This window comes from Bacillus sp. FSL R9-9834, assembly GCF_038006905.1.
In the GTDB taxonomy this organism is placed as follows: Bacteria; Bacillota; Bacilli; order Bacillales; family Bacillaceae_G; genus Bacillus_A; species Bacillus_A pacificus.
Map to the genome: position 1 here is coordinate 312,501 of NZ_JBBOWD010000001.1, position 115,343 is coordinate 427,843.

Below are 115,343 nucleotides of genomic sequence, written 5' to 3' on the forward strand. Positions count from 1 at the left end.
GGTGGGATACCGCCCTGACTGTATTGAAATTCTAACCTACGGGTCTTATCGACCCGGGAGACAGTGTCAGGTGGGCAGTTTGACTGGGGCGGTCGCCTCCTAAAGTGTAACGGAGGCGCCCAAAGGTTCCCTCAGAATGGTTGGAAATCATTCGTAGAGTGCAAAGGCATAAGGGAGCTTGACTGCGAGACCTACAAGTCGAGCAGGGACGAAAGTCGGGCTTAGTGATCCGGTGGTTCCGCATGGAAGGGCCATCGCTCAACGGATAAAAGCTACCCCGGGGATAACAGGCTTATCTCCCCCAAGAGTCCACATCGACGGGGAGGTTTGGCACCTCGATGTCGGCTCATCGCATCCTGGGGCTGTAGTCGGTCCCAAGGGTTGGGCTGTTCGCCCATTAAAGCGGTACGCGAGCTGGGTTCAGAACGTCGTGAGACAGTTCGGTCCCTATCCGTCGTGGGCGTAGGAAATTTGAGAGGAGCTGTCCTTAGTACGAGAGGACCGGGATGGACGCACCGCTGGTGTACCAGTTGTTCTGCCAAGGGCATAGCTGGGTAGCTATGTGCGGAAGGGATAAGTGCTGAAAGCATCTAAGCATGAAGCCCCCCTCAAGATGAGATTTCCCATAGCGTAAGCTAGTAAGATCCCTGAAAGATGATCAGGTTGATAGGTTCGAGGTGGAAGCATGGTGACATGTGGAGCTGACGAATACTAATAGATCGAGGACTTAACCATATAATATGAAGCAATGTTATCTAGTTTTGAAGGAATATGCCTTCATAGTTTGGTGATGATGGCAGAGAGGTCACACCCGTTCCCATACCGAACACGGAAGTTAAGCTCTCTAGCGCCGATGGTAGTTGGGACCTTGTCCCTGTGAGAGTAGGACGTCGCCAAGCAAAAACCTAAGTCGTTTCGACTTAGGTTTTTTTGTGTTTATTTTTATATATCAAATGTCATAATTCATATATTTAGTAATCTTAATGAGAGAAAAGAATGAAAATGAGGCTATTGAGGGTAATAGTAATGATTTTTTGCTTTTCAGGCTTTCTAAGTGCTCCCAAACAATCCTTATGATAGGAACTGTTATTTCTTTATACAAACCGTTTTGTGTATGGTAGATCTCTAGAAATATATATTCTAATTGCTTATCCTTCTTGCATATAGTTACAATTATTCTTTTGAATATAACTAAAACACGAACGTTATTGGTGAGTAATAAAAAAACATTCGATTATTTGTTGACATTGTTTATGAAATATTGTTAATATAGCCATAGAAAGAATAATATATAAGACCTCATATAATCGCGGGGATATGGCCTGCAAGTCTCTACCTAACGACCGTTATTCGTTAGACTATGAGGGAAAGTCACTCGGTATTTTTCTATTCACAAGGGATACGTATGCCTGAGTAGAGCGCTTTCTCTCATAGTAAAAGAGAAACTGTTCTATTTCAGGCTTTTTTTATTTGAATCGGGGGGATTCTAATATGAAATCACTAGTTGGAGTCATAATGGGAAGCACGTCAGACTGGGAAACAATGAAATATGCTTGTGACATTTTAGATGAATTAAATATACCGTATGAGAAAAAAGTTGTATCCGCTCATCGGACTCCGGATTATATGTTTGAATATGCAGAGACGGCTCGTGAACGTGGATTGAAAGTTATTATTGCTGGAGCTGGTGGAGCAGCACATTTACCAGGAATGGTTGCAGCGAAGACGAATCTTCCTGTAATCGGAGTTCCAGTTCAATCAAAAGCGTTAAACGGCTTAGATTCATTATTATCCATCGTCCAAATGCCAGGAGGGGTTCCAGTTGCAACTGTTGCAATTGGTAAGGCTGGTTCAACAAATGCTGGTTTACTTGCTGCACAAATACTTGGATCATTCCATGATGACATATATGATGCATTAGAATTGAGAAGAGAAGCAATTGAAAAAGATGTGCGCGAAGGTAGTGAGCTAGTATGACGAGAATCATTTTACCTGGAAAAACAATCGGTATTATTGGAGGCGGCCAGCTAGGAAGAATGATGGCATTGGCGGCTAAGGAGATGGGATATAAAATTGCTGTTTTAGATCCTACAAAAAACTCACCATGTGCACAAGTTGCTGATATTGAAATTGTTGCATCATATGACGATTTAAAAGCAATTCAGCATTTAGCAGAGATCAGTGATGTTGTCACATATGAATTTGAGAATATTGATTATAGATGTTTACAATGGCTTGAAAAACATGCTTACTTACCGCAAGGCAGTCAGTTGTTAAGTAAAACGCAAAATCGTTTTACAGAAAAGAATGCGATTGAGAAAGCAGGGTTACCAGTAGCAACGTATAGAGTAGTTCAAAATCAAGGTCAGCTTACTGAAGCAATCGCTGAGTTATCATATCCTTCCGTCTTAAAAACGACGACAGGCGGATATGATGGGAAAGGGCAAGTTGTTTTAAGAAGTGAGGCTGACGTTGATACAGCGCGAGAGCTTGCGAATGCGGCAGAGTGTATTTTAGAGAAATGGGTGCCTTTTGAAAAAGAAGTATCAGTTATTGTCATTCGTAGTGTAAGTGGTGAAACGAAAGTATTTCCGGTAGCGGAAAATATTCATGTAAATAACATTTTGCATGAATCCATCGTTCCAGCTCGCATTACAGAAGAACTTTCTCAAAAAGCTATTGCTTATGCAAAAGTGCTTGCGGATGAACTAGAACTTGTGGGAACACTAGCGGTAGAGATGTTTGCTACAGCTGATGGTGAGATTTACATTAATGAATTAGCACCAAGACCTCACAATTCAGGACACTATACACAGGATGCATGTGAAACGAGTCAATTCGGCCAACATATTCGAGCAATCTGTAATTTACCTCTTGGAGAAACAAATTTGTTAAAACCAGTTGTCATGGTAAACATTTTAGGCGAACATATAGAAGGGGTCCTAAGACAAGTGAATAGATTAACCGGGTGCTATTTACACTTGTATGGAAAAGAAGAAGCAAAAGCGCAGCGAAAAATGGGGCATGTTAATATTTTAAATGATAATATTGAAGTCGCTCTAGAAAAAGCGAAGAGTTTGCATATTTGGGACCATCAAGAACAACTGTTGGAGGGAAAAAGATGATTAGTCGTTATACACGCCCAGAAATGGGTGCAATTTGGACGGAAGAGAACAAATTTAAAGCGTGGTTAGAAGTTGAGATTTTAGCTTGTGAAGCATGGGCTGAGCTTGGCGATATTCCGAAAGAAGATGTTAAAAAAATTCGTGAGCATGCATCATTTGATATTGATCGTATTTATGAGATTGAAAAAGAGACACGTCATGACGTAGTTGCATTCACTCGTGCTGTATCAGAAACACCAGCATTAGGCGAGGAACGTAAATGGATTCATTACGGTTTAACATCTACAGACGTAGTAGATACAGCGTTATCTTACATTTTAAAACAAGCGAATGAAATCATATTAAAAGACTTAGAAAACTTTGTAAGTATTTTAGCTAACAAAGCGAAAGAGCATAAATACACGATCATGATGGGAAGAACACACGGTGTTCATGCAGAACCAACAACATTCGGTTTAAAACTTGGTCTTTGGTATGAAGAAATGAAACGTAACGTAGAGCGTTTCAAACAAGCTGCTAATACAGTTCGTGTTGGTAAATTATCTGGTGCGGTTGGTACATATGCAAATATCGATCCATTCGTAGAAAAGTATGTTTGTGAAAACTTAGGATTAGAAGCAGCACCAATTTCAACACAAACATTGCAACGTGATCGCCATGCACATTACATGTCAACACTTGCATTAATCGCAACGTCTATCGAAAAGATGGCAGTTGAGATTCGTGGTTTACAAAAGAGTGAAACACGTGAAGTTGAAGAAGCTTTCGCCAAAGGTCAAAAAGGTTCTTCTGCAATGCCGCATAAGCGTAATCCAATTGGATCTGAAAATATGACTGGTTTAGCTCGTGTTATCCGCGGTTATATGATGACAGCTTATGAGAATGTTCCATTATGGCATGAGCGTGATATTTCTCACTCTTCAGCAGAACGCGTAATTTTACCAGATGCTACAATCGCGTTAAATTACATGCTAAACCGCTTTGGTAATATTGTTAAAAACTTAACTGTATACCCAGAGAATATGAAACGTAATATGACAAGAACATACGGCTTAATTTATTCTCAGCGCGTAATGCTTACGTTAATTGACAAAGGTATGGTGCGTGAAGAAGCTTACGATATCGTACAACCTAAAGCAATGGAAGCTTGGGAAACACAAGTACAATTTAAAGAGCTTGTAGAAGCTGATGAGCGTATTACGAGCAAGTTAACACAAGAAGAAATTAATGAATGCTTCAACTATGAGCATCATATGCAACACGTTGATACAATCTTTGAACGCCTTGGATTAAACGAAGCGTAAAATTTCATATGGCACAGAATAGAGTCATTCTGTGCCATTCTTTATAAAAACATTATTCACATTTTTCAAACTACAGGGGGCTTGCGAAATGCAAAAGCTAGAATTGCTGTATGAAGGTAAGGCAAAAAGAATTTATCGTACAGAATCAGCAGATATGGTTTGGGTAGAGTACAAAGATAGTGCGACTGCTTTCAATGGGGAGAAAAAAGAGACGATTACAGGAAAAGGTCGTTTGAACAATGAGATTACAACTTTATTGTTCAGAAAGTTACAAGAAGTAGGAATTAAAACACACTTTGTTGAGAAGCTATCTGAAACAGAACAACTTGTTAAAAAAGTGAGTATTATTCCTTTAGAAGTTGTCACAAGAAATGTAATTGCAGGAAGTCTTTCAAAACGATTAGGAATGGAAGAGGGAACTGTACTTGCAGAACCAATCGTAGAATTTTACTTCAAAGATGATGATTTAGGAGATCCGCTTGTAACGGAAGATCATATTCGTGTATTAAACGTTGCATCGCCAGAGCAAGTAAGCGTATTACGAGATATGGCTCTACAAATCAATCAAGTGTTGATTGATCATTTCGCAAGCTGTCGTGTAAGATTAGTAGATTTCAAATTAGAGTTTGGTGTAACGGATGAAGGAGAAATCATTTTAGCAGATGAAATTTCACCAGATACTTGCCGTTTATGGGATGAAACGAGCAATGAGAAGTTTGATAAAGACGTATTCCGTCGTGATCTTGGAAATTTAACAGATGCTTATGAAGAGATTTTAAAACGTTTAGGGGGAATTTCACATGTATAAAGTTAAGGTATATGTAACATTAAGAGAAAGCGTATTAGATCCACAAGGAACAGCAGTAAAAGGAGCACTTCATAGCCTTTCATTCACAGAAGTACAAGATGTTCGAATTGGAAAGTACATGGAACTAACAATTGATAAATCGGTAACTGACTTAGATAGCAAGGTAAAGGAAATGTGTGAAAAACTATTAGCAAACGTTGTAATGGAAGACTTCCGTTATGAAGTTGAGGAGGTTGTCGCACAGTGAAATTTGCCGTAATAGTATTTCCAGGTTCGAACTGTGATGTCGATATGTTCCATGCAATTAAAGATGAGCTTGGCGAAGAAGTAGATTACGTTTGGCACGATACAGAGAATTTAGATGAATATGATGCAATTCTACTACCAGGTGGTTTCTCTTATGGTGACTACTTACGCTGCGGTGCTATTTCTCGCTTTGCGAATGCAATGAAAGCAGTACAGAAAGCTGCTGAGCAAGGAAAGCCAATTTTAGGTGTATGTAATGGATTCCAGATTCTTGTTGAATCAGGATTATTACCAGGAGCATTAATGAGAAATGAAAACTTAAAATTTATGTGTCGAACAGTTCAGTTACGTGTTGAAAATAATGAAACAATGTTTACATCACAATATGAAAAAGATGAAGTAATCAATATTCCAATTGCACATGGTGAGGGGAATTACTATTGTGATGAAGAGACTCTTAAACAATTAGAAGAGAATAATCAAATCGCATTCCGTTACGTAGAAAACCCGAACGGAAGCGTTTCAGATATTGCTGGTATTGTAAACGAAAAAGGAAATGTACTGGGTATGATGCCACACCCAGAGCGTGCTGTAGATGAATTACTTGGCGGTGCTGAAGGGTTAAAAGTCTTTCAATCTATCTTAAAACAGTGGAGGGAAACATATGTCGTTAATGCTTGAACCAAATCCAACACAAATTAAAGAAGAGCGCATATATGCGGAAATGGGGCTAACAGACGAAGAGTTCGCCATGGTTGAAAAGATTTTAGGCCGTCTGCCAAATTATACAGAAACAGGATTATTCTCTGTTATGTGGTCTGAACATTGTAGTTATAAAAATTCAAAACCAGTACTTCGAAAATTCCCAACAACAGGTGAGCGCGTCTTGCAAGGGCCTGGGGAAGGTGCTGGAATTGTGGACATCGGTGATAATCAAGCGGTTGTATTTAAAATGGAAAGTCATAACCACCCTTCTGCTATTGAACCATATCAAGGAGCAGCAACAGGTGTTGGCGGTATTATTCGTGACGTATTCTCTATGGGAGCACGTCCAGTAGCTCTATTAAACTCACTTCGATTTGGAGAATTACAATCACCACGTGTGAAATACTTATTCGAAGAAGTAGTAGCAGGAATTGCGGGATACGGTAACTGTATCGGTATTCCGACTGTTGGCGGCGAAGTACAGTTTGATCCATGTTATGAAGGAAATCCACTTGTAAATGCAATGTGCGTAGGCTTAATTAACCACGAAGACATTAAAAAAGGGCAAGCGCACGGTGCTGGAAACACAGTAATGTACGTAGGAGCATCAACTGGTCGTGATGGTATCCACGGTGCTACATTCGCATCTGAAGAGTTATCTGAAAGCTCAGAAGCGAAGCGTCCAGCAGTTCAAGTAGGAGATCCATTTATGGAGAAACTTCTTATTGAAGCTTGTTTAGAACTTATTCAATCGGATGCACTTGTTGGAATTCAAGATATGGGTGCAGCTGGTTTAACATCATCTTCTGCAGAAATGGCAAGTAAAGCAGGAATGGGTATTGAAATGTACTTAGATGATGTACCACAACGAGAAACAGGAATGACACCATATGAAATGATGCTATCTGAATCACAAGAGCGTATGTTAATTGTTGTGAAAAAAGGTAGAGAGCAAGAGATAGTAGATTTATTTGAGAAGTATGGTCTTGCAGCCGTTACGATGGGGAAAGTAACGGAAGACAAAATGCTTCGTTTATTCCATAAAGGTGAAATGGTAGCTGAAGTACCAGCGGATGCTCTTGCAGAAGAAGCGCCAATTTATCATAAACCATCACAAGAAGCAGCATACTTTGCTGAATTCCAGCAGATGAAAATGGAAACACCAAAAGTAGAAAATTATAAAGAAACGTTATTCGCTCTATTACAACAACCGACGATTGCAAGTAAAGAGTGGGTTTATGATCAATATGATTATCAAGTTCGCACAAGCACAGTTGTTACACCGGGTTCAGATGCAGCAGTTGTACGTGTACGCGGTACAGAAAAAGGATTAGCAATGACGACAGATTGTAACTCTCGCTACATTTATTTAGATCCAGAAATGGGCGGTAAAATTGCAGTAGCAGAGGCAGCACGTAATATCGTATGTTCTGGAGGAGAGCCACTTGCAATTACAGATTGCTTAAACTTCGGTAATCCAGAGAAACCAGAAATCTTCTGGCAAATTGAGAAATCAGTAGATGGTATGAGTGAAGCTTGTCGCACATTACAAACACCAGTTATAGGCGGAAACGTATCAATGTATAACGAACGTAGTGGTGAAGCGGTATATCCAACACCGACAGTTGGGATGGTCGGACTAGTACATGACTTAAAACATGTAACAACACAAGAGTTTAAGCAAGCTGGCGATTTAGTTTATGTTATCGGAGAGACGAAAGCTGAGTTTGGTGGAAGTGAATTACAGAAAATGCTTCACGGCAAAATTTTCGGCCAATCACCAAGTATCGATCTAGACGTAGAATTAAAACGTCAAAAACAAGTATTAGCAGCAATTCAAGCTGGCCTTGTTCAATCTGCACATGACGTTGCTGAAGGTGGTTTAGCAGTTGCGATTTCAGAAAGTGCAATTGGTGCTAACGGCTTAGGTGCTACTGTGAAATTAGACGGGGAAGCAACAGCGGCATTATTTGCGGAATCACAATCTCGCTTCGTGATAACTGTAAAACGTGAAAATAAAGAAGCGTTCGAGAAAGCGGTAGAAGCAATTCAAGTTGGAGAAGTAACAAATACAAATGAAGTGACAATTCATAATGAAGAAAATGAAGTGTTACTTACAGCAAATGTAGATGAAATGAGAAAGGCTTGGAAAGGGGCAATCCCATGCTTGCTGAAATAAAGGGGTTAAACGAAGAATGTGGCGTTTTCGGAATTTGGGGGCATGAAAATGCGGCACAAGTTTCATACTACGGATTGCACAGTTTACAGCACCGTGGACAAGAAGGCGCAGGCATTGTCGTAAATAATGGAGAAAAAATCGTCGGTCACAAGGGGTTAGGCTTAATATCAGAAGTGTTTTCAAGAGGAGAGCTAGAAGGATTGAACGGAAAATCAGCAATCGGACACGTACGATACGCGACGGCTGGTGGAAGTGAAGTGGCTAACGTTCAACCATTACTATTCCGTTTTTCTGATCATAGTATGGCATTAGCTCATAACGGGAATTTAATTAATGCAAAAATGCTTCGTCGTGAATTAGAGGCAGAGGGAAGTATTTTTCAAACAAGTTCAGATACAGAAGTACTTTTACATCTTATTAAACGTAGTACGAAAGATTCGTTAATTGAAAGTGTAAAAGAAGCTCTAAATAAAGTGAAAGGTGCGTTTGCATATCTTTTACTAACTGGAAATGAAATGATTGTTGCGCTAGATCCAAATGGATTCCGTCCCCTTTCAATTGGAATGATGGGAGATGCTTACGTTGTAGCATCAGAAACATGTGCTTTTGATGTAGTAGGTGCAACATACATTCGTGATGTAGAACCGGGTGAATTACTTATCATTAATGATGATGGAATTCACGTAGATCGTTTTACAAATGATGTAGAACATGCAATTTGCAGTATGGAATACATTTACTTCGCGCGCCCAGATTCAAATATCGCTGGTGTTAATGTCCATGCAGCACGTAAAAACATGGGGAAACGGTTGGCGGCAGAAGCTCCTATTGAAGCTGATGTTGTTACTGGTGTACCAGACTCTAGCATTTCAGCAGCAATTGGTTATGCGGAGGCGACAGGTATTCCATATGAGTTAGGATTAATTAAAAATCGTTACGTTGGACGTACGTTTATTCAACCTTCTCAGGAACTGCGAGAGCAAGGGGTTAAGATGAAGCTTTCAGCAGTAAGAGGTGTAGTTGAAGGAAAACGAGTTGTTATGATTGATGATTCTATCGTACGAGGAACAACGAGTAAACGAATTGTTCGTATGCTTCGCGAGGCTGGAGCGACAGAAGTTCACGTAAGAATAGCTTCACCACCTTTGAAATATCCATGTTTCTATGGCATTGATATTCAAACGAGAAAAGAATTAATTGCAGCAAATCATACGGTAGAAGAAATTCGTGAAATGATCGGTGCAGACTCATTAACATTTTTAAGTGAAGATGGATTAGTAGATGCAATTGGACGTCCATATGAAGGGAAATACGGTGGCCTATGTATGGCGTACTTCAACGGAGATTATCCAACAGCTCTTTATGATTATGAGCAAGAGCTTTTAGAAAGTATGAAATAAGAAGAAAAAAGCTTCTACTTCTTTTTGATGTAGAAGCTAGCTTCTTTCTTAAAACGGCCCGCACAGGATAGGGAGAAATTAAAAGACGAGGTGTAGATAACGATGGCGAATGCATATAAGCAAGCAGGAGTAGATATTGAAGCTGGATATGAAGCGGTATCTCGCATGAAAAAACACGTACAAACAACAATGAGAAAAGAAGTACTAGGCGGTTTAGGCGGTTTTGGAGGTATGTTTGACCTATCAAAATTTGCATTAGAAGAACCTGTATTAGTATCTGGAACAGATGGCGTGGGAACGAAATTGATGCTCGCTTTTATGGCAGATAAACATGACACAATTGGTATTGATGCGGTAGCAATGTGTGTAAATGATATTGTTGTCCAAGGAGCAGAGCCGCTTTTCTTCCTTGATTATATTGCTTGTGGTAAAGCTGAACCTAGTAAAATTGAAAACATCGTCAAAGGTATATCAGAGGGCTGTCGCCAAGCAGGTTGTGCTTTAATTGGTGGAGAAACAGCTGAAATGCCAGGAATGTATTCTACAGAAGAATACGATTTAGCTGGTTTTACAGTTGGGATCGTTGATAAAAAGAAAATTGTAACAGGTGAAAAAATTGAAGCTGGTCACGTATTAATTGGCTTAGCATCTAGCGGTATTCATAGTAACGGTTATTCTTTAGTACGAAAAGTATTACTAGAAGATGGAGAACTATCTTTAGATCGCATTTACGGACGCTTAGAGCTACCTCTTGGTGAAGAATTATTAAAACCAACGAAAATTTATGTCAAACCTATTTTAGAACTATTGAAGAAATATGAAGTATACGGTATGGCACATATTACAGGTGGCGGATTCATTGAAAATATTCCACGTATGTTACCAGAAGAAATCGGTGCAGAAATTGAATTAGGATCTTGGGAAATTCAGCCGATCTTTAGTTTACTTCAAGAAGTTGGCAAGCTGGAAGAGAAAGAAATGTTCAATATTTTTAACATGGGTATTGGTATGGTAGTAGCGGTGAAGGAAGAAGATGCAAAAGATGTTGTTCGTCTTCTTGAAGAGCAAGGAGAAACTGCTCGTATTATTGGACGCACTGTACAAGGAGCTGGCGTTACTTTTAATGGAGGCACAGCGCTATGAGTAGATTAGCAGTTTTTGCTTCTGGAAGCGGATCTAACTTTCAATCTCTCGTTAATGCAGTAGAAGAAAAAAGATTGGATGCAGAAATTAGTTTATTAGTATGTGATAAACCAGAAGCACGCGCTGTTGGGCGAGCACATTATCATCATATCCCGTGTTTCGCTTTTTCAGCGAAAGCATATGAGTCAAAAGAAGCGTTTGAAAAAGAGATATTAAAGAAGCTAGAAGAGTATGAAATTGATTATGTTATTTTAGCTGGATATATGCGTTTAATTGGACCAACTTTACTAGAAGCTTACGGCGGAAGGATTATTAATATTCATCCATCACTATTACCGAGTTTTCCAGGGAAAGATGCTGTTGGTCAAGCGTTAGAAGCAGGTGTGAAAGTAACTGGAGTAACGATTCATTATGTAGACGCAGGTATGGATACAGGGCCAATTATTGCACAAGAAGCAGTAGTTGTTTCTGAAGGGGATACGAGAGAAAGCTTACAAAAGAAAATTCAACAAGTTGAACATAAATTATACGTAAATACAGTGAATCAAATTGTTCAATCTACGAAAGAACCAACTGTTAACTAACATACAACCAGGGGTGAAGGGTAAATGAAAAAGCGTGCATTAGTAAGTGTTTCAGATAAAACAGGAGTAGTAGAATTTGTTAAAGGTTTACTAGAACAAGGAATCGAAGTTATATCAACAGGCGGTACAAAAAAATTACTAGAAGAAAACGGCTTACAAGTAATCGGTATTTCTGAAGTAACTGGTTTCCCAGAAATTATGGATGGTCGTGTGAAAACATTACATCCAAATATTCATGGTGGTCTATTAGCAGTTCGCGATAATGAAACGCATGTAGCACAAATGAATGAGTTAGGTATAGAGCCAATTGATTTTGTTGTCGTTAACTTATACCCATTCAAAGAAACAATCGCTAAGCCTGATGTAACATTTGCTGATGCAATTGAAAATATTGATATTGGTGGCCCAACAATGATTCGCTCTGCTGCGAAAAATCACAAATTTGTATCGGTAATTGTAGATCCAGTAGATTACGATGTTGTATTAGCAGAACTGGAAGAGAACGGTGAAGTAAAAGAAGAAACGAAACGTAAATTAGCAGCGAAAGTATTCCGCCATACAGCAGCATATGATGCGTTAATCTCTAACTACTTAACAGAGCAAATGGGTGAAGAAAGCCCAGAAACATTAACTGTGACATTTGAGAAAAAGCAAGACTTACGTTATGGCGAGAACCCACATCAAAAGGCAACTTTCTATAAAGCGCCATTCGCAGCAACTTCTTCTGTTGCATACGCAGAACAATTACATGGTAAAGAATTATCATATAACAATATTAATGATGCAGATGCAGCACTTAGCATTGTAAAAGAATTTACAGAACCAGCAGTAGTAGCAGTAAAACATATGAATCCATGTGGTGTTGGAGTAGGAACTGATATTCATGAAGCATACACACGTGCTTATGAAGCGGATCCAGTATCAATCTTTGGAGGGATTATTGCAGCGAATCGTGAGATTGACAAATCTACAGCTGAAAAGTTACATGAAATTTTCTTAGAAATTATTATTGCACCTTCTTTCTCAAAAGAAGCTTTAGAAGTGTTGCAAAGTAAGAAAAACTTACGTTTACTAACTGTAAATATTGAAAAATCGACAAGTGCGAGCAAAAAACTAACTTCTGTACAAGGCGGACTTCTTGTTCAAGAGGAAGATACGTTATCATTAGATGAAAGTACAATTTCAATTCCAACAAAACGTGAACCTTCAGAGCAAGAATGGAAAGATTTAAAACTAGCTTGGAAAGTTGTAAAACATGTGAAGTCAAATGCAATTGTTTTAGCGAAAGATGATATGACAATTGGTGTCGGTGCGGGACAGATGAACCGTGTAGGTTCTGCAAAAATTGCAATTACACAAGCTGGTGAAAAAGCACAAGGTAGCGCGCTTGCATCTGATGCTTTCTTCCCAATGCCAGATACATTAGAAGAAGCAGCAAAAGCAGGAATTACAGCAATCATTCAACCAGGCGGATCGATCCGTGATGAAGATTCTATTAAAGTGGCGGATACGTATGGGATTGCGATGGTGTTCACTGGCGTACGTCATTTCAAACACTAATAGAGGATGTTTAAAAAGTCCGGTTAAGATAACCTTCGCATGTCGTCGTTGCATTGCCAGTGCGGTACTCATGTAGGAAAACTACACTCCGTGTCCTCCTGGCAAATGCGCCTCGACCTGCTCGGTTCTCTTAATCCTCCTTTTTAAACTTTGATTGATATGGATGTTTAAAAGTCCGGTTAAGATAACCTTCGCATGTCGTCGTTGCATTGCCAGTGCGGTACTCATGTAGGGAAACTACACTCCGTGTCCTCCTGGCAAATGCGCCTCGACCTGCTCGGTTCTCTTGATCCTCCTTTTTAAACTTACAGTGATATGAAAACAAACTAGGAGCATAGCTTCTAGTTTGTACTTATTTAAGTATTGGGGGATGAAATATGAATGTTTTAGTAATTGGACGCGGTGGGCGTGAGCATGCTTTAGCTTGGAAGTTTGCACAATCTACAAAAGTGAAAAAGGTGTATGTAGCACCGGGCAATGAAGGTATGCGAGATGTTGCAACACCAGTTGATATTGATGAAAATGATTTTGATGCATTAGTTTTATTTGCTAAAGAGAATAAGGTGGAATTAACTTTCGTTGGACCAGAAATTCCGCTTATGAATGGAATTGTGGATCGTTTTACAGAAGAGGGACTTCGCGTATTTGGTCCGAATAAAGCGGCTGCTGTTATTGAAGGTAGTAAAGCTTTTACGAAAGAATTGATGAAAAAATATAATATTCCAACTGCGGCATATGAAACTTTTACAGATTATGAAGAAGCGGTACAGTACATTCAAAAAGTTGGTGCACCAATTGTTATTAAGGCAGATGGATTAGCTGCTGGTAAAGGTGTAACAGTAGCGATGACGCTTGAAGAAGCATTACAGGCTGTGAAGGAAATGCTACAAGATGTAAAGTTCGGTGAAGCAAGTAAGAAGGTTGTTATTGAAGAGTTCTTAGATGGACAAGAATTTTCATTAATGGCATTTGTGAATGGAACAAATGTGCATCCGATGGTAATCGCGCAAGATCATAAACGAGCTTTTGATGGAGATAAAGGTCCAAATACAGGTGGAATGGGTGCATATTCTCCAGTACCACAAATTCCGGAATCAGTAGTTCAAGAGGCGATAAAAAATGTATTGCATCCAACTGCTAAAGCGATGATTGCAGAAAATCGATCGTTTACAGGGATTTTATATGCGGGACTTATTTTAACAAATGATGGTCCAAAGGTAATTGAGTTTAATGCTCGCTTTGGTGATCCTGAAACGGAAGTTGTATTACCACGCCTAGAAAATGATTTAGTTGATGTATGTAATGCTGTATTAGATGAGAGTGAACTAACGTTACAATGGTCAGAAGAAGCAGTTATTGGTGTTGTACTTGCTTCGAAAGGATATCCAGAAGTATATAAAAAAGGTGACATTATTAACGGGTTAGATGCATTGCAAGATGTAATTGTGTTTCATTCAGGTACAACGATGAAACATGGTGATTTTGTAACAAACGGTGGTCGTGTACTATTTGTTGCTTGTAAGGCGAATAGTTTACAAGAAGCGAAAGATAAGGTGTATAAAGAAATCGGTAAAATTGAGAGTGATGGTCTATTTTACCGAAGTGATATAGGATATCGTGCAATTGGGCATGAGATGATGAGAAGCTAATATGTAAAAAATCTCGCTGAGAAATCAGCGAGATTTTTTATACATCTTTATCTTTTTTCAATTTCCCTTTTTGCTTTGCCATTTCTCGAAGTAAATACTCGATGTGTGCATTGACGCTACGAAACTCATCATTCGCCCATTTTTCGATGACTGCGTGTAATTCAGGATCAATACGTAATGGAAAGCTTTTCTTTTTAGCCATAGTGATTTACAACCTTTTAGTATAGGCTTCCTGTATTAATAACTGGTTGCGCACCTTTATCTGAAACGATGGCAACTAATAGGTTGTTCACCATATTCGCTTTACGCTCGTCATCTAATTCAAGTACGCCTTCTTCATCTAACATATGGATTGAATCTTTTGCCATCTTCACAGCACCTTCAACAATCTCTTTTCTAGCAGCTAATACTGCTTTTGCTTGTTGGCGTTGTAGCATTGCATGGGCAATTTCTGTTGCATAAGCTAAATGTGTTAAACGAGTTTCTAACACTTCTACGCCAGCAATTTCAAGGCGTGCTTCTAATTCACGTTTTAATTCTTCAGAGATTTCTTCAGTATTTCCACGTAACGTAATGCAAGTTTCATCTTGGAAATTATCATAAGGATATTTCGTTGCAACGTGGCGGATTGCCGTTTCGCTTTGAATTTCTACAAATCGATCATAATGTTCAACGCCGAACATCGCTTTTGCAGAATCAACAACTTTATAGACGATAACAGCTGCAATTTCAATTGGATTTCCGTCAACATCATTTACTTTTAATTTCTTACTATTAAAGTTCTCAACACGTAATGATACAGTTTGACGGAACGCGAACGGAATCGTTAAAAATAAACCGTTTTGACGAATTGTTCCTAAATAATTACCGAAAAACGTAATGACTTTTGCTTGATTTGGTTGAACAATACCAATACCTGTAGCAAGAACTGCAGCTAAAATAATAGTTAATGCTGCTCCTATGAAAATTTCTTGCACGAGGAAAAATACACCGATAGCGGCTAAAATCAAAATTCCAATAATCCCAAGAAAACCATTAACATAAAACACTTGTTTTTCTTTCATATGATCGCCTCCTGATATAAAAATGATATCACTTTTATATCATTTTAAGCAAGAGGTGTACACCTAATTTTCTGAATTTTATTGATTATGTATATTTTAATGTTCGAAATAAGAATGTATGTTCTGTTTTGTGGTAAAATAAAGAAGACTTAACCGCCCACTGCAGCAGCTAAGTCCCTTTGAGAGCATCTTGCATCTTGACAAATGATTCAAAGCGGTTTTGCCAGGATTATATCTTCAATCGCTGACTCAATCTCTTTGTCAGAAGCGTCATAACTTCCATTTGACTGTGGTTTGTCGTGCTTGGAAGTTTGATTCGCTTCTTCTTTAGTATGTCCCTTCTCAGCAAAATTCATGCTAGGCATTTTAAATGCCCCCATGTTCATGTATTTTCCGAATTTCCACATTTCAACAATAGGGCAGAAACGAACAATTCCCTCTGCAACTTTCATTGCACCAATCCATAGCAAAATGTTAGACCAAGTGCACCAAGGTTTGCGCACGAGTTTCGTTGCACTACAACCGAAGAGGACAAGTCCGAGTGTAATTCGAATTAGGGCATTTATTGTACCGATATTTTGCTTCATTAGAAAAACACTCCTTTTATGAAAGTTGAAATAGATAATACTATTTCTTTTATTAGTATCCCTTTTGATTTTTCGGATATGTAATCCAACATTTGACGTGGAAAAAGATGTTGGATTGTGCGTGTGTGTAAGTAGCTTTTTTTGTTATAATGAAAGAATGCATAAAAGGAAGTTCAAAATTAAATCCTCTCGTTTAAAAAATGTCGAAGAGGGGATTCCAAACTTAATTCTCCGCTTTAAACAAATATTTAAGGTGAACTTAAAAAATCCTAATGAAAATAAACTGTTATTTTAAACAGAAATATATACAACTTGAGAAAAGAAAGGGTGTTTTCATGTACGATATTTCCGGATGGAAACATGTATTTAAGCTTGATCCGAATAAGGAGTTAAGTGACGAACATTTAGAAATGATTTGTGAGTCTGGAACAGATGCTGTTATTGTAGGCGGAAGTGATGGGGTGACAATTGATAATGTACTACACATGCTAGTTAGCATTCGTAGATATGCAGTTCCTTGTGTGTTAGAGGTTTCTGATGTAGAAGCAATCACACCAGGATTCGATTTTTATTATATCCCAAGCGTTTTAAATAGCCGAAAGGTAGAATGGGTAACAGGCGTTCATCATGAGGCTTTGAAAGAATTTGGGGATATTATGGATTGGGACGAGATTTTCATGGAAGGGTATTGTGTTTTAAATCCTGAAGCGAAGGTAGCCCAGCTTACAGATGCAAAGTGTGATGTAACAGAAGATGATGTGATTGCATACGCGCGTTTAGCAGACAAGCTATTACGTTTACCGATATTTTATTTAGAATATAGCGGTACGTACGGAGATGTTGAACTTGTTAAAAATGTAAAAGCACAATTGAAACAAGCCAAGTTATATTATGGCGGTGGTATTTCTAATGCGGAACAGGCGAAGGAAATGGCGCAGCATGCTGATACAGTAGTTGTTGGAAATATTATTTATGATGATATAAAAGCAGCGTTAAAAACGGTTAAAGCAGTAAAAGGAGAGTAGGTGCAGGCGTATATGAGTATGACAGATAGATTATTAAATGGTTTAAATCCGCAGCAACAAAAAGCAGTACAAACAACGAACGGACCACTTCTATTAATGGCAGGCGCAGGTAGTGGTAAAACACGTGTGTTAACACATCGTATTGCGTATTTACTTGGTGAAAAAGGAGTAGCGCCATGGAATGTACTAGCTATTACCTTTACAAATAAAGCGGCTCGTGAAATGCGCGAGCGTATTGATACACTTGTCGGACCAGAAGCTGAAGATATTTGGATTTCTACGTTCCACTCTATGTGTGTACGTATTTTACGACGTGATATCGATCGCATTGGTATTAATCGTAACTTTACAATTTTAGATTCAGGTGATCAGTTAACTGTAGTTAAAAAAATTATGAAAGAGCGTAATATTGATCCGAAGAAATTTGAGCCGCGCTCTATTTTAGCTGGTATTAGTAATGCGAAAAATGAATTGTTATCTGCGGATAAATATGCGAAGAAAATTACAATTGCTGATCCATATGAAAAATTAACGAGCGATGTATATACAGAATATCAAAAACGTCTTTTGAAAAATAACTCACTAGACTTTGATGATTTAATTATGACGACGATTCAACTATTTGAACGTGTTCCAGAAGTACTAGAGTTTTATCAGCGTAAATTCCAGTATATTCACGTGGATGAGTATCAAGATACGAACAAAGCGCAGTACCTTCTTGTTAAACATTTGGCAGCACGTTTTAAAAATTTATGTGTTGTAGGTGACTCAGATCAGTCAATTTATCGCTGGCGTGGTGCGGACATTTCTAACATTTTGTCATTCGAAAAAGACTATGAGAATGCGCAAGTTATTCTGTTAGAACAAAATTATCGTTCGTCACAAAATATTTTAAATGCAGCGAATGCTGTTATTGAAAGAAATACGAATCGTAAACCGAAGAAATTATGGACAGATAATGAAGTTGGAAGCAAAATCTCTTACTATCGTGCTGCAACGGAAAAGGACGAAGCATACTTTGTTGCGAAAAAAATTCGCGACGATATTCAAATGGGAAAACGAAAATATACTGATTTTGCGGTGTTATATCGTACAAATGCGCAGTCTCGTATGGTCGAGGAGATTTTCCTGAAATCTAATATTCCTTACAAAATTGTCGGCGGTACGAAGTTCTACGACCGTAAAGAGATTAAAGACATTTTGGCGTATTTACGCTTAATTGGGAATCCAGATGATGAGATTAGTTTCGCACGTATTATTAACGTGCCAAAGCGCGGAATTGGTGCGACTTCTATCGATAAAATTATTAATTACGGTGTACAAAATGGAATTTCATTAACAGCTGTATTCGATGAGATTGAGCATGTTGGAGTAAGTGCAAAGGTTACAAAGGCAGTAAAAGAATTCGCAGGTTTATTACACAACTGGGTAAATATGCAAGAGTATTTATCTGTTACAGAATTGGTAGAAGAAGTTATTGAAAAAACCGGCTATCGCGACATGTTGAAAAACGAGCGTACGTTAGAAGCGGAAGGTCGTCTAGAGAACTTAGATGAGTTTTTATCTGTTACGCAAACATTTGAATCTCAAAGCGAAGATAAGAGCCTTGTTGCATTCTTAACAGACTTAGCACTTGTTGCAGATATTGATCGTGTAGATGAAGACCCGACTGCTGGTGAGGAAGTTATTTTAATGACGATGCACTCAGCGAAAGGATTAGAATTCCCAGTTGTCTTTATTGTTGGTTTAGAGGAAGGAATATTCCCGCATACTCGTTCTCTAATGGAAGAAGATGAAATGCAAGAAGAGCGTCGTCTTGCTTATGTAGGTATTACTCGTGCAGAAGAAGAGTTGTATTTATCAAATGCACAAATGCGTACTTTATTTGGTAGAACAAGTATGAATGCCGCATCCCGATTCATTACAGAAATCCCGACAGAACTAGTAGAATCATTAAATGAAACAGCGCCGAAGCGTGAAACTTCGTTTGGTGCAAAAGGAAGAACGGCAAGTAGCAGTAAAATGACAACTACAACACGTTCTCGCTCAGCTTTCGCGCGTCCTGCAGCTAAGACGACAGGCGGCGAACAAATCGGCTGGGCGGTAGGCGATAAAGCTTCCCACCAAAAATGGGGAATCGGTACAGTCGTAAGTGTAAAAGGTGAAGGTGATGCAAAAGAATTAGATATTGCGTTCCCAAGCCCAATTGGTGTTAAACGTTTGTTAGCAAAATTTGCACCTGTGACGAAACAATAGGAAAGGAATGAGGATATGTCAAAAGAGATAGCAAAAAAACGTATAGAAGAACTACGTGATTTGTTAAATACATTTAACTATCAATATCACGTGTTAGACAATCCTTCTGTTTCTGATGCGGAGTATGACCGTAATATGCAGGAGCTTATAAAATTAGAAGCAGAGAACCCAGAGTTTATGAGTGAAGATTCTCCCTCTGTTCGCGTTGGGGGAACGGTTCTTGATATATTTGAAAAAGTAACACACAAGTCACCGATGTTAAGTTTAGGAAATGCATTTAACGAAGGAGATTTACGTGATTTTGACCGACGAGTACGTCAAGGAATTGATGATGCGAATGTAAGATATATATGCGAATTAAAAATTGACGGACTTGCTGTTTCACTTCATTATGAAAAAGGACGCTTCATTCAAGGGGCAACACGTGGTGATGGTGTAACAGGTGAAGATATTACTCAAAATTTAAAAACGATTAAAGCAATCCCGCTTCGTTTAAATGAAGAAGTAACGTTAGAAGCACGAGGCGAAGCTTATATGCCGAAGCGTTCATTCGTTAAGTTAAATGAAGAAAAAGAGCAAAATGGTGAAGATGTATTTGCAAATCCGCGTAATGCGGCAGCAGGTTCAATCCGCCAACTTGATCCGAAAATTGCAGCGAAGCGTAACTTATCTATGTTTGTATACGGTCTTGCGAATGTAGAAGAAAAAACAATCCTATCACATAGTGAATCGCTTGATTTCTTAGGTGAACTTGGATTCAAAACAAATCCAAATCGACGCACATGTGAAACAATTGAAGAAGTTATAGCTTATGTAGAAGAATGGCAAGAAAAACGTCCGCATCTTGATTATGAGATTGATGGGATCGTTATAAAAGTAGATGATGTTGCTCTTCAAGAAAGTCTAGGCACTACAGCAAAGAGTCCAAGATGGGCAATTGCTTATAAATTCCCAGCTGAAGAAGTTGTAACAAGATTAACAGGCATTGAATTAAGTGTTGGTCGTACAGGGGTTGTAACACCGACTGCAGAGCTAGAGCCAGTGCGAGTGGCTGGTACAATCGTTCGTCGTGCTTCTTTACATAACGAAGATTTAATTCGTGAAAAAGATATTCGAATTGGTGACTACGTTGTTGTGAAGAAGGCTGGAGATATTATTCCTGAAGTTGTAAATGTTATTTTCGATAAGCGTACTGGTGAGGAAGAAGAATATCATATGCCAACGCATTGCCCAGCATGTGAGAGTGAACTAGTTCGTTTAGAAGAAGAGGTAGCACTTCGTTGTATAAATCCAACTTGTCCTGCTCAAATTCGAGAAGGGTTAATCCATTTCGTTTCAAGAAATGCAATGAATATTGATGGACTTGGAGAACGTGTCATTACACAACTCTTTGAGGCAGATTATATTCGTACATTTGCTGATTTATATTCGTTGACGAAAGAGCAATTATTACAGCTAGAACGATTTGGAGAAAAATCAGCAACGAATTTAGTACAAGCAATTGAGAATTCTAAAGAAAACTCATTAGAGCGATTATTATTCGGTCTTGGTATTCGCCATGTTGGAGCGAAAGCAGCACGTACATTTGCAGAGCATTTCGAAACGATGGATGCGCTTGTGAAGGCAACGGAAGAAGAATTAAAAGCAATTAATGAAATTGGTGAAAAAATGGCTCAATCCGTAGTAACGTATTTCGATAATGAAGACGTATTAGAGTTATTACAACAATTTAAAGAATACGGCGTGAACATGACATATAAAGGCATGAAAATTGCTGATTTACAAAACGTTGAGTCGTACTTCGCAGGAAAAACTGTCGTTTTAACAGGGAAATTAGAAGTTATGGGACGTAGTGAAGCGAAGAAGAAGATTGAGGCATTAGGTGGAAAAGTAACAGGAAGTGTTAGTAAAAGTACGGATTTAGTTGTTGCAGGTGAAGCGGCAGGTTCGAAATTAGCACAAGCGGAGAAACATAATGTTGAGGTTTGGAATGAAGAGAGGTTCTTACAAGAGCTAAATAAGTAAGAGGTGCAAACTTACCATGAAAAAAATAGCATTAGCGGTATTAAGCCTTGGCCTACTTGTAAGTGGGTGTAGTGCAGGTGCCGACAAAGATGAAAAAGTGGTTGAGAAATCGGGGAAAGCAAAAGAGCAAGCAATCGTCCCGAATTACTCTATTTCGGATGAATATTATAAGACGACTATTCCATTTGAGGGAGGAAACGCACGTGGCTTAGTTGTGCAAGGAGTAAGTAATCGTCTTGATATAGATGAATTTGAAACAGGATTAATGCGTATTGCGAAAGAATCATTTAGTACGAAAGATAATGTTTTAAAAGGCGGGAAATCCCTAAATACTCAGTATATACAGATGCTTGTTAAAAGAAAACGTACAGATGCAGAACAAAAGGAACTAGAAGGTACACTAAAAAAAGATGCGGTTAAATTCCCGAACATAGGGTTAAATCCTGCATTAGGTACAGGATCCGAAGCACTAGAAGTGAAAAATAAAAAAAATCCAATATATATTTCAAATATTTTAGAGCATGATTATTATGTGAATAAAGGCGAAAAAAATGAGCGTAGCGGCATTGTAGTTGGATTAGCGATGAATTCGGTTCATTATTATGAGGAAGAGCATGGTTATCCGCGTGAGGCTGCAATTTCGAATGAAAAGATGTTAGCGGAAGGGAAAAAAATGGTGCCAGAAATCTTGAAAGTTATGCATCAACAAGATCCTGAGACAAAAAACCTTCCGATAACATTTGCGATTTATCGTCAGGCTCCAAAGTCTTCGCTCGTACCAGGTAACTTTGTTTCTTATGCGAATGTTGAAAAAGGCAGTGAAACGGTTGAGGATTGGAAACAAATTAATGAGAAATATTATTTGTTCCCATCTGAACAAGCGAAAACAGATAATAAACGTGAAGATCTGGCGAGAGTATCAAACTTCAAGGCAAAATTAAGTGATTATTTCCAAGGCGACTATACAGCTGTTATCGGTACTGGTATGTATAGAGACGATGAATTAAGAGAAATAAAGCTCGATATTCCTGTCCAGTTTAATGGGAAAGCAGAAATAATTGGCTTTACACAATATGTAGCCGGGCTTGTTATGGAATACTTCCCGAATTATATGAAAGTACAAGTAACGATTAAATCTGTAGAGCGTCCAGAAGCGATTATTATACGTGAAGCGAAGCAAGATGAACCGTATGTGAAAATTTTAGATTAAATACAAGGGCTGTTCCTTTATGGAACGGCTTTTTTTCTTGGGTAATTTTGTTATAATTTAAAATGTTGTAAATAATGGGGTAAGGGGTAAAGCGCATGGACGAATTAAGTTTTCAAGTCATTATTTTATTAATTGCATTCGGTTTTTTAGCAGCTTTTATTGATTCAGTTGTTGGTGGTGGAGGATTAATTTCGCTTCCGGCACTTATGTTTGTTGGTTTACCACCAGCTTCGGCAATTGCAACGAATAAATTAGCTGCAACGATGGGGACGTTTACGAGTGCGATTTACTTTATTCGATCGGGAAAGGTTGATTTTAAAATTGTAGGAAAGTTAATCCCGTTAACTATTATAGGGGCAGTCGCAGGTGCTTTAGTAGTAAAGTTTATTCCGCCGGATATTTTACGTCCGTTAGTGCTTGTGATGTTGGTGTTTATTGCCATTTATATTATTGCGAAAAAGGATTGGGGAAGTGTATCTACCTATAAGAAGATGACGAAAAGAAAAACATTAATATTTTTCTTTGTTATTTTAATGATAGGGTTTTACGATGGGTTTTTTGGACCAGGGACAGGATCCTTCTTAATTTTTGCATTTTTATTAATTGGTTTGGATTTTATTCAAGCAGCAGCATCTGGAAAACTTTTGAACTTTGTTAGTAATATCGTATCGTTAATCACTTTTTTATTTTTAGACGTAATTCATTTTGAATACGGTATTATTATGGGATTATCGATGATTTTGGGCGCTTATTTTGGATCGAAATTTGCAGTTCAAAAAGGTGTTGGATATGTAAGAACTTTATTCTTGTTAGTAACTATTTTATTGATTAGCAAAAACGTTTTGGAATATACTCATATTTTGTAGAGTTATACATTTGTATAACTCTATTTTTTTATTATATTTTAAAAATTAATTAATTTTTAAAATATAAGTCTAGGAATATTTGAATAAATCTAAATTATCGTGTAGAATAATGTTGTAAAATGTAAACGTTTTTCTAAGGGGAGGCTAAAAATAATGGTAGTAGCATACAAACATGAGCCATTTACAGATTTTTCAGTAGAGGCTAACAAATTAGCGTTTGAAGAAGGTTTAAAGAAAGTAGAATCTTATCTTGGACAAGACTATCCATTAATTATTGGGGGAGAAAAAATCACTACAGAAGACAAAATTGTTTCTGTAAACCCTGCAAATAAAGAGGAACTTGTTGGTCGCGTTTCAAAAGCAAGCCGTGAGTTAGCTGAAAAAGCAATGCAAGTAGCGGATGAAACATTCCAAACTTGGAGAAAGTCAAAACCAGAAATGCGTGCAGACATTTTATTCCGTGCTGCAGCGATCGTTCGTCGTAGAAAACATGAATTCTCTGCTATTCTTGTAAAAGAAGCAGGTAAACCATGGAATGAGGCAGATGCTGATACAGCAGAAGCAATCGACTTTATGGAATATTATGGTCGTCAAATGTTGAAATTAAAAGACGGAATTCCAGTAGAAAGCCGTCCAATTGAATATAATCGTTTCTCTTACATTCCATTAGGAGTAGGTGTTATCATTTCTCCTTGGAACTTCCCATTCGCAATTATGGCAGGTATGACAACAGCTGCTTTAGTTTCTGGTAATACAGTATTACTAAAACCAGCTAGTACAACTCCTGTAGTAGCAGCGAAATTCATGGAAGTATTAGAAGAAGCTGGCTTACCAGCTGGCGTAGTAAACTTCGTACCAGGTAGTGGTTCTGAAGTTGGTGATTACTTAGTAGATCACCCTCGTACACGTTTCATTAGCTTCACTGGATCTCGTGATGTAGGTATCCGTATTTATGAGCGTGCAGCGAAAGTAAACCCAGGCCAAATTTGGTTAAAACGCGTTATCGCTGAAATGGGTGGTAAAGATACAATCGTTGTTGATAAAGAAGCAGATCTTGAATTAGCAGCTAAATCTATCGTTGCATCAGCATTCGGATTCTCAGGACAAAAATGTTCTGCATGTTCTCGTGCAGTAATCCACGAAGATGTATACGATCACGTATTAAATCGTGCTGTTGAATTAACGAAAGAATTAACAGTTGCTAACCCAGCTGTATTAGGTACAAACATGGGTCCTGTTAATGACCAAGCTGCATTCGATAAAGTAATGAGCTATGTTGCAATTGGTAAAGAAGAAGGTAGAATCTTAGCAGGTGGCGAAGGAGACGATTCTAAAGGCTGGTTCATCCAACCAACAATCGTTGCTGACGTTGCAGAAGATGCTCGCCTAATGAAAGAAGAAATCTTCGGACCAGTAGTAGCATTCTGTAAAGCAAAAGACTTTGACCATGCACTTGCGATTGCAAACAATACAGAATACGGTTTAACAGGAGCAGTTATCTCTAACAACCGTGACCATATTGAAAAAGCACGTGAAGACTTCCACGTAGGTAACTTATACTTCAACCGTGGATGTACTGGTGCAATCGTAGGATACCAACCATTTGGTGGCTTTAACATGTCTGGTACAGATTCTAAAGCTGGTGGCCCTGACTACTTAGCACTTCACATGCAAGCAAAAACTACTTCTGAAACTTTATAAGAAATAGTAGAAGAGATCTTCGCAGTCTGCGAAGATCTCTTTTTTCTGCTTATATGTGGATTAAGATACATATAAGCAGAAAAAATAATATAAGGTTTACTTCAGTAAAATAAGGTATATTATATTGGTTGAATAAATTCTCTTTCAAGATAAGAAAAGTAGGTGAACAAAATGGGAAAATATCAATTGGATTATAAAGGTCAGGTAGCTGTCGCAAAGTTTCATGAAAAACAGACGCCTGTCAAGTTTGATAAAAAGCAGCAAATTGAAAAATTGCGTGCGGAGTATTTGAAAAAGAAACAAAAACAAACAGATAAATAGTAGGAGAAACTAGTTAATTTGAATAAAAAACACTTACCATATATTACCATTTGGTAAGTGGAATTAGCTAAACCCTATTCATATCAGGATAAACATGTAAATAGAAACAAAACAATGAGAAAAGTTGACTTATTAGTCACATTTTTTTGTATTCATTTTAAGGATTTCCTGTATAATACAATTTGAAAGAAAATCTATGGTTTGACAAGAAACACTCTTTTCGGTTTTGCTCACTGAAGAGAGTGTTTTTTTGTAGCTAAAAACTCCTCTGTACTCATTACATTTGCATAGACACCATTTAAACTAGCTAAAATTGTGTTATGAATATAAACGGCTGGTATAGTAGCATTCTTAAAAGAAAGGTCTTTTGTAGCACAAGCATCATGTATAACAGTACATTGCAAGCCGAAATCAAAGGCAGCCCTTACGGTAGCATCAATACACATATGAGTCATCATCCCGCATATGACAACGTGTTCAATAGCTAAACGTTGTAATTGCTTTAGAAGATCAGTTTCGCGAAAACTATTTGGATAATGCTTGAGTATAACCGTTTCTTCTCTAAGTGGGCGTACGCTTTCATGAATATGTACACCTTCTGTATTGGGTAGGAAAAAAGTAGCGTCCTCTTTTATTGCTACATGTTGGATATGAAAAATAGGTTCGTTTTTCTTTCTAAAGAGCTGTAGTAGCCGACGGGCATATGCGCTTGCTTCGACTGGATTACGTAATTCCATTTTGCCGTGTGGAAAATAATCATTTTGAATATCAATGAGTAAAAGAGCTGTTTTCATATATTTATCTTCCTCCGATTTCATATTCAAATAATGGTATTCAATTAGTAGAGAAGATTATCCTTTTAAAAAATATGCAAGAGGAGAATTTTACATAACTTTAAAGATTACTATTTTTTCTTAAATTTTTCATCTGAAAATTTTAATAAAGAAATAATTAATATTTTTCTAAAAAATGTATTGACTCTTATTATTCTGAGTTCTATAATGAGAATTAATTAAACGACAATTAAATCGATACATTCTTATCCAGAGAGGTGGAGGGACTGGCCCTACGATACCTCAGCAACGGGTTTTTTTAATACCGTGCTAACTCCAGCAAGCCTATGAAAGGCTTGGAAGATGAGAAGATGTGAACGAGTACATATAAGTGCTCTCCTTCTTATCTTTATGGTTGATAAGAAGGAGAGCACTTTTTATTTTACCTCGAGAGCTCTGCTTCAAGTTTTCACAGCATATAGGAGGGGAAAAAATGATTTCTTTTAACAATGTAAGTAAAGTATATGAAACAGGTGGGCAATCTGTTCATGCGGTGGAGGATGTAACATTATCAGTTGAGAAAGGCGAAATTTTTGGCATTATCGGTTTTAGTGGCGCTGGAAAGAGTACGTTATTACGCCTAGTAAACATGTTAGAGAGACCAACGGCAGGAACGATTTCAATAGATGATAAAGAGATTACATCATTATCGACGAAAGAATTACGGAAGCTAAGACAAAGAATCGGGATGATTTTTCAAAGTTTTAATTTATTTAATTCAAGAACAGTATTTGGGAATATTGCTTATCCATTAAAGTTAGCGAAAGTACCAAAGAATGAGATAAAAGAAAGAGTAAATGAATTGCTGAAGTTTGTAGGGTTAGAAGATAAAGCAAACAATTACCCAGAGCAGCTATCAGGTGGACAAAAGCAGCGTGTTGGTATTGCTAGAGCGCTCGCAACATCACCAGATATTCTTATATGTGACGAAGCAACATCAGCTTTAGATCCAGAAACAACGACAGAAATTTTGAACTTATTAAAGAAAGTAAATCGAGAATACAACTTAACAATTCTTCTTATTACACATGAAATGCATGTTGTGAAAGAAATTTGTCACCGTGTAGCTGTAATGGAGAAAGGAAAAGTTATTGAAGAAGGAAAACTGTTTGATGTTTTCACACAACCAAAAACAAAGACGACTCAAAACTTTGTACGTTCTGTTATTAATGATCATTTACCGGAAAGTGTTTTAGCAAAAATTCAAAATGGTGGTAAGATTTATCGTCTAACATTTACTGGCGAGGAGACAGGACAGCCAGTACTATCATATATCGCAAAAAACTATAATGTCGATGTAAATGTACTGTACGGAAATATTATTGAACTTCAAAATGTGCTATTTGGAAATCTTCTTGTAGAATTGCAAGGTGAACAGAGGGAAATTCAAAAAGCATTACAACATCTAAGACTGCAAGTGCAGCTGAAGGAGGTAGAAGCTCATGCGAGTTGATTGGAGTATATTTTGGCCGCGCATACTAGATGCAACGGGGGATACCCTCTTAATGGTAATTGTAACCCTTATATTCGCTACAATTCTTGGTATACCTCTAGGTTTACTTCTATATGTAACGAGAAAAGGAAACTTTTTAGAAAATAAATGGGTCTTTTCTATTCTTAATATCATTATTAATACAATTCGTCCGATTCCATTCATTATTTTCTTAGTAGCTTTAAGTCCGCTAACAAGAAGTGTTATTGGAACAACGATTGGAACGGCGGCAGCAATTTTCCCAATGACGTTAGTTGCATCAATCGGTATTGCTAGAATGGTTGAAACAAATCTTGTTTCTGTTCCGAAAGGGGTAATCGAAGCAGCTCAAGCGATGGGTGCTTCACCAATTAGAATTGTTTTTGAAATCCTTGTACCAGAAGCGTTAGCGCCATTAATTTTAGGTGTTACATTTATGACAGTTGGTTTAATTGAATTTTCTGCAGTTGCTGGGCTTGTCGGTGGTGGCGGTCTTGGTGACTTAGCAATGACATATGGTTATCAACGTTTTGATACATCAGTTATGTTCGTAACGGTCGTTTTACTTATTATTCTCGTACAGTTAGCTCAAAATTTAGGAAACTACTTTGCGAAAGTCTTTTTACGCAGATCATAAAAAGAAAGAGGGGAAAGAAAATGAAGAAAATTTTAGCATTTGCATTATCAGCGATTGTAGGGGTTTCAGCGTTAAGCGGTTGCTCAGATGCAGGAACAAAAGAGAAAACAGTTCGCATTGGTGTAACTGGAACGGATGGAAACGCTTGGGAAATTGTAAAGGAAAAAGCTGAAAAAGAAGGGATTAAAGTTAAACTGGTTGAGTTCTCTGATTACACAACACCAAATAAAGCGTTAGCTGATGGAGATATTGAATTAAACTCATTCCAGCATATTGCTTTCTTAGAGCAATTTAAAAAGGAGCATAAATTAGATATTACAGCTGTTGGTACAACGCAAATTGCACCAATGGGTTTATACTCTGAAAAACATAAGAAAGCAAATGAAATTCCAGATGGTTCTGAAATTGCGATTCCCAATGATCCAACGAACCAAGCACGTGCATTAAAACTTCTTGATGCAGCTGGGTTATTAAAGCTTAAGAAAGACTTTGGCTTATTTGGAGATCCAAGCGGCATTGCTGAAAATCCGAAGAAATTAAAAATTACACCGGTTATCGCACAGCAAACACCTCGTGTATTAAAAGATGTTGCAGCTTCAGTTATTAATAACGGTGTTGCTGGTCAAGCTGGATTAGATCCAGCTAAGGATCCAATTTTCTTAGAAGATCCAAAGAATGAAAATGCGAAGCCATATATTAATATTTTCGCAGCTCGTACGAAAGATAAAGATGATCCAACACTGAAAAAAGTAATTGAACTATATCATTCAAAAGAAGTAACAGAGGCAATTAAGAAAGAAACAAATGATGGTTCCATTTCAGTAGATCTTTCACTTGATGAGCTTGAAAAGATCGTAAAATAATGATTGGGTTTAATGGACTAACAGAAGGAACCCCTCCGCTGTTAGTTCGTTCAACATATAATCTACTTAACAAACAAAACAAACCCTAATTCTGTACCTTCCAATTCTGTATAACATAGAATCCAATGTTTGTTAAGTAGAGTAATGGACCAGGAGTTTTCCTGGTCTTTTTTATTACTGAAAGCAACTAGCAAGTAGTAAGGTAATCCAAATTATAATGGGGTAAGAAAATAAGCTGAACACGAGTGTAATTACGAATTGCTTTTTTTGAATTAAGTGTTTTTGGGATGAAAAAAAGAAAATAGAAAAGATAACAATGAAAACAGCTGATATTACGCCCGGATTATAGGAGCTGTAAATAAAAAACAAAATAATATGTTGAACAGAGTTGAAGAAGATAGCTCCTTGTATAAAAATAATCCAGTATATAGAAGACAAGAAGTTTAGTTGATATAGAAAGACGATAAGTAAGACAAAGAGAGTTAATACAGAAATTGCAATGAAAAATTGTTGGCTAGTTATAAAAGTAATTGAAAATTGATTAGCAAGATATTGTGGCATTTGGAAAGATTCTTCAAGGTTATGAATGAGAAATAACAAGGGAATCATCCAAAGCATAATAGTGGAATGTTTTTTAAACAACTTACATCGCTCCAATATAGAGATAGAAAGCCTAAAAAGGCCCTCTATCCAGAGATATTCATTCGATTATAATATTTTTTAAATTATTTTTATGATGCCCTTGTTCTTTCGGATAAGCAGCTAGCTCCTCTTGTAAAATATTTAGTATTTGCTTAGCTGATTGCTGGATGGGTGCAGGTAACTCTTCTAATATATGCATACCCATTTTTATTTTTGTACGAATTACCTTCCTTATTAATTCCTCATGCATGCACGACACCTCCAAAACGAATGTTTAGTACATCATCTTCAAATTTTGCTCCTTGAATAGAAAGGTGTGTTAACGTTTTGGGTAATGTGATGTTTCGTTTAACAGAACCAGCACGAATGATAAGCTCGTCACCTTTTTGATTTAATGCAAGTTCACTTTTGTTAGAGAAGGGAATGGACAGAACGAAAATATACTCATCGCCATCTTTTTTTACATATTGAGTGCGACCGTTAAATTTTACTTCAGTAGGACAATAATCTTCTTTAAATAAAGCATCTCCAACGCGTTCTAACATAGGTAAGCCAACAACTTCTTGTTCAAACATTGGAGCTTCGTAAATAGGAAGTGGATCAAAACTATTTTGAATTAATGTTTTATATTTCTTTTGAGTATCTTTCCAAGCTTGAAAATAAGGATCGATGACAGTGTTAGGGATGACGCGGTTAATCATAATCGCATCTACGTTATAATCGTATAAATTTAAATACGTAAAGCTACGCTGAGCCTCTTTAATGACCATTTTTTCGGGATTTACAACGATGCGGATACTTGTTACGTCTCGGTTTGATAAAATATCTCTCATTTCTCCAAGTTGTTCAAGTGTATTTGTTAATTCGTCCATAATATCATCGGTTGGAAGGGGGACACCAAGAAGTGGTTGAGCTACAGGGCGAACAACTTTTAAAACTTTTCTTTTAATAGGGAAGAGTTTTTCCATCCACCAGCCGAGCATGTCTGGAAAACTGAGCATTGCTAATGTTTCTCCTGTTGGAGCACAATCAATGATAATAACGTCATATGTGTTTTGTTTATAATAATCGAGTACGCGAAGTAAACTAATTAAATCTTCCATACCGGGAAACATCGTTAACTCTTCGGTTGTAATATCATCAGCTGCTTTGGAAGTGAAAAGTAGTGTAATATATTTCTGTAACTTTCCCCAGCCCTTTTCCATTTCATAAATTGTATTAATTTCTTGTGCCCATAGGTTTTCACGAATTTCTAATGGTTCAGAAGATAGTTTTATACCAAATGAATCTCCTAAACTATGAGCTGGGTCTGTGCTCATTACTAAAGTTTTTAATCCTTGTTTTGCGCTTTGAAGTGCAGTTGCCGCTGAAATGCTAGTTTTTCCTACGCCGCCTTTACCTGTATACAAAATAATTCTCATCATTCATATCCCCTTTGTTTCGAGCATCGAATATTACGAGTAACGAAATATTTTTTTGAATAAAAACCCTATTAAGGTTTTTATTCAATCGGAATGTTTTTCATTTTAGGTGCAGAAACCTTTTCTTCTGTTTTTTGCTGTGATGTAGCAATGTGATTCATAATCTTTTGGAAGATTTGTAGTAAAAATGCTTTTTCTTCTTCCGATAATGCTTCGGTCACTAGGTTAAAATAATGGGCTGCATTTTGTTTTACTTCTTGAACGAGCATTACACCGTTTTCTGTTAAACGAATTAATACAATGCGTCGGTCGTTTTCATCACGGTATCTTTCAATATATCCTTTTTTTACAAGGCGATTTACAACACCTGTCGTTGTACTCATCGGTATATCAAGAAGATCAGCGATTTTTGTCATTGTAATATCCGTATTTCGCTCCATCCAAAGTAAACAAAATACTTCAGTTTTAGAAAGTGTTAAATCTAAGCTTACCCATTCTTCAGGATAGAAAAGTTTCTTGGCGTTATCTAGCAGTAAGTCTAAAAAATGTTCGTATTGCAACAATTAATTCCACTCCCGTATATTTCGAGGTTCGTAATATTTATTTTTATTTTATGTAGAATTGAAATAAATGTCAATGTTTTTAACTGTTTTTTCAGATTAGAAAGAAAACTATCTTTAAAATAATATTTTTTTGTGATAGATTTATAAATAGTAAACTAGAATTTACATAAAAATCCATCATGGTAAATATACTTATCTATAATGGATGTACAGCTAACGAGGGGGAGAACGATGAGAAGACGTAATACGCAAGCGTTCACGTTTTTAGCATGGACTTCATTTGTTTGCGCGCTTTCAGGTATGCTAATTGGAATTTATACGCTAGATGAAACGCTTAGTGTAAAAGGATATTATTTACTTGGAACATTATTTTTAACGATGTCTTGTTTTGTATTACAAAAAACAATTCGTGATAATGAAGAAGATAACGAGAGATTTCCGAAAAATAAACCGTTAGATAAAGAGTAAATCGTAAAGAAAGGCGTTTGCCTTTCTTTTTTTATGTAAAAATGCTGTAAGTGCCGTGTGTTGACTTGCTTGAAGTACTGAAAATTTGGTATCATCAATAGTATTGTAGATTGAACGATATATTATGGAGGTGGCCTAGCCGTGTCAAGAATTTCCGTTGAGAATGTAAAGCACGTAGCACATTTAGCACGTCTTGCAATTACTGATCAAGAAGCAGAAAAATTTCAAAAACAACTAGATGCAATTGTTACATTTGCAGAACAGTTAAATGAATTAGATACAACAGATGTAAAACCAACAACTCATGTATTAACTATGAAAAATGTTATGCGTGAAGATGTACCAGAAAAAGGTTTACCAGTTGAAGAAGTATTAAAAAATGCACCGGATCACAAAGATAATCAAATCCGTGTTCCAGCAGTATTAGAATAGAGGAGGGGAATTTCGATGTCATTATTTGATCATTCAGTATCAGAGTTACATAAGAAATTAAACAACAAAGAAATTTCCGTTACGGATTTAGTAGAAGAATCTTACAAACGTATTGCGGATGTTGAAGATAACGTAAAAGCTTTTCTTACATTAGATGAAGAAAACGCACGCGCGAAAGCGAAAGAATTAGATGCGAAAATTGGTGCTGAAGATAATGGTTTATTATTCGGTATGCCAATCGGTGTTAAAGATAACATTGTAACTAACGGTCTTCGTACGACTTGTGCAAGCAAAATGTTAGCAAACTTCGATCCAATTTATGATGCGACAGTTGTGCAAAAGCTAAAAGCTGCTGACACAATTACAATCGGTAAATTAAATATGGACGAGTTCGCAATGGGCTCTTCAAATGAAAACTCAGGTTTCTACGCTACGAAAAATCCGTGGAACTTAGATTACGTTCCAGGCGGATCTAGTGGTGGTTCTGCAGCAGCTGTAGCAGCAGGAGAAGTATTATTCTCTCTAGGTTCTGATACGGGTGGTTCTATCCGTCAACCAGCTGCATATTGCGGCGTTGTAGGTTTAAAACCAACTTACGGACGTGTATCTCGTTACGGATTAGTAGCATTTGCATCTTCACTTGATCAAATCGGACCGATTACACGTACAGTAGAAGACAATGCATACTTATTACAAGCTATTTCAGGTCTTGACCGTATGGATGCAACTTCTGCTAACGTTGAAGTAGGAAACTACTTAGCTGGTTTAACAGGCGACGTTAAAGGTTTACGCATTGCTGTACCGAAAGAATACTTAGGAGAAGGTGTTGGCGAAGAAGCTCGTGAGTCAGTACTAGCTGCTTTAAAAGTATTAGAAGGTATGGGCGCAACTTGGGAGGAAGTATCTCTTCCACACTCTAAATACGCTCTAGCAACGTATTACTTATTATCTTCTTCTGAAGCATCAGCTAACCTTTCACGCTTTGATGGCGTACGTTATGGTGTTCGTTCTGATAATGTGAATAACTTAATGGATCTTTACAAAAACACACGTAGCGAAGGCTTCGGTGATGAAGTAAAACGTCGTATTATGCTTGGTACATTTGCTCTTAGCTCTGGTTACTATGATGCATATTACAAAAAAGCACAACAAGTACGTACATTAATTAAAAACGACTTTGAAAATGTATTTGCTAACTACGATGTTATTATTGGACCAACAACGCCAACTCCGGCATTTAAAGTGGGCGAAAAAGTTGATGATCCAATGACAATGTATGCAAATGACATTTTAACAATCCCAGTAAACTTAGCAGGTGTTCCAGCGATTTCTGTTCCATGTGGATTCGGTGCTAACAACATGCCACTTGGTTTACAAATCATTGGTAAACACTTCGATGAAGCGACAATTTACCGCGTTGCACATGCGTTTGAGCAAGCAACAGACCATCATACAAAAAAAGCAAGTCTGTAAGGAGGCGAGCATAGATGAATTTAGAAACAATTATTGGTTTAGAGGTTCACGTTGAGTTAAAAACAAATTCGAAAATTTTCTCTGCGAGTCCAACAGAATTCGGAGCGGAACCAAATACACAAACAAGTGTAATTGACTTAGGATACCCAGGAGTACTTCCTACTTTAAATAAAGAAGCAGTTAACTTTGCAATGAAAGCTGCAATGGCATTAAACTGTGAAATCGCAACAGAAACGAAGTTTGACCGTAAAAACTATTTCTATCCAGATAATCCGAAAGCTTACCAAATCTCTCAGTTTGATAAGCCAATTGGTGAAAATGGTTGGATTGAAATTGAAGTAGACGGTAAAAAGAAACGTATCGGTATTACACGTCTTCATTTAGAAGAAGATGCTGGTAAATCAACGCATACAGCTGACGGCTCATTAGTAGACTACAACCGTCAAGGTATGCCTTTGATTGAGATCGTATCTGAGCCAGATATGCGTACGCCAGAAGAAGCATATGCATACTTAGAGAAGTTAAAATCAATCATTCAATACACTGGCGTATCTGATTGTAAGATGGAAGAAGGTTCCTTGCGTTGTGATGCGAACATTTCCCTTCGTCCAGTTGGACAAGAGAAGTTCGGTACAAAAGCGGAACTGAAAAACTTAAACTCTTTCACTTACGTACAAAAAGGTCTTGAGTTTGAGCAAGCTCGCCAAGAAAAAGAATTATTATCTGGTGGTATCATCCAACAAGAAACACGTCGTTATGATGAAGCAACGAAGAAAACAATCTTAATGCGTGTGAAAGAAGGATCTGATGATTACCGTTACTTCCCAGAGCCGGACTTAGTTGAACTTTACATCGACGATGAGTGGAAAGAAGCAGTTCGTGCTTCTATTCCAGAACTTCCAGATGCACGTAAAGCTCGCTACGTTGCAGAATTAGGCTTACCGGCTTATGATGCACACGTATTAACATTAACGAAAGAAATGTCTGATTTCTTTGAAGCAACTGTTGCAGATGGTGCTGATGCGAAATTAACATCGAACTGGTTAATGGGTGAAGTGCTTGCGTACTTAAACAAACAACAAAAAGAATTAAAAGACGTTGCATTAACGCCTGCTGGTTTATCTAAAATGGTTCAATTAATTGAAAAAGGTACAATTTCTTCTAAAATTGCGAAGAAAGTATTTAACGAATTAATTGAAAAAGGTGGAGACCCAGAAGAAATCGTTAAAGCGAAAGGCCTTGTTCAAATTTCTGACGAGGGTACACTTCGTAAAGTTGTAACAGAAATTCTTGATAATAATGAGCAATCTATCGAAGACTTTAAAAACGGTAAAGACCGTGCAATTGGCTTCTTAGTTGGTCAAATTATGAAAGCTACAAAAGGACAAGCAAATCCACCGCTTGTTAACAAAATCTTACTTGAAGAGATTAATAAGCGATAATAGTAGTAACTTTTAAAGATTAAGCAGAAAAACACCCGTACATGGGTGTTTTTCTAGGTTAATCAAACGTTTGTTTAAATGAGAGAAAATTATTTAAACAAACGTTTGATTAACTGTCAAAAGTGGAAAAATGTTTGTATAGCAACTATGGTATGATAGTTGCAAAAAGGTGGGAATAATGATAAATCTAGACATAGAGGTTTTTTCATCTCATGAAATAATAGATAATTATTATTCGTTATATGTAAATTGTTGTGAAGAAATAGATGGACATAAATTTTTTGTCAAATAAAACAAAACCATTGAAATGAATATTTACTTTTGATGGGCTACACGAATCGGGTTCTTACTGCCTGTTTGAGCGAGATAAAAGAAGGATAGGAAGATGAGAGGAGGTAGGCACGGGAATACTGAATAGAAGTTCGGTATGTTCTTTGTCGATACATAAAGAAATTTCCTGTGCTAATAAATGATGAAGCGAGCAAGAATTATTTATAATCCTACTTCTGGGCGTGAGCTATTTAAGAAGAGCTTACCGGAAGTATTACAAAAATTAGAACAAGCTGGATATGAAGCATCTTGTCATGCGACAACGGGTCCTGGAGACGCAACTGTGGCGGCGAGGCAAGCTGTAGAGCGTAAATTTGATGTTGTTATTGCGGCTGGTGGTGACGGCACGTTAAATGAAGTCGTAAACGGTCTAGTTGGTCATGAATTCCGTCCGAAATTTGGAATTATTCCAGTTGGAACAACAAATGACTTTGCACGTGCAATCGGTGTACCTCGTTCTATTGAAGAGGCGGCGGATATTATTTGTGAAGGAAAAACTGTGCCATTAGACCTTGGTAGAGCAAACGATACATATTTTATTAACATCGCTGGTGGCGGTCGTATTACAGAATTAACATATGAAGTACCAAGTAAGCTAAAGACTGTATTAGGACAACTTGCTTATTATTTAAAAGGTATCGAAATGCTACCATCACTACATCCAACATATGTTGAAATTGAGTATGATGGAAAATTACTACAAGAAGAAATTACGATGTTTTTAATTACGAATACTCGTTCAGTGGGCGGCTTTGAAAAGGTAGCACCATATGCATCGATTAACGATGGCTTATTTGATTTATTAGTGCTGAAAAAAGGTTCCATTGCCGACTTAATTAAAGCTGCAACACAAGCGCAGCGTGGTGAACATATTAACAATCCAAAAGTACTATACACACAAGCGAACCGAATTAAAGTGCATTCACCAGATAAACTAATGATTAATTTAGATGGTGAATATGGTGGAGATGCACCGATGGAATTCGAAAATATGTATCATTGTCTGGAACTATTTGTTCCTGAACATCAAGAGGATGCCCTGTAAAGGCATCCTTTTTTATTATATAGAAGAATTGTAAATTTGAAGTTAGTTTGATTTTTATGGTATTTTTACAATTCGTTTATTTTATATCCATACTTTATTGATACACTGGAGGAGATAAGAGATGAGAGGTGGGGTGTTATGGAGAAAGTAAAAGCAATACTATTTGATAAAGATGGGACATTAATGGATTTTCATTCAATTTGGATAAAAGTGGCTGAAGAACTTGTGGCTGAATGTATAAAATTATACCAACTGCCACAGTCAATGCAGCCGACTTTATTAAAAGAGATCGGTGTGGATGGGGTATTTGTTCACCCACGTAGCGCAATAGCGGCAGGAACAAGCCTTGATGTGGCAAAGGGGCTTTGTAAGTATATTACGTCATCTAAGGAAGAGGAATTGCATGAATGGGTAAGTGAAAAACTGTTTGCCCTTATGTACGAGCATCGTTCTTACATGAAAATGACGGCAGATTTACCGAGAATTTTACAAAGCTTAAAGGATAGAGGATTTATTTTAGGTGTTGTTACAGCTGATGATTTCGCACCGACAGAATTATTTTTAAAACAGTATCAATTAGAGACCTTTTTTGATTATGTTGTAGCTTCAGATACATTTGCGGCACAAAAACCAGATAAAAGAATTATAGAATCCTTCTGTGAGAGGTTTCATTTAAAGGCATGTGAAGTAGCGGTCGTTGGGGATACACCGACTGATTTATATTTAGCGAAAAATGGTGATTGCTATGCAATTGGAGTACTATCTGGTACAGGGAATCGTCAAACATTAGAACCACTTGCTGATTTAGTAGTACAATCTGTTGGGGACTTTATTTCTCATTCAGGTGAGTTTGTTTGGGAAAAAGGAAAGTCTAATGTGTAAGAAAAATAAGTCTATAAAGACTCTGAATGAGTCTTTATAGACTTATTTTTTATGGCGAAATAGAAGGTGTGTAGGATGAATACTGAAAAAGAATATTGGCATACATTTTGCAATGAAAAGAGAAAACAATGTAAAGAAAAGGATGGGGTACGTAATGAATACAAAAAAATTTGCTAAAGTAAATGAACAAATTCCTGGACCGAAAGCAGCGTCTTTACTAGAACGCCGCCAAAATATAGTACCAAAAGGAGTAAGTAACGGCATCCCAACGTTTGTACAATCTGCAAATGGTGCTCTTGTTACTGATGTTGATGGTAATCAGTACATTGATTTCGCTGGAGCGATAGGAACAATTAACGTAGGACATTGTCACCCAGCTGTTAAAGAAGCGCTCCATAAACAAGTAGATCAATACATTCATACTGGCTTTAATGTCATGATGTATGAGCCATATATTGAATTAGCAGAAAAACTTGCGGCATTAGCGCCGGGAAGTTTTGATAAGCAAGTACTATTTTTAAATAGTGGTGCAGAAGCAGTCGAGAACGCTGTGAAAATCGCTCGTAAATATACAAAAAGACCTGGTATTATCGCATTTTCTAAAGGATTCCACGGGCGTACATTAATGACAATGACAATGACAAGTAAAGTAAAACCATATAAATTTGGATTTGGTCCATTTGCGCCTGAAGTCTATAAAGCGCCATTTCCGTATGAATACCGTCGCCCAGAAGGATTAACGGAAGAGCAGTACGATAACTTTATGATTGAAGAGTTTAAGAATTTCTTCATATCAGAAGTAGCACCAGAAACGATTGCAGCTGTTGTAATGGAACCTGTTCAAGGGGAAGGTGGATTTATCGTCCCAAGTAAGAAGTTTGTGCAAGAAGTACGCAATATTTGTTCAGAACACGGCATCTTATTTGTAGCGGATGAAATTCAAACTGGATTTAGCCGTACAGGAAAATATTTCGCCATTGATCATTATGATGTCGTTCCGGATTTAATTACGGTATCTAAATCATTAGGTGCTGGTGTACCGATTAGTGGTGTTATTGGGCGCAAAGAAATTATGAATGAGTCTGCACCAGGAGAACTTGGTGGAACGTATGCAGGAAGCCCGCTAGGATGTGCGGCAGCATTAGCAGTACTTGATGTAATAGAAAAAGAGAATTTAAATGATAGAGCGATAGAATTAGGAAAGGTCGTAATAAACCGATTCGAAGAGATGAAAAATAAATATAATTGCATCGGTGATGTGCGCGGTTTAGGAGCAATGTGTGCATTTGAGCTCGTTCAAGATCGTAAGACGAAAGCACCTGATAAAACGTTAACAGCTAATTTATGCGCAGAAGCAAATAAACGCGGCTTACTTCTACTATCAGCAGGAACATACGGTAATGTTATTCGTGTGCTAATGCCATTAGTGATTACAGATGAGCAACTTGAAGAAGGATTAACAATCATTGAAGAATCATTGCAAGCCTGTTATGAGAAAGCAAATATTGCTCGTGTTTAAAAGTTAAATAATAAAACAGCAAACATTCTAGCTGACTCTATATAAAATCCAGAAAATTCACTTTATAATAAAGGTAGTGAAGTGAATCGACGGATTGGAAGTTAGGGGTGGCTAGGATGGTTGCAGAAAAGGAACGAGTGTTAATGGATTTACAAGATGTATTTGAATATGCGTTTGACGAAATTTTTGTGACTGACGAAAAGGGAATCGTTGTACGTGTAAATAGTACATGTGAAAGGCACTATCAATTGGCTGCTAAAGAGTTAGTAGGTAAACATGTAAAAGAATTGCAGAAGGATGGTATCTTTTATCCATCGGCAACGTTAGAAGTAATTGAAAAAAAGAGACCGATTGAACTCGTTCAAACGACAAAATCAGGAGAGTATTTACACGTTCGTACAAGGCCTGTTTTTGATGAAGAGGGCAATTTAAGAAGGGTGATCAGTTACTCTCGTGATCTTACAGAACTCTATCAATTACGTCAAAAGGTAGAAGAAATGGATAATCAGTTAAAAACATATAAAAAAGAATTAAGAGAAACATATGAACATGAAGGACTTATTTTTAAAAGTATCGCTATGCAAAAAATAGTCGAGACAATTAAGAAAGTATCCGTGGTAGATAGTACTGTTCTCGTTTTAGGTGAGACAGGAGTAGGAAAGAGTCGATTGGTGCGTCATTTACATGAAGTGAGTAACCGGAAGAATGAAAGTTTCTATGAAATTAACTGTGCGGCATTGCCAACGAATTTAATTGAATCAGAGCTTTTTGGATACTCAGGCGGATCTTTTACAGGTGCGAATCGTGAAGGGAAAAAGGGGCTATTAGAATCAGCGCATAAAGGAACTCTTTTCTTAGATGAAATTGGTGAAATGCCGCTTGAAATTCAAGCGAAGCTTTTGCAAGTGTTGCAAGAAAAAACGTTTCGCCCTATAGGCGGAAGAGAATTAAAAAAGGTGGACGTTAGAATTGTAGCGGCAACAAATAGAGATTTAAGTATGATGGTGAAACAAGGAACATTTCGGAAAGATTTATATTATCGTCTGAATGTCATTCCCATTGTAATCCCGCCACTACGGGAAAGAACAGAAGACATTTTGCCACTTATTTATCATTATTTACAACACTTTAACGAGAAATATGGTCGGAATGTAAAATTAGCGCCTAGCACATTGCAAATGTTTGTTGGTTACCCGTGGGAAGGAAATAATAGAGAAATTGAAAATGTGATTGAGCGAATTGTTATAACTGCTGATGATATCGTTACGATAGAGGATTTGCCAATAGCGATGCAAGAATCAACAGTTGAACAGTCTGGTCAAAGTCTCTATAAAATGTTAGAAGAAGTAGAACGGAATATTATTTTGAAAGCATATAAAACATATGGATCGAGTTATAAAGTAGCGGAGTTTTTAAAAATAAGTCAATCTGCTGCCACGAGGAAAATAAAGAAACTTATAGAGGAGGAAGAGAACATTGGATAAAAAAGCGACGTTTGTAAATGTAGAGAAAAAGGCGATGTATATAAATGGTGAGTGGATTACATTGCAAGAACAAATCGAAGTAAATAATCCAGCAACGAAGGAAATATTTGCGACTGTACCAAAGGGTGGGGTAACTGAGGCAAAGCAAGCCGTTGATGCTGCACATGAAGCTTTTAAATCATGGTCTAAGTTAACAGCGGCAGACCGTGCAGTGAAATTAAAAAAATGGTTTACACTTATCGATGAAAATAAAGAAGAGATTGCAGCGATTATGACGAGAGAACAAGGAAAGCCGTTTGCAGAAGCGCTTGGTGAAGTGAATTATGCAAATAGTTTTGTCGAATGGTATGCAGAAGAAGGAAAACGCGTGTATGGTGAAATGATTCCTGCTTCTCATCCAAATAAACGTATTTTAGTTATGAAGCAACCAGTCGGAGTTATGGCAGCTATTACGCCTTGGAACTTCCCTGCTGCTATGATTACGAGAAAGGTAGCTCCGGCGCTTGCAGCAGGCTGTACAGCGGTTGTAAAACCTGCAAGTCAAACGCCGTTAACTGCGTTGAAATTAGCTGAATTAGCTCATGAAGCGGACATTCCTAAAGGTGTAATAAACATTGTAACAGGTAGTGCAAAAGCAATTGCTGATACGTGGATGGAAGATGGACGTGTTCGAAAAGTTTCCTTTACAGGATCAACGGAAATTGGGAAAGAGTTAATGGCCAGTGCTGCACAAACGATGAAAAAAGTTTCACTAGAGTTAGGTGGTCACGCACCGTTTATTGTTATGAATGATGCAGACTTAGATAAAGCAGTAGAGGCAGTAATCGGTTCGAAATTCCGTAACGCAGGACAAACGTGTATATGTACAAACCGAGTATTTGTTCAGGAAGAAGTTTACGAAGTATTCGCAGAGAAGTTTCAAAAGGCAGTAGGGCAGTTGAAAGTAGGAGACGGTTTCGGTGACGGAACGACTGTAGGACCACTTATTGACGAGAATGCAGTTTCGAAAGTACAGGAACATATTGAAGATGCTATTCAAAAAGGTGGAACAGTTTTATATGGTGGTCAAAAGGTTGCAGAGCTAGACGGACACTTTATGCAACCAACTGTAATTGGATTGGCGAATGATACGATGCTTTGTATGAATGAAGAAACATTTGGACCAGTTGCACCTGTTGCGAAATTTAAAACGGTTGAAGAAGTAATTGAACGTGCAAACAATACGCCATACGGTTTAGCAGCGTACATTTTCACGAAAGATATTAGTCAAGCATTCCAAATTAGCGAAGCGTTAGAGTACGGTATTATCGGTCTAAACGACGGTCTTCCATCAGTTGCACAAGCACCATTCGGTGGATTTAAAGAAAGTGGTATCGGTCGTGAAGGAGGCCATTTCGGCATCGAGGAATATTTAGAAATTAAATATATTTCATTGGGACTATAAGTAGTATACTAGAATCTCTATAAGTTAACAGAGAAGGAGATTCTAGTATGGTATATTGGCTATTATTACTTGTTACAATTATTTTTGAAGTAGCTGGAACAATTGCGATGAAACTATCAAATGGTTTAACAAAGCTTGTTCCGAGTGTACTGATTTTCGTGTTTTATGGAATTTGTTTCAGCGTGTTCGCCATCGTTGTGAAAAAGATCCATTTAAGTATTGCTTATGCTATTTGGTCTGGCGTTGGAACATTGCTTATTACAATCATTAGTGTGTACTTTTTTAAAGAGCATATTAGTTTATTTCAAGCATTTTGTATTCTTTTTATTGTTTTGGGTGTCATTGGGCTTAAGGTTTCATCTGCATCATAAAAGGCTATCTTCCAGTGCGGAAGATAGCCTTTTGCTTTTGTTAAAACGCCCAATTACCTTTACGGAAGATTGGCTCATGTCTGCCATCAGCAGTAATGCCGTCGATATCAAGCTCAGCTGATCCAATCATGAAATCTTCGTGTGTAATACTAGCGTTTGCGCCATTTTCAGCAAGTTCTTCTTTAGACATCGTTTTTCCGCCAACTAAGTTAAATGCATAAGCATTTCCGATTGCAAGGTGGCAAGATGCGTTTTCATCAAATAGCGTGTTGTAGAATAAAATATTTGTGTTTGAAATTGGTGAATCATGAGGTACTAAAGCTACTTCTCCTAAGAAGTGAGAACCTTCATCTGTTTCTACTAAATGTTTTAAAGCTTCTTCTCCAACTTCAGCTTTATAATCTACGATACGTCCGTTTTCAAATGTTAACGTGAAGTTATCGATAATGTTACCTGCAAATGCTAACGGTTTTGTACTAGATACTTGGCCGTTTACACCTGTTTTAAGTGGCATTGTAAACACTTCTTCAGTTGGAATGTTCGCCATAAATGGTACGTTCTTTTCATTTAAGCTACCAGCACCAGCCCATACATGTTTTTCTGGAAGTTCGATCGTTAAATCTGTTCCAGGACCTGTATAGTGAAGAGCTTTATAATGCTTTTCGTTTAAGTAATCAACTTTTGTATGTAATGTTTTATCGTGTTCTTTCCATGCTTCCACAGGATTTTCTAAATCAGCACGAGTCGCTTTGAAAATAGCATCCCATAGTTTTGCTTCTTGTTCTTCTGGTGCAACGTCAGGGAATACTTTCGCAGCCCATTCTTTCGTAGGAACAGAAATGACACACCAGCTTACTTTATCAGCTTGTACGTAATCACGGTATACTTTCATTGCTTCACCAGCTACTTTATGAGCTGTTGCGATACGCGTTGGTTCTACACCTTTTAATAAATCAGGGTTTTCTGCATAAATAGACATAAATGCAGCGCCTTCTTTTGCTAATTCTTCACGAGCGTGTGCTTTCCAAGATGGGAACTCAGCGAATGCTTCTTCAGGAGCTAGATCAAACTTTAAGCGTGTTAACGTCTCATCATTCCAATCCACATATACGTGTTTTGCACCAGATTTATATGCTTTTTCTGTAACGAGGCGTACAAATTGTACAGCTTCAAGAGGTGCGCTAATTGATAATGTTTGTCCTGGTTGAATATTAACACCAACATTGACTGCAAGGGCAGCATATTTCTCTAACGTTTGTTCAAATGACATATGTATAATCTCCTTTAATTTGAAAGATTTCTTACTATATATAATACAAGAAAATTCAAAAAATATATATAAATATAGCGTAAAAAGAGAGCTCAAAATATATTGAGCCCTCATCGTTATTGAATCGAAGAAGCAAACTGTTCTACGGTCGTCGTATGGTGTATGCGAACACGCTTCATTTTTAACAATTCATCGGGTTCACCTTTTGTAATGAATTTTCCGGGTTTTGTTGTCGTCGCAAATTGATAATATTTCTTCGTTTCTGCAACGACTTTATCATCTACATGACCGAATGGATAAGCAACTGCGATAACGGGCTTACCTGTTATTTTTTCTAACTTTTCTTTTGATCCTTTTAATTCCTCTTCATAGTTTGTAATTTTCGGTAAGTCTGCATGCGTCGCTGTATGAGATTGCACTGAGAAAATGCCGGAATCGACCATTTCTTTTATTTCAGAAGTAGACAGTGATCCTTCTACATCAACGTTATCAACAATCATATATTCTGTTGCCGCCGGTTTAAATGTATCGTCTTTTAGCTTTTGTAAAACATGGAATGCATTCATATTATTTTTCATACCGTCATCAAATGTAACAAAGATAGGTTTATTTACTTTATTAATATCACCCCAACGTTCAAAAGTTAGTAATGTATAGCCGTTGTCTTTTAAATATTTCATTTGGGCTTCAAAGTTAGCAGGTGATACGAATAAGTCTTTAATGCCTTGTCCGTGATAATCATCGATTGCATGGTACATAAGAACGGGAACTTTTTGCTCGAAAGTAATAGCAGATTTTGTGAGTGGAATGGTTTTCCCATCTTCTTTTATACCTATTGCTTCAATTTGAAACTCACCGCGTTTTCCTTCAAATTCTTTTATATCAAAAGGAAGTGTAAACTGTTTCTCCTTTTCTTTAGAAGAAAAAGATTTAGTGTGTTCCCTTCCATCAGCAGTACGCCAAATTTTATATTGTACTTCAGTTAAAGCATCTTTTATATCTGTCATATGAATGGTAGTATTTGTAGCTTCGTGTGTAATGGGCTGATAAGAAATTTTACCTTGTTCTTGCACAGTATCTGCTTGTTTCTTAGTTTCTTGAACCTTTTTCTCTTTTTTAGGTTCCTGGTTTACATTGCTAGTATTACAACCTGCTAGAATGGCAGAGGTGCATAAAGCGATTGCAACATATTTTCTCATAAAATCACCTTCTATTGTGTATTATGTTACATATTTATATTTAAAATCCCCACCGCTGTAAGAGAGGTGGGGACATACCCTTGTTCATCATAGCATTTGAAGAAGATGTATGGAATGAGAAAAGTAACAATAGATAAAAAAAACACCTTACTTCAACGAGTAAGGTGATTTTTTATTAAATAAACAATCCAGCGATTGTCGCAGATAAAATAGAAGCAAGTGTTGATGCAAATAGCATTTTCCAACCAAATTTCGATACGACGCTTCCTTGTTTCTCAGAAAGAGCACGAATTGTACCAACAATCGCACCAATTTGGCTAATACTTGCGAAGCTAATTAAGAATACTGTAACGATTCCAACTGTACGTGGAGATAATGTTGCTGCAACACCTTTTAAATCAAGGATTGCTACAAACTCGTTTAATACAATCTTCGTACCCATAATTCCGCCAGCTGGGATAATATCTTGAGCTGGAATCCCCATTAAGAATGCGAATGGAGCAAGTACGTAACCGAAGATTTGTTGTAACGTAACAGCATGTCCCATTGCCCCTGAAGCTGCACTAATTACGTAGTTTACAACTTCCATCACACCGATGAAGGCGATCATTAATGCTGCAACGATACCAGCTACTTTTAAACCATCAAGCGCGCCGTTAATCATCGCACCGATAAAGCTGTCTCCGAATAGCGTTCTATCAAATTTTTGAATCACTTCGTCTTCTTTTTTCGTATCAACTGGTGTTAATAACGAACAAACGATTAAGCTTGAGAATAAGTTTAGCGGAAGAGCTGCTAGTACGTATTTTGCATCTAACATCATTACGTATGATGCTGTAACAGAAGCAGAAACTGAGCTCATTGCAGAACAACAAATGATAAACATACGGTTTTTATTGAAATGTTGTAAATCATTTTTAATAACGATTAACGCTTCACTTGAACCGAAGAATACAGAGTTTACCGCATGGAACGATTCAACGCGTGGTAAACCAGTAATTTTTGAAATCGCACCGCCGACAACGCGAACGATGAATGGTAACACACCTAAATAACTAAAGATAGAAAGTAGTGCTGAGAAGAATACGATAATTAATAGTACGTTTAAGAAAAAGACAAAGTCTCTTTGAATTCCATTAAAGAGAAAATCAACACCTGTCGTACCAAGTTTAATTAGTTTGTTGAAAACTTTACCAATGAAAATAATGATTTGTTGACCAATCTTTGTGCCAAACATAAACCAACCGATTAAAATTTGAAAACCAATCATAATAGCAATTGCACGGAAGTTGATTTTACTTTTGTTGTTTGACAAAGCAAAACATAAACCTAAAACGACAAGAATACCGATAATGCTCATTACATATTGCATGTAGTTGCCCCTTTCAGAAGTTCGTATAAAGTTTGTACATAAAACGCTCGTTGTATTACTAAAAATAAAACAAAGAGGTTTTATGTCATACGTAAGATGTCTGACCTTTTAGAAAAATGGAAATAAAAAAAGACCCATATGGATTCACTTTCATCTATGAGAGAAAGCTAATCAATATGAGTCCTTTTTGCACATGGTCTAATATTCATTAGTTTTCCCCATAGTCCAGCAATTTAAGGTTGCCGGGTAGAAACTCTCGATCCATATTATCGAGTATATATGAGGTAACATCGTCCGTATTAAATTAGTAGTAGCGTAACATTAACAGAGAACTATCGTCAATAGCTTTTTTTCTTCCAATAGAAATAGACCATATAAGTATGATAAAATGTAACGCAGTGTTATGAAAAAGAGAGGTCGGAAAATGAGTACAAAAATGACGCCACCAGTTGAAAAAAACGAGTTTATAGATGTAGTATTTGAAGATTTAACACATGATGGTGCCGGTGTTGCGAAAGTAAAAGGCTATCCTATTTTCGTTAAGAACGGATTACCAGGTGAAGAAGCGCAAATTAAAATTATTAAAGTGAAGAAAAACTTCGCATTCGGTCGTTTAATGAAGCTTCATACAGAGAGCCCATATCGTAAAGATGCCGAATGCCCAGTGTACAATCAGTGCGGCGGTTGTCAGCTTCAGCATTTAACATATGAAGGACAATTACAAGCGAAAGAAAAACAAGTACGCGACGTTATGCAGCGCATCGGAGGACTAAGCGATGTTCCTGTTCACCCTGTACTCGGCATGAAGAATCCGTGGGTATACCGTAATAAAGCACAAGTACCAATTGGAGAACGTGAAGGCGGACTTGTAGCTGGTTTCTATCGTCAAGGAACGCATGACATTATTAATATGGAATCATGTTTAATTCAAGCAGAAGAAAACGATACATTGATTCAAGAAGTAAAACGTATTTGTGAAAAACACGGTATTTCGGCGTACAACGAAGAGCGTAACAAAGGAACACTTCGTCACGTAATGGCTCGTTACGGACAAGTAACAGGGGAGATTATGCTTGTCTTCATTACTCGTACAGCAGAACTGCCAAACAAAAAAGCAATCATTGAAGAAATTGCTACGAAATTCCCAGAAGTAAAATCAATTGTTCAAAACGTAAACCCGAAACGTACAAATGTAATCTTCGGAGACAAAACGACAGTACTGTACGGATCAGAATATATTTATGACTTTATCGGCGATATTAAATTTGCGATTTCAGCACGTTCATTCTACCAAGTAAACCCAGAACAAACGAAAGTGTTATACGATAAAACGTTAGAATATGCAAAATTAGATGGCAATGAAACAGTAATTGATGCCTATTGTGGAATTGGATCAATCTCTTTATTCCTAGCACAAAAAGCGAAAAAAGTGTACGGTGTTGAAATCGTCCCAGAAGCGATCGAAGACGCAAAGCGTAACGCAGCACTAAACAACATGACAAACGCTGAATTTGGCGTAGGAGAAGCAGAAGTAGTTATTCCAAAATGGTATAAAGAAGGCGTAATCGCTGACACAATGGTCGTAGATCCACCGCGTAAAGGTTGTGATGAGGCACTACTTAACACAATCATCGACATGAAACCAAAACGCGTCGTATACGTATCATGTAACCCAGCAACATTAGCACGTGACTTAAAAGTACTAGAAGAAGGTGGATATAAGACGCAGGAAGTACAACCTGTTGATATGTTCCCGCATACGACTCATGTGGAGTGTGTAGCTTGGATGAAGTTGGTATAATAGGAAAGCAGTTGATATAGGAAAAACTATACCATCTGCTTTTTGGTTTATTGAGAGTTTGAAATTGTATTCATAGTGAGAGGATTTGAATTTGAAATGATAGATAATTTTTGGCGTGATTTACCACGACCATTTTTCGTACTTGCACCAATGGAAGATGTGACAGACGTTGTTTTCCGTCACGTAGTAAGTGAAGCTGGTCGTCCGGACGTATTCTTCACAGAGTTTACAAACTCAGATAGCTATTGTCATCCAGAAGGTATGAAAAGCGTACGTGGTCGTTTAATTTTTACAGAAGATGAACAGCCAATGGTGGCACATATTTGGGGAGATAATCCTGAATATTTCCGTCAAATGAGTATTGGTATGGCAGAGTTAGGATTTAAAGGCATTGATATTAATATGGGCTGTCCTGTACCGAACGTAGCATCAAGAGGAAAAGGTAGTGGCCTTATTCTACGTCCAGACGTTGCGGCAGAACTTATTCAAGCTGCAAAAGCAGGCGGATTGCCTGTCAGCGTAAAAACACGACTTGGCTTTAAAGAGTTAAGTGAGTGGGAAGATTGGTTAACGCATATTTTCAAACAAGATATTGCAAACCTTTCTATTCACTTACGTACAAGAGAAGAGATGAGCCAAGTAGATGCACACTGGGAGCTAATTCCGGAGATTAAAAAATTACGTGATCGTATTGCACCAAATACGCTCCTAACGATAAACGGAGACATTCCTGACCGTAAAACTGGGCTGGAACTTGCTGAAAAATACGGTATTGATGGTGTTATGATTGGACGAGGCATCTTTAAAAATCCATTTGCCTTTGAAAAAGAACCAAGAGAGCATAGTAGTAAAGAACATCTAGATCTTTTAAGACTACAGCTCGATCTTCAAGATCAATATGCAGAAGTATTACCACGCTCTATCACAGGACTACATCGCTTCTTCAAAATTTATGTAAAAGGCTTCCCTGGAGCTGCTGAATTGAGAAATCAGTTGATGAGTACGAAGTCGACGGATGAAGTGCGTACATTGCTTAATCAGTTTGAGGCGAGTGTTAGTGAGACACAGGGGAGTGAAACTGTGTAACTTTTGAAAGTTAGAAGGGATGGAGTGTAGCAATTTTATCCCGCATTAACGAGCAGTAAGACCCCCACCTCAAAATTCAGCGGAAGCAAAGAAGTTAGGTGGGGGTCGGACTGCCCATAAAAGCCTGATTGGTTCAACTAATAATAAGTGGGGGATGAACAAAACCCCCACTTATTAAATAAAGTTTCACTTTATTACGCCTATAATTGGAGGCTATGTAAATGTTAAGTGATCAGACGAGATATTCTAGGCTCGCAAATATAACAAAAATAATAAATACAAAATTAGAACTACGTGAAGTATTGCAGCGTGTAACAATGGCGATATCAGAGGAGATTGTTAGGTGTGACGCTGTTGGAATTTATTTACCTGAAGAAGATGGAACATTTAGAGGGTTTGCGGGAAAACCAGAGACCATAAATGGCGTAACGCTCGATACGCAGGTAATTGATCCTGAAATAGACTTACTGGCAAAAGAAGTTATTGAAACTAAAAAAACGATCTATATTCCTGATACCTCAAAGGATCATCGACCGGATCCGAGACCAGTCGATGCGTTCAAAATTAAGTCTTTATTAGCTCTGCCTATCTCATTTGGGCAAGAGTTATTTGGTCTTGTTTTTTTATTTGATTATGGAGTTCCAATGAACTTAACAGATTCAGAAATTCAAAGTGTTGAAGCTTATGTAAATATGGCGGCGGTCGCCATTCAAAACGCAAAAAATTTAACCCAAAAAGAAAATCTTATTGCCGAGAAGCAGCTGTTACTAAATGTTACCCGTGATTTATCAGTGTGTTCCTCGGTACAGGAGATTTTTGATAAATGTTTTTTTTACTTAGGACAGATTTTAGAGAGTAAAAACATGGCTGCCCACCTTTTAGACCGGCTAGATAAAACAACGATTAAAACAACGAAATTAAGCGCGGACTGTGATTGGGCAGAAACTGACTGGATGGAGAAAACCTATGAAGCCAAGCTTCGAAAGGTTATTCAAACAAAAAATATAGATAGTAAGGGCCTACTGATGCTGCCATTAGTTTCGATGGGAGAAGTATTAGGGGTAATCGTCGTTGGTAAAGGGGCAAAAGCTCATAATTACGATGCTTCCCGAATTCAACTGGCAAAATCTATCGTTGATGCTACAGCTCCTACGTTTTCAAACTTGTTATATATGGATCAACTTGAAAGTATGGTGGAAGAAAGAACGAGAGAACTAGCTGTTGCTAATGAAAAAGTTACAAGTGTGATTGAAAGTATTACGGATGGATTCTTGACTTTGAATAATAAATGGGAATTTACGTACGTAAATAAGCATCAACATTTCCCGCAAAGAAAAACAGCAAAAGATGTATTAGGTAAGAATATATGGGAGGTCTTCCCAAGTAGCATCGATACAGTTATATATAAGGAGCTTCATCGTGTAATGTCAGAGCGAAATACAGTTCATTTCGAATTTCTTTCTACCTCTGATGAATATTGGTATGAAGTCATTGCATATCCGTATGATGATGGCATTTGTTGTATTTGTAAAAATATAACGGAAAAAAAGCAATATGAGCAGGAATTGAAAAGGTTATCCAACATAGAGTTAATAGGGCAAATGGCAGCAGGTATTAGCCACGAGATTAGAAATCCAATGACAACAGTACGAGGATTTTTGCAGTTATTAAAAGAAGAGAACAACTATGAGAAACATAATAACTACTTTAATTTAATGGTTGAAGAACTTGATCGTGCCAATTCTATTATTACTGAATTTCTCTCAATAGGTAATACAAAGAAATCAGATTTGCAGATGTTAGATTTAAACTCAATTATCCGTGATATTATTCCTTTAATAAAGATTGATACGCATAATCAAAATAAATATATTCAAGTCGATACAAATGACGTTCCAGAATTACTCTTAAATCGTAATGAGATAAGGCAATTATTAATGAACCTATACCGTAATGGCTTAGAAGCGATGAGTACAGGGAAAACTCTAACCATTAGCACCTATAAAGAAGGGCAAAAATGTGTGGTGCTTGCAGTGCGGGATGAAGGGAATGGTATCAGGCCTGAAGTATTAGAGAAACTGGGGACTCCATTTTACACAACCAAAGATAATGGAACTGGATTGGGATTAGGCGTATGTTATGCCATTGCTGCCCGTCATAATGCAAAAATAGAAATTCAAACAGGATCCGAAGGCACTACCTTTTTTGTTAAATTTGATTATTGAAATAATAAAAAATAATTAAATTGAGATTAGTTACGGTAAACTGTATTACAAATAAAAAGTTAAAAATAATCAACATTTCAGGAGGGAAAATAATGGCAATGAGCAATAACGATATATTAAAAAGAGTAAGATATGCTTTAGATATAAAAGATATAGATATGGTAGAAATTTTTAAACTTGGCGGAATGGAAGTAACGAAAGAAGACGTAGTTGATATGCTTACAAAAATAAAGAGAGCGCCTCAGCACGAACCTGAAAACCCTGATGTGGAAGAAGATGAGTACGTAAAAACATGCGATATGATGATGTTAGAGGCATTTTTAAATGGATTTATTACTTTAAAAAGAGGAAAGCAAGATCCGAAACCAGGACAACCGGCACCTGTACAAAGCAAAGAGAGTGCGAATAATCTTCTTCTAAAGAAAATGAAAATCGCACTTTCATTAACGAGTGAAGATGTACTTGATATACTAGATAGCGTAGGCGTTACGGTGACTAAGGGAGAACTAGGCGCTCTATTAAGAAAAAAAGGCCATAAAAATTACAAAGAGTGCGGCGATAGATACGCAAGGAATTTCATTAAGGGATTAGCTGTAAAGTATAGAGGATAATGAGTCCGTCAAAGCAGCAAATGGTATAATAGGTAGAGTAGGACGTTCGTATCCTACTCTTTTTATATGTAAAATAATACGTTAGGTGATGAAATGGTACATACTTATTTAGGTGAGACAATTAATTTTCATATAACTTATAAGAAGAAAAAATCAGTGCGTCTTTTTGTAGATTCTTACGGAAATGTAGAAGTACAAGCTCCCAAAGGGACACCTGTTGAATATTTAGTCCAGTTGCTAGAGGAGAAGTGGGATTGGATTCAGACAACCTGTAAGGAAATGGAGGAGCGAGCGCGTGGACCACAGGAAAAGGATTATGATCAAGGAGAAGGCTTTTTGTATTTAGGAAATACGTATCCGATACAAATTTCTCAAGATACAAATATTACGCAAGACAATGCAGTGTTTAAAGGAGATAAGCTACATATTTATGTGAAAGATCTTAAAGATGAGAAAATACAGCAAGCTTTAAAACGATTTTATTATAAGCAGTGTAAAACTTTAGTAGAGAAGAGTATTAAAGCGCATCAAAGTAATTTCAAAACAAAACCACGTTCTATTCGTATTACAGATAGTAGTCGTACTTGGGGTACTTGCGATGCAAATTTACAGCTAACATTCAATTGGAAGTTAGCGATGGCACCACAGCGGGTAATTGATTATGTAGTCGTTCATGAAATGTGTCATATGGTTCATTTAAATCATGATCGATCTTTCTGGCGTCTTGTCGGGAAGATCATGCCTGATTATAAGGAAATGGAGAATTGGTTAGCGTTATCTAGTTGGAAGATGACGGTTTAGTGATGCACTTATTGTCAATCTTTGTCGGTAAGTCGATATATTTCAAAAATCGCTGATATATTTAGAGTTGCGGTCGATATGTTCAAGGAAGAGAAAGCAAAAGGAGATGTTACAGCAGCCATCTCCTTTTTTCTGGTGTAGCAATTATCTCCCAAACTTCACAACAAAATCTTCATTCACCTTCTCCATTTCATACCCACGATACCCTTCCAAAAGCAACGCCTGTTGTCCACCAGCATTGTTCATTGGAATGCTCTTAATATCGGTCCAATCCCTTTCATTGTCCCCACTCAATTCCTTCACAAAAACATACCGCATACTACCACCATACTTCTCCTTTAGTGCAGCAATCTCCATCCCTTGTGAGAACTTATCTTTTAAACTTGGAATGTTAAAAGGTGCAACAGTGCAGCACACATAATCATATTTGCCGTTTTCTTTTTGTAATTCGTCCATGATGACTGTCGCTAATATTTTTTGCATCCCATTTCCGCGGCAGTTCGGATGAACGTTTGAGATTTCTTGATAGATGACGCGGTGTAGTTCACTTTCTGGTAAGCCGATATCAAGTCCTAAATGTTCATCGTCGATAGGAGGGACGAGTAGGGCGCGAAATGCGATGAGTTCGTTTTTGATAAAAGCACCGATCATCATGCCATTTCCTTCTAGAATGTATTGAAATTCTTCTAACGATAGTGGTTGTAAGCGACTTTTATCCTCAAGCGTCTCAACTACAACGTTTTGTAGTGATAAGATTTGTTCGATGTTCTCTAGTGTGAGTAATGTAACGTGAAATTGCTCATTATTTTGTTTTAATCTGCCTTCGTATAGAACTGTCATGCGTTAGTCCTCCTTTAGCGTACAACGTCTTGAAAGACGGTAAGTTCTTGCAGGATATCCTCATTTATTTCAATGCCGAGTCCTGGCTTTTCGTTTAAGCGAATAAATGGTACGTCGTAATGTAAGTTTCCGATGTCTTTCGTGAACTTTAATGGACCTGTTAGCTCGACGCTCGTAATGATTTTTTTCGAGAAAGCGACATGGAATCCTGCGGAAGAGGCAACGGATGATTCGACCATAGATCCAACTTGGCATTCAATGCCTGCCATTTCAGCTTGATGAGCGAGTTTTACAGCGGGATATATGCCACCGCATTTCATTAGTTTTATGTTTACTTTATCAGCAGCGTCTAATTTAATAATTTGGCGCATTTCACGAGAGCTCTTTAATCCTTCATCAATCATAAGTGGAAGGTCTGTTTTAGAACGAATGTGAGCCATTGCGTCAATATCGTCTGCGATGACAGGCTGTTCAATCCAATCGATGTTTACATGTCCTAATGAACGAAGTGCCATTAATGTGTTTGCGCTATTTTTCCAACCTTGGTTTACATCAACGCGAATCGCGATGTCATTTCCTACACGCTCTCGTACAGCTTCAATACGTTTTACATCTTCCTTTACATTTGTACCGACTTTCATTTTGAAAGATTGGTAACTTTTCTGAATCATAGAGGCAGCTTCTTCGGCCATTTCTTCTGGGTCTGCGATGCTTAAAACGTGAGTAACAGGGAACTCATCATGGTAGCGCCCACCAATTAGTTGATATACAGGCTGATTTAATTTTTTACCCATTATATCAAAGCAAGCAATATCAATTGCGGCTTTCGCTGTTGGAACACCGTAAATTGTATTGTCCATCATATCGTGTATTTTTTCGATATTCATTGGATTTTGGCCGATAAGGGCAGGAGCTAGTGTATGCTTTAAAGTATGAAAAGTACTTTCCCATGATTCGCCTGTAACGTGATCATCAGCGACGCCTTCACCGTACCCGATAATGCCCTCATCTGTTTCCATTTTGACGATAATAGAAGGCATATCAGAATAAGAACCATAACTAATAACAAACGGATCGCGAAGCGGTAAACGAATTGCATAAAGGTGAATAGCTGTAATTTTCATTGAATAAAGACCCCTTCCTGTTTACAATGGTTTTGTACATTTGATATAGTTGACGTTAAATAGTCGTTAATTAATGATAAGGAGTTAGAGAAATGATGATAAAAATTGCAGTTGTCGGTTCAAAAGAGTTTATGGAGACACTTTTACCTATTGCTCATAAAATAGAAGAAATAGAAATTGATCCATATATTTACCTTCATCCGGCAGAATCTTCTGAACTATTAAAGCGTTTAAAGCCTTGTGATTTCATCTTTTTCTCAGGTGCTTTACCTTATTATATGGCAAAAGAAATAAGAGAACAATTACGAATTCCGAGTACGTACTTACAGCAAGACGAGACAACCATCGCATCTTCCATTCTTTCTGTCATGTATCACCAAGGTATTCAACCACATCAAATCTCAATTGATTTAGTAGACCGCTCATTTATTGTAAATGTGCTCGAGGATATCGGTATAAAAGAAAGTCCACAAGTGTTTGATTATGAAAATATGCTGTGGAGTAAAGATGAAATAAATAGAGTTATTGATTTTCATGTAGCTAAATATCAATCTGGAGAAGCTCATTTAGCTTTAACTAGTATTCATGCTGTCTATGATGAACTTCAAAAAATAGGTATTCCTTCAGAACGTATGATAGATCCAAAGCAATCTATTATACATGGGTTAAAAGATGCAAAAATAAAAGCTGAGTTAGCAAGAAGCCATTCAGCTACTGTTGGTGCTTGTATTATTTCTTCTTTAGAATTACGAGATGTTTTGCTTGAGCAATTAAATGTCATTTCAAAAGAACTACGTGGTTCATTTAAAACAATTGATGAAATGACGTTCATTTTGTATACAACTCGTGGTGATATTGAATCCATTATAAAAACAAATATGATAAATAATTTATTTGCGAGTATAGAAGGAACGATAGCTATTGGATTTGGTTACGGAAAAACTGTGAAAGAAGCGGAGCAAAATGCTAAAATCGCCCAAGGTTTCGCGAAGAATAATCCAATAGACCACTGTTTTTATATACTAACAAGTGATAAAGAACTATTTGGTCCGTTCCCGAAAGAACAGAGAGTACAAAGTTTGAAGAACGACAACCCGGAACTAATGAAAATAGCGAAGGAAACGAAACTTAGCCCAGCAAATTTATCAAAGATTATTCAATTTAGTCAATCACATCCGTCATTGAAGTTTACAGCAGCAGATCTTTCTGAATACTTACAAGTGACTCGACGATCAACTGAAAGGTTATTAAAGAAACTAGTTGATTATGGGTATGTTCATATTTGCGGCGAGGAAATGCCTTATCAACAAGGGCGTCCTCGCGCAATATACGAACTGAATTTACCGTTATCTTTAAGCTTCTAATTGAGCTTTTTGTTTTTTTAGTAGTTCCGCTTTTTCAATGTCAGATAGTTTCGTAATTGTGAGACCAGTTATACCGTAAATAATCGAGATAATAGGTACGATGAAATTCAATATAGCATAAGGAGCATATTCGAAAGCACCTACGCCGAGTGTTGCGAGTATAAATACACCGCATGTATTCCAAGGTACAAAAACAGAAGTTAATGTTCCGCCATCTTCTAATGCTCTGGATAAATTTTTAGAATGTAGTCCTTTTTCTGTGTATGCATTCGCGTACATTCTTGAAGGAACAACAATCGAGATATATTGTTCAGAGCAAGTAAGGTTTGTTGCAAAGCAAGATGCGATAGTTGAAGCGATAAGTCCTTTTGCTGATGTCGCTAATTTTAAAATTTGATTTACAATGGAGCGAAGAATACCTGTATGTTCTAATACTCCTCCGAAAGTCATAGCGACAATTGTCATAGAGACGGTATTCATCATAGAGCTTAAACCACCACGATTAAATAGCTCGTCTACTAGCTTGTTGCCAGTGTCTATGACAAATCCACTTTGGAGTGCAGCAACAGCTGATGAGACAGAACCACCTTGAATAAAGACTTGTGATAAAAATCCTAAAATAATACCTACGAGAATAGCTGGTATAGCAGGAACTTTTTTAGCGACCAATACCATAACGACTACAGGTATGATTAGTAGGAAAGGCGAGATAACAAAGTTTTGCTGCAATACTTGTAACGTTTGCTCGATACTTTTTGCATCAATATTGTTAGCGCCGAAGCTTCTTCCTAAGAACGCATAAACGATAAGAGTAATAATTAAACCTGGAATTGTAGTAAATAACATATGACGAATATGTGTGAATAAATCTGTATTTGTTAATCCTGCGGCTAAGTTTGTTGTGTCTGAAAGCGGTGACATTTTATCGCCGAAATAAGAACCGGAAATGATAGCACCGGCAACCATTGGAGCTGGGATTCCCATACTAAGGCCAATGCCCATTCCTGCAACACCAATTGTTCCCATTGTAGACCAAGAGCTACCAATAGCTAATGCAACAATAGAACAAATAATTGTAATGGAAACTAAAAATAGTGATGGAGTTAATAGATTTAAACCGTAATAAATCATTGTTGCGACAATTCCACCACCAATCCAAGCACCGATCGTTAAACCTACTAGGATAATGATAACGATAGCGGGTAATGCGAGGCGAATTCCTTTATACATTGCTTCTTCAATGTCGTTCCATTTGTAACCGTAACGCCAAGCGACGATGGAAGCAACGGTTGTACCGATAATAAGTGGGACGTGAGGGCTTTGTTTTAATACAACAATTGTAACCATCATAACTGCAACTGTAATGATAATAGGGATCATGGCTACACCAAAAGGTATTTCTTTTTTCATAAAGGTCCTCCTTGTTATGTATGTTTGTTTGTATTTTTAGAATTGTCGTAAAATAGACGTTTATTAGGTTATGATAACTAAAAATATATGTAAGCGTCAATATAAAAGACAGAAAATAAGTAATATTCTAGTTGTTTGTTTAGTTTGTAATATAGATGTAGAGTAAGCTTTTTCAGTGTTTAAAAATAAATAATTGACTTTTTTCTTAAAATTCAATATGTTCATAAAAACATCTGTTTTTCATAAGTATAATTAACCTAAATGGTTTTGGAATTTGGGAAGGAGAATGTAGCTTTGAAAACATTAGAACTACAAGAGCGTTTAACTGAAATTTTTCAGCATTTACATGAAAACCCTGAAGTGAGTTGGAAAGAGTATGAAACGACAGCGTATATTACTAACTTTTTAAAAGAAGAAGGAATTTCATATAAAATATTTGATGATTGCCCAGGCGTGATTGCTGAAATTGGAAGCGGAAATCCTGTTATTGCGATTCGCGCTGATATGGATGCACTTTGGCAAGAAGTGAATGGAGAATTTAAAGCGAATCATTCGTGTGGTCACGATGCTCATATGACGATTGTAATGGGACTTATTTTACAATTAAAGAATATGAGATGGAAAAGTGGTACAGTTAGATTTATTTTTCAGCCAGCAGAAGAGAAAGGGAATGGTGCTTTAAAAATGGTAGAGAAAGGTGCTGTGGATGATGCGGATTTCCTATTCGGTGTTCATTTGCGCCCGATTGAAGAACTATCTTTGAAACAGGCTGCCCCATCAATTCGTCACGGAGCAGCAGGATTTTTAGAGGGTACGATTCACGGAGAAGATGCACATGGAGCACGCCCACATCAAGGGATAAATGCAATTGATGTTATTTCCATGATTAATATCGGTTTGAAAAACATATGGCTACCACCGCAAAGTTCCTATTCAGTAAAGATGACGAGGTGCCAAGCTGGTGGTGATAATTTAAATATTATTCCGGGTAACGGGCATTTTAGCTTAGATGTCAGAGCGGAGAGTAATACATTATTAGAAGAATTGAAGAAAAAAATAGAGCATGTCATAGAAGCAGCTGCATCGATGGGATCGAAAACTTCATATGAGTGGATTGATCTCGCGCCAGGAGCTGAAGTTTCAGAAGAAGCTGAGCGATTTATGCGTAAAGGTATTCTTGAAGTGTATGGGGAAGATAAATGTACGGGGCCACTTTATACGACAGGAAGCGATGATTTCCATTACTACACAGTGAAGAAACCACATTTAAAAGCTGTCATGCTTGGATTAGGAGCAGACCTACAACCTGGATTACACCATCCGTATATGAAGTTCGATCATAGTTGTATTATGGATGGGGTAGAAATATTAAAACAAACTGTATTGAAAGTGTTAGAAGACAGGGGCTAGGGAGCTCCTGTTTTTTTGTAGGAACTTGTCGTTAAGTCGATATCCTTTGTCGAAACGTAGATATATTGAAAAAATCGTCGATATAATTTCACGTACCTATTATTTCGATGAAAAATGAGCATCCAGTACATGGTGTATAATAATAAGTACCATTTTTTAATAGGAGAAGTCGAATGAACGAACAATATTATGATGCAGTTTTAAATATAAAAACAGTCGGTGAGCAAAAAGGATTTAACAAGTCTATGCATTATCATCGTTATGAACCGACGCCGTATAGTGGATTAGATGAGTTATTGAATCAATATGAAATAAGAAGTAGCGACCAGATTGTAGACTTTGGATGTGGAAAAGGACGATTGAACTTTTATATGCACCATAAGTGCGGTGCTTCAGCGATTGGAATTGAAATGAATGAAGAGTTTTATAAAGAAGCGTTGGATAATCTTGATCGTTATGCACGCAAGGTAAGAAACAGTAAAGATAAAATTGGGTTTGAATGCTGTTTAGCGCAGGAATATGAGATTGATCCACGTGATAACCGATTTTATTTCTTCAACCCATTTTCTGTACAAGTATTTATGAACGTAGTAAATAACATTTTACTTTCTGTAGAAGAAACGGGGAGAGAAGTGGATATTATTTTATATTATCCTTCTGAGGACTATATTTTCTTCTTAGAAAATCAGACTGCGTTTGAGCTGAAGAGGGAAGTAAGATTGCCTGGAGCTTATGAGAAGAATGGGAATGAGAGGTTTTTAGTGTATAGATTGGAGTGTTAATGTATGGGTGCTTGGGGAGTAGCAATATTATCAGACGATATTGCTGAAGATATTAAGTTACTATATAAGGATTTGTTAGCAAATGAATATTCAAATGAGGAAGCAAGTAGGATTGTAATTGAGGAGTACAAGAATGAATTAGATGATGAAGAAACTATTGCCTTTTGGTTAGTATTTGCTTCCATACAATGGAGGTTAGGGAGACTTCAAGAGAATGTTAAGCAGGAGGCATTGCAAATAATAGAGAGTGGTACAGATTTAGCTCGCTGGGAAGAAGAACCTAAATTACAGAAGAAACGTGAAGTAGTTTTAAATAAATTAAGAGAACAGTTAAATTCTCCGCAGCCAGAAGCGAAAAAAGTACCGAAGAGATTTATAGCTAATACTTCTTTAAAAGCAGGTGATGCTGTTAGTTATGAATTAGTATCGGGGAATTATATTATCCTTAAAGTCATTGAAATTGTTGAGGAATGGCATGGAGATCGATATCCTCTGTTCGAAATGTGTGATTGGGAAGGAAAAGAGATTCCTTCAAAAGAAGAAATAGACCAATTAGAATTGAAAATAAAGATTTATGAGGGTGGAAAACAGGAAGTTGTAAAAATTGCTATTTATCCGGCCGGAAAAAGAGACAGCACATTAAAAAGAATCAAAGTAGTGGCAGAGGATGTAAAAGTAGTATTGGATATAGGGTCGCCGTATACAATACTATGTTGGAAGGATTTTGACGACTACGTAGATACATTGTAATAAAAAGGACGCATTACCTAATTGGTAATGCGTCTTTTACTCACGTCTATATTAGTTACGGATTAAGTAATCAAATGCACCTAAAGCTGCGTTTGCACCTGAACCCATAGAGATGATGATTTGTTTGTACGGATTATTTGTACAGTCACCTGCAGCAAACACTCCTGGTACGTTTGTAGCGCCGTGCTTGTCTGTTACGATTTCACCGCGAACGCGTTCAACTGTTTCGCCTAACCAGTCTGTGTTTGGAACAAGACCGATTTGTACGAATACACCTTGTAATTCAACGTGATGAACTTCTTCAGTTTCACGATCGATGTAAGAAATACCGTTTACTTTATCAGTACCAGTAATTTCTTTCGTTTGAACGTTTTTCAGAACAGTTACGTTTGGTAAGCTGTTAAGACGTTCTTGTAATACAGCATCAGCTTTTAATTCTGGCATGAATTCAAGAACAGTTACGTGATTAACAATACCTGCTAAGTCGATAGCTGCTTCAATACCAGAGTTACCTCCGCCAATAACTGCTACGTCTTTTCCAGTGAATAATGGACCGTCACAGTGTGGGCAGTATGCTACACCTTTATTTTTGAACTCAGCTTCACCTGGTACGCCAACATTACGCCAGCGAGCACCTGTTGAAACGATTACGCTTTTACTTTTCAGAATAGCGCCGTTTTCAAGTTCCACTTCAATAAGTTCTTTTTTCTCTAAACGTTTCGCACGTTGTAGATTCATTACATCGATGTCATATTCTTTAACGTGCTCTTCAAGACTTGCTACTAGCTTAGGACCTTCAGTGCGTTTTACGCTGATGAAGTTCTCAATACCCATAGTATCCATTACTTGACCACCGAAGCGTTCAGCAACGATACCAGTGCGGATTCCTTTACGTGCTGCATAAATTGCTGCACTTGCACCAGCAGGGCCGCCACCAACAACAAGAACATCGTATGGATCTTTATCAGAAAGCTCTGATGCATCTGGACCGTTACCCATTTTAGCTAAAATTTCTTCAAGTGTCATACGACCGCTTCCGAAAGATTCGCCGTTTAGGAAAACTGTTGGTACTGCCATGATGTCTTTGCTTTCTACTTCCTCTTTGAATGCAGCGCCATCAATCATAGTATGTGTAATACCAGAATTAAGAACGCTCATTACGTTAAGAGCTTGTACAACATCAGGACAGTTATGACAACTTAGGCTGATATAAGATTCAAAATGATATTCGCCTTGAATGTTTTTAATTTGATCGATTAATTTTTGTTCAACTTTTGGAGCGCGTCCACTTACTTGTAGTAAAGCTAACACTAATGAAGTAAATTCGTGTCCTAATGGAATACCAGCGAATACGACACCAGTGTCTTCACCAGGGCGGTTTACGCTAAGGCTTGGTGTTCTCTCTAATTCAACTTTTTCTACTGTAATCTTAGATGACATAGTAGCTAATTCGTCTACTAGAGCTAACATATCTTTAGATACGTCATCGTCTCCTGCGCTTACTTTAAGTAAAATATCGTTCTCCATTAATTGAAGATATTGGGATAGTTGTGTTTTTATATCTGCATCTAGTATCATTTTGATCGAACTCCTTAGATTTTGCCTACAAGGTCAAGGCTTGGTTTAAGTGTTGCAGAACCCTCTTGCCATTTAGCTGGGCAAACTTCACCTGGGTTGTTACGTACGTATTGAGCTGCTTTAATCTTGTTAACAAGAATGCTTGCGTCACGGCCGATACCGTCAGCATTGATTTCCATAGATTGGATAACGCCGTCTGGATCGATGATGAATGTACCACGAGCAGCAAGACCTTCTTCTTCCATTAAAACGTTGAAGTTTGTAGTGATTGTGCGAGTTGGGTCACCAATCATGATGTACTCGATTTTACCGATAGTTTCTGAGCTATCATGCCATGCTTTGTGAGTGAAGTGAGTGTCTGTAGATACAGAGTATACTTCAACGCCTAACTCTTTAAGAGTTGCATATTGGTTTTGTAAGTCTTCAAGTTCAGTTGGGCAAACGAATGTGAAGTCAGCTGGGTAGAAACAAACTACACTCCATTTTCCTTTTAAACTTTCGTCAGTAACTTGGATAAATTCTCCATTATGGTAAGCATTAGCTTTAAACGGTTTTACTTCTGTGCCGATTAATAACATATTAAAATTCCTCCTAAATGTTGGTTTTGAGCATCAAAAAATAGTGTGCTCATAAAATATATTTTTTAATTAACTATAATAATTCTAATTCGATATTAATTATCATATAGAAGTGGTTATTTTGTCAAGAGAATAAACGAACTTTATATCAATTTAATTAATATTTATTCTCAATTAAGGATAACAGGGAACTGAAAGGTAACTTTAAGTTTATAAATTTTCAATGATTGTTTGAAAGAGTAGTGTGTATGTTAGAGATATGGTGTAAGTGTAAATTGTTAGGAAGGAAATATTTCTTAGAAGTTGTCTTTTTGAAAAGGAACTGCTTATTTCTATTTTACAAAGAATTGTGTGATAAATAAAATAAAATGAACTAGAATCTTTTTGAACAATTTTTGTCCTCTCAAATATATAATTAGGAAGCATATTGCAATGATATAGAAACATTGACTCAAGATGTTAACAAGATATAATAAAACCTAGATATACATTTCAAAAAGAAGAACATATATTATAGGATGAAAGATTTAATCCTATTATTTTTTATAGCTTTTAGAAAACGCTTACAATTAGTGTGGAGGGGAAACCATGTTTAAGTTCACGAAGTATTTTTTAATGGAAGCTAATGATGTGATTGTATATGTGAAAGAGAAATTATGTAAGTTTGAACATGCAAAGGGGCTAAAGTGTAAAGAAATAGGTGATGGATTGGTTACAATCGACAATGGTAGAGGTAATTGATTTATTTAAGAAGAAGTTTTTAGACGCTTGGGATATTCATGTGCCAGAGATTATGGCGAAGGAAGAAGGCTTTAACGAAATCTATTTACAATCTGTATTAGAGGATACAGCTGCGGTGACGGGTCTTGAGTTAATTCGTCGTATTGTTGGGCTAGCGAAAGTAAAAGACATTACTTGTATTGAGAATGAGGAATCACGTGCTAGAGCGGAACGTATTTGTCTTCAAGTTGCAAAGAAATTTATTTTACGAGCGAATCAATATAAAACAGGTACAAGCTTTGTAGAAACGTTAAACGAACAGTCAATGCACTACGCGAAGTAAGGGGAGAAGATGATGGAAGAGCAATTAATACCAATCCAGTGGAAAGAGATGCTTCTGAAGTGATCAATCGCTTCGGGCAATATTCTGCTCCGAAAGAAAGTAAAGTATATAATCCAGCATTTGATGTCACGCCATATGAAAATGTAACAGCGATTATTACGGAAAAAGGGATTGTAAAAGCACCGTTTACAGAGAACTTAAAGAAGCTATTTCAATAAGTAGATAGAGTTAAAAAGTCAGTCATCATAAGCTTCATACTTAGGGGGATGTATATGTTATTACAAAAAGAAAGAGAAGAAATTGTAGCGTATGGAAAGAAAATGCTTTCTAGCGGTTTAACAAAGGGGACAGGCGGTAATATTAGTATTTTCAATCGCGAGCAAGGTCTTGTTGCCATTAGCCCAAGTGGTTTAGATTATTATGAAACGAAGCCTGAAGATGTAGTTATATTAAACTTAGATGGCGATGTAGTAGAGGGAGAGAGAAAACCATCGAGCGAACTCGATATGCACCTTATTTATTATAGAAAGCGTGAAGATATAAATGCGCTTGTGCATACACATTCTCCTTATGCGAAGACGATTGCATCATTAGGATGGGAACTGCCCGCAGTATCGTATTTAATTGCTTTCGCAGGCCCTAATGTTCGTTGTGCACCGTATGAAACATTTGGTACGAAGCAATTAGCAGAGGCGGCTTTCGAAGGGATGATTGATCGCCGTGCTGTTTTACTTGCGAATCACGGTTTAATTGCGGGTGCAAATCATATAAAAATGGCATTTACCGTTGCAGAAGAAATTGAGTTTTGTGCACAAATTTATTATCAAACGAAAAGCGTCGGAGAGCCTAAGTTATTGCCAGAAGATGAGATGGAGAATTTGGCGAAGAAGTTTGAAGGGTATGGACAGCAATAGAATGAAACAAGAAAGACCCTCAAGATTTGACTCTTGAGGGTCTTTCTATGCTTTCTTAAGCAACAAATACATAAAGTAAGGAGCACCAATTAAAGCGACAACAATACCTGCCGGAATACCGTTAGGCTCAACGATATTTCGTCCAATTGTGTCTGCTAATAGTAATAGCCATCCGCCAATTAAAAGGGCGATAGGCATGAAGATTTGATGCCTTGGACCTACTAAAGATTTTGCGATGTGAGGAGCCATTAGTCCAATAAAGCTAATTCCTCCTGTTACGGAAACAGCTGCAGCTGCAAGCGCAACGGCCGCCACTAATAAGTATCTGCGTTCTTTTTCAATTTCAATTCCAACGCCAATTGCGACCGGTTCGTTTAATGCTAGAATGTTTAATCGGTTTGCCTTATAGAAAACAAACGGAATGAATACGATTAACCATGGAAGCATTGCTAAAACAAAGATCCAGTCATCTCCCCAAATGTTACCGGCAATCCATTTGGCGATAAAGTCCACTTTCATACGATCTGCGGATGAAATAAGGACAATCATCATTCCAGATAGTGCGAATGCAAAACCGATACCGGTTAATGTTAATCGCACCGGCTGAAGTCCAGTTGATTTACTATATGAAAATACGTAGATTAGAACAGCTGTTAGAAATGCTCCAATAAATCCAACGACAGGTAGTAAGTAAAGAAATGAACCTACATCTATTGGAAAGTATAAGAAGAAAATAGCAACAGCAACACCGGCCCCAGAGTTGATTCCGAGAATACCAGGTTCAGCTAAATCATTTCGAGTAAGTCCTTGCAGAATAGCTCCTGATAAAGCGAGAGCCATACCAGCTAATAATGTAATGACAATTCTAGGGAGTCTTAATGAGTATAAAACGAACTCCTCTTTAAAAGTTCCTTGTCCCATTAATGTTGGGAGTAGTCGATCATAAGATAAAGATGCTGAACCGAGCCCCATTCCAATTACAATAGTTGTAATGGTTAGGATAAGTAAAGCGAGTATAATAAGACGTTGTTTTCTTAGAATAGATGGGATCATGAGAACATTTTTCCTCCTTTACGTACAATGAATAGGAAGAATGGTAATCCTACAATTGCGACAATAGCAGCAACTGGTGTTTCGTACGGAGCGTTAATGGTACGTCCGATTGTATCTGCAAGTAGCATAAAGGAAGCACCAGCAATTGCTGACATCGGTATAACAAATCGGTAATCTGGACCGACAATTGGGCGTACCATGTGAGGTACCATTAAACCGATAAATGCCATATTTCCGACAAGTGCTACAGACGCACCTGCAAGTAAGATAATAATGATAAATAGAATGGTTTTAATAACAATAATTTTTTGACCTAGTCCAATAGCTACTTCTTCACTGAAACTAAGAACTGTCAATTTTTTTGCTAGTAAGATAGCGATAAAGATACTAATTGAAATGACTGGAATAATAATTTTTAATTGTCCCCAAGTTGTTCCAATTACGCCCCCAGCAGTCCAAAGTGATACCTCTTGTGAAATTTTGAAGTAAATGCCGACACCTTCTGAAATTGCAAGCAAAAATGCTGAAACGGCAGCACCAGCTAATACAATTCGAAGAGGGGAGAGTCCACCTTTTTTCATCATGCCAATGCCAAATACCATAATTGCGCCAATTGCAGCACCTATAAAGCAAGCAAATGTTAAGTAAAGATAGCTGATGGAAGGGTTGAAGGCTAGCGTTAACGCAAGTGCAGCATTTGCTCCACCAGATAATCCTAATAATCCAGGGTCTGCAAGTGGATTTCGTGTTAATCCTTGCATAATTGCTCCAGAAACAGCAAGTCCAGCCCCTACAAAAATAGCAGCAACTTCACGGGGCAAACGTATTTCGCGAATAATAGATATTTTATCCCCTTTAGCGGAGGAAGTGAGTGCTAACCATACGTCTTTTATTGAAGTATCTGCAGCACCTAATACCATTGCCACCATAAAAATAAGAAAGAATGCAATTATGCTTAAAATTAATTTGTATGTAAAAGCTATAGAACGTGTATTGTCATGTTCTTTTGTCATTCGTTTCACATCTTTTCTTTTCATAGAATAAAGGAAGAGGAATTCTTAATTTAAGAATTCCTCATGTTTGTATTATTTACCAAGAAAGCTCTTCTTGAAGAAGTCTAGTTGGAAGTCTAATGTAAGTGGATCGTTGAAATAGAATTCCATCATGTTTGCTTCGTATACGCGATTATTTTTTACTGCTGGGATGTTTTTATATGATTCTGTCTCTTGGAATGAGTTATCAGTATCTTTGTTTTTACTTACGATTAAGTAATCACCAGCAAACTCAGGTAATACCTCAGTAGATAATGCGTAGTAACCTTCTTTTAATGCTTTTTCTTTTACTTTTTCAGGCATTTTTAATTTCATTTCTTGGTACAGAATTTCTGTTCCACGGCCCCAGTTCTCGCCGTATACATAAAGCTGCTTGTTGAAGTTTTCTACAACAGAAACTGTAGCATCTTCACCGATTTTTGCTTTAATTTCTTTACCAGCTTCTTGTGCACGTTTCTTGAAGTCATCAACCCAAGTTTTTGCTTCTTTTTCTTTGTTTAATAACTTACCAATTTCTAAATGCTGTGTTAAGTAATCAACTTTTCCGTAAGTGTATGTTACAGTAGGAGCGATTTTCTTTAACTTATCAACATTTTTAATATTTGATAAACCGATGATTAAATCTGGATTTAGTTCAGCGATTTTTTCAACATTTTCATCTGATACTTCAGCAACATCTTTAAGTTTGCTATCAAAACGTGGGTTTTGTTTAGACCATGAATCTACCCCAACAAGATTTACACCTAATGACATTACGTTACCAGCGAATGATGATAAAACAACAACGCGTTTTGGATTTGCAGGAACTTCTACTTTACCATTTTCAGATTGGTATGTAATTGTTTCTGATTTACTACCTTTTGCATCATTCTTTTTGTCTGTAGAGCTATTGCTACAAGCGCTCATAACAAGGACGAAAAGAACTGTTAGTGAAATAAATAACTTTTTCATCGTCTGTCTCCTTTAAATAGATGATATGTGTATACAATAATTTGTTTAACTGCAATCTTTTTGAAAGAGTAGTGGTAATACAAAATGTTTATTAAAAATTTTGAATGTGAGATGTCACAATATAGTATTAACCATACTAATAAAAGAAGATGTAATCTCAAATTTTCTAATTATTAACAAATTGATAATGATTATCACTATTGATTCATTAAATAATATAATTTTATCTAGTTGTATTGTCAATAGTAATTTTAATTGTAAATTTTGCGGAAACAGGTTATATTTTATTGAGAATGATAATCAATTATTAGTAGCTGAGGAGTGAGCACGAATGAATCGAGAAGAATTGTTTGATGTAACTGTGATAGGCGGAGGACCTGCAGGGCTTTATTCAGCTTTTTATAGTGGACTCAGAGAAATGAAAACGAAAATAATAGAATTTCAACCACAGCTAGGTGGAAAAATACATGTTTATCCAGAGAAGATGATTTGGGATGTAGGTGGACTATTACCAGTTACAGGTGATAAATTAATTGAGCAACTTGTACAACAAGGGTTAACATTTCAGCCGGAAGTTGTATTAAATACAAAAGTAGAATCGATTATTCGTAATAAAGATGGCACTTTTACGTTAAAAGCAAACGATGGAAAAGAACACTTTTCAAAAACAGTTATTGTGGCAACTGGAAGTGGTATATTGAAACCACAAAAGTTATCAATTGAAGGTGCTGAGCGATTTGAAGTATCGAATTTAAATTATACAGTGAAGTCTTTAAAGCGTTTCAAAGATAAAACGATCATTATTTCCGGCGGAGGAAATTCTGCCGTTGATTGGGCAAATGAATTAGAACCAATCGCGAAAAAAGTATATGTAACATATAGAAAAGAAGAATTATCTGGTCATGAAGCACAAGTGAAGCAACTGCTGAACAGCTCAGCTGAGTGTTTCTTTCATACATCGATTACAAAATTAATTGCTGGTGATAGTCATGAAGCGATTGAATATGTAGAATTAACGAATCATGAGACAGGTGAAGTTTCTCATTTACTTATTGATGAAGTTATTATTAATCATGGATATGAACGTGACATTACATTATTAGAAAATAGTGAGTTAGACGTTGCGATTATAGATAATTTTTATATTGCAGGGAATGCAAATAGTGAGTCTTCAGTAGACGGATTATATGCCGCTGGGGATATTTTAAAGCATGAAGGAAAATTACACTTAATCGCGGGAGCATTCCAAGATGCTGGAAATGCTGTAAATAAAGCGAAACAATTTATTCAGCCAGATGCAAGTGAGTATGGAATGGTTTCTTCGCATAATGAAGTATTTAAGAAGAGAAATCGTGAATTGATTAAACAGATGATGAAATAGTAAAGGAACAAGTATACCCCCATTTACTTCTCTATTCAAATGACGAGAGAGATAAATGGGGGTTTTCCTGTTTACTATATTTTCAATCATTATAATGACACCGGTTTCATCAGTTCATGTGAAATGAACGTTTTATTTGTAAATCCTCCTATAAAACAATGAATCTATGTTTTGCTGACGCAGAACAGTATTACATTATGCTGTTCCTTTAGCTCGTTCGTTAGGAAATGGCATATTTAATATAGAAGCAATGTACTGTTTTCCATGCATTCGAGCTAATGATTCTAATATTTGGCGAACACGTTTTGTAAGATGACCTTGTTTTTTTATTTCCTCACAATATGCGTCATAGAAAACGTATTTAGCCCAAAGGAAATCATCTTGTTGGAATAAGAAATGATTTTTGTACCATTCTCCAATTGTATGGTAACAATTGTTTTCCTGTATTGCTACGCTTTGAGAAAGAATACGATCAGATAAAGATGCAGTTAAATGAGAAATTGTGTTTTCTGTTTCAATTTGTAATGTTTTTTCTAACATTGTAATGATGTGACGAGTAGCCATATGTTAACTCTCCTTTGTGTAAATGGGTAATACCATTCTATATTTAAAAAATTCTTACTATATACTATTATACAATATATGGAATGCATCTACCTGCTTTTTAGGTTGCATTTACAAAATCTTTTTTATTTGTTTACAAAAATAAAGTAAGATACAGTATATAGGAAAAAATAATAAAGGAATGAACGAGTTGTATATAACAGTAGAAGAAGCTGCGGAGTATTTGAATTTACCAAAGTCGTATATTGAAGAGTTAATTCAGCAAAAGAAAATACGTGCACTATTTGATGGAGAGCAATATTTATTAAATAAAGAACAATTCAATACACATTTAGAACAAATGGAGAAATATAAGCAATTAGTGGAAGAAATATTGAACGAACCCATTCCAGAAGATATGGATGTTAAAGACGAAGATTAAACTATGGGAAATCCCTTATGAAGATATGCAGAAATGTATCTTCATAAGGGATTTTTTGTTTAAAGATATTAAAGCATAAGGAGTTGTTAGCCTTTCTTCAAATTTTGATAGGTAATAGTCTACCATGTTAAAAGCATATTTTTTTCTAGCTAGGACAAACATAGAGAACGTAACCTGTACAGATACATATACTATCAGTGCAAAAGCTTATAAATTAATGGAAGGGGTTTTCTCGTGAGTTTATTTCATTGTGATTTCTTGGAAGATTTAATTGGATCTTTTGTGAGAGTAAACAGGGGTGGTCCAGAATCTCAAAAAGGAACAATAGTCGCAGTATGTTCGGATTACTTTGTATTAAAGAATGAAAAAGGAGAGCTCTATTACTATCAGATTCGTCATCTGAAAAGCGTTACAAAAAATGTGAAAGATTGTAAAGCAGATGATTGTGGATGGTTGGAATGTGAGTGTGAAGGTGACTTTGAAAAGCTACTTCAAAGCTTCAAATATCATTGGGTGAAAATTAATCGTGGTGGCCCAGAGAAAGTTGAAGGTATCTTACAAGATGTTTCTTGTGAGTTTGTGACATTAATTGTAAAAGAAGAAGTTATATTAGTTGCAGTACCTCATATTAAGAGTGTCACAGTAGCGTGCGAAGAGAGCGAAGAAAGTAATAATGAAAGCTGTTGTTCAGGTCGAGAGCGCGCACAAAGACCATCAAGTAGAGGAAGATAATAAGAAAGGAGGATATGAATTTGGACAGTGTATTATGCTGTGAGCAAATTAAGTGCTTAGTTGGTGAGACTGTAAAAGTAAATCTTCGTGGCCCAGAGAGTCGAGTGGGGGTACTTGTATCGTTAGGAAGAGATTACCTTACATTACAACTCCCTCTTGGTGAATTAGTATATTACCAATTGAAACACGTGAAGAGTCTAGTTAAGAAAGTGAAAGAAAGTAAATGTGACGATTGCTATGTTTCATGTTTCTGCTCTGATGATGATACTTTTGTCGATGTATTATGTGACTTGAAGTATAAGTGGGTAAAGATTAATCGTGGCGGCCCAGAGTGTGTAGAAGGCTTATTAAGTGAAGTGCATGAGGAATGTATTACACTAGTAAACTGTGATGAGGTCATTTATATCATTAATTATCATATTAAGAGTGTGAGTCAAGTAGTTAAATGTAAAAAGAATGAAGATGAATAATGTTTAATAAATAAGAGGGGCATTATGAGGGAAAGAGAAGAACAATTTCTTATTTCGATAGTATGAAAAGGAATTACTTACTATTAAGACAGAACTTTGCCCTGATTATTTTTTTACCGAAGACAGGAAAGAAGAAATTTATAGGAAGGAGGATATAGATGAATGAGTTGAATAAAAATATTGGAGAAAATATATATATTAAATTAATCGGTGAAAAAAGATTTAAAGGTGTATTAATAGACGTAGGAAATGATATCGTTGTTCTTTACAATGGACAAGACTACGTATATATATCTTTATATCATGTACAACATTATAAAATTTTACGACCACATGATGAAGAAGTAGCAAAACCAGATGTTGATTCTGTCATTAAGAGAGAATCTCCTTCAATTTCTTTGAGGAAAGTATTAAGTACCTCTAAAGGGATTTTCACAGAAATTTATGTAGCTGGAAATGCTCCAATACATGGATATGTTACAAGTGTAATGAACGATTATATCGTTTTTTATAGCCCGGTTTATAAAACAGTGTATATATCTTTAAAGCATTTGAAATGGTTAATTCCGTATAAAGAAAATCAAGTGCCTTATGCCCTCAATAAAAATGAACTCCCCGTGAATCCATTAAATATTACGTTAGCTCGAACTTTTGAAGAACAGCTTATTAAAATGGCTGGCAAAATCATGGTGTTCGATTTAGGTGAGGAATCTAATAAAATCGGAAAGATGGCAAAAATTGATGAAGGTCATATTGAAATATTAAAGGCGCGTGATGCGAAAATGTATGTAAATATTCAACATGTAAAATCTGTCCATTGTCCGTAAGTTAATTGAAAGGGCTGGCTTTTTCTTTTATATGTAGAAGAAAAGGTCGAGCCTATTTGTTTAGATCGATTTGAATATGAGGGAAAAAATGAATTGAATATAAATATGTTAGTATGACTGTTGAAGAGGAAATTTTGTGCGAAATTATAAAGAATATGTACGAGCTATCTTTTGATGTATTCAATTTATTTTTTTGAGGGAGAACTGCTTAACTAATATATTAAAGGGGTTTTGTTGGTGGAGCAGTTTCCAAATTCGTTATCGATTACATTACTTGGCAGTGCTGGTGGAGCAGCAAAAGCAGTTTTAGCGATTTTAAATCAAGCGATAGTAAATGAAAAAGACCCGATTTATGAAGTGATAAAGAATGTTACATTTTATTTGGTTGATATAAAACAAAAAGATAGGACGTATTATGACGAGTTGTTTCCAAATTTGAAAGATCAATTGTTTTTATCCGAAATAGACCTCCAAGATGTAGTGACATTTAAAAAGCATTTAAAAGAAAGTAGTACGAGCGTTGTTATTGATGTTTCGGGGGCAGATACGATCAGAGTATTAAGCTGTTGTAATGAACTTGGAATTTGTTATATTAATTCAGCTTTGGAAAACGAGGCAGTAGATCAGGATGATAGTTTAATCGGCTTTCAGCTTACGGAAAGATATACGAGATTTGAGAAGGAAAAAGATAAATTTACAAATACAAAAGCAATTATAGGCTCAGGTATGAATCCAGGTGTCGTTCAATGGATGGTTGTTGAACTTATGAAGGAACGCCCGAATGAAAAGCCAAGAGCATGCTATATAGTAGAACATGATACGTCATTTTTGAATGATACAGCACTTATAAAGCCTCATACACTGTATGCTTCATGGGCAGTAGAGCGATTTCTAGATGAAGCGATATGGAGTTATCCGATGTATATGAGTCATCATCGTCCTCTTTACTTTTATGAAGATGTATATGCTTCAGAGTATAAAGTAAAGTTGGGAGAGAAAGAGTTTTATGGTTGTTTGATGCCGCATGAGGAAGTTTTAATTTTAGGGAAAAACTTTAACATGGAAGTAGGGTTTCTTTATCGAATTAACGAGTATACAACAAATATAATTAGACAGAATTTAGATAAGGTAGAAGATCTATGGAATTGGAATCGTAAAGTATTTAATCCAGCCGAAGAAGAGATTGCGGGCGAGGATCTAGTCGGTGTATTACTCGTTTATGAAAATAGCGAGACCTATATGTATAACGTGATGAATAGCAGTCAAGTTTTTCATAAATATAAAACGAATGCGACATACTTCCAAGTAGGATGTGGCATTTATGCTGGCTTGTGTAGTTTACTGTTCGATAACTTTAAACAAGGTGCCTATTATGTAGAGGAATTATTACTAAATACAGAAAGTAAGTACGGAGAATATTTGAATTTATATATGAATGATTTTGTAGTTGGTGGAAATGACTTTACGGATGGATTGCTACATGATCGAGTAAGGTGGATATAAATTGTGATGAAAAGGAAGGGGAAATCTCCTTCCTTTTCCCGTTATAAGGTTACAGATTGCTCTGAAAGTAATTTCATACTTATAATTTAATGAGATAATATGTAGAGTTTTGTATTGATCATGAGGAGTAGCAAGGAAGTATTGCGATTCAAAGTAGCGGAGAGCTAGGAATGAAAGTGGAGATTTTTTTACCGATAGCATAATGTGCTAGAAGAAAATATTTTTCAGAAAAGTGTTCTTGTTGCGTAAATATAAACATTTTATAAAATGTTTCGAGAAGGGTTTTTTTTATAAAATACTTCGTTTATAATGGAGGAAAATATCGACATGAGATTTGTTATTCATGTAACGGTTCGGTAGTGTTAGAAAAAGAAGGGGTGCACGCGCATCCTTTTTTCTATGCAGATATTATGAAAGAGGTGGTATGATGGAATTAACATTAAATTCGACTGTATGCTTGCACACGATTCAATTTCGAAAAGAGCAAAAGAATTATATTGTAAAAGATACAATTACAGGAGAAAAATATGAAATGCCGCCACTTTGGATTGATGCATTGGCAATGATGCGTGACGGTTTTTTATTAGGGGAAATTGAGGAGAAATTAAAAGAAGAGTATCCGGAAGAAGAAATAAATATGCTAGCATTTACGAGGCAACTGTTAGAGCTAGAGCTTGTCGGAATGGTCGATGGGGAAGAAATAGCTTGTACAAAGAAGAAAGAGAAAGATTATTTAGCTTGGTTACGTCCTCGCGTTGAGCAATTCTTTCTTAGTTTAAATAAAAGAAATAGAAGCAAAGGTCAATGATGATCTTTGCTTTTTTGTATAGTTTGCTTAAAAAATTACAGCGAATGCTCTTGCGAAAGCACCATCGCTATTTTTAATTTTTAAAGGAGCTGCTGAGAAAAAGAAACGTTTCGCATTAATGGAATCTAAGTTTGTTAAGTTTTCGATTAAATAAATATTATTCCCAAGTAGTATGTGATGAATCGGTGATGTTTCTGTCGTTACCTCGTCAGGAGAAATGAAATCTAAACCGACAGATTTTACTTTTAATTGAACTAATTCTTCAGCTAATTCTTCGGAAAGATAAAAGGCTTCTTGTTCATACGCTTCTGTATTCCATTTATTAGATAGGTTGGAATGGAAAATGACAATATCACCTTCTTTTATGTCAGCATTGTGTAATACTTCTTTAGGTAGTTTTCGTTCTTGTACATGAGTTACATCAATAAGAACAGCTTCACCTACAAATTGATCTAGGGGCAATTGATCAATAGTCGTTGCGCCTGAAATGAAATGAGCAGGAGCATCACAATGTGTACCAACATGAACGACAGAATGAAAATCTGTAACTTGATATCCTGTCTCTTCAACACTTGTAATGGCTTCTAAATTGATTTTTGGTGTTCCAGGAAATTGAGACATATTGTTTTCAAATGTTTGGGATAGGTCAATTACTTTCACTTTAAATACCTCCAAGTATATATTTTGAAATATAAAAAACTCACCTTTCATAATCAAGAAAGATGAGTTTTGCACACAATAGTTACGTTTTATCTTTCAAAATGCAATGCATTTTGCAGGAATTAGCACCTATTCAGTTTGTATAAACTGAGGTTGCTGGGCTTCAAAGGGCCGGTCCCTCTGCCTCTCTTGATAAAGGTATATTCAATTTAAAGTTCGGAATTTTCGTGATAATAAAATTGTAATTCATTTCCTTTTTCTGTGCAACACAAAATAGGTATTCACCCAAATAAAGTTGCTCGCATATTGTAGCTTATGTAAATAGAATGCTGCGAAGGAGTGAGTGCAGTGACAGGGAATGTATTGAATTATTATGCTGGTGGAAATACAGCTAGAGGATTTCATAATTTATATGAAGAGAATTTAAAAGGACTAAACAGATTATTTATTTTAAAGGGTGGACCTGGAACGGGAAAATCTTCTTTAATTAAGGTAATAGGTCGTGAATGGGTTGAAAAGGGATATGATATTGAATTTTTACATTGTTCTTCTGATAATAAATCGGTTGATGGTGTCATTATCCCGAAGTTAAAAGTAGGAATTGTTGATGGAACATCACCGCATGTTATTGAGCCAAAAATGCCAGGAGTTGTCGAGGAGTATATTAATTTAGGAATTGCTTGGGATTCAGATAAGTTAAGAAAGCAGAAAGTGGAAATTGAACGATTTGTTTCAGAAGCAAGCAAAGCTTTTCAAGCTGCTTACGCTCGTTTTAACGAGGCATTAGTTATACATGATGAGTGGGAGAAAATATATATTAGTAATATTGATTTTAATAAAGCGAACGAACTAACCGAGCAGCTCATTCAGAAATTATTTACAGATAAAGTTGGGAAACAATCGCTTGTGAAACATCGGTTTTTAGGAGCAGCTACACCGAAAGGAGCAGTTGATTTTGTTCCTAATTTAACAGAAGGATTACCACATCGTTATTTTATAAAAGGACGCCCAGGTTCTGGGAAATCAACAATGCTCAAAAAATTAGCTAAGGCAGCAGAAGAAAAAGGATTTGAAGTTGAAGTATATCATTGCGGGTTTGATCCAAATAGTCTTGATATGGTGATCGTAAGAGAATTAGGGTTTGCGATTTTCGATAGCACCGCACCACATGAATATTTTCCAAGCCGCGAAGGTGATGAAATTATAGATATGTATGCCCTTATTGTGACACCAGGGACGGATGAGAAGTATGCGGAGGAAATTCGTGACGTCTCTATTCAATATAAAGCAAAAATGAATGAGGCGATGTCTTTCTTAGCAAAGGCGAAATCAGTTCGTGATAAATTAGAACGAATTTATATTGCTGCTATGGATTTTTCAAAAGTAGATGCATACAAAGAGGAGATTCAAAAAGAGTTTGAACGAATTGCGGTTAGTATAACTGAAAAGAACAAGTAAAAAATAACGAATTTTGACAGGCTGTCGGAAATTTTCTGACAGCTATTTTAGTATGTAGTAAACTTAGTAATATATTTGTCGAATTTCCAAGGAAATAATCAAAAAATGGAGAGGGTATGAAATGAGAGAGAAAATTAAGTTGGAGTTAGAACGAATTGAGAAAGAAAATGATGTGAAAATTTTATTCGCTGTGGAGTCAGGGAGTCGTGCATGGGGATTTCCATCAAAAGATAGTGATTATGATGTTAGATTCGTTTATATGCACCCGGTAGAATGGTATTTATCCATTCATGATAAACGAGATGTAATTGAGTATCCGATTAGTGATGATTTAGATATAAGCGGATGGGATATAAAAAAAGCGTTACAACTATTTGCAAAGTCAAACCCAGCTTTACTCGAATGGATTCGATCACCCATTTTTTATTCGAAAAACTCTAATTTTCCAGAACAGCTTCAGCAAATGAGTGAAAAGAATTTTGATCCAAAAGCAACGATATACCATTACTTACATATGGCTTCAAAAAATTATCGTGAATTTTTGCAAGGTGAGAATGTAAAATTGAAAAAGTACTTTTATGTATTGCGTCCTATTTTGGCTTGTAAGTGGCTAGAGGAGAAAACAACTTTGCCTCCTGTAGAATTCGATCGATTAATTACAGAATTATCAATAGAGCGTAGCGTATTAGATGAAATTGAACGGTTGTTAATAAAGAAAAAGGCAGGTACTGAATTAGATGTTGGAGTGAAAATTGAGGTGTTGAATCAATTTTTAGAAGAACAAATTCATTACTATCAGCAATACGTAAAAGGAATTGAAAAGGGATCAGGGATCGATATTGAGAGTTTAAATACATTGTTTCGAGATATGTTGTTTGCGGTATACGAAAAAGAGCACAAGTAAGTTTGTGCTCTTTTTATTTTGTAGGAATAATGAAAACAGATATAGCTGCAAGAAGACCTGCAAATGAGAATAAGTAAAAATTCCATGCTAAGTCATATTGCATTGTCATAATAATACCGACAAGAATAGGACCAGTAATTGCGCCAACTCGGCCAAGTCCAAGTCCCCAGCCTAAGGAAGTAGCTCGGATATGTGATGGGAAGTATTGTGTTACATATGCATTTAATATTTGGGTAATGCCAACTGATCCAATTCCAGCAAGACCAATTAAAAGATAGATGATTGTAACAGATGGTTTAATTGTTAATAGTCCAATACATATAGCTGCCATAAGATAGGAGATGCTAATAACAATTTTAGCTCCTATACGATCGGCGATTGCTCCAGCAAATAATGCACCGATAGCGGCAGTAATATTTAGCATAAGTAGGAATGATAAACTAGATCCAAGAGGGTATCCTGCCTGTCGCATCATCTGAGGTAACCAAGTATTTAAACCGTATATTAAAAACATACCCATTATATAAGTGATCCAAAAGAGCAGCGTTGCTTTTCTGTATTCTTTTGAGAATAAAGTAAGAAATCCATTTCTCTTTCGCATATTAGATGAGGGTTGATGCGTTTCATCTTTCACATAGAATTCAATTTGAAAACGATTAAGGATTTGGTCAACTTCTTTTTGGCGATTACGTGATAATAAAAATTGAATGGATTCAGGTAAATAACGAATAATGAAAGGAATAAGGAGTAGTGGAATCATTCCGATGCCAAACATAGTTCTCCATCCGAAACCTTCTAACATAAACATCGACAAAATAGCGCCTAACACGATCCCTAAAGGATAGCCAGTAAACATAAGAGCATAAATAAAAGATTGTCGCTTTTTTGGTGAATATTCAACAGTAAGTGCTGAAGCTGTTGGAATAACACCACCTAATCCGATTCCTCCGATAAACCGAGATAAACCAAATAATTCGGGAGAAGGAGCAAGTGCAGCTAGGCCCATTGTGATAGAAAAAAGTGCTAAGCAGCATATAAGCGTCCATTTCCGTCCAATTAGATCTGTAATGGTTCCAACTAGAATAGCGCCAATAAACATACCAAATAAAGCATAGCTAGCAATTGTACCAGCATGTGCCGGCGAAAGTGCCCAGCTTTTGTCTTCTAGGAGCTTTGGCAGAACGGCACCGTAAATACCTAAATCATATCCATCAGCTAGAATAGCTAGCCAACAAATAAAAACAACAAGTTTTGTAATAGAGCTCGAAAAGATAGTTTCTGTAAATTCTAGATGAGGTGGAGCTGAAGGTTGCATAGTATTCCCCCTTTTTATTTGTAGATGAGTATATTATTTTATTTGGTGTTAATATTTTCCTTCTTGTATCAGAATTTATATGAAAAGGTTTTATAACAAATAAAGAAGCTCAACAGTCATTCTGTTGAACTTCTTTATTTGTTTACTCATTATCAACTCGTTTTAACGGTTGATCTGCCGGACCTTCAATAACATCTCCCTCAATTGAAAAGCGTGAACCGTGGCAAGGACAGTCCCAAGTACAATCACCATTATTCCATTCAACTTCGCAGCCGAGATGTGTACAAGTTGTATCGACAATATGTAATTTTCCATCTTTGTCCTTATAAGCACCTGCTCGTTTCCCGTTAACATGTACGACAGATCCTTCACCAACTTCGAGATCTTCTGGTTTACGTAATGCAGTTTCAATCTTTCCTTCAATTAAATGTTTCGCAACATCAAGATTTTGGGAGAAGAACGTTTTTATATCTGGATTTGCATGGAAGCGTGATGGTGCATACAGTTCTTTATATGGACTGTCTACTTTTAGAATGGAATCCTTCAGTAAATGAGCGGCAGCAGTTCCAGTTGTCATTCCCCATTTACGATATCCAGTTGCAACAAATATATTTGGATTGCTCTCGTTAATATGTCCAATATAAGGGAGCTTATCTAGCGTAATTAAATCTTGTGCTGACCATCTATAAGGAACTTCATCTATTCCAAACGTTGCTTCCGCAAAAGAATAAAGTACTTCGTAATGAAGCATCGTGTTTATTCCTTGTCCTGTTTTATGACTTTCTCCGCCAATTAAAATTAATTTTTCCCCATTGCTTGTAGTGTAGCGTAAGGAGCGTTTTGGGTCATCAATACTTAAATACATGCCACCTGAATAATCTGTTTTTGTTTTAATAGCAAGAGCATAAGAGCGTTCTGCGTACATTCGCGTAAAGAAAAAGCTATTGGCATCATAAAAAGGAAAGTGTGAACAAGAGACAACATATTCACAAGTAATGCGATGTCCGCCCTTTGTAATGACTTGTGGAGAATCTCCTTTTTCTACATCCATAGCAGTCGTTTGTTCGTAAACTTTTCCGCCCATCTCCACAAACTTTTCTAAAAGTGTTTTCAAATAAAGAAGGGGATGAAACTGGGCTTGATTTTTCATGACAAGTGCAGATTGTACTGGAATTGGAATCGGTAGAGATTGAACATAGTCACAAGGTATATTTAATTTTTGATAGGCTTCATATTCTTTCGATAAACTTCTTAATCCCTTATCGGTAGTTGTATATAAATATGAATCTTCATTTGAGAAATTACAGTCGATTTTATATGTTTGCACAGTTTCATTAATAAATTGTAGAGCATGATTATTTGATTCATAGTAAAGCCCGGCTTTTTCCATACCGAAATGATTGATTAATTCATCATAAATAAGATCATGTTGCGCTGTTATCTTTGCTGTTGTATGCCCAGTCGTCCCGTTTAAAATAAGACCAGAATCAAGTAATACAACATCGATGCCTTCTTTTGCAAGTAAATAGGCAGTAGTAATACCTGTAATACCAGCACCGATAACAGCAACTTTTGTCTTTATATTTTCAGATAAAGGGGGAAAAGTCGGGATTTGAGTAGATTCAATCCAATAAGATGATGGGAATTGTGGAAATGTATCGCTTGTCATTAAGGAAACCTCCTGATTTAGAACAATTTTCCTTTTAATATTTCCATATGATATGAAATTCATGTGTGCTGTTTGAGAGGGAGGCTATTTTTATTTAAAAGAAAGATGAAATTATCTTAATATAATTATCAGATGTTGTCGGTATGAAGAGGTAGAAGTTGTGTAAAACTAGATTTAGATGAGTGTATTTGTTGTTTACATAGAGAGTTCTTGAATAAGATAGAGTCTATAGCATGGCAAAGTACGTATATGCATAATGGATGAAACCTTATAAAATCTATGTTTTTTCTTTAGTGAAATAAAGTATAATTATAAAAATATAACCAACTTTTATTACTAGGTCATAAAAGTTATTGACAATGTGGAAATTCTATTGATATGATTTATCATGTGGAAAGGTTGATAGAGAGTAAAAAGAGAAATGTTTTTCATTGATAATAAAAGCGAAAAGTAAGTGACGATAGAGTGAGTATATTTTCCTTATAATAGAGGCTTTTTTAATCACCTAGTAAAATCAATCTGGAAGCAAGAATTGATATATGTAAGTTGCGCAAGGCGCGGCATAAGAAAGGGGCAAAAGGATGAAGGAGCTTCATACGTTTGGGTGGTATGCAGCACGTGTATCACCACATTTGCCGAAAAAGGCATTTAAACCAGTTCCTACTCGTCTGTTTGGTGGACTGGCTTATTTGCTTGTGGCATTGGCGGGGTTAATATCGATTGGTGTATTTGAATTGAATGTGTGGGCTAATCTAGGAATTGCGATCGTTCTTGGATTATGTTTTGCTTCACTTGGGTTTTTAGGGCATGAGATTTTACATGGAACTGTTGTAAGAAAGGCATGGCTTCGTGATTTCTTAGGAGCGATTGCATTTATGCCATTATCAACAGGTCCTAAACTTTGGCGAAAGTGGCATAATGCAACGCATCACGTTCATACACAACATGAAGAGAATGATCCAGATGCATGGCCTACACTTGAGAAGCTTAAAAAGAGTAAGTTTTTGAGCTGGGTATATCGCATGCCTCTTCATGTACGTTCATTCTTTAGTTTTCTGTCACTAACAATTCAATTTACATTGCATTCGACTCGAATGTTCTTTCATTTTATAAAAGAGTTTAAGTCATCCAATCAAAAATCTGTATGGCTTCAACTTCTTTTGCCTTGGACTGTTTGGATTAGTTTATTGTTTATTATGGGACCTGGAAAATGGTTATTTGCATATGTGATTCCATTGTTAATTGCTAACTTTATTGTAATGGCATATATCGCAACAAATCACCGCTTAAATCCAATTGTTCCAGTAAATGATCCGTTAGCAAACTGTTTATCAGTAACAGTGCCGCGTTGGATAGACGTTTTACACTTCAATTTCTCATATCATACAGAACATCATTTGTTCCCTGCTATGAGCTCTAAATACTACCCGTTAGTAAAAGAGAAAATTAAAGAAATGTGGCCGGAACGTTATCATGAGATGCCGATGACAAAAGCTTTGGCAGCGCTATGGAATACACCACGTGTGTATTATCAAGGAAGTGAATTAGTGGATCCGCATAGAGAGCATTTCTATGGTTCTTTAGGAAATGGGCTAGATCCTCATAATATTTCATATCGTGAGGAACATATAGAGGAAGAAGAGAGTATTAAAAAAGTAAATCAGTAAATATATATACAAAATAACAAAAAGCAAGCTACTAAAAGGTAGCTTGCTTTTTGTTATTTTGTAGCTTGATATACTTTTTGCATGTAGTAGTAACTCTTCTTGAGTCGTGATGTGTATTCGACAACATCACCCCATTTTGAATAGTTATACATAGCATATTCGCCATCTTGTGCAGTTGTAATGTTTTCAGCTCCAATTTGAACTGTAAATCCAATTGCGTTAATAATTTGTTTCGTAGTTAAACCATCTATTTCTTCGTTTGCATAAATATCACCAATAAATTCTTTTATGTTTGGTGCTTTTGCATTTAATACCATCCAAGGAATTCGAAGCTCAATGGTTTCTTTTGCAGGAGTAGAAAAATCTGCAAGTGAGTTGTAATCAGCACTAGCCGGATTGCTATTTCCCATAGTTAATGCTCCGACATTAAATTTTTCAAATGGCAATTGCTCCTGAGTAAGTGGTAATGTAATTGGCAAACTTAATGCTGTATAAATAGGGGAGAATTGCCCGCTATTTTTTTCAGGTTTTGTATAAGGAACTAGATTTCGTTGGAAACCAAATTCATAAGAGAATACATCATAGTAAGAATCAACAAGTACTTGATTAGATTGTCCGCCGTGCAGATCAATTTTAAAATCAGCGCCTTCTTTCATAGAAAGGCCGTTAAATTCTTTATTTCCTTGTTCAGGTAATATGTTTACTCCAATTGTAATAGGTTCCTCTTCAAGAGGTCTAGCTTTTGGACGATGAATGGATAAGTATAAATAGGACTCATCGTGTGTTACGAAAGTCGTGTAACCATTCTTATCTCCAATTTTTGTTTTTGTTTTCCAATCACTCGTATCACCATCGACATTAATAGTATGGGATTCAAATGATAGCAAACCGAAATGTTGTTCAGGAACTTGTACGTTGTTCCAATGTGGTCGTTCTTCCGTATTATCATATTTAGTTGTATTCCAAGAGAATTTAAACCATTCATCTTGCCAAATGAATACAATACCGCCGGCCAATTTCGCCTGAATAATATCTTCGAAGAGCTCTGCATTACGTTTCCCTTGTTCATCTTCATTCATATGCCCTTGGTCTTTTCCATGTATATTTTTATGAGAAATACCTCGGGATCCTGGGATACCAAATTCTGAAATAACAACAGGCATTTCATGTGAATCATGCAAGTCTTTTAAATAAGCAGCGTAACTATTGGATTGCCCGCGATGGTCTTTGAAATTTGTTTTATCTGGATCGAAATTTAAGAAGTCAGGGTAATAAGGATACACGTGATAAGAGGCAAACGCCCCGCTTGGGTAATTCTTATTAGCAAAGATATGATTTGGATTTATAGATACAGCATCTTCACCGATGAACGGTTCAGCAGGGTGATCTAGTAAATCTGTTGTAACCCAGTTGGAAAAAGCGATAGGCTGAGCGGTCTCATATTTGCTAATAGAATATTGAGCGATATGATTCATTCCTTCAGCTAGCCAAATTTCAAACGGACTGGCGTTCTTCGCTTCGAAATATTTCCCCTTAAATGAAGTTTTATCAGCATGTTTTTTATTGGTTTCGATGACCATGTCAGGATCCCACTCAATCCCCAGAATCCAACCAGCTAAATATTGTGACACATCATAATTATATTCGCCGTAAGCATGTCCTTTTTCAGCAGCGATTGTTGTATTACCATGAATTACATCGGCTGTTCTTTCAATATTTTTAAAGAGTTCATTTTTTGATTTGTAAGCATCTTTTGTTTCTAACAGTTGTTCTTCTTCAACCCATACACCATGGAAGAAATATAAAGGTTGTTTTGCTTGTTGGTTAAATTCAAATAAAGCCTCGTAAAAAGCAGGAGGGTGAATGGTATAAATACGAATCGTATTTGCACCCATTTCGCTAATTTGTTTCAACCATTTTTTATATTCTGCTTTTGTAATTGCAGCATCACCTGGAAATGCCCCTGGTTTTGCCATACCTAGGTTCACACCTTTAATTGTCCAATCTTCCCATTTGCCTCCTGTATAATGCTGAAGGGTTTGCTTATTTCGCTCTGCTTTAAAACCATATGAAATATTATCTGCAGTGCTTTTTAGGAGCGTTGGTTGCAATCGGTGTTTTGTTGCATCTATCCCGAAAATAACTGCTAAAATAATTAGGATGAAGGCAATTCTTCGTAGCCACCAAAAACGTTCTGAAGATTGGTTTTCAAGAGATTTACGTTTCATTTTCCCCCAACCTTTAATTCGGAAAAGACTTTGAAATAGTCCTAAAAATCGGTACCAAACAGTCAGCGGACGATACCAAAATGATTCAGTTAACGACCAGAGAAGTAAGAGTGTGAAATCTTTAATACTATTTTGCTTTTTCATACTCCATTCTTCTAATAAAACAACTCCTACGGATAGGAATGATCCGTATAGTACGGTAGCAGCTAACAGTAAAAATACATATTCTGTGAAAATTTCATCGAATAGTAAATGATATAGTAGTAGTAAATAGCCAAGTATTTCAATAATAGGACCGAGCCATTCTAGTAATAAATAAAACGGCATTGCAATCATACCGAAAGCTTTATATTTTGGACGGAATAAAATATCCTTATGGCGCCATAAGGTTTCACCTAAACCACGGTGCCAACGACTCCGTTGTTTGCGGAAGGTTGTTAAATCATCGGGAGCCTGTGTCCAACAAATTGCGTTTGGATTATAAATGATTTTCTTCTCTTCTCCATCTTGTAAAGCTTTTTTATGGAGGTGAACGACAAGTTCCATATCTTCTCCGACAGTTTTTCGTTGATACCCTCCAACACGAATAACTTCTCCTTTATCGAAAATACCGAATGCACCAGAAATGATAGGAAGAATATTATACTTGCTCCATGCTAAGCGCCCAAATAAGAATCCACGCAAATACTCAATAATTTGCATGAGAGCAAGAGGTTGTTTTGGAAGACGATTTTCGATCATTTGACCATTTTGTATGTAAGAACCATTCACAATACGAACACTTCCGCCAGTTACCATAACTTTCTCTGGAGATTCATAAATTGGTTTCATAGCTTTCATAAGTGCATCACGTTCTAAGAGAGAATCAGCATCTAATGAACAAACATACGGATAGTTTGAAATGTTGATACCTGCATTTAAAGCATCCGCTTTGCCGCCGTTTTCTTTATCGACAACAATAATTTGTTTATTAACAGATGAGCGATATGTTTTTCGAATGGTCTCTGTTTCTAATTGTAATCTAACCACGTTCTGGATTTCATATAGTTGGAAATGATCTTTTAATTGTTCTAACGTATCATCACTTGATCCATCGTTTACAACGATTACCTCAAACTCAGGATATTCTAACGTTAAGAGTGATTGGACACTTGATACGATAGTGACTCCTTCGTTATACGCAGGAACAATAATAGAAACAGGTCGAGTAATACTAGACTGCAAATAATGAAGTAATTCTCTATTTTCATCACGTTCCCGTTTTTTTCTCAAGGTGAATGCAGAAATAAGAAATATAGCGGTATAGAATAAGATAGCAACGCCCATGTAGAGTAAGAAGAGCCATTGTGAAATTTTTAAAAATATATCAAGATAATGCATGTGTTGTCACATCCTTTCGTGCTAGAGCCTCTAATGCACTTTCACGTGCGAAACGATCAGGGTGATGTAAGGCAATTTCAATATATTTTTCTTGCCAGTTTGAATAATATTGAATTGCATATTGGACTTCACGACGTACCCACCAAGATTGATGCCCTGCTTGTTCTAGTAAATAAGGGAAATACATTTCATCTTTAAAGGGGCTTATTACACGAATAAGCATGAGGTGAATTTGCCAACTGTCCTTTTTAAATAAATGTTTAACATGCTCTTTTGTTTCTGCTTTCGGCATTAACTTTGAAATAGCATGTAACGAGCGAATAATAATTTCTTCATCTTCATTCGTTAAGTTTTGAATGAGGAAAAGATAGCAGCTATTCTCTTCCCGTGTACCGATTGCATTTAAAATTTCATATTGAAATTGTTTAGGTAATGTATGGAAAAACTCAACCCAAACAGAAAAATTTTCAGTTTGAGAAATACTTAAAGCGATCATAGTGATGGGAATAGAGTCATGGACTCTTGTAGCAAGTAAAATTGCTTGTCTTGTGTTTAATGTACTTAATGTAGTAAATGCTTGATGCTGGATAGATCCAGATGTTTGAGTGCAGATAGCTTTTACCTCATTTTCAAACTCTTTTATTTTGAAGAAAGAAATAATATCTAATATATTTTGTTTTTCTATATGAGTGCCGTGAGCTAATTTTTCTTTATAATGGGGAAACAAATAGACTTGTAATAAATGATGAATGCGTTGTTTTTCATCAATCCCGGATACGAGCTGTGTAGCTTTAATGCAGAGAGATTCTAGTGCGTGAATATCTGCTGTATGTTCAATTTTGAAATCATGGCATTTATTATGCATGATAAATTCATATAGAAATTTTCTATTTTCTTCTTTCCATTTATGATTTTTTCTTTTGAAATTTCTACTACGTAATTTTAGTGAAATTAAATATATATACGCTATAAGAATAGCAACTATTAAAAAGATAACTATGGATTGTACAATTGTAACTATAATCAATAGCCTTCATTCCTTCCTTCTAATAAGTGCGCCAAACGAACCTTAAATTCTAAAGGTGAAAACGGCTTTTCAATAAAATCATCAGCACCGGCTTTAAATGCTTCCTCCAGGTGGTGGGCTGTTGATTTAGTAGAGGTCATAAAAATTCGGAAATGTCGACTAGGCAACAATCTCTTTAATCGATTAATAAGTTCTAAACCATCCATTTGTGGCATCATCCAATCCACAATTAGTATGAAGAATGGAAACTGTTCATAGATTTTTTCTGTGAAAAAGTGCTTTCCGCTAGTGAAATGATATACGTTTAGTAAAGTTGTATATTCAGTTTTTATAAATTTTGTTAATAAGTCGTCAGCGGTTACTACTAATAGTGGAGGGGTTTGGCGAGATACTGACATATATTTTTGTAATCTCTTCTGGATTGTTTCAAAAGGTAATTTTGTATGTAACACCTCTTGTACTACGTGATGCATAATTTGTTCATCATCTACGTTCTCATAAAAATAAATGATAGGCTGTTGTATGAAATGAAGAGGAATAGTCTCTTTATATACAACAACACAATCAGCATTATTTATGTTTTCGACAAATTGAATGGAGGTATTATGAAGTACCTCAGGGATAGTGCCAATTATGTAAACTTTAAGTAGCTGCTCATCCTGTTTAAAAGAAAGCATCATTTCTGTGATATGCTCGACTACATCGTAAACAGAACTAGAGTCTTTTAGAGTTGTAGATAATTGTTGTAAATCTTTTTGTAATTGATAGAATCCTAATGTTTCAGCCAGGCTGGTTAGGTTATTTATGTAGCTTGTAAGTTGCTGAAGGTTATAAATTTGATATCTTTGTTTCAGCCAATCTTTATAAATTAAATCTAGCATAGCGACCTCCTTATACTATTTAAGATGTCTATACGTGTACACCCATCTTTACTATATTATGGATAATTTTATGCTGTGTAAAGAGGTAGACTGTGGAAATATGATAAATTTCTTATACATGGAAAAATATTATTGAAGTAAAAAGTATGGAGCAGAAACAAAAAAAGGTTAAGGAAATAGACCTCAACCTGCTAGTTTGCTCAAAGAGAAATTTCTTTTGTTTTCTTTTTGACAGTTTGTATAGAGCTAGTTTCTTTTCGTTGTAGTCGTTTTTCTAAAAGGTTAACAAGGTACGTGAATAGGAGAACAAGAACAAGATAATATAAACCAACAATTATGTATGTATCTAATTGTTGGAAGTTACCTGCAGCAATGGATAAACCTGATCCCCATAATTCGGACAATCCTACATATGCAACGAGGGAAGAGTCCTTTAATCCAATAATAAACTGATTTCCTAAAGGAGGAATAGATTGACGGAATGCTTGCGGTAATACAATACGGCGCATCGCTAAAGGATACGGCATACCTAGAGAGCGAGCAGCTTCCATTTGCCCACGATCGACAGATTGGATAGAGCCTCGGAAAATTTCAGTAATATATGCACCGTTATGGATTGCTAAAGCAATGGCTCCTGCCCAAAAAGGAGTAAAAACAACAACGGATGTAATCCCGAAATAGAGAATGGCGATTTGAACAATTAAAGGTGTACCACGAATAATGGCGATGTATACGTGAGCAATACTATTTAAAACTTTATTGTTAGAGATTCGAAAGAAAGCAAATAGTAATCCAATTAGTGAACCGAGTAATAGGGATGTTAGTGTTAATTGTAATGTGACAATAGTAGCTTTTAAGAGTGTGGGATAGGTAGAGATAAAAATTTCAAACATGCGTTTCACCTCATATTGTATAGATTTTAGTAGAGAATGAAATGCCCCACACAAAGTGGGGCATGATTTATGGAAACTTTGAAGGGCTAAATTACTTCGTTTTTTCCTCTTCACCAAGAATATTACGCCCAAACCATTTTTTACTGATTTTTTCATACGTACCATCTTTAATAATTTCATCTAAAGCTTTATTTACTTTCTCGACCATTTCTTTATCATCTTTACGAATAGCAATTCCCATTTCATCAAGGTTTAGTGGTTTTCCAGCTTCTTTTATATTTGATTTACCTTCTTTGATCATGCGTAAACCAACCATTTGATCTGTAATTACTGCGTCGATACGTCCAGGCTCTAAGTCCATAAGTGCAGTAATATCGCTATCGTATTCTGTAATTTGATCTGTATGTTTTGCAACAAGGTCTTTAAAGGTACTAGCTTTTACAACACCAATTTTCTTACCCTTTAAATCTTCTGGAGAAGAGATAGATGTATTCTTTTTAGCTACAAAAATTTGGGCACCAGAACGATAATAAGGATTTGAGAAATTAACAGCTTTTAAGCGTTCTTCTGTAATTGCCATACTGCCCAGTATTACATCATACTTTTTCGCTTTGAGACCTTGGATTAGCGTTTCCCATGGATTTGTAATAGGGGTTGGTTTCATATTCATTTTTTTCGCAAGTGCTTCACCTAGTTCTACATCAAAACCGACAAGTTTTCCGTCATTTTCTTTATAGTTAAAAGGTTTATATAAGCCACTCATCGCATAACGAAATTCTTTTTTACCATTTGAAGAAGTAGTAGCACTTTCCTTACTACAGGCTCCTAGTATAAAGGAAGCGCATAATGTAATACTCGCAACAATAGTTAATAGTTTTCTTTTCATAAAACCCCTCCTATATATTGATCATACGGATGGTTTTAAGTATGTTATTGAAATATTTTATTTAGATGATTAGTTGTGCACCGTATGAATGTATTTCTTTTCGTTTGAAACAGAAGTTATATTATAAAACGTTGCGTAAAAATTGTTTCGCTCGTTCATGTGATGGAGCTGAAAAGAATTGTGCTGGCGGAGCATCTTCTACAATTTTTCCATCATCCATAAAAATGACGCGATCAGCTACATCTCTTGCGAAATTCATTTCATGAGTAACAATAACCATGGTCATTCCTTCTTCAGCAAGTTCTTTCATAACTTGCAATACTTCTCCAACAAGTTCAGGGTCTAAAGCGGAGGTAGGTTCATCAAATAGCATAATTTTAGGATTCATAGCAAGAGCTCGTGCAATAGCAATACGCTGTTTTTGACCACCTGATAGGAGATGGGGCGTTACATCTGCTTTATCTTGTAGGCCGACTTTTTGCAGAAGCTGATTTCCGATTTTTTTTGCATTTGCTGCTTCTAATTTTTTTACATGAATAGGTGCTTCTATGATGTTTTCTAGTGAGGTCATATGAGGAAAGAGGTTAAAGTGTTGAAAAACCATACCGACATTTTCGCGGACTTTGTTTAAATTTGAATGCTTTGGATCAATTCGTTCACCTTGTAAGTGAATTTCACCTTCATCGTACATTTCTAAAAAGTTAAGACAGCGAAGTAATGTACTTTTACCGGAACCACTGGCACCAATTAAAACGACAACTTCTTTTTCTTGTACTTCTAAATCAATTCCTTTTAAAACGTCAAGTGAGCCAAATGATTTTACTAGATTTCGAACCTGAATCATACAAAACCCCCAGTCAAAAATATATTTTACAAATGTTGCCCCTTATTTCTGTTATTAGTCACAAATTGTCAGAATCCTTTATTTTTTTCAAATGACAGTTCTTATATAAATAAATTTGAATGTATAGTTCAAATGGAAAAACCACCTAATTCAGGTGGTTTTTCATATACTTACAAGTTTTTGATTTTAAATTGAGTGGCAAACGTTTCTAATTCTTCAACAAGCTTTTGCATTTGAAGAGACATATGTGTAATATCCTGTATTGATACCGATTGGGCTTGTGAAGATTGGGATGTATAATTAGTCTCCGAAACTATATTTTGTGAAATTGAAGAGATATTAATAAGTGCGCTATTTATCTCTTCTGAGCTTGCTGACATTTCTTCTGCACTTGCTGTTATATCTTGTATTTGATCTGTAACTTCATTAATATGATTCACAATATTATGGAATGCTAATTTTGCATTTTGCACAGCATGAATGCCTTCTTGAATTTCTTGTTGTCCTTTCCCCATAACGTTGACTACATCTTTTGTATCATTTTGTACAAGCAAGTTAAGTTTTGTAATATCTGTAGCTGCTTGTTTTGATTGTTCAGCAAGTTTACGAACTTCTTCAGATACAACAGCAAATCCCTTTCCATGTTCACCGGCGCGGGCGGATTCAATTGCGGCATTTAAAGATAATAGATTTGTTTGTTCAGAAATGTAAGTAATAGTTTGTAATGCTTTATCGATATCTTGTGTACGAACAACCAATTGATCTACCACTTTATATATTTCATCCATGACAGTATGGATAGTTGTCATTTGAGAAATGGATTTTTCAATGATTTCAGTTCCTACATTCGCCTTATCAGAAGTAGAAATAGCTAAGTTTGAAATCGTTGTAGAAGATTCAGCTATGCTTTGCACTCCATTTGCTATTTCATCCATTGCTGTAGAACTATCTTTAATATTTGCAGACTGATCATTAATATGGTGAGACAACTGTTTCATTGCATTTGCGATGTTATCCATAGTGGAAGAGGAAACGGTTGCTGTTTCAACGATATGATTTGTAGAGCTTTTGACTTTTGCACTTGTTTGAATCACATTGTTAATAATTTGTCGTAAGTTTGATATCATTTGATCAAAACTATTAAACATATGACCAAATTCATGATGATATTGTTTTGGTACGGCAATGGTTAAATCCCCTTTTCCAGCTGTATTCATTATGCTCCGTAATGAATTGATTGGATTTATAATTGATTTAGCAGTAAATAAGGAGATAAGAATGCAAAGAACTAAACAGGCAATGAATAAAATAATAGTTATGCTTATCACTTGTTTATAAGAGTGTTCGCTGTCGTTATACAGACTCTCAGCTAACTTTTCGTTATAATCACTAAGATTTTTTAAAGCATCTACTGTAGCCGATAAATTAGGATCAACTGTAGTTAGGTAAAATGAATACGCCTGATTAAGTTTATTTTCTTTAATGAAATCAAGCATTTGAGTACGATGCTTTTTATAGTTTTCTAGTTTTTCTTTATATTGGCTAAGGAGTTTTTTTTCTTCGCCTGTTATATATGTATTTTCGTATTGAGCCTGTAGTTTTTCGGTTTCTTTATTTGTATCATTTAATTTATTTAAAATTGTAGTACGTCGATTCTCGTCTTCCGTAATAATGAGTTCCTTTACATAACTAAACTCTTGGTACAGGCTGCTCTCAATAGATCCTAGCCATTTTATGGGTTGTAGACGATCCACATATACAGTTTGAAGCTGTTTGTGCATGTGTTGTAAATTTATATAATTTACAACGCTAATAATTAATATGGAAAGAATGGGGACTGCTACTAACAATATTAATCTGTTTATAACGTTTAATCGATATAAAATTTTTAACATAGAATCACCTAACCTTAAATTATTTAGTTGAATATGTAATTGGCATCCAAATAAAATTATACATTATTTTCATTTTATATACAGAAAAAGTAATGTAATAAATATGTAAATAAAAAAATAAAAATCAATATATCTTTCTATAAGGAAAATATGGATAATAATATATAGGTAGTACTTATATTACTTATAAAAAGGGGGAAAGAAGAGATGGAAAAAGAAAGGAAGGCATTTTCCTTTGGCTTACGTACACAACTTATGCTATTCACTACAGTTTTAGCTTTAATTACATATTCAACAAGTATATTTTTTATTTATGTGATATATGATTATTTTCAAAGTTATGTAAGTCAAACTGCATATAATATTATCGTTATGCTATTAGGAGTAGTATGGTCTGGAATTTTAGCATATGGAGCAGCCATATTTTTAATTAAACCGCTTCGAAAGTTAGAGGAGGCGGCGAGAAAAGCGGCTGAAGGAGACATTCGTGAAGATGTTCCGTTACCAAAGACTGATGATGAAATTAAATCTTTAAGCGTTGCATTTAATATGATGCTTGGGAACTTAAGGGGCATGGTAAAAAATATTGATACAACATTTTCGTATACAAACAATCAAGTACAGCAAATTAGAAAACAAACAGGCGAAGCAACGAAACAAGCACAAGGTGTTTCTGAAACTCTTGCAGAGATTTCTTCTGGCGCTGAGCAATCAGCGGCATCGATTCAAGCGATTGTTTCCGCTGTTGATACAACAACTTCTATTGCAAGTGAAGTAGAAGAGAAAGCAAAACAGTCTGATGAGTTGTCTTCAGAAATGGTTCAAGCTTTAGGGCATAGTACTCGTGTCTTTACGTCTTTAATTCAAGGTATTCAAACATTGGCGAAAGAAAATGAAGATTCAATGCAAAATGTACAGAAGTTAGAGGAAAGAATGAAACAAGTAGAACATATTGTATCTGTTGTGAGTGAGATTGCTAGCCAAACGAATTTATTAGCACTTAATGCTTCTATTGAGGCTGCTCGTGCTGGAGAGCATGGACGGGGCTTTGCCGTTGTAGCTGAAGAAGTACGTAAACTTGCAGATGAAAGTGACCATTCTGCAAGAAATATATCGCAGTTATTACGGAATATGCAAGAGGAAGTGCAACAAGTTGCAACGAAAATGACAGAACAAGTGAAAATAGCTAAAGAAGAGGCGAAACGTGGGGAAGCTACCGAATTAATTTTAAAAGAAATGTCATCAAGTGTTATGGAAGTAGCGGATGCAACGAAGCAAATTAGTAGCTATATGAATGAACAAGTGAGTCACATTCATCAAACAGGTGCACAGACGAAGGCTGTAGCAGCAATTGCTGAAGAGACGTCAGCTGGTTCACAAGAAGTAGCACGTGTAACGTTGCAACAATCTAAAAATATGATAGCGATCGATCAATTATTAAAGGATTTAGAGAAACAAGCAACAGACTTGAAACAGACAATTGAAAGATTTTCAATGTAGAAAGGAAGAACGGTATTTTGTTCTTCCTTTTTACGTATGAAAGGGTGGGATACTTTGTTGAAAACGAAAAACGTTGCAAGGATCATATATGGTTTTCACTTTACGTAATCTTTGAAAGTTAGGGCCATAATAACTAGTTTGCCAATTTTTAATGTCGATATCGGGCCAATTGACATAGTCACCTAGTGTATAAGGATCTAAGCTTTCTCGTAAATCTTTAACCCAGCGTATATTTCGATTTTCTTCATCATCACATTTCCAAGAGGTAATGTATTCTTGCGCAATAATTGCTTTGCGATGGAAATAAGCTGTTTCAGTAGGCGGAATATTTTCAACAGCACCTACGAGCGATTGGTGCCAAATACTCGCATCCTTATTTGGTGCATGTGAAAGAAAATACTGCATGATTTGAATTCCTTTAAGAGGAATAGGTTTATATACGTAGGAACCGGAGCGCTTGAAGTTTTCAGGGATGTTACCACTGTTAAAAAATTCAACAGCCTTTATATAAGGAACTTCATCTATAAAGAGAGAGGGGGTACCAGTTTCAAGAAGAGGAGATAATAAGGAATGGAGTTCAGAGGGAGAGCCAACAAATTCACCTTGTGCTTCAATTTTGTTTTGTTGTTTTGTGAATAATTCAATTGATGAAGTGAGACGTTCGTCTACATAAGACGCCCAGTTTTGCCAAGCTTGAAAGGCAGCAATAAAATCTTCCCATTCCCATGTAATGGAGAAGATTGATACATTTTTTATAGGGTGTACGCGAAAAGTCAAAGAAGTAATAATTCCGAAGTTTCCACCACCACCACCGCGGCATGCCCAAAACAAGTTATGGTTTTCATGTTCGCTTGCACGAATGATTTTTGCTCCAAATTTACCACATGCTTGTACCATTTCAACTTCTATTAATTGATCACATGTTAATCCAAATAAGTGTGAAAGCATACCGATGCCCCCGCCAAGTGTTAATCCAACAATTCCAACGCTTGCACTTGTACCAGCCGGTATTGTCACATCATAATTCCAAAGCTCTTTATAAACAGTGCCAAGATTTGCACCAGCTTCAATTGTTGCTGTTAATGTATCTGTATGAACAGTAATGCGATGCATTTCACTCACATCAATAATAAGTCCTCGATTTAAAAGAGAAAAATTTTCATAGCTATGACGTCCGCTTCTTAAGCGAAATGGTACATGACGCTCGCGTGCCCATTTTAAGGCGTTACATACATCAGTTTTATTTTGGCAAAAAACAATAATGCAAGGGAGTTTTGGAATACTTAAATTTAAGTTCATTCGGGCTATGTCATAGTCAGGATCTGAAGGAACAACGATACGACCTGTTAATTTTGTTTGTTTCAATTTATCACTCCTTTCTAAAAATAAGCAGTGTTTTTATTAATATATGAAAAGTATATGTAACGTGCGTGGACAAGAGCAGGTGAGGAATGAGATTTGCTCTTGTGAGAAATAAATAAAGCATAAGAATAAGGAATCTACATAGAGTTCAATGAAAACAGTTGCAAACTATTCATATTTTGTTATGATAGTGTTACGAAAACGTTTGCATAAAATTTCCGATGGGATGCAAAAGGAGAGAATGACTATGAATAAAACATGGTGGAAAGAAGCGGTTGCTTATCAAATTTACCCACGTAGCTTTATGGATTCAAATGGTGATGGTATTGGGGATTTACAAGGTATTATTGCAAAACTGGATTATTTAAAAGATTTAGGTATAGATGTAATTTGGATTTGTCCAATGTATAAGTCACCTAATGATGATAATGGTTATGACATTAGTGATTATCAAGATATTATGGATGAGTTTGGTACGATGGAAGACTTCGATGCTTTACTAGATGAAGTTCATAAGCGTGATATGAAGCTTATTATTGATTTAGTTATTAATCATACAAGTGATGAACATCTATGGTTTATTGAGTCTCGTTCATCTAAAGACAATCCGAAGCGTGATTGGTATATTTGGCATGATGGTAAAGATGGTGCGGAACCAAACAACTGGGAAAGTATTTTTAATGGTTCGGCATGGGAATACGATGAAGTAACAGGACAATATTATTTACACTTATTCTCACGTAAACAACCAGATTTAAACTGGGAGAATAAAGAAGTTCGCGAAGTGTTATACGATACAGTTAATTGGTGGCTTGATAAAGGAATTGATGGTTTCCGTGTGGATGCGATCAGCCATATTAAAAAAGAAGATGGCTTTAAAGATATGCCAAATCCAAAAGAACTAAAGTATGTACCATCTTTTGATAAACATATGAATGTGGATGGTATTCAACCTTTATTAGAAGAGTTAAAAGAAAATACATTTTCTAAGTACGATATTATGACTGTCGGTGAAGCGAATGGTGTTAAGATTGAAGATGCTGAGCTTTGGGTTGGAGAAGAACAAGGTAAGTTCAATATGGTATTCCAATTCGAACATTTAAGCTTATGGGATGCAGAAAAGAAGAAAGATCTTGATGTTGTAGGGTTGAAAAAAGTATTAACGAAATGGCAAAAAGGTCTAGAAAATAAAGGATGGAATGCTTTATATATTGAGAATCACGATAAGCCACGTATCGTTTCAACTTGGGGAGATGATAAACAATATTGGCGTGAAAGTGCGACAGCTCTTGGAGCGATGTATTTCTTTATGCATGGTACACCGTTTATTTATCAAGGACAAGAAATTGGGATGACAAATGTTCAATTCCCAAATATTGAAGATTACGATGATGTAGCAATTAAAAATTTATATCGTGAGAAAATTGCAGAGGGTGTATCTCATCAAGATATGATGGAGATTATATGGGCTTCTTGCCGCGATAATTCACGTACACCTATGCAGTGGAACGATGAGATGAATGCTGGCTTCACAACAGGTGCCCCTTGGTTTGGGATGAATCCAAACTATAAAGAAATTAATGTTGAAAAGCAAAAGAGTGAAGAGAACTCTATTTTCAATTTCTATAAGAAAATGATTGCCTTGAAAAAAGAGCACGATGTACTGAATTATGGTACGTACGATTTACTTTTAGAAGATGATCCGCAAATTTATGCATATACTCGTACATTAAGCGATGAAAAAATCGTTGTAATTAGTAATATCTCAAAAGAGGAAGCTGTATATAATGAGGGTTCATTCGCGCTAGAACGCAAACGTTTGCTTTTAAATAACTACGAAGTTGCGGAACATGAACAAGTAACTACAATCACGTTAAAGCCTTATGAAACAAGGGTTTATCGTATTTCATAATAAAAAAGGATGCTCTTAGAGCATCTTTTTTTATGAAAAAAAATAAATTTCTATTGCAAAGTGAAAACGCTTTTATTAAAATAGATTTATGAAAACGGTTGCGTAAAGGGATGAGAACAAATTAAAATGAGGAATCGTTTTCATAAAGGGAACAGAAATTATAATTTAAATCATTATGTTGTTATAAATAAAGGGGAGGAAGAACAGATGAAAATTACGTCTTTTGATTTTTGGCAAAAGTTCGGGAAAGCGTTATTAGTTGTTGTAGCTGTAATGCCAGCAGCTGGTTTAATGATTTCTATCGGTAAGTTAATTGGGATGTCTGCTGGGGATATTAACGCAGTTCATACGATCGCTCGCGTAATGGAAGACATCGGTTGGGCAATTATTACAAATCTACACATCTTATTCGCAGTAGCAATCGGGGGATCTTGGGCAAAAGATCGCGCAGGTGGTGCATTTGCAGCGCTATTAGCATTCGTCTTAACAAACAGAATTACAGGAGCTATATTTGGCGTAAACGCTGAAATGTTAGCGGATTCAAAAGCGAAAGTTTCTTCAGTATTAGCAGGAGATTTAATTGTAAAAGATTATTTTACTTCTGTACTTGGTGCACCAGCATTAAACATGGGAGTTTTCGTAGGGATCATCACAGGTTTCTTAGGAGCTACTTTATATAACAAATATTATAACTATAATAAACTGCCACAGGCATTAGCATTCTTTAACGGAAAACGATTCGTACCATTCGTTGTAATTGTTTGGTCTACAGTAACTGCAATTGTATTATCACTTTTATGGCCATTCATCCAAAGTGGATTAAATGAATTTGGTCGCTGGATTGCAGCTTCAAAAGATAGTGCACCAGTTGTTGCACCATTTGTATATGGAACGTTAGAGCGTTTACTATTACCATTCGGTTTACACCATATGTTAACGATTCCGATGAACTATACAGAGCTGGGCGGAACATATACGATGTTAACTGGCTCAAAAATTGGACAAGTTGTAGCAGGACAAGATCCTTTATGGCTTGCATGGATTACAGATTTAAATAACTTATTAGCAAATGGAGATACAAAAGCATATAACGATCTACTAAATAATGTTGTACCAGCTCGTTTCAAAGCTGGACAAGTTATCGGTTCATCAGCAGCGTTAATGGGTATTGCATTCGCAATGTTCCGTAATGTTGATAAAGAAAAACGCGCAAAATATAAACCAATGTTCTTATCAGCAGCGTTAGCAGTATTCTTAACAGGTGTAACAGAACCAATTGAATTCATGTTCATGTTTATTGCTCCAGTATTATATGTTGTATATGCAATTACAACAGGACTTGCATTCGCATTAGCAGACTTAATTAACTTACGTGTTCACGCATTCGGATTTATTGAGCTAATTACTCGTACACCGATGATGGTGAATGCAGGACTAACTAGAGATTTAATCAATTTCGTTATCGTTTCATTAGTATTCTTCGGTCTGAACTTTACATTATTCAATTTCTTAATTAAAAAGTTCAACTTACCAACACCAGGACGTGCAGGTAACTACATTGATAACGAAGATGAGTCATCAGAAGGAACAGGAAATGTACAAGATGGTTCATTAGCAACAAAAGTTATTGATTTATTAGGTGGAAAAGAAAATATTGCTGACGTAGATGCTTGTATGACTCGTTTACGTGTAACAGTAAAAGATTTAGATGTTGTTGCACCAGAAGCACAGTGGAAACAAAATGGTGCTTTAGGACTTATCGTAAAAGATAAAGGTGTACAAGCTGTATATGGTCCGAAAGCTGACGTATTAAAGTCAGACATTCAAGATATGTTAGGTGCGTAATAATATGAAATTGCTAACTTTAAACTGTCATTCTTGGCAAGAAGAAAATCAAATAGAAAAGATAAAATATCTTGCTAAAGTCATTCAAGAAGAAGAGTACGATGTCATCGCATTGCAAGAAGTAAGTCAGTCGATAGGGGCTAAAAATGTATGCGGTAACAAGAAAGAAGATAATTTTGGACTTTTACTATTAGAAGAGTTAAAAGCGTTATATGTAAAAGATTACAATATTACTTGGGATTTCTCTCATATTGGTTATGATGTGTATGAAGAAGGATTAGCGATTATAACGAAGCATAATGTTGTAAAAGAAGATACGTTCTTTATTTCAGAAAATAAAGATACAACGTATTGGAAAACACGCAAAATTGTAAGTGCAACAATTGCTTATAATGGTAAGAACATCACGTTTTACTCTTGCCACCTCGGTTGGTGGAATGATGAAGAAGAATCATTTAAAGATCAAGTGAATCGTTTGATGGAGCGTGTAGATAGCAATGAACTTTCCTTCTTAATGGGTGATTTTAATAATAACGCTCGTTTGCAAGGGGAGGGCTATGAATATATGATGCAAAAAGGTTTGTACGACACATATGAACTAGCAATAGAGAAGGATGAGGGAACAACTGTCCAAGGTGAGATTGCTGGTTGGGATGAAAATAAACATAATCTACGAATCGATCTAATATTGTGTAACCGAAGTGAAAAAGTTCGTTCTTCAAAAGTTATTTTTAATGGTACAAACCGAAATGTAATTTCAGATCATTTCGGTGTAGAAGTACAAGTAGATATATAATAGAAGAAATCCTCACAGATGATAAAAAGCTGTGAGGATTTTTTTAGGAATACAAGTATTTCCAAGAGAAAATACTTGTATTTTTTATGACATTTCCTATATATTTGTTATTATTGAATGTAAAACCGATTTGGTCATTTTGTATTCATACTTTGACTGACTTCGTTATATAATGTAGTAAGTCAAAGTTAATGGGAAAAAATAGTTCGTTTCTGGTTAATCCACGATGTAGAAAGTGATATAATTGCAAAATGTATGTATCATTTTCTAAAGAAGGAAAAATATATAATTAGGTGATAACTTCTATGAAACAAATTTGGCGTATTTATAAGACAGATTTACGGAATGTAGCGAAACATTGGGCTGCAATTGTTATTGTTGTAGGGTTAATGATTTTACCATCGTTATATGCATGGTTTAACATTAAAGCTTCCTGGGATCCATACGGAAATACAAAAGAAGTTCCCATTGCAGTTTCTAACCAAGATGCAGGCTCTAATTTAAGAGGAAAAGATATCAATATCGGGAACGAGATTGTAGATTCTCTGAAGAAAAATAAAAATCTTGGCTGGAAATTTGTGGATGAAAAACAAGCAATTTACGGAGTTGAACGCGGGGATTACTATGCAAGCATTACAATCCCAAAAGATTTCTCTGAAAAGATTGCAACTGTTCTGGATGAAAATCCACAGAAACCAGAACTTGATTACTATGTAAATGAAAAGGTAAATGCGATTGCACCGAAAATTACAGCAAAAGGTGCATCAGGTATTACAGAAGAAATTAGTAAAAACTTTGTTAAAACAGCGAACGGTGAGATTTTTAAAATCTTCAATGACCTTGGAATCGATTTAGAAACAAACTTACCAAGTATTGAGAAAGTAAAAGATCTTGTATTTAAGTTAGAAGCGCAGTTCCCAGAAATGAATACATTGATGGATAAGGCGTTAGATGATGCGACTCGAGCAGAGGATGTTGTGAAAGTAGCGCAGAAAGAATTGCCGGTTGTGGAAAGTGTTATTAATGATGGTCAAGAAGCGTTAGGGAATTTAGATAAATTCTTTGCAAGACAAGATCAAACATTGAAAAATGCTCCAGGGACGATAAGAAATGATTTAGTAGCAGCAAAAGGTGTTATGGATAGTGCAGCTGCATTTACTGATTTTCTAATGAATCCAGGTGTAGAATTAAATATTCCTGACTTGTCTGGAATGAATGGATTACCTGAATTCCCAGCGAGACCGGATCTTTCTAAGTTGAATAGTGATGGTTATAAGAGTATAGCGCAAAGTATTAATCAAACAGTAAATAATGTTTTAAGTTCATCACGTGCAGGAACAGCTTATGGGAAAAGTGTTTTAAATGGCTTACAAAATGGCCAATTTGACCCTGAACAAGCAAAGAAAGATTTAAATTCGGTATCAGATAAATTGCAGACTGGTACAGATGGTATTTCATATCTTATTAATTTCTTTACTGAACTTCAGAACTCAGCGACGACTGATTTTGGTCAAAGCTTTTTCAAAGGGCGAGTGGGTCACTTAACTAATGTTAAAAAAGGTATGGAAAATGCAAACAATGGTATTAAAGATATTGTAAATGTTATCGGTACAGGACAAGAAGTAAAGAAAGATGTAACAGATGTAGCGAATCAAAAATTAGATGCAGCAAATGGATTAATTGATCAAGCAGAAAAAGATTACAATGAAACATTTGTAGCAGATTATAAAAAAGCAGTTAGCACAGTAGATCAAGCTAAAGTTGATGCAAATGCAGCATATGACAATGCAAAAGCAGATTACGATAAAGCAAAAAATGGCCTTGAAGGTGCAAAAGCAGATTTACAAAAAGCAAAAGAAGATGTACAAAACAGAGGTATTAACGGTTTAGACTCAACGAAAGTAGCTTTAAATAGTTTAAATGGTCAGTTCCAATCTGGAATCGGTTTAATCGATGATATGATCCCTGTTCTAGAAAGCACAAATAAGGTTTTAGCGGATGTAAATAGTGATAAAAATCTTAATAATGGAATTGCAAAATTAAATAAAGCGAAAAGTAGTCTGCAAAAAGGTGTAGATGCAACGAATAAGGGAATTACACTTCTTAACAATGGACAGAAACCTACAAAAGATGTAATTGAAAGTATTAACAACGCTGCGAAGGGCGGGTCAGCTCAGTTAACAGATGTATTATCGACGTATGATTCAGAAATTGTACCTAATTTCAATACAGCAATTGCTCGTACAAAAGAGATGTCGAAAAATACAACTCAAATTTTAAAAGAAGCAGACAAAAAGCTTCCAGACGTTAAAAAGTTACTAGAAGATTCATCAAAAGGCTTAGTAGACGGTAAAAAGAAATTAACAGACATTAAAGCTGACATGCCGGAAACTGAGAAAAAGATTAAAGAATTAGCAGATAAAATTCGTGATTTTGAATCTGAAGAGGATATAAAAGACATCATACGCTTATTGAAAAATGATGTTGAAAAGCAAAGTGACTACTTTGCGAATCCAGTAAATTTAAAAGAGAATAAATTATTTGCGATGCCGAACTACGGTTCAGCAATGTCACCATTCTATACAGTGCTTGCATTATGGGTAGGCGCACTATTAATGGTTTCATTATTAACAGTAGAAGTACATGAAGAGGGCGCGAATTATAAGAGCCATGAAATTTACTTCGGACGTTTATTAACATTCTTAACGATAGGTCTTTCGCAAGCGTTTATCGTATCGATGGGAGATATATTCTTACTCGGTACGTACGTAGTCGATAAATTCTGGTTTGTATTATTTAGTTTATTTATAGGTGGAGTATTTGTTTGTATCGTGTACTCACTCGTTTCTATTTTCGGAAACGTAGGGAAATCGATGGCGATCATTTTACTTGTACTGCAAGTAGCAGGATCGGGCGGAACATTCCCAATTCAAATGACACCAGCGTTCTTCCAAGCAATTTATCCGTTCTTACCGTTCACATACGCAATTAGTGCAATTCGTGAAACAGTAGGCGGAATGCTTTGGGATATCGTAACGCGAGATTTACTTGTGTTAAGTGCTTTCGTAGTAGTTATGATTGTTGCTGCGTTATTATTGAAAACACCAATTAACAAATCAAGTGAAAAATTTGTTGAGAATGCAAAAGGAAGTAAAATTATTCATTAATAATAAAAGGTTCCTACCGATAGAGGTAGGAACCTTTTTTATTTAATCAAATTTTAATTTTTTTAATGCTTCTGCGAATGGGTTATTTAATGGTTCTTCTTCTTTTTTCTGCTGTTTCATATATTTTTGAACGTCGCGCTTATCAGCTTTGTTTCCAGATTCCTTTTTACGTCTCTCTTGGAATGTCGATAATTTCTCGCGATAGCCACATTTACATGCGAAGATTTGTCCAGCACCTTCACCACGTAATTCTAATTTTTTCTTACATTGCGGACAACGAGCGTTTGTTGTACGAGATACATTTTTACGATGACCACATTCACGGTCTTGGCAAACGAGCATCTTTCCTTTTTTGCCGTTTACCTCTAGCATTGGTTTACCGCAATCTGGACAAGACTTTGTTGAAATATTGTCATGTTTATATTTTTTATCACTCGATTTAATTTCAGAAACAATTTCTTTCGTATAGTTTTTCATTTCGGAAATGAATACTTCTTTTTTCAGTTTACCCTTTGCAATTGCCTCTAGCTTTTGTTCCCACTCACCAGTTAATGTAGGTGATTTTAACTCTTCTGGTACTAAATCAAGTAACTGACGGCCTTTTGAAGTAATATGAATATCTTTACCGCGTTTTTCAATTAAGAATGAATTGAATAGCTTGTCGATAATATCAGCACGCGTTGCTACAGTACCTAATCCACCAGTTGATTTTAGCGTATCAGCAAGTTGTTTATTTTGCGTATCCATATATTTTGTAGGATTTTCCATTGCTGAAAGTAAAGTCGCTTCGTTAAAACGTGCAGGTGCTTTCGTTTGACCTGATGTTTGCATAATTAATTTTACAGTTAATGTATCGCCTTTTTCGATGCGAGGTAAAAGTTGTTCTTTTACGTCATCAGTTACATCATCATCTTCAAAGCGATTTTCATATACTTCTTTCCAACCGGCATGTAAAATTGTCTTTCCGCGTGCAATGAATGTTTCATTGCCGACCTTTGTGCGTAACGTTAGTTGTTCGTATTCGAATGCTGGGAATAAAACAGCTAAGAAACGTTTTACAACTAAATCATAAATTTTACGTTCTTTATCTGTGAAGGCTGAGAAGTTAACGTATCCTTCTGTCGGAATAATTGCGTGGTGATCGCTTACTTTACTATCATCAACAAATGATTTATTAGCCTTGATAGGCTTTTGTAATACTTTATGTGCTAAAGGACGATATTCCCCAACGCCGCACGCCTTTAGACGTTCTGGAAGTGTTCCAACGATATCAGATGAAATGTAACGCGAATCTGTACGAGGGTATGTTAGCACTTTATGTTGTTCATACAATTTCTGCATAATGTTTAATGTTTCTTTCGCAGAGTAACCGAACTTTTTATTTGCATCACGTTGTAATTCAGTTAAATCGTAAAGACCAGGAGAGAATGATTTCTTCTGTTTTTTATCAATTTCCATAACAGTAGCATTATGTTTATCTAAACCTTTTACAATACCATCAATTTTTTCTTTATTAAAACTGCGGCTATTGCCATTTGCATCTTGCCAAGTTAGTTTTAATTGATTTGTCGTTTGAGCTTCGATGCCGTAGTAAGTTTGAGCTTTGAAGTTCTTTATTTCATCTTCACGATTAGCGATCATAGCGACAGTAGGTGTTTGCACACGGCCACAGTTTAGCTGGGCATTAAAGCGAGTTGTTAAAGCGCGAGTCGCGTTAAGACCGATATACCAGTCAGCTTCTGAACGTGCAACTGCTGAAGCGTATAAATTGTCATATGCTTTACCTGGTTTTAAATTTGCAAAACCATCTTTAATTGCTTTATCAGTAACAGATGAAATCCATAGACGTTTAATTGGTTTGTTAATTCGAACCTTATCAATAATCCAACGAGCGACTAATTCTCCTTCACGCCCAGCGTCTGTTGCTACAATAATTTCATTTACATCTTTTCTAAGTAGCTGACTTTTTACAGCATTAAATTGTTTCCCAGTTTGTTTAATAACCGTTAATTTCAAACGCTCAGGTAGCATAGGTAAATCTTCTAAATTCCACTTTTTATATTTCACATCATAGCTTTCTGGATCTGCTAATGTAACAAGATGACCTAAAGCCCAAGTTACAATATATTTACTACCTTCAAGATAGCCATTTCCTTTTTTATCGCACTTCAGTACGCGAGCAATATCACGTGCAACGGAAGGCTTTTCAGCGATTACAACGCTTTTTGACATATTTAAAACATCCTTTCAAATTTCCATACGTTAACTATAGCATACATCTTCTTGAGATTCAGTTTCGCTCCAGATTTGAACGTTTTTTAATGGGATAACATCTGTTTGAAAGTGAATGATCGTGACAGAATATAATATGCACCATGATGAGACTGTGAGAAATAGAAAAGTAAAGAACTTGTTATTTTACTAGAATAAGAGTAGACTTTGAAGTAGATGAATACTAAACACATGGGAGTTTGTGGATACAAACTGAGAGTATGACTAGTCCGTCATTGACCATTTGAACCTGTTGGATAATGCCAGCGTAGGGAGAGTGTAAAAGCACATGTTCAGGCACTTTGCGTACGCGCAAAGTGCCTTTTTGTGTATCTCCCATAACTATAGTTAGGAGATGAGAAGGATGAATATGAAAGAAATTAGTAAAGTAGTGGATTTGGTGAGAGAATCTAATCCGCTCGTTCATAATATTACAAATGTTGTTGTAACAAATTTTACAGCTAACGGTTTGTTAGCGTTAGGGGCATCGCCTGTAATGGCGTATGCAAAAGAAGAAGTGGCAGAAATGGCTAGCATTGCTGGAGCGCTAGTATTAAATATGGGGACACTTCGTCCTGAAGAAGTAGAAGCGATGTTACTTGCTGGTAAATCTGCAAATGTGAACAATGTACCAGTACTGTTTGATCCAGTTGGCGCAGGAGCAACGTCGTATCGAACAGAAGTTGCGAGACATATTCCGGCTGAAATTGAATTAGCGATTATTCGCGGAAATGCAGCTGAAATAGCGAACGTAATTAATGAGAGATGGGAAATTAAAGGGGTAGACGCTGGTGCTGGAAATGGTAATGTCGTAAGTATTGCAAAGCAGGCAGCAGATGAACTAAATACAGTTGCAGTAATTACTGGAGAAGAAGATGTTGTTACAGATGGAGAGCGAACGATTGTTATTCAAAATGGTCACTCTATTTTAACAAAAGTTACGGGAACTGGTTGTTTGCTAACTTCTGTAATAGGAGCATTTGTAGCGGTAGAAAAGGATTATGTAAAGGCAGCGATAGCGGCATTAACGTTTTATGGTGTAGCCGCGGAACTAGCAGCTGCTAAGACAGTAGAAAAAGGACCTGGTAGTTTCCAAATTGAATTTTTAAATCAGTTAGCGAATACCACTTCGGGTGATATAGAGAAGTATGGGAAGATTGAGGTTATATAGTAAGGAGGGAAAATAAATGTCGCGTATTTCAAAGGCAGAAATGTCTAGGTTGTTATCCGTATATTTTATTATGGGAAGTAACAATTGTACGAAGGATCCACTACAAATATTGAAAGATGCACTTGAAGGCGGTATAACAATTTTTCAATTTCGTGAAAAGGGAGAAGGGGCTTTAACAGGAGAAGAACGTATTTGTTTCGCAAAAGAATTACAAGCAATTTGTAAGGAGTATGGTGTACCATTCATCGTAAATGATGATGTGGAACTAGCACTTGAGTTAGATGCGGATGGTGTGCATGTGGGGCAAGAGGATGAAGGAATTACTTCTGTTCGTGAAAAAATGGGGGATAAAATTATCGGTGTATCTACACATACAATTGAAGAAGCGTGCTGGGCAATTGAAAACGGAGCGGATTATTTAGGTGTTGGCCCTATTTTCACAACGAGTACGAAAAAAGATACGAAAGCGGTGCAAGGAACGAAAGGTTTAGCTCATTTTAGAGAACAAGGAATTACAATACCTATTGTCGGAATTGGAGGCATTTCAATTGAAAATACCGCTTCGGTTATAGAAGCAGGTGCGGACGGTGTTTCAGTTATTTCAGCGATTAGTTTAGCTGAATCTGCGTATGAAAGTACGAAGAAGCTAGTAGAGGAAGTGAGTAAGAAGGGGACTTCACACAAATATTAAAGAACATAATGGAAGAATGGACAGTTAAAAATATTTAAACAAACGTTTGATTAAAAAAGCACAAACCCTTTAAAACTTTGGGTTTGTGCTTTTTCTTTAAAACATAATTGAAATTAAGAGCATTCCAATTCCGATAGAAGTGAATGTTGCGATTAGGCCTGGAATCATAAAGCTATGATTTAAAACATATTTACCAATGCCAGTTGTACCAGTACGATCAAAGTTAATGGCAGCAACGATTGTTCCGTAGTTTGGAATGAAGAAATATCCATTTACTGCAGGGAACATCGCGATCAGTAGTGCTGGTGGAATACCGAGTGATAATCCAAGGGGCATTAAAGCACGTACTGTTGCTGCTTGACTATATAGTAAAATAGATAGAATGAATAATGCGATGGCAAATAGCCACGGCGCACTTGTTACTAGGTGCTGAATTGATCCTTGAATCATATTTAAGTTTCCGTTAAAGAAAGTATCTCCCATCCAAGCGATCCCGAAAATAGCAACAACGGCTGTTGCCCCTGCTTTAAAGACGTTACCAGACACGATGCTTTCTACATTTGGTTTACAGAAAATAATAATAAGAGCTGCGATTGTTAACATAACCATTTCAATTGTGTTTGGCATGGAAAGACGGGCTAACTTCCCATCAACTATCCATCCTGGACGAAGTGCTTCAAATGAACCGAGAAGTACGACAAGAAAAGTTCCTACTAGGAAAAGAATAACTGATAATTTAGCACCTTTTATACCAACAAATTCTTTTTTCTCTTCAATCTTAGGAATCATTCCTTCTTTTAATCGTTTTAAGTATTCAGGGTCTTCATTTAATTCTTTCCCCATTTTGCTAGCAACAAATGCAGCTACCATACAAGCGATGAAAGTAGAAGGGATACTTACTTTTAAAATATCTAATAAGGTGATTTTATAGTCAGCTAACATTGCTAAAAGTGCAACTGTTGCAGCTGATATAGGACTAGCTGTAATTGCTTGTTGGGAAGCAATTACGGCGATTGACATTGGTCGTTCTGGTCTAATCCCAGATTCGCGAGAGACTTCTGCGATAACAGGAAGTACAGAATAAGCAACGTGACCAGTTCCTGCACAAAGTGTAAATAAATAAGTAACAATTGGAGCAAAGAATGTAATGCGCTTTGGATTTTTTCGTAATGCTTTCTCAGCCAGATGAACAAGGTAGTCCATTCCACCAGCAGCTTGGAGTGCACCAGCAGCTGTAATTACTGCTAAAATCATAAGCATTACATCAATAGGAGGAGCTGTAGGTTGTAAGTGGAAGACGAAAACAAGTATTGCCATACCAACGCCACCCATTACCCCTAGACCAACTCCGCCTAGGCGTGCGCCAATAAAAATGCAGAGTAGTAACGTAAGAAATTGTAGCCAAAACATGATAAACTACCTCCGAAATTCATTAGTTAAGATATATTCGAATAATTTAATTTAAATGAAAATTAAAATAAATACTCAAAACAATCCTTGTGTTATATACATTTTTTTATTATATAACACAAGAAATGTAACATTCACGTACTTTGTTAAATTATTTCGAAAAAATAATACATTAAAACTTTGCATTTGCATCTCTAAATAGGTAGACATTTTAATTTTTATGTTGTAATCTTTGATAGAGAACAATGTAATTCTCATAGAACTCCCATATCGTTCAACTCGTTCAGCGAGAAAGGCAAACTGGTGGAAACATTAGGACGCAAAACTACAGGAGCTAAGGCCGAAAGGCTACGCTAGCCAGTTACCGGACGGATAGGGTTGGTCTTGACCAATGCTTTTTCATTGGTCTTTTTTTTATTTGCGAACAAATGAGAAACCTTATCAGCTGTTGATAAGGTTTCTATTTTAATAGTTTTCCTTTATATTAAGTTAATTAAGAAAGGTGATGTTGATGAAAAAATATTGGCACAAGCTATCATTTCTTCAAAAGAATGTATTGTTAACTGTGCTAGTTATTTTGACGCTTGTTGGTACTATGGGAGCGTTAAGTTTTAACATGTTTCAAAATAGCATGATGTCTATATTTGAAAGGCATTCCTTTGAAACAGGAGATACGGTATTACATAAATTAGACGAACAAATAGTGAGAGATGTTACAAAAGACCCAGTAGCACAAAGAGAAAAGAGAGAGAAGTTAACAGAGAAATTAGATGAAGCGACGGAAGAATTGAATAGCGTTGGACAAATCTATATTGTTGGAGCAAAAGAAAACGAAAAAGGTGAGTTACTAATCGTCGATTTGTCTACAGAGTTAGCAAATGTTGTTGAAGTAAGGCCGGGAGAATATTATAAACAACCAGATCTTTGGATGAAAGCATACGATAAGGTAATGAGCACGAAAAAGGCAAATATGACAGAAGTATATGAGGACGTATTAGGAACATGGGTAACGATATTAGAGCCAATTAAAGATGGAGACGGAAATATTGTGGCAATTGTTGCTGCCGATGTAGATGCCTCTATTGTTCCTATTACAAAGGAAAAATTCATTATACAAGGTTTAATGTTTATTTGTATTTCTGTTTTAATTGCAACTGTTATTCAATTCTTAATCGTACGTAACGCACTTGCTCCATTGCGGGATTTACGTGAAGGATTACGCAGAGTTGGTGAAGGTGATTTAAGTATTAAATTAGAGGAAAGACCAGATGATATTGGTATTATTAATGCGTATTTTAATAATACCATCGAGAAGTTTAAAGGAATTATAGATAAAGTGAAGCAGACAGCAGAACAGGTTTCCTCATCTTCACAAGAATTGTCAGTGAGTACGAAAGAAAATAGCATGGCAGTCCAAGGAATCGTAAGCTCTATAGTTGAGTTAAGGGCTGGCGTTCAATTGCAAGAAACGTCAGTACCAAAGTATTTAGATATTGTATATGAAATGGAAGATAGGATGGAAGAGATAACTAATATTGCAAAACAAATGACGAAAGAGTCTGAAGGTACGAAGCATCATTCAGAAAAAGGAAATGGTATTATTGAACAGACGATGAATCAAATGAACATAATACAAAATGCAGTACAAGATTTATCTTCTATCATTTATTCTTTGGAAGTAAGATCAAAAGAAATTAGTGATATTGTAACTGTAATTACAAGTATTTCAAATCAAGCGAATTCGCTAGCTTTACATGCTACTATTGAAGCTTCACGTGCTGAGGAAACTGGAGAGGGATTTGCCGTTGTTGCTGATGAAGTGCGTAAATTAGCAGAGCAGACGGAAGCATCAGCAAAAGATATAGCAAAATTAATAGGGGAAACACAAGCCGGAACGGAAGAAGCTGTTGTTTCAATGCAAAAAACCTCAAAAGAAGTAGAGTCTGGAATGAAACTTGTTGAAAGTAGTGGTGCTTTCTTTGAAAAAATTTCGAAATCAGCACAAACTGTTACCAATCAAGTTGGAGTTGTTTCTAGCAATTCAAATAATATATTGCAAAATAGCCAAAATATTGTTCGTGTTGTAAATGAACTATCACTTATTGCAAATAAGTATGCGAATAGTAGTAGTAATGTTGAAGAAAGTATGAAAGAACAGGAAATGTCTGTACAGGATATTGCTGAATTAGCCAGTTCTTTAAGCTGGCTCTCACAGGAGCTACAAGAGTTAATTGGGGAATTCAAAAGTTAAATGAAATGATTATACATGCTTTTGTTTGTTCAATAAAATAAATCATGCTACAATGAAAACGAATTAAGGACCGGGGAGCCAATTGGCTGAGAGGATGTGAGCAAACATCGACCCTCAACCTGATCTGGATAATGCCAGCGTAGGGAGTTACTTAAAGTGATGTAGCATATGTTATTCTATAATAACTTGCATACAAGGCTTTCCTACGCAGTAGGAAAGCCTTTTCTTGTTTTAAAATTTAATTTCATAAGGGGGATTTTACTATGTCACAACAAGTTACAATTTCGTTTTCAGTAGTACCACAAGCAAAGAACAAAGACGTGTATTCTGTTGTTGATAAAGCGATTGAGGTTGTACAACAATCGGGAGTTCGTTATGAAGTAGGGGCAATGGAAACAACGCTGGAAGGAGAATTAGATGTACTTCTTGATATCATTAAACGTGCACAACAAGCTTGTGTGGATGCTGGAGCAGAAGAAGTGATTACTTCTATTAAAATCCATTATCGTCCAAGCACTGGTGTAACGATAGATGAAAAAGTTTGGAAGTACCGTGATGAATATGCAAAACCAGAAGCAATCTAAAATAATTACAGCAATTTGGCTTATCCTTCTCATTGCGATATGGGAAGGATCTGTTTCATTATTTAAAATTGAACCGTGGATTTTACCGAAGCCTTCTGCCATTGTTCAAGAATTAATTGGAATGAAAGATTTACTATTACCGAATACGATGCAGACGCTGCAAGAGGTTATAATTGGACTTTTCTTTGCGATTTTAATTGGGACAAGCATTGCAATTCTTATGGACGTTATCCCTTTATTTCGTATTTTAATAAATCCGTTGCTTGTTATTTCGCAAACGATTCCAATCGTTGTACTTGCACCGTTATTTATTATTTGGTTTGGATATGGAATGCTACCGAAAGTAATGGTAGTCATACTCGTTTGTTTCTTCCCGATTGCGCTTAGCATTTTAGAAGGTTTTCAAACGGTAGATAAAAATATGTTGAAGTTGTTGCAAACGATGAAGGCAACGAAATGGCAAGTTTACCAGAAAGTAAAGTTTCCAGCAGTGCTTCCATACTTTTTCTCCGGTTTAAAAATTGCAGTTACATATAGCGTAATGGGAGCGATTATTGGAGAATGGCTCGGTGCCAGTGAAGGATTAGGAGTTATGCTTACAAGGGCTACGAAATCCTTTTTAACAGCCCGAGTATTTGGTGTTGCAGCAATTATTGTTATGGTGACATTATGTCTGTATTTTATCGTGGAGTTTATGGCAAGAATAACAGCACCATGGATATATAGAAAGGACGGCAGAAAATGAAAAAAGGTTTAAAAGTTATGTTGGCTGCCTTATTAGCGGTAGGTGTGGCTGGATGTAATCCGGCGAAGAAAGAAGAAAGTGCAAGTAAAGATCAAAAAGTAAAAGTAGTGCTAGATTGGTTTCCAAATACGAATCATACTGGCTTATATGTAGCGAAAGCGAAAGATTATTATAAAAAGCAAGGCTTAGATGTAGAAATTATTCAGCCTGGTGATAATGTGACGGCAGAGCAAATGATAGCTTCAGGAAAAGCTGACTTCGCAATAAGCGCGCAAGAAAATGTAACGTTGGCTCGTGTGGAAGGTATTCCTGTTGTATCAGTAGGAGCGATTATTCAGCATAATACTTCAGCTTTTGCATCGCTTAAGAAAGATAACATGAATTCGCCGAAAGATTTTGAAGGTAAACGTTATGGTGGCTGGGGAGGACCAGCGGAAGAAGCTACATTAAAGACAATTATGGAGAAAAATCAAGCCGATTTTAATAAAGTGGAAAAAATCATCTTAGGACAAACAGATTTCTTTAAATCAATTGGTCGTGATGCAGACTTTGAATGGATATATTACGGATGGGACGGTATTGAAGCGAAGCGCCAAGGAAAAGAGTTAAATACGATTATGGTGAAAGACTTAGACCCAGCGCTTGATTTCTATAGTCCTGTTATTATTACGAGTGAAAAACATACGAAGCAAGATAAAGACTTTGTGAAAAAGTTTATGAGTGCAACGACAGAGGGGTATAATTTTGCAATTAAAGAACCGAAAGAAGCTGCTGATATTTTAATTAAAGCCGTTCCAGATGTAAATAAAGAGTTAGTACAAGAAAGTCAAAAATGGTTAAGTACGAAGTATCAAGATGATGCAAAAGCGTGGGGAGTACAGAAGGAAGAAGTTTGGACGAATTACATGAATTTCTTATATGATAACAAAGTTATTAAGAAGAAAATTGATGTGAAAGATGCCTTTACAAATGAGTTCCTTCCAAGTGAAAAATGAGCGGATTAAAAATAAAAGATATTGTGAAATCTTTCGATGGAAAGAATGTATTAGCAAATATTAGTGCTTCTATACGAGAGGGAGAGTTCGTTTCTTTTGTAGGACCGAGTGGTTGCGGGAAAAGTACACTATTAAATATGATCGCAAATGTTGAAAATCCAACAAGTGGAAGTGTAACGTATAACGATAAGCAAATGCAAGAGCAAGATGTTGTAAGTTATATGCCGCAGCAGGATTTATTACTACCGTGGCGGTCAGCTTTGCAAAATATCGTCCTTCCGTTAGAAATTGAAGGAAAGCCAAAAAAACAAAGGCTAACAGAAGGAATGGAAGCATTAAAGCAGTTTGAACTAGATGAATATGCAGACCATTATCCAGATGAATTGTCTGGTGGTATGCGTCAAAGAATTAGTTTTCTGCGCACATATTTATGTGAAAAGCCAATTATGTTACTTGATGAGCCTTTTGGTAAATTAGATGCTTTTACAAAAATGGAAGTACATAGCTGGCTTTTAAACTCTTGGCACCAAGAGAAGCAAACAATCGTTATGGTTACACACGACTTAGATGAGGCAATCTTGCTTTCGGATCGCGTATTTATTTTATCCCAAAGACCAGCATCAATAGTTGGTGAGGTACAAGTGAAATTACCTAGGCCGAGAACGATGGATATGTTAACATCACTTGAGTTAAAGAAGGATAAGGAAGAAATTTTGAGAGTATTAGCACCTTATATGAAAAAATAGAAAAAGTCTTTTAACAGTTTTTAGTATAATTACTGTTAAGAGGCTTTTTTATATAGGGGGAGAAAGATGAAATCTATAGAGCAAATAGTGGATGAATTAACAGCAGATAATCTCGAAGAAGGAAAATCTTTATTAAAAAATCATATTTTATTAATGAAGTATGGTATGGAACATCATGAATTAAACGAAGAAGAAATGACAGAAATTTTAAAGTGGGTTCAAGGCCGGGATCAATTGAGAAAAGATGTTCCAGAATTACGTGATTTACATTTAATTAAAAAGTTTCAAGCGGTATTAGATGAATTTATTCATTCAATAATTTTAAATGGTTATGTAGAAGACGCGGTAGAAATTCTAGAGAGTGTATTAAAAAGTATGGGGGCAGTCGCTCATATTGTAAAAATTATGTTTATTGGCAAAAGGAAAGTTAATAGAAATTCTTTAGAAATGGTAGAAGAGTTGAAACGAGAGTGCTACAACTTAATGGAACAGCGTGCTGCTGTCGGGTTACATGCTCAAATCTTTCACGTTTTAGGTTTCATTCATTCGGTTCAGTTTGATTTAGAAGAAAGGTCACAGGAACATGGGCGAAGTGTAATAGGATTTTTAACAGATTTTAAAACGAATGAATTGAAGTCTGTGCAACAATTTCAAACTGAAGATCATATCCCAGAAGTGAAAAATATAGTGAGTAAAGAGTATGGGATAGAATTACAAAGAAGAATTTATATGTGGAAATCGTTAACAATTATCTTTACAAGTCCATATGCATTAGAAAAGATGTATAAAGAAATTTATGCAGAGAACGATAAAACGTAGAAGGAACAAAAAGAACAATAGAGAATAGAATATAAAAGAGTAGTTTATACTCTTAATATAACGAATGTTAAAGGAGTGAAAGGATAAAATGACTTTATCAACTGTTCTTCAAATGGTTTTAGCTTGATAAGGGAGAAGTCTGCCCATTTTTATCGGTTAAGCTAAATTGAAGACAGCAGGTAAAGAACCTTAATCCTTTTTTACGATAATATGTAATGGGTAAGGTGTATTCACCTTACCCATTTTTTATATGCACAATTAAATAAGGCTTTATACTGTTGCTCTCTCTATTTAGCTTATGGACTATAAGTAGAGGAGAGAAAAAAATGAGTATATTAACGGTAGAAAATGTA

Annotated in this window: 99 protein-coding genes, 2 rRNA genes, 4 pseudogenes and 7 riboswitches (2 of these 112 cut by a window edge); of the genes and pseudogenes, 72 read left to right on the forward strand and 33 right to left on the reverse strand. The window is 36.3% G+C overall.

Annotated features, from left to right (window positions below; all coding sequences use genetic code 11):
• From MKY00_RS01695 to purD, 14 genes are all read left to right on the forward strand, one after another.
• A 23S ribosomal RNA gene (locus tag MKY00_RS01695) occupies positions 1–735 on the forward strand; it begins 2,187 nt to the left of the window's first position.
• Between the two features lie 48 nt (positions 736–783).
• Positions 784–899, forward strand: a 5S ribosomal RNA gene (gene rrf / locus MKY00_RS01700).
• Between the two features lie 380 nt (positions 900–1,279).
• Positions 1,280–1,381, forward strand: a riboswitch (purine riboswitch).
• A gap of 110 nt (positions 1,382–1,491) precedes the next feature.
• Positions 1,492–1,977 carry a 5-(carboxyamino)imidazole ribonucleotide mutase gene (gene purE / locus MKY00_RS01705; RefSeq protein WP_000839371.1) on the forward strand — a complete coding sequence of 162 codons (486 nt, stop codon included), beginning with the start codon at positions 1,492–1,494 and terminating at the stop codon, positions 1,975–1,977.
• The gene (gene purK, locus MKY00_RS01710; protein ID WP_000196805.1) at positions 1,974–3,125 is read left to right on the forward strand and encodes a 5-(carboxyamino)imidazole ribonucleotide synthase; all 1,152 of its coding nucleotides are present in this window, start codon (positions 1,974–1,976) and stop codon (positions 3,123–3,125) included. The genes purE and purK overlap by 4 nt, the downstream gene beginning before the upstream one ends.
• Entirely contained in the window at positions 3,122–4,429 is a 1,308-nt protein-coding gene (gene purB, locus MKY00_RS01715) for an adenylosuccinate lyase (RefSeq protein WP_000625677.1), read from the forward strand. Before purK ends, purB begins: the two co-directional genes overlap by 4 nt.
• A gap of 88 nt (positions 4,430–4,517) precedes the next feature.
• Positions 4,518–5,237 carry a phosphoribosylaminoimidazolesuccinocarboxamide synthase gene (purC, locus tag MKY00_RS01720; RefSeq protein WP_001170542.1) on the forward strand — a complete coding sequence of 240 codons (720 nt, stop codon included), beginning with the start codon at positions 4,518–4,520 and terminating at the stop codon, positions 5,235–5,237.
• A complete protein-coding gene (purS, locus tag MKY00_RS01725) occupies positions 5,230–5,484 on the forward strand; it encodes a phosphoribosylformylglycinamidine synthase subunit PurS (protein ID WP_000278826.1) in 255 nt (84 codons plus the stop codon). Before purC ends, purS begins: the two co-directional genes overlap by 8 nt.
• A complete protein-coding gene (purQ, locus tag MKY00_RS01730) occupies positions 5,481–6,164 on the forward strand; it encodes a phosphoribosylformylglycinamidine synthase subunit PurQ (RefSeq protein ID WP_000666779.1) in 684 nt (227 codons plus the stop codon). Before purS ends, purQ begins: the two co-directional genes overlap by 4 nt.
• Entirely contained in the window at positions 6,148–8,367 is a 2,220-nt protein-coding gene (gene purL / locus MKY00_RS01735) for a phosphoribosylformylglycinamidine synthase II (protein ID WP_000055587.1), read from the forward strand. Before purQ ends, purL begins: the two co-directional genes overlap by 17 nt.
• Positions 8,352–9,767, forward strand: a complete 1,416-nt coding sequence (gene purF, locus MKY00_RS01740) for an amidophosphoribosyltransferase (RefSeq protein ID WP_016716316.1) — start codon at positions 8,352–8,354, stop codon at positions 9,765–9,767. The genes purL and purF overlap by 16 nt, the downstream gene beginning before the upstream one ends.
• Positions 9,768–9,869: 102 nt before the next feature.
• Complete coding sequence (gene purM, locus MKY00_RS01745) at positions 9,870–10,910, forward strand: phosphoribosylformylglycinamidine cyclo-ligase (protein ID WP_001262431.1); 1,041 nt, start codon at positions 9,870–9,872, stop codon at positions 10,908–10,910.
• Positions 10,907–11,494: a phosphoribosylglycinamide formyltransferase gene (gene purN / locus MKY00_RS01750; RefSeq protein WP_000088580.1), complete on the forward strand. Its 588-nt coding sequence runs from the start codon at positions 10,907–10,909 to the stop codon at positions 11,492–11,494. The genes purM and purN overlap by 4 nt, the downstream gene beginning before the upstream one ends.
• Before the next feature lie 24 nt (positions 11,495–11,518).
• Positions 11,519–13,054, forward strand: coding sequence for a bifunctional phosphoribosylaminoimidazolecarboxamide formyltransferase/IMP cyclohydrolase (gene purH, locus MKY00_RS01755; RefSeq protein ID WP_016716317.1), 1,536 nt, complete (start codon positions 11,519–11,521; stop codon positions 13,052–13,054).
• A 377-nt stretch (positions 13,055–13,431) separates the two neighbouring features.
• Positions 13,432–14,703 carry a phosphoribosylamine--glycine ligase gene (gene purD, locus MKY00_RS01760; protein WP_016716318.1) on the forward strand — a complete coding sequence of 424 codons (1,272 nt, stop codon included), beginning with the start codon at positions 13,432–13,434 and terminating at the stop codon, positions 14,701–14,703.
• 37 nt (positions 14,704–14,740) lie between these two features.
• Here purD and MKY00_RS01765 read toward each other — a convergent pair whose 3' ends face one another.
• The 3 genes from MKY00_RS01765 to MKY00_RS01775 all read right to left on the reverse strand — a co-directional run bounded on the left by MKY00_RS01765 (position 14,741) and on the right by MKY00_RS01775 (position 16,354).
• Positions 14,741–14,905: a toxin-antitoxin system HicB family antitoxin gene (locus MKY00_RS01765; RefSeq protein ID WP_001085173.1), complete on the reverse strand. Its 165-nt coding sequence runs from the start codon at positions 14,903–14,905 to the stop codon at positions 14,741–14,743.
• Between the two features lie 16 nt (positions 14,906–14,921).
• Positions 14,922–15,767, reverse strand: a complete 846-nt coding sequence (locus MKY00_RS01770; RefSeq protein WP_000660683.1) for an SPFH domain-containing protein — start codon at positions 15,765–15,767, stop codon at positions 14,922–14,924.
• A gap of 209 nt (positions 15,768–15,976) precedes the next feature.
• Positions 15,977–16,354 (reverse strand): YgaP family membrane protein, encoded by a 378-nt coding sequence (locus MKY00_RS01775; RefSeq protein ID WP_002026867.1) that lies wholly within the window; start codon positions 16,352–16,354, stop codon positions 15,977–15,979.
• Positions 16,355–16,689: 335 nt separating this feature from the next.
• Between MKY00_RS01775 and MKY00_RS01780 the strand changes: the two genes are divergently transcribed.
• The 7 genes from MKY00_RS01780 (at position 16,690) to MKY00_RS01810 (ending at position 25,758) form a co-directional block, all read left to right on the forward strand.
• A complete protein-coding gene (locus MKY00_RS01780; protein WP_000272093.1) occupies positions 16,690–17,379 on the forward strand; it encodes a heptaprenylglyceryl phosphate synthase in 690 nt (229 codons plus the stop codon).
• Positions 17,380–17,391: 12 nt separating this feature from the next.
• Complete coding sequence (gene pcrA, locus MKY00_RS01785; RefSeq protein ID WP_011039939.1) at positions 17,392–19,635, forward strand: DNA helicase PcrA; 2,244 nt, start codon at positions 17,392–17,394, stop codon at positions 19,633–19,635.
• A 15-nt stretch (positions 19,636–19,650) separates the two neighbouring features.
• A complete protein-coding gene (ligA, locus tag MKY00_RS01790; protein WP_000031440.1) occupies positions 19,651–21,660 on the forward strand; it encodes an NAD-dependent DNA ligase LigA in 2,010 nt (669 codons plus the stop codon).
• Between the two features lie 16 nt (positions 21,661–21,676).
• A complete protein-coding gene (locus MKY00_RS01795) occupies positions 21,677–22,870 on the forward strand; it encodes a CamS family sex pheromone protein (RefSeq protein WP_016716320.1) in 1,194 nt (397 codons plus the stop codon).
• 95 nt (positions 22,871–22,965) lie between these two features.
• The gene (locus tag MKY00_RS01800) at positions 22,966–23,736 is read left to right on the forward strand and encodes a TSUP family transporter (protein WP_000343961.1); all 771 of its coding nucleotides are present in this window, start codon (positions 22,966–22,968) and stop codon (positions 23,734–23,736) included.
• Between the two features lie 153 nt (positions 23,737–23,889).
• A complete protein-coding gene (gene pruA, locus MKY00_RS01805) occupies positions 23,890–25,437 on the forward strand; it encodes an L-glutamate gamma-semialdehyde dehydrogenase (RefSeq protein WP_000259559.1) in 1,548 nt (515 codons plus the stop codon).
• A 171-nt stretch (positions 25,438–25,608) separates the two neighbouring features.
• On the forward strand, positions 25,609–25,758 hold the full coding sequence (locus MKY00_RS01810) for a hypothetical protein (protein WP_000521648.1): 150 nt from the start codon (positions 25,609–25,611) through the stop codon (positions 25,756–25,758).
• A gap of 230 nt (positions 25,759–25,988) precedes the next feature.
• Here the strand turns inward: MKY00_RS01810 and MKY00_RS01815 are convergent, their stop codons facing one another.
• Complete coding sequence (locus tag MKY00_RS01815) at positions 25,989–26,552, reverse strand: cysteine hydrolase family protein (protein WP_000844890.1); 564 nt, start codon at positions 26,550–26,552, stop codon at positions 25,989–25,991.
• Positions 26,553–26,794: 242 nt separating this feature from the next.
• Positions 26,795–26,901: riboswitch (SAM riboswitch) on the forward strand.
• 123 nt (positions 26,902–27,024) lie between these two features.
• Between MKY00_RS01815 and MKY00_RS01820 the strand changes: the two genes are divergently transcribed.
• The 3 genes from MKY00_RS01820 to MKY00_RS01830 are packed head-to-tail and all read left to right on the forward strand — an operon-like array spanning position 27,025 to position 29,562.
• The gene (locus MKY00_RS01820) at positions 27,025–28,044 is read left to right on the forward strand and encodes a methionine ABC transporter ATP-binding protein (RefSeq protein WP_016716321.1); all 1,020 of its coding nucleotides are present in this window, start codon (positions 27,025–27,027) and stop codon (positions 28,042–28,044) included.
• Positions 28,034–28,699 (forward strand): methionine ABC transporter permease, encoded by a 666-nt coding sequence (locus MKY00_RS01825; RefSeq protein WP_001261859.1) that lies wholly within the window; start codon positions 28,034–28,036, stop codon positions 28,697–28,699. The genes MKY00_RS01820 and MKY00_RS01825 overlap by 11 nt, the downstream gene beginning before the upstream one ends.
• A 20-nt stretch (positions 28,700–28,719) precedes the next feature.
• Positions 28,720–29,562, forward strand: a complete 843-nt coding sequence (locus tag MKY00_RS01830; RefSeq protein WP_000721591.1) for a MetQ/NlpA family ABC transporter substrate-binding protein — start codon at positions 28,720–28,722, stop codon at positions 29,560–29,562.
• A 174-nt stretch (positions 29,563–29,736) separates the two neighbouring features.
• Here the strand turns inward: MKY00_RS01830 and MKY00_RS01835 are convergent, their stop codons facing one another.
• The 4 genes from MKY00_RS01835 to MKY00_RS01850 all read right to left on the reverse strand — a co-directional run bounded on the left by MKY00_RS01835 (position 29,737) and on the right by MKY00_RS01850 (position 32,188).
• Positions 29,737–30,204, reverse strand: coding sequence for an HXXEE domain-containing protein (locus MKY00_RS01835; RefSeq protein WP_016716322.1), 468 nt, complete (start codon positions 30,202–30,204; stop codon positions 29,737–29,739).
• Positions 30,205–30,262: 58 nt separating this feature from the next.
• Positions 30,263–30,454, reverse strand: a complete 192-nt coding sequence (locus MKY00_RS01840; protein WP_000544085.1) for a DUF3926 domain-containing protein — start codon at positions 30,452–30,454, stop codon at positions 30,263–30,265.
• Positions 30,447–31,628, reverse strand: a complete 1,182-nt coding sequence (locus MKY00_RS01845) for an ArsA family ATPase (RefSeq protein ID WP_002026876.1) — start codon at positions 31,626–31,628, stop codon at positions 30,447–30,449. The genes MKY00_RS01840 and MKY00_RS01845 overlap by 8 nt, the downstream gene beginning before the upstream one ends.
• Before the next feature lie 77 nt (positions 31,629–31,705).
• Positions 31,706–32,188, reverse strand: a complete 483-nt coding sequence (locus tag MKY00_RS01850) for a MarR family winged helix-turn-helix transcriptional regulator (RefSeq protein WP_000942476.1) — start codon at positions 32,186–32,188, stop codon at positions 31,706–31,708.
• Between the two features lie 231 nt (positions 32,189–32,419).
• Here MKY00_RS01850 and MKY00_RS01855 point away from each other — a divergent pair, with 231 nt between their 5' ends.
• The 10 genes from MKY00_RS01855 (at position 32,420) to MKY00_RS01900 (ending at position 43,078) form a co-directional block, all read left to right on the forward strand.
• Positions 32,420–32,656 carry a YiaA/YiaB family inner membrane protein gene (locus tag MKY00_RS01855; protein WP_001254396.1) on the forward strand — a complete coding sequence of 79 codons (237 nt, stop codon included), beginning with the start codon at positions 32,420–32,422 and terminating at the stop codon, positions 32,654–32,656.
• A gap of 141 nt (positions 32,657–32,797) precedes the next feature.
• Complete coding sequence (gene gatC / locus MKY00_RS01860; RefSeq protein WP_000086999.1) at positions 32,798–33,088, forward strand: Asp-tRNA(Asn)/Glu-tRNA(Gln) amidotransferase subunit GatC; 291 nt, start codon at positions 32,798–32,800, stop codon at positions 33,086–33,088.
• Positions 33,089–33,103: 15 nt separating this feature from the next.
• Entirely contained in the window at positions 33,104–34,561 is a 1,458-nt protein-coding gene (gene gatA, locus MKY00_RS01865) for an Asp-tRNA(Asn)/Glu-tRNA(Gln) amidotransferase subunit GatA (protein WP_000051445.1), read from the forward strand.
• Positions 34,562–34,575: 14 nt separating this feature from the next.
• A complete protein-coding gene (gene gatB / locus MKY00_RS01870) occupies positions 34,576–36,003 on the forward strand; it encodes an Asp-tRNA(Asn)/Glu-tRNA(Gln) amidotransferase subunit GatB (RefSeq protein WP_001047674.1) in 1,428 nt (475 codons plus the stop codon).
• Between the two features lie 469 nt (positions 36,004–36,472).
• Complete coding sequence (locus MKY00_RS01875) at positions 36,473–37,378, forward strand: diacylglycerol kinase (protein ID WP_000977677.1); 906 nt, start codon at positions 36,473–36,475, stop codon at positions 37,376–37,378.
• 138 nt (positions 37,379–37,516) lie between these two features.
• Complete coding sequence (locus MKY00_RS01880) at positions 37,517–38,260, forward strand: HAD family hydrolase (RefSeq protein WP_016716323.1); 744 nt, start codon at positions 37,517–37,519, stop codon at positions 38,258–38,260.
• 154 nt (positions 38,261–38,414) lie between these two features.
• The gene (gene gabT / locus MKY00_RS01885) at positions 38,415–39,779 is read left to right on the forward strand and encodes a 4-aminobutyrate--2-oxoglutarate transaminase (protein WP_029141037.1); all 1,365 of its coding nucleotides are present in this window, start codon (positions 38,415–38,417) and stop codon (positions 39,777–39,779) included.
• Positions 39,780–39,895: 116 nt separating this feature from the next.
• On the forward strand, positions 39,896–41,263 hold the full coding sequence (locus tag MKY00_RS01890; RefSeq protein WP_000225163.1) for a sigma-54 interaction domain-containing protein: 1,368 nt from the start codon (positions 39,896–39,898) through the stop codon (positions 41,261–41,263).
• On the forward strand, positions 41,256–42,707 hold the full coding sequence (gene gabD / locus MKY00_RS01895; RefSeq protein ID WP_000358112.1) for an NADP-dependent succinate-semialdehyde dehydrogenase: 1,452 nt from the start codon (positions 41,256–41,258) through the stop codon (positions 42,705–42,707). Before MKY00_RS01890 ends, gabD begins: the two co-directional genes overlap by 8 nt.
• Positions 42,708–42,754: 47 nt before the next feature.
• Positions 42,755–43,078, forward strand: a complete 324-nt coding sequence (locus MKY00_RS01900; RefSeq protein WP_000263262.1) for a DMT family transporter — start codon at positions 42,755–42,757, stop codon at positions 43,076–43,078.
• A 40-nt stretch (positions 43,079–43,118) separates the two neighbouring features.
• Here the strand turns inward: MKY00_RS01900 and MKY00_RS01905 are convergent, their stop codons facing one another.
• From MKY00_RS01905 to MKY00_RS01915, 3 genes are all read right to left on the reverse strand, one after another.
• Complete coding sequence (locus MKY00_RS01905; protein WP_000007360.1) at positions 43,119–44,348, reverse strand: aminopeptidase; 1,230 nt, start codon at positions 44,346–44,348, stop codon at positions 43,119–43,121.
• A gap of 116 nt (positions 44,349–44,464) precedes the next feature.
• On the reverse strand, positions 44,465–45,547 hold the full coding sequence (locus tag MKY00_RS01910) for a polysaccharide deacetylase family protein (RefSeq protein WP_016716325.1): 1,083 nt from the start codon (positions 45,545–45,547) through the stop codon (positions 44,465–44,467).
• 175 nt (positions 45,548–45,722) lie between these two features.
• The gene (locus tag MKY00_RS01915) at positions 45,723–46,919 is read right to left on the reverse strand and encodes a NupC/NupG family nucleoside CNT transporter (RefSeq protein ID WP_001200497.1); all 1,197 of its coding nucleotides are present in this window, start codon (positions 46,917–46,919) and stop codon (positions 45,723–45,725) included.
• A 201-nt stretch (positions 46,920–47,120) separates the two neighbouring features.
• A riboswitch (purine riboswitch) is annotated at positions 47,121–47,222 on the reverse strand.
• A 121-nt stretch (positions 47,223–47,343) separates the two neighbouring features.
• On the opposite strand from MKY00_RS01915, the gene rlmD reads away from it, so the two are divergent.
• The 5 genes from rlmD (at position 47,344) to MKY00_RS01940 (ending at position 53,443) form a co-directional block, all read left to right on the forward strand.
• On the forward strand, positions 47,344–48,720 hold the full coding sequence (gene rlmD / locus MKY00_RS01920) for a 23S rRNA (uracil(1939)-C(5))-methyltransferase RlmD (protein WP_016716326.1): 1,377 nt from the start codon (positions 47,344–47,346) through the stop codon (positions 48,718–48,720).
• A gap of 96 nt (positions 48,721–48,816) precedes the next feature.
• Complete coding sequence (locus MKY00_RS01925; RefSeq protein ID WP_000566692.1) at positions 48,817–49,806, forward strand: tRNA dihydrouridine synthase; 990 nt, start codon at positions 48,817–48,819, stop codon at positions 49,804–49,806.
• A 221-nt stretch (positions 49,807–50,027) separates the two neighbouring features.
• A complete protein-coding gene (locus MKY00_RS01930) occupies positions 50,028–52,031 on the forward strand; it encodes a GAF domain-containing sensor histidine kinase (protein ID WP_029141038.1) in 2,004 nt (667 codons plus the stop codon).
• A 92-nt stretch (positions 52,032–52,123) separates the two neighbouring features.
• On the forward strand, positions 52,124–52,642 hold the full coding sequence (locus MKY00_RS01935) for a YehS family protein (RefSeq protein ID WP_001251709.1): 519 nt from the start codon (positions 52,124–52,126) through the stop codon (positions 52,640–52,642).
• Between the two features lie 93 nt (positions 52,643–52,735).
• Complete coding sequence (locus tag MKY00_RS01940) at positions 52,736–53,443, forward strand: M48 family metallopeptidase (protein WP_016716327.1); 708 nt, start codon at positions 52,736–52,738, stop codon at positions 53,441–53,443.
• Between the two features lie 144 nt (positions 53,444–53,587).
• On the opposite strand, the gene MKY00_RS01945 is transcribed toward MKY00_RS01940, so the two are convergent.
• Both MKY00_RS01945 and MKY00_RS01950 read right to left on the reverse strand, forming a co-directional pair.
• Positions 53,588–54,283: a hypothetical protein gene (locus MKY00_RS01945; protein ID WP_016716328.1), complete on the reverse strand. Its 696-nt coding sequence runs from the start codon at positions 54,281–54,283 to the stop codon at positions 53,588–53,590.
• Between the two features lie 14 nt (positions 54,284–54,297).
• On the reverse strand, positions 54,298–55,407 hold the full coding sequence (locus MKY00_RS01950) for a mandelate racemase/muconate lactonizing enzyme family protein (protein WP_016716329.1): 1,110 nt from the start codon (positions 55,405–55,407) through the stop codon (positions 54,298–54,300).
• Between the two features lie 92 nt (positions 55,408–55,499).
• Here MKY00_RS01950 and MKY00_RS01955 point away from each other — a divergent pair, with 92 nt between their 5' ends.
• Positions 55,500–56,771: a hypothetical protein gene (locus MKY00_RS01955; protein WP_000972831.1), complete on the forward strand. Its 1,272-nt coding sequence runs from the start codon at positions 55,500–55,502 to the stop codon at positions 56,769–56,771.
• On the opposite strand, the gene nhaC is transcribed toward MKY00_RS01955, so the two are convergent.
• Complete coding sequence (gene nhaC / locus MKY00_RS01960) at positions 56,760–58,181, reverse strand: Na+/H+ antiporter NhaC (protein ID WP_000711544.1); 1,422 nt, start codon at positions 58,179–58,181, stop codon at positions 56,760–56,762. The two genes, MKY00_RS01955 and nhaC, sit on opposite strands and share 12 nt — an antisense overlap.
• A gap of 294 nt (positions 58,182–58,475) precedes the next feature.
• Here nhaC and MKY00_RS01965 point away from each other — a divergent pair, with 294 nt between their 5' ends.
• From MKY00_RS01965 to MKY00_RS01975, 3 genes are all read left to right on the forward strand, one after another.
• The gene (locus MKY00_RS01965; RefSeq protein ID WP_000853528.1) at positions 58,476–59,591 is read left to right on the forward strand and encodes a M20 peptidase aminoacylase family protein; all 1,116 of its coding nucleotides are present in this window, start codon (positions 58,476–58,478) and stop codon (positions 59,589–59,591) included.
• A 173-nt stretch (positions 59,592–59,764) separates the two neighbouring features.
• Positions 59,765–60,373, forward strand: coding sequence for an SAM-dependent methyltransferase (locus MKY00_RS01970; RefSeq protein ID WP_001005655.1), 609 nt, complete (start codon positions 59,765–59,767; stop codon positions 60,371–60,373).
• 3 nt (positions 60,374–60,376) lie between these two features.
• Entirely contained in the window at positions 60,377–61,123 is a 747-nt protein-coding gene (locus MKY00_RS01975; protein WP_000501504.1) for a hypothetical protein, read from the forward strand.
• 51 nt (positions 61,124–61,174) lie between these two features.
• Here the strand turns inward: MKY00_RS01975 and ahpF are convergent, their stop codons facing one another.
• Complete coding sequence (gene ahpF, locus MKY00_RS01980) at positions 61,175–62,701, reverse strand: alkyl hydroperoxide reductase subunit F (RefSeq protein WP_341034347.1); 1,527 nt, start codon at positions 62,699–62,701, stop codon at positions 61,175–61,177.
• Between the two features lie 14 nt (positions 62,702–62,715).
• On the reverse strand, positions 62,716–63,279 hold the full coding sequence (gene ahpC, locus MKY00_RS01985) for an alkyl hydroperoxide reductase subunit C (RefSeq protein ID WP_000924422.1): 564 nt from the start codon (positions 63,277–63,279) through the stop codon (positions 62,716–62,718).
• Between the two features lie 588 nt (positions 63,280–63,867).
• Here ahpC and MKY00_RS01990 point away from each other — a divergent pair.
• The 4 genes and pseudogenes from MKY00_RS01990 (at position 63,868) to MKY00_RS02005 (ending at position 65,256) form a co-directional block, all read left to right on the forward strand.
• Positions 63,868–64,020 carry a hypothetical protein gene (locus tag MKY00_RS01990; protein ID WP_016716330.1) on the forward strand — a complete coding sequence of 51 codons (153 nt, stop codon included), beginning with the start codon at positions 63,868–63,870 and terminating at the stop codon, positions 64,018–64,020.
• A pseudogene (locus MKY00_RS01995) lies at positions 63,983–64,342 on the forward strand (5-methylthioribose kinase); the annotation flags it as partial. The gene MKY00_RS01990 and the pseudogene MKY00_RS01995, both read left to right, overlap by 38 nt.
• A 41-nt stretch (positions 64,343–64,383) precedes the next feature.
• A pseudogene (locus MKY00_RS02000) lies at positions 64,384–64,560 on the forward strand (S-methyl-5-thioribose-1-phosphate isomerase); the annotation flags it as partial.
• Between the two features lie 54 nt (positions 64,561–64,614).
• Positions 64,615–65,256 (forward strand): L-fuculose-phosphate aldolase, encoded by a 642-nt coding sequence (locus MKY00_RS02005; protein ID WP_000926569.1) that lies wholly within the window; start codon positions 64,615–64,617, stop codon positions 65,254–65,256.
• Between the two features lie 45 nt (positions 65,257–65,301).
• Here the strand turns inward: MKY00_RS02005 and MKY00_RS02010 are convergent, their stop codons facing one another.
• Genes MKY00_RS02010 through MKY00_RS02020 form a run of 3 tightly spaced genes read right to left on the reverse strand, consistent with a single transcriptional unit; the run spans position 65,302 to position 68,312 of the window.
• Positions 65,302–66,309 carry a FecCD family ABC transporter permease gene (locus MKY00_RS02010; RefSeq protein ID WP_000613093.1) on the reverse strand — a complete coding sequence of 336 codons (1,008 nt, stop codon included), beginning with the start codon at positions 66,307–66,309 and terminating at the stop codon, positions 65,302–65,304.
• Positions 66,306–67,346 carry a FecCD family ABC transporter permease gene (locus tag MKY00_RS02015; RefSeq protein WP_011039957.1) on the reverse strand — a complete coding sequence of 347 codons (1,041 nt, stop codon included), beginning with the start codon at positions 67,344–67,346 and terminating at the stop codon, positions 66,306–66,308. Before MKY00_RS02015 ends, MKY00_RS02010 begins: the two co-directional genes overlap by 4 nt.
• 48 nt (positions 67,347–67,394) lie before the next feature.
• Complete coding sequence (locus MKY00_RS02020) at positions 67,395–68,312, reverse strand: iron-hydroxamate ABC transporter substrate-binding protein (RefSeq protein ID WP_016716332.1); 918 nt, start codon at positions 68,310–68,312, stop codon at positions 67,395–67,397.
• 331 nt (positions 68,313–68,643) lie between these two features.
• Between MKY00_RS02020 and MKY00_RS02025 the strand changes: the two genes are divergently transcribed.
• Positions 68,644–69,693, forward strand: coding sequence for an NAD(P)/FAD-dependent oxidoreductase (locus MKY00_RS02025; RefSeq protein WP_001078292.1), 1,050 nt, complete (start codon positions 68,644–68,646; stop codon positions 69,691–69,693).
• Positions 69,694–69,888: 195 nt separating this feature from the next.
• Here the strand turns inward: MKY00_RS02025 and MKY00_RS02030 are convergent, their stop codons facing one another.
• Positions 69,889–70,257, reverse strand: coding sequence for a hypothetical protein (locus MKY00_RS02030; protein WP_000235473.1), 369 nt, complete (start codon positions 70,255–70,257; stop codon positions 69,889–69,891).
• A gap of 181 nt (positions 70,258–70,438) precedes the next feature.
• Between MKY00_RS02030 and MKY00_RS02035 the strand changes: the two genes are divergently transcribed.
• The 6 genes from MKY00_RS02035 to MKY00_RS02060 all read left to right on the forward strand — a co-directional run bounded on the left by MKY00_RS02035 (position 70,439) and on the right by MKY00_RS02060 (position 75,018).
• Positions 70,439–70,678, forward strand: coding sequence for a helix-turn-helix domain-containing protein (locus MKY00_RS02035; protein ID WP_001004507.1), 240 nt, complete (start codon positions 70,439–70,441; stop codon positions 70,676–70,678).
• A gap of 234 nt (positions 70,679–70,912) precedes the next feature.
• Positions 70,913–71,410 carry a hypothetical protein gene (locus tag MKY00_RS02040; protein ID WP_016716333.1) on the forward strand — a complete coding sequence of 166 codons (498 nt, stop codon included), beginning with the start codon at positions 70,913–70,915 and terminating at the stop codon, positions 71,408–71,410.
• 20 nt (positions 71,411–71,430) lie between these two features.
• Entirely contained in the window at positions 71,431–71,880 is a 450-nt protein-coding gene (locus MKY00_RS02045) for a hypothetical protein (protein ID WP_016716334.1), read from the forward strand.
• A gap of 158 nt (positions 71,881–72,038) precedes the next feature.
• Positions 72,039–72,707 carry a hypothetical protein gene (locus tag MKY00_RS02050; RefSeq protein ID WP_001004262.1) on the forward strand — a complete coding sequence of 223 codons (669 nt, stop codon included), beginning with the start codon at positions 72,039–72,041 and terminating at the stop codon, positions 72,705–72,707.
• A gap of 237 nt (positions 72,708–72,944) precedes the next feature.
• Positions 72,945–74,210 (forward strand): hypothetical protein, encoded by a 1,266-nt coding sequence (locus MKY00_RS02055; protein WP_000434744.1) that lies wholly within the window; start codon positions 72,945–72,947, stop codon positions 74,208–74,210.
• A 427-nt stretch (positions 74,211–74,637) separates the two neighbouring features.
• Positions 74,638–75,018: a hypothetical protein gene (locus MKY00_RS02060; RefSeq protein ID WP_000424113.1), complete on the forward strand. Its 381-nt coding sequence runs from the start codon at positions 74,638–74,640 to the stop codon at positions 75,016–75,018.
• A gap of 27 nt (positions 75,019–75,045) precedes the next feature.
• Here the strand turns inward: MKY00_RS02060 and MKY00_RS02065 are convergent, their stop codons facing one another.
• Positions 75,046–75,678: a cyclase family protein gene (locus MKY00_RS02065; protein WP_000862962.1), complete on the reverse strand. Its 633-nt coding sequence runs from the start codon at positions 75,676–75,678 to the stop codon at positions 75,046–75,048.
• A gap of 86 nt (positions 75,679–75,764) precedes the next feature.
• Positions 75,765–75,877, reverse strand: a riboswitch (SAM riboswitch).
• Between the two features lie 149 nt (positions 75,878–76,026).
• On the opposite strand from MKY00_RS02065, the gene MKY00_RS02070 reads away from it, so the two are divergent.
• Both MKY00_RS02070 and MKY00_RS02075 read left to right on the forward strand, forming a co-directional pair.
• Positions 76,027–77,136 (forward strand): PRK06851 family protein, encoded by a 1,110-nt coding sequence (locus tag MKY00_RS02070; protein WP_016716335.1) that lies wholly within the window; start codon positions 76,027–76,029, stop codon positions 77,134–77,136.
• Between the two features lie 121 nt (positions 77,137–77,257).
• A complete protein-coding gene (locus tag MKY00_RS02075) occupies positions 77,258–78,040 on the forward strand; it encodes a nucleotidyltransferase domain-containing protein (RefSeq protein ID WP_016716336.1) in 783 nt (260 codons plus the stop codon).
• A 13-nt stretch (positions 78,041–78,053) separates the two neighbouring features.
• Here the strand turns inward: MKY00_RS02075 and MKY00_RS02080 are convergent, their stop codons facing one another.
• Positions 78,054–79,355, reverse strand: coding sequence for an MFS transporter (locus MKY00_RS02080; RefSeq protein ID WP_001183071.1), 1,302 nt, complete (start codon positions 79,353–79,355; stop codon positions 78,054–78,056).
• A 142-nt stretch (positions 79,356–79,497) separates the two neighbouring features.
• The gene (locus MKY00_RS02085; protein WP_000199951.1) at positions 79,498–81,024 is read right to left on the reverse strand and encodes an FAD-dependent oxidoreductase; all 1,527 of its coding nucleotides are present in this window, start codon (positions 81,022–81,024) and stop codon (positions 79,498–79,500) included.
• A 581-nt stretch (positions 81,025–81,605) separates the two neighbouring features.
• Here MKY00_RS02085 and MKY00_RS02090 point away from each other — a divergent pair.
• Positions 81,606–82,691 carry a fatty acid desaturase family protein gene (locus MKY00_RS02090; protein ID WP_000661214.1) on the forward strand — a complete coding sequence of 362 codons (1,086 nt, stop codon included), beginning with the start codon at positions 81,606–81,608 and terminating at the stop codon, positions 82,689–82,691.
• 53 nt (positions 82,692–82,744) lie between these two features.
• On the opposite strand, the gene MKY00_RS02095 is transcribed toward MKY00_RS02090, so the two are convergent.
• The 7 genes from MKY00_RS02095 to MKY00_RS02125 all read right to left on the reverse strand — a co-directional run bounded on the left by MKY00_RS02095 (position 82,745) and on the right by MKY00_RS02125 (position 92,725).
• Positions 82,745–86,299 (reverse strand): glycosyltransferase family 2 protein, encoded by a 3,555-nt coding sequence (locus MKY00_RS02095; RefSeq protein ID WP_000559077.1) that lies wholly within the window; start codon positions 86,297–86,299, stop codon positions 82,745–82,747.
• Complete coding sequence (locus MKY00_RS02100; protein ID WP_016716338.1) at positions 86,286–87,326, reverse strand: HEAT repeat domain-containing protein; 1,041 nt, start codon at positions 87,324–87,326, stop codon at positions 86,286–86,288. Before MKY00_RS02100 ends, MKY00_RS02095 begins: the two co-directional genes overlap by 14 nt.
• The gene (locus MKY00_RS02105) at positions 87,323–88,207 is read right to left on the reverse strand and encodes a response regulator (protein WP_001992429.1); all 885 of its coding nucleotides are present in this window, start codon (positions 88,205–88,207) and stop codon (positions 87,323–87,325) included. The genes MKY00_RS02100 and MKY00_RS02105 overlap by 4 nt, the downstream gene beginning before the upstream one ends.
• A 200-nt stretch (positions 88,208–88,407) precedes the next feature.
• Complete coding sequence (locus tag MKY00_RS02110; protein ID WP_000461542.1) at positions 88,408–89,100, reverse strand: amino acid ABC transporter permease; 693 nt, start codon at positions 89,098–89,100, stop codon at positions 88,408–88,410.
• Positions 89,101–89,191: 91 nt separating this feature from the next.
• Positions 89,192–89,986: an ABC transporter substrate-binding protein gene (locus tag MKY00_RS02115; RefSeq protein ID WP_016716339.1), complete on the reverse strand. Its 795-nt coding sequence runs from the start codon at positions 89,984–89,986 to the stop codon at positions 89,192–89,194.
• Positions 89,987–90,107: 121 nt separating this feature from the next.
• Positions 90,108–90,830 carry an amino acid ABC transporter ATP-binding protein gene (locus MKY00_RS02120; protein ID WP_016716340.1) on the reverse strand — a complete coding sequence of 241 codons (723 nt, stop codon included), beginning with the start codon at positions 90,828–90,830 and terminating at the stop codon, positions 90,108–90,110.
• A 170-nt stretch (positions 90,831–91,000) separates the two neighbouring features.
• The gene (locus MKY00_RS02125) at positions 91,001–92,725 is read right to left on the reverse strand and encodes a methyl-accepting chemotaxis protein (protein ID WP_016716341.1); all 1,725 of its coding nucleotides are present in this window, start codon (positions 92,723–92,725) and stop codon (positions 91,001–91,003) included.
• A gap of 372 nt (positions 92,726–93,097) precedes the next feature.
• On the opposite strand from MKY00_RS02125, the pseudogene MKY00_RS30145 reads away from it, so the two are divergent.
• Positions 93,098–93,283, forward strand: a pseudogene (locus MKY00_RS30145) (HAMP domain-containing protein); the annotation flags it as partial.
• A 369-nt stretch (positions 93,284–93,652) separates the two neighbouring features.
• A pseudogene (locus MKY00_RS30150) lies at positions 93,653–94,225 on the forward strand (methyl-accepting chemotaxis protein); the annotation flags it as partial.
• A 30-nt stretch (positions 94,226–94,255) separates the two neighbouring features.
• Here MKY00_RS30150 and MKY00_RS02135 read toward each other — a convergent pair.
• Positions 94,256–95,590 (reverse strand): FAD-binding oxidoreductase, encoded by a 1,335-nt coding sequence (locus MKY00_RS02135; protein WP_029141040.1) that lies wholly within the window; start codon positions 95,588–95,590, stop codon positions 94,256–94,258.
• A gap of 244 nt (positions 95,591–95,834) precedes the next feature.
• Between MKY00_RS02135 and MKY00_RS02140 the strand changes: the two genes are divergently transcribed.
• From MKY00_RS02140 to MKY00_RS02155, 4 genes are all read left to right on the forward strand, one after another.
• On the forward strand, positions 95,835–97,499 hold the full coding sequence (locus MKY00_RS02140; RefSeq protein ID WP_016716343.1) for a glycoside hydrolase family 13 protein: 1,665 nt from the start codon (positions 95,835–95,837) through the stop codon (positions 97,497–97,499).
• Between the two features lie 207 nt (positions 97,500–97,706).
• On the forward strand, positions 97,707–99,344 hold the full coding sequence (locus MKY00_RS02145; protein ID WP_000705540.1) for a PTS transporter subunit IIBC: 1,638 nt from the start codon (positions 97,707–97,709) through the stop codon (positions 99,342–99,344).
• A 4-nt stretch (positions 99,345–99,348) separates the two neighbouring features.
• Positions 99,349–100,140, forward strand: coding sequence for an endonuclease/exonuclease/phosphatase family protein (locus tag MKY00_RS02150; RefSeq protein WP_000771972.1), 792 nt, complete (start codon positions 99,349–99,351; stop codon positions 100,138–100,140).
• A gap of 305 nt (positions 100,141–100,445) precedes the next feature.
• Positions 100,446–103,307 (forward strand): YhgE/Pip domain-containing protein, encoded by a 2,862-nt coding sequence (locus MKY00_RS02155; RefSeq protein WP_016716344.1) that lies wholly within the window; start codon positions 100,446–100,448, stop codon positions 103,305–103,307.
• A gap of 42 nt (positions 103,308–103,349) precedes the next feature.
• On the opposite strand, the gene topB is transcribed toward MKY00_RS02155, so the two are convergent.
• Entirely contained in the window at positions 103,350–105,539 is a 2,190-nt protein-coding gene (gene topB / locus MKY00_RS02160; protein WP_016716345.1) for a DNA topoisomerase III, read from the reverse strand.
• A 221-nt stretch (positions 105,540–105,760) separates the two neighbouring features.
• Positions 105,761–105,870, forward strand: a riboswitch (TPP riboswitch).
• A gap of 63 nt (positions 105,871–105,933) precedes the next feature.
• On the opposite strand from topB, the gene thiM reads away from it, so the two are divergent.
• Positions 105,934–106,749 carry a hydroxyethylthiazole kinase gene (thiM, locus tag MKY00_RS02165; protein WP_338083326.1) on the forward strand — a complete coding sequence of 272 codons (816 nt, stop codon included), beginning with the start codon at positions 105,934–105,936 and terminating at the stop codon, positions 106,747–106,749.
• A gap of 16 nt (positions 106,750–106,765) precedes the next feature.
• Positions 106,766–107,440, forward strand: coding sequence for a thiamine phosphate synthase (gene thiE, locus MKY00_RS02170; protein ID WP_016716346.1), 675 nt, complete (start codon positions 106,766–106,768; stop codon positions 107,438–107,440).
• Between the two features lie 96 nt (positions 107,441–107,536).
• Here the strand turns inward: thiE and MKY00_RS02175 are convergent, their stop codons facing one another.
• The gene (locus tag MKY00_RS02175) at positions 107,537–108,850 is read right to left on the reverse strand and encodes an anaerobic C4-dicarboxylate transporter family protein (RefSeq protein ID WP_016716347.1); all 1,314 of its coding nucleotides are present in this window, start codon (positions 108,848–108,850) and stop codon (positions 107,537–107,539) included.
• Positions 108,851–109,134: 284 nt separating this feature from the next.
• Positions 109,135–109,219, forward strand: a riboswitch (cyclic di-GMP riboswitch).
• Between the two features lie 142 nt (positions 109,220–109,361).
• Here MKY00_RS02175 and MKY00_RS02180 point away from each other — a divergent pair.
• The 7 genes from MKY00_RS02180 to MKY00_RS02210 form a co-directional block, all read left to right on the forward strand.
• Positions 109,362–111,101, forward strand: coding sequence for a methyl-accepting chemotaxis protein (locus MKY00_RS02180; RefSeq protein WP_016716348.1), 1,740 nt, complete (start codon positions 109,362–109,364; stop codon positions 111,099–111,101).
• 61 nt (positions 111,102–111,162) lie between these two features.
• Positions 111,163–111,264: riboswitch (TPP riboswitch) on the forward strand.
• Between the two features lie 100 nt (positions 111,265–111,364).
• A complete protein-coding gene (locus MKY00_RS02185; RefSeq protein WP_000082897.1) occupies positions 111,365–111,685 on the forward strand; it encodes an MTH1187 family thiamine-binding protein in 321 nt (106 codons plus the stop codon).
• Positions 111,657–112,430 (forward strand): ABC transporter permease, encoded by a 774-nt coding sequence (locus MKY00_RS02190; RefSeq protein ID WP_001057149.1) that lies wholly within the window; start codon positions 111,657–111,659, stop codon positions 112,428–112,430. The genes MKY00_RS02185 and MKY00_RS02190 overlap by 29 nt, the downstream gene beginning before the upstream one ends.
• Complete coding sequence (locus MKY00_RS02195) at positions 112,427–113,425, forward strand: ABC transporter substrate-binding protein (RefSeq protein WP_016716349.1); 999 nt, start codon at positions 112,427–112,429, stop codon at positions 113,423–113,425. The genes MKY00_RS02190 and MKY00_RS02195 overlap by 4 nt, the downstream gene beginning before the upstream one ends.
• Positions 113,422–114,171: an ABC transporter ATP-binding protein gene (locus tag MKY00_RS02200; protein WP_016716350.1), complete on the forward strand. Its 750-nt coding sequence runs from the start codon at positions 113,422–113,424 to the stop codon at positions 114,169–114,171. The genes MKY00_RS02195 and MKY00_RS02200 overlap by 4 nt, the downstream gene beginning before the upstream one ends.
• Before the next feature lie 66 nt (positions 114,172–114,237).
• Entirely contained in the window at positions 114,238–114,990 is a 753-nt protein-coding gene (locus MKY00_RS02205; RefSeq protein WP_000835394.1) for a hypothetical protein, read from the forward strand.
• A 326-nt stretch (positions 114,991–115,316) separates the two neighbouring features.
• A protein-coding gene (locus tag MKY00_RS02210) for an ABC-F family ATP-binding cassette domain-containing protein (protein WP_016716351.1) crosses the window boundary here: on the forward strand, positions 115,317–115,343 show its 5' end (the start). 1,518 nt of this gene lie beyond the right edge of the window; only the first 27 of its 1,545 coding nucleotides appear in the window; its start codon is at positions 115,317–115,319; its stop codon lies beyond the right edge, outside the window.

Coding starts and splice junctions, on each gene's coding strand:
- purE (WP_000839371.1), top strand. CDS start 1,492: ATGAAATCACTAGTTGGAGTCATAATGGGAAGCACGTCAGACTGGGAA.
- purK (WP_000196805.1), top strand. CDS start 1,974: ATGACGAGAATCATTTTACCTGGAAAAACAATCGGTATTATTGGAGGC.
- purB (WP_000625677.1), top strand. CDS start 3,122: ATGATTAGTCGTTATACACGCCCAGAAATGGGTGCAATTTGGACGGAA.
- purC (WP_001170542.1), top strand. CDS start 4,518: ATGCAAAAGCTAGAATTGCTGTATGAAGGTAAGGCAAAAAGAATTTAT.
- purS (WP_000278826.1), top strand. CDS start 5,230: ATGTATAAAGTTAAGGTATATGTAACATTAAGAGAAAGCGTATTAGAT.
- purL (WP_000055587.1), top strand. CDS start 6,148: ATGTCGTTAATGCTTGAACCAAATCCAACACAAATTAAAGAAGAGCGC.
- purF (WP_016716316.1), top strand. CDS start 8,352: ATGCTTGCTGAAATAAAGGGGTTAAACGAAGAATGTGGCGTTTTCGGA.
- purM (WP_001262431.1), top strand. CDS start 9,870: ATGGCGAATGCATATAAGCAAGCAGGAGTAGATATTGAAGCTGGATAT.
- purN (WP_000088580.1), top strand. CDS start 10,907: ATGAGTAGATTAGCAGTTTTTGCTTCTGGAAGCGGATCTAACTTTCAA.
- purH (WP_016716317.1), top strand. CDS start 11,519: ATGAAAAAGCGTGCATTAGTAAGTGTTTCAGATAAAACAGGAGTAGTA.
- purD (WP_016716318.1), top strand. CDS start 13,432: ATGAATGTTTTAGTAATTGGACGCGGTGGGCGTGAGCATGCTTTAGCT.
- MKY00_RS01765 (WP_001085173.1), bottom strand. CDS start 14,905: ATGGCTAAAAAGAAAAGCTTTCCATTACGTATTGATCCTGAATTACAC.
- MKY00_RS01770 (WP_000660683.1), bottom strand. CDS start 15,767: ATGAAAGAAAAACAAGTGTTTTATGTTAATGGTTTTCTTGGGATTATT.
- MKY00_RS01775 (WP_002026867.1), bottom strand. CDS start 16,354: ATGAAGCAAAATATCGGTACAATAAATGCCCTAATTCGAATTACACTC.
- MKY00_RS01780 (WP_000272093.1), top strand. CDS start 16,690: ATGTACGATATTTCCGGATGGAAACATGTATTTAAGCTTGATCCGAAT.
- pcrA (WP_011039939.1), top strand. CDS start 17,392: ATGAGTATGACAGATAGATTATTAAATGGTTTAAATCCGCAGCAACAA.
- ligA (WP_000031440.1), top strand. CDS start 19,651: ATGTCAAAAGAGATAGCAAAAAAACGTATAGAAGAACTACGTGATTTG.
- MKY00_RS01795 (WP_016716320.1), top strand. CDS start 21,677: ATGAAAAAAATAGCATTAGCGGTATTAAGCCTTGGCCTACTTGTAAGT.
- MKY00_RS01800 (WP_000343961.1), top strand. CDS start 22,966: ATGGACGAATTAAGTTTTCAAGTCATTATTTTATTAATTGCATTCGGT.
- pruA (WP_000259559.1), top strand. CDS start 23,890: ATGGTAGTAGCATACAAACATGAGCCATTTACAGATTTTTCAGTAGAG.
- MKY00_RS01810 (WP_000521648.1), top strand. CDS start 25,609: ATGGGAAAATATCAATTGGATTATAAAGGTCAGGTAGCTGTCGCAAAG.
- MKY00_RS01815 (WP_000844890.1), bottom strand. CDS start 26,552: ATGAAAACAGCTCTTTTACTCATTGATATTCAAAATGATTATTTTCCA.
- MKY00_RS01820 (WP_016716321.1), top strand. CDS start 27,025: ATGATTTCTTTTAACAATGTAAGTAAAGTATATGAAACAGGTGGGCAA.
- MKY00_RS01825 (WP_001261859.1), top strand. CDS start 28,034: ATGCGAGTTGATTGGAGTATATTTTGGCCGCGCATACTAGATGCAACG.
- MKY00_RS01830 (WP_000721591.1), top strand. CDS start 28,720: ATGAAGAAAATTTTAGCATTTGCATTATCAGCGATTGTAGGGGTTTCA.
- MKY00_RS01840 (WP_000544085.1), bottom strand. CDS start 30,454: ATGCATGAGGAATTAATAAGGAAGGTAATTCGTACAAAAATAAAAATG.
- MKY00_RS01845 (WP_002026876.1), bottom strand. CDS start 31,628: ATGATGAGAATTATTTTGTATACAGGTAAAGGCGGCGTAGGAAAAACT.
- MKY00_RS01855 (WP_001254396.1), top strand. CDS start 32,420: ATGAGAAGACGTAATACGCAAGCGTTCACGTTTTTAGCATGGACTTCA.
- gatA (WP_000051445.1), top strand. CDS start 33,104: ATGTCATTATTTGATCATTCAGTATCAGAGTTACATAAGAAATTAAAC.
- gatB (WP_001047674.1), top strand. CDS start 34,576: ATGAATTTAGAAACAATTATTGGTTTAGAGGTTCACGTTGAGTTAAAA.
- MKY00_RS01875 (WP_000977677.1), top strand. CDS start 36,473: ATGATGAAGCGAGCAAGAATTATTTATAATCCTACTTCTGGGCGTGAG.
- MKY00_RS01880 (WP_016716323.1), top strand. CDS start 37,517: ATGGAGAAAGTAAAAGCAATACTATTTGATAAAGATGGGACATTAATG.
- gabT (WP_029141037.1), top strand. CDS start 38,415: ATGAATACAAAAAAATTTGCTAAAGTAAATGAACAAATTCCTGGACCG.
- MKY00_RS01890 (WP_000225163.1), top strand. CDS start 39,896: ATGGTTGCAGAAAAGGAACGAGTGTTAATGGATTTACAAGATGTATTT.
- MKY00_RS01900 (WP_000263262.1), top strand. CDS start 42,755: ATGGTATATTGGCTATTATTACTTGTTACAATTATTTTTGAAGTAGCT.
- MKY00_RS01905 (WP_000007360.1), bottom strand. CDS start 44,348: ATGTCATTTGAACAAACGTTAGAGAAATATGCTGCCCTTGCAGTCAAT.
- MKY00_RS01910 (WP_016716325.1), bottom strand. CDS start 45,547: ATGAGAAAATATGTTGCAATCGCTTTATGCACCTCTGCCATTCTAGCA.
- MKY00_RS01915 (WP_001200497.1), bottom strand. CDS start 46,919: ATGCAATATGTAATGAGCATTATCGGTATTCTTGTCGTTTTAGGTTTA.
- rlmD (WP_016716326.1), top strand. CDS start 47,344: ATGAGTACAAAAATGACGCCACCAGTTGAAAAAAACGAGTTTATAGAT.
- MKY00_RS01925 (WP_000566692.1), top strand. CDS start 48,817: ATGATAGATAATTTTTGGCGTGATTTACCACGACCATTTTTCGTACTT.
- MKY00_RS01930 (WP_029141038.1), top strand. CDS start 50,028: ATGTTAAGTGATCAGACGAGATATTCTAGGCTCGCAAATATAACAAAA.
- MKY00_RS01935 (WP_001251709.1), top strand. CDS start 52,124: ATGGCAATGAGCAATAACGATATATTAAAAAGAGTAAGATATGCTTTA.
- MKY00_RS01940 (WP_016716327.1), top strand. CDS start 52,736: ATGGTACATACTTATTTAGGTGAGACAATTAATTTTCATATAACTTAT.
- MKY00_RS01945 (WP_016716328.1), bottom strand. CDS start 54,283: ATGACAGTTCTATACGAAGGCAGATTAAAACAAAATAATGAGCAATTT.
- MKY00_RS01950 (WP_016716329.1), bottom strand. CDS start 55,407: ATGAAAATTACAGCTATTCACCTTTATGCAATTCGTTTACCGCTTCGC.
- MKY00_RS01955 (WP_000972831.1), top strand. CDS start 55,500: ATGATGATAAAAATTGCAGTTGTCGGTTCAAAAGAGTTTATGGAGACA.
- nhaC (WP_000711544.1), bottom strand. CDS start 58,181: ATGAAAAAAGAAATACCTTTTGGTGTAGCCATGATCCCTATTATCATT.
- MKY00_RS01970 (WP_001005655.1), top strand. CDS start 59,765: ATGAACGAACAATATTATGATGCAGTTTTAAATATAAAAACAGTCGGT.
- MKY00_RS01975 (WP_000501504.1), top strand. CDS start 60,377: ATGGGTGCTTGGGGAGTAGCAATATTATCAGACGATATTGCTGAAGAT.
- ahpF (WP_341034347.1), bottom strand. CDS start 62,701: ATGATACTAGATGCAGATATAAAAACACAACTATCCCAATATCTTCAA.
- ahpC (WP_000924422.1), bottom strand. CDS start 63,279: ATGTTATTAATCGGCACAGAAGTAAAACCGTTTAAAGCTAATGCTTAC.
- MKY00_RS01990 (WP_016716330.1), top strand. CDS start 63,868: ATGTTTAAGTTCACGAAGTATTTTTTAATGGAAGCTAATGATGTGATT.
- MKY00_RS02005 (WP_000926569.1), top strand. CDS start 64,615: ATGTTATTACAAAAAGAAAGAGAAGAAATTGTAGCGTATGGAAAGAAA.
- MKY00_RS02010 (WP_000613093.1), bottom strand. CDS start 66,309: ATGATCCCATCTATTCTAAGAAAACAACGTCTTATTATACTCGCTTTA.
- MKY00_RS02015 (WP_011039957.1), bottom strand. CDS start 67,346: ATGAAAAGAAAAGATGTGAAACGAATGACAAAAGAACATGACAATACA.
- MKY00_RS02020 (WP_016716332.1), bottom strand. CDS start 68,312: ATGAAAAAGTTATTTATTTCACTAACAGTTCTTTTCGTCCTTGTTATG.
- MKY00_RS02025 (WP_001078292.1), top strand. CDS start 68,644: ATGAATCGAGAAGAATTGTTTGATGTAACTGTGATAGGCGGAGGACCT.
- MKY00_RS02030 (WP_000235473.1), bottom strand. CDS start 70,257: ATGGCTACTCGTCACATCATTACAATGTTAGAAAAAACATTACAAATT.
- MKY00_RS02035 (WP_001004507.1), top strand. CDS start 70,439: ATGAACGAGTTGTATATAACAGTAGAAGAAGCTGCGGAGTATTTGAAT.
- MKY00_RS02050 (WP_001004262.1), top strand. CDS start 72,039: ATGAATGAGTTGAATAAAAATATTGGAGAAAATATATATATTAAATTA.
- MKY00_RS02060 (WP_000424113.1), top strand. CDS start 74,638: ATGGAATTAACATTAAATTCGACTGTATGCTTGCACACGATTCAATTT.
- MKY00_RS02075 (WP_016716336.1), top strand. CDS start 77,258: ATGAGAGAGAAAATTAAGTTGGAGTTAGAACGAATTGAGAAAGAAAAT.
- MKY00_RS02080 (WP_001183071.1), bottom strand. CDS start 79,355: ATGCAACCTTCAGCTCCACCTCATCTAGAATTTACAGAAACTATCTTT.
- MKY00_RS02085 (WP_000199951.1), bottom strand. CDS start 81,024: ATGACAAGCGATACATTTCCACAATTCCCATCATCTTATTGGATTGAA.
- MKY00_RS02090 (WP_000661214.1), top strand. CDS start 81,606: ATGAAGGAGCTTCATACGTTTGGGTGGTATGCAGCACGTGTATCACCA.
- MKY00_RS02095 (WP_000559077.1), bottom strand. CDS start 86,299: ATGCATTATCTTGATATATTTTTAAAAATTTCACAATGGCTCTTCTTA.
- MKY00_RS02105 (WP_001992429.1), bottom strand. CDS start 88,207: ATGCTAGATTTAATTTATAAAGATTGGCTGAAACAAAGATATCAAATT.
- MKY00_RS02110 (WP_000461542.1), bottom strand. CDS start 89,100: ATGTTTGAAATTTTTATCTCTACCTATCCCACACTCTTAAAAGCTACT.
- MKY00_RS02115 (WP_016716339.1), bottom strand. CDS start 89,986: ATGAAAAGAAAACTATTAACTATTGTTGCGAGTATTACATTATGCGCT.
- MKY00_RS02120 (WP_016716340.1), bottom strand. CDS start 90,830: ATGATTCAGGTTCGAAATCTAGTAAAATCATTTGGCTCACTTGACGTT.
- MKY00_RS02125 (WP_016716341.1), bottom strand. CDS start 92,725: ATGTTAAAAATTTTATATCGATTAAACGTTATAAACAGATTAATATTG.
- MKY00_RS02140 (WP_016716343.1), top strand. CDS start 95,835: ATGAATAAAACATGGTGGAAAGAAGCGGTTGCTTATCAAATTTACCCA.
- MKY00_RS02145 (WP_000705540.1), top strand. CDS start 97,707: ATGAAAATTACGTCTTTTGATTTTTGGCAAAAGTTCGGGAAAGCGTTA.
- MKY00_RS02150 (WP_000771972.1), top strand. CDS start 99,349: ATGAAATTGCTAACTTTAAACTGTCATTCTTGGCAAGAAGAAAATCAA.
- MKY00_RS02155 (WP_016716344.1), top strand. CDS start 100,446: ATGAAACAAATTTGGCGTATTTATAAGACAGATTTACGGAATGTAGCG.
- topB (WP_016716345.1), bottom strand. CDS start 105,539: ATGTCAAAAAGCGTTGTAATCGCTGAAAAGCCTTCCGTTGCACGTGAT.
- thiM (WP_338083326.1), top strand. CDS start 105,934: ATGAGAAGGATGAATATGAAAGAAATTAGTAAAGTAGTGGATTTGGTG.
- thiE (WP_016716346.1), top strand. CDS start 106,766: ATGTCGCGTATTTCAAAGGCAGAAATGTCTAGGTTGTTATCCGTATAT.
- MKY00_RS02175 (WP_016716347.1), bottom strand. CDS start 108,850: ATGTTTTGGCTACAATTTCTTACGTTACTACTCTGCATTTTTATTGGC.
- MKY00_RS02180 (WP_016716348.1), top strand. CDS start 109,362: ATGAAAAAATATTGGCACAAGCTATCATTTCTTCAAAAGAATGTATTG.
- MKY00_RS02185 (WP_000082897.1), top strand. CDS start 111,365: ATGTCACAACAAGTTACAATTTCGTTTTCAGTAGTACCACAAGCAAAG.
- MKY00_RS02190 (WP_001057149.1), top strand. CDS start 111,657: ATGAATATGCAAAACCAGAAGCAATCTAAAATAATTACAGCAATTTGG.
- MKY00_RS02195 (WP_016716349.1), top strand. CDS start 112,427: ATGAAAAAAGGTTTAAAAGTTATGTTGGCTGCCTTATTAGCGGTAGGT.
- MKY00_RS02200 (WP_016716350.1), top strand. CDS start 113,422: ATGAGCGGATTAAAAATAAAAGATATTGTGAAATCTTTCGATGGAAAG.
- MKY00_RS02205 (WP_000835394.1), top strand. CDS start 114,238: ATGAAATCTATAGAGCAAATAGTGGATGAATTAACAGCAGATAATCTC.